The 93,988-nt window shown below is 65.1% G+C and carries 101 protein-coding genes (1 of these 101 only partly in view); 44 read left to right on the top strand and 57 right to left on the bottom strand.

Features of this window, described 5'->3' with window-relative positions; translation table 11 throughout:
• Positions 1 to 670: the 3' portion of a PEP-CTERM sorting domain-containing protein gene (locus tag MRBLMA1_RS04600; protein ID WP_363735251.1), read on the top strand. Its footprint begins 161 nt before the window's first position; the window shows 670 of its 831 coding nt (coding positions 162-831); its start codon lies off the left edge, out of view; it ends in the stop codon at positions 668 to 670.
• Between the two features lie 52 nt (positions 671 to 722).
• On the opposite strand, the gene MRBLMA1_RS04605 is transcribed toward MRBLMA1_RS04600, so the two are convergent.
• Positions 723 to 1,163: a host attachment family protein gene (locus MRBLMA1_RS04605; protein ID WP_363735252.1), complete on the bottom strand. Its 441-nt coding sequence runs from the start codon at positions 1,161 to 1,163 to the stop codon at positions 723 to 725.
• 97 nt (positions 1,164 to 1,260) lie between these two features.
• Between MRBLMA1_RS04605 and serS the strand changes: the two genes are divergently transcribed.
• The 4 genes from serS to rimO all read left to right on the top strand — a co-directional run bounded on the left by serS (position 1,261) and on the right by rimO (position 6,009).
• On the top strand, positions 1,261 to 2,538 hold the full coding sequence (gene serS, locus MRBLMA1_RS04610; RefSeq protein WP_363735253.1) for a serine--tRNA ligase: 1,278 nt from the start codon (positions 1,261 to 1,263) through the stop codon (positions 2,536 to 2,538).
• Positions 2,539 to 2,572: 34 nt separating this feature from the next.
• A complete protein-coding gene (surE, locus tag MRBLMA1_RS04615) occupies positions 2,573 to 3,337 on the top strand; it encodes a 5'/3'-nucleotidase SurE (protein WP_363735254.1) in 765 nt (254 codons plus the stop codon).
• 194 nt (positions 3,338 to 3,531) lie between these two features.
• On the top strand, positions 3,532 to 4,590 hold the full coding sequence (locus tag MRBLMA1_RS04620) for a potassium channel family protein (protein WP_363735255.1): 1,059 nt from the start codon (positions 3,532 to 3,534) through the stop codon (positions 4,588 to 4,590).
• 36 nt (positions 4,591 to 4,626) lie between these two features.
• A complete protein-coding gene (gene rimO, locus MRBLMA1_RS04625) occupies positions 4,627 to 6,009 on the top strand; it encodes a 30S ribosomal protein S12 methylthiotransferase RimO (protein ID WP_363735257.1) in 1,383 nt (460 codons plus the stop codon).
• 39 nt (positions 6,010 to 6,048) lie between these two features.
• On the opposite strand, the gene MRBLMA1_RS04630 is transcribed toward rimO, so the two are convergent.
• The gene (locus tag MRBLMA1_RS04630) at positions 6,049 to 6,903 is read right to left on the bottom strand and encodes a DUF4163 domain-containing protein (RefSeq protein ID WP_363735258.1); all 855 of its coding nucleotides are present in this window, start codon (positions 6,901 to 6,903) and stop codon (positions 6,049 to 6,051) included.
• The gene (locus MRBLMA1_RS04635) at positions 6,903 to 7,106 is read right to left on the bottom strand and encodes a hypothetical protein (RefSeq protein WP_133651710.1); all 204 of its coding nucleotides are present in this window, start codon (positions 7,104 to 7,106) and stop codon (positions 6,903 to 6,905) included. The genes MRBLMA1_RS04630 and MRBLMA1_RS04635 overlap by 1 nt, the downstream gene beginning before the upstream one ends.
• Before the next feature lie 139 nt (positions 7,107 to 7,245).
• Between MRBLMA1_RS04635 and MRBLMA1_RS04640 the strand changes: the two genes are divergently transcribed.
• The 4 genes from MRBLMA1_RS04640 to argC are packed head-to-tail and all read left to right on the top strand — an operon-like array spanning position 7,246 to position 10,920.
• Positions 7,246 to 8,643, top strand: a complete 1,398-nt coding sequence (locus tag MRBLMA1_RS04640; protein WP_363735260.1) for a leucyl aminopeptidase family protein — start codon at positions 7,246 to 7,248, stop codon at positions 8,641 to 8,643.
• 60 nt (positions 8,644 to 8,703) lie between these two features.
• Positions 8,704 to 9,111, top strand: coding sequence for a MarR family transcriptional regulator (locus MRBLMA1_RS04645; RefSeq protein ID WP_363735416.1), 408 nt, complete (start codon positions 8,704 to 8,706; stop codon positions 9,109 to 9,111).
• Complete coding sequence (locus MRBLMA1_RS04650; protein WP_363735261.1) at positions 9,071 to 9,979, top strand: C40 family peptidase; 909 nt, start codon at positions 9,071 to 9,073, stop codon at positions 9,977 to 9,979. The genes MRBLMA1_RS04645 and MRBLMA1_RS04650 overlap by 41 nt, the downstream gene beginning before the upstream one ends.
• The gene (gene argC, locus MRBLMA1_RS04655; RefSeq protein ID WP_363735262.1) at positions 9,976 to 10,920 is read left to right on the top strand and encodes an N-acetyl-gamma-glutamyl-phosphate reductase; all 945 of its coding nucleotides are present in this window, start codon (positions 9,976 to 9,978) and stop codon (positions 10,918 to 10,920) included. Before MRBLMA1_RS04650 ends, argC begins: the two co-directional genes overlap by 4 nt.
• Before the next feature lie 76 nt (positions 10,921 to 10,996).
• Here the strand turns inward: argC and MRBLMA1_RS04660 are convergent, their stop codons facing one another.
• A complete protein-coding gene (locus tag MRBLMA1_RS04660) occupies positions 10,997 to 11,200 on the bottom strand; it encodes a hypothetical protein (protein ID WP_133651976.1) in 204 nt (67 codons plus the stop codon).
• Positions 11,201 to 11,427: 227 nt separating this feature from the next.
• Between MRBLMA1_RS04660 and MRBLMA1_RS04665 the strand changes: the two genes are divergently transcribed.
• Positions 11,428 to 11,601 (top strand): hypothetical protein, encoded by a 174-nt coding sequence (locus MRBLMA1_RS04665; protein WP_166666292.1) that lies wholly within the window; start codon positions 11,428 to 11,430, stop codon positions 11,599 to 11,601.
• A gap of 60 nt (positions 11,602 to 11,661) precedes the next feature.
• Positions 11,662 to 12,990 (top strand): PQQ-dependent sugar dehydrogenase, encoded by a 1,329-nt coding sequence (locus tag MRBLMA1_RS04670; RefSeq protein WP_363735263.1) that lies wholly within the window; start codon positions 11,662 to 11,664, stop codon positions 12,988 to 12,990.
• A 126-nt stretch (positions 12,991 to 13,116) separates the two neighbouring features.
• On the opposite strand, the gene MRBLMA1_RS04675 is transcribed toward MRBLMA1_RS04670, so the two are convergent.
• Positions 13,117 to 13,935: an ATP-binding protein gene (locus MRBLMA1_RS04675; protein ID WP_363735264.1), complete on the bottom strand. Its 819-nt coding sequence runs from the start codon at positions 13,933 to 13,935 to the stop codon at positions 13,117 to 13,119.
• Between the two features lie 111 nt (positions 13,936 to 14,046).
• Here MRBLMA1_RS04675 and MRBLMA1_RS04680 point away from each other — a divergent pair, with 111 nt between their 5' ends.
• On the top strand, positions 14,047 to 15,003 hold the full coding sequence (locus MRBLMA1_RS04680) for an L-threonylcarbamoyladenylate synthase (RefSeq protein ID WP_363735265.1): 957 nt from the start codon (positions 14,047 to 14,049) through the stop codon (positions 15,001 to 15,003).
• Between the two features lie 34 nt (positions 15,004 to 15,037).
• Here the strand turns inward: MRBLMA1_RS04680 and MRBLMA1_RS04685 are convergent, their stop codons facing one another.
• The 7 genes from MRBLMA1_RS04685 to MRBLMA1_RS04715 all read right to left on the bottom strand — a co-directional run bounded on the left by MRBLMA1_RS04685 (position 15,038) and on the right by MRBLMA1_RS04715 (position 21,702).
• Positions 15,038 to 15,304: a hypothetical protein gene (locus MRBLMA1_RS04685; protein WP_133651703.1), complete on the bottom strand. Its 267-nt coding sequence runs from the start codon at positions 15,302 to 15,304 to the stop codon at positions 15,038 to 15,040.
• A gap of 75 nt (positions 15,305 to 15,379) precedes the next feature.
• Positions 15,380 to 15,913: a peptide-methionine (S)-S-oxide reductase MsrA gene (msrA, locus tag MRBLMA1_RS04690; RefSeq protein ID WP_363735266.1), complete on the bottom strand. Its 534-nt coding sequence runs from the start codon at positions 15,911 to 15,913 to the stop codon at positions 15,380 to 15,382.
• A 42-nt stretch (positions 15,914 to 15,955) separates the two neighbouring features.
• Positions 15,956 to 17,662: a long-chain-fatty-acid--CoA ligase gene (locus MRBLMA1_RS04695; RefSeq protein WP_363735417.1), complete on the bottom strand. Its 1,707-nt coding sequence runs from the start codon at positions 17,660 to 17,662 to the stop codon at positions 15,956 to 15,958.
• 136 nt (positions 17,663 to 17,798) lie between these two features.
• Positions 17,799 to 18,482: a DUF1013 domain-containing protein gene (locus tag MRBLMA1_RS04700; RefSeq protein ID WP_363735419.1), complete on the bottom strand. Its 684-nt coding sequence runs from the start codon at positions 18,480 to 18,482 to the stop codon at positions 17,799 to 17,801.
• A 114-nt stretch (positions 18,483 to 18,596) separates the two neighbouring features.
• Entirely contained in the window at positions 18,597 to 19,625 is a 1,029-nt protein-coding gene (locus MRBLMA1_RS04705) for a glycosyltransferase family 4 protein (protein WP_363735420.1), read from the bottom strand.
• 29 nt (positions 19,626 to 19,654) lie between these two features.
• A complete protein-coding gene (locus MRBLMA1_RS04710; protein ID WP_133651700.1) occupies positions 19,655 to 20,518 on the bottom strand; it encodes a UDP-2,3-diacylglucosamine diphosphatase in 864 nt (287 codons plus the stop codon).
• 167 nt (positions 20,519 to 20,685) lie between these two features.
• Positions 20,686 to 21,702, bottom strand: a complete 1,017-nt coding sequence (locus tag MRBLMA1_RS04715; protein ID WP_363735268.1) for an NAD(P)H-quinone oxidoreductase — start codon at positions 21,700 to 21,702, stop codon at positions 20,686 to 20,688.
• Positions 21,703 to 21,798: 96 nt separating this feature from the next.
• On the opposite strand from MRBLMA1_RS04715, the gene MRBLMA1_RS04720 reads away from it, so the two are divergent.
• The 3 genes from MRBLMA1_RS04720 to MRBLMA1_RS04730 all read left to right on the top strand — a co-directional run bounded on the left by MRBLMA1_RS04720 (position 21,799) and on the right by MRBLMA1_RS04730 (position 25,338).
• The gene (locus tag MRBLMA1_RS04720) at positions 21,799 to 21,996 is read left to right on the top strand and encodes a DUF1192 domain-containing protein (protein ID WP_363735269.1); all 198 of its coding nucleotides are present in this window, start codon (positions 21,799 to 21,801) and stop codon (positions 21,994 to 21,996) included.
• A gap of 157 nt (positions 21,997 to 22,153) precedes the next feature.
• Positions 22,154 to 24,472, top strand: a complete 2,319-nt coding sequence (gene clpA, locus MRBLMA1_RS04725; protein WP_133651698.1) for an ATP-dependent Clp protease ATP-binding subunit ClpA — start codon at positions 22,154 to 22,156, stop codon at positions 24,470 to 24,472.
• A 236-nt stretch (positions 24,473 to 24,708) separates the two neighbouring features.
• Entirely contained in the window at positions 24,709 to 25,338 is a 630-nt protein-coding gene (locus MRBLMA1_RS04730; protein ID WP_363735271.1) for a glutathione S-transferase family protein, read from the top strand.
• A 56-nt stretch (positions 25,339 to 25,394) separates the two neighbouring features.
• Here MRBLMA1_RS04730 and MRBLMA1_RS04735 read toward each other — a convergent pair whose 3' ends face one another.
• A complete protein-coding gene (locus tag MRBLMA1_RS04735; protein WP_363735272.1) occupies positions 25,395 to 26,132 on the bottom strand; it encodes a Bax inhibitor-1/YccA family protein in 738 nt (245 codons plus the stop codon).
• Between the two features lie 120 nt (positions 26,133 to 26,252).
• Between MRBLMA1_RS04735 and thpR the strand changes: the two genes are divergently transcribed.
• Positions 26,253 to 26,798, top strand: a complete 546-nt coding sequence (gene thpR / locus MRBLMA1_RS04740; RefSeq protein WP_363735273.1) for an RNA 2',3'-cyclic phosphodiesterase — start codon at positions 26,253 to 26,255, stop codon at positions 26,796 to 26,798.
• A gap of 39 nt (positions 26,799 to 26,837) precedes the next feature.
• Here thpR and MRBLMA1_RS04745 read toward each other — a convergent pair whose 3' ends face one another.
• On the bottom strand, positions 26,838 to 27,395 hold the full coding sequence (locus MRBLMA1_RS04745) for a superoxide dismutase family protein (protein WP_363735274.1): 558 nt from the start codon (positions 27,393 to 27,395) through the stop codon (positions 26,838 to 26,840).
• A gap of 63 nt (positions 27,396 to 27,458) precedes the next feature.
• Between MRBLMA1_RS04745 and MRBLMA1_RS04750 the strand changes: the two genes are divergently transcribed.
• Entirely contained in the window at positions 27,459 to 27,626 is a 168-nt protein-coding gene (locus tag MRBLMA1_RS04750) for a hypothetical protein (RefSeq protein WP_363735275.1), read from the top strand.
• An 85-nt stretch (positions 27,627 to 27,711) separates the two neighbouring features.
• On the opposite strand, the gene MRBLMA1_RS04755 is transcribed toward MRBLMA1_RS04750, so the two are convergent.
• The 10 genes from MRBLMA1_RS04755 to MRBLMA1_RS04800 all read right to left on the bottom strand — a co-directional run bounded on the left by MRBLMA1_RS04755 (position 27,712) and on the right by MRBLMA1_RS04800 (position 36,844).
• Positions 27,712 to 28,788, bottom strand: coding sequence for an OmpA family protein (locus tag MRBLMA1_RS04755; protein WP_363735276.1), 1,077 nt, complete (start codon positions 28,786 to 28,788; stop codon positions 27,712 to 27,714).
• Between the two features lie 190 nt (positions 28,789 to 28,978).
• A complete protein-coding gene (locus tag MRBLMA1_RS04760; RefSeq protein ID WP_363735277.1) occupies positions 28,979 to 29,482 on the bottom strand; it encodes a DUF2793 domain-containing protein in 504 nt (167 codons plus the stop codon).
• Positions 29,483 to 29,516: 34 nt separating this feature from the next.
• Positions 29,517 to 31,715: a phage tail protein gene (locus tag MRBLMA1_RS04765; protein WP_363735278.1), complete on the bottom strand. Its 2,199-nt coding sequence runs from the start codon at positions 31,713 to 31,715 to the stop codon at positions 29,517 to 29,519.
• A 12-nt stretch (positions 31,716 to 31,727) separates the two neighbouring features.
• Positions 31,728 to 32,087: a peptidoglycan endopeptidase gene (locus MRBLMA1_RS04770; RefSeq protein ID WP_363735422.1), complete on the bottom strand. Its 360-nt coding sequence runs from the start codon at positions 32,085 to 32,087 to the stop codon at positions 31,728 to 31,730.
• 8 nt (positions 32,088 to 32,095) lie between these two features.
• A complete protein-coding gene (locus tag MRBLMA1_RS04775) occupies positions 32,096 to 32,914 on the bottom strand; it encodes a DUF2163 domain-containing protein (RefSeq protein WP_363735279.1) in 819 nt (272 codons plus the stop codon).
• Positions 32,911 to 35,238 (bottom strand): DUF2460 domain-containing protein, encoded by a 2,328-nt coding sequence (locus tag MRBLMA1_RS04780; RefSeq protein ID WP_363735281.1) that lies wholly within the window; start codon positions 35,236 to 35,238, stop codon positions 32,911 to 32,913. Before MRBLMA1_RS04780 ends, MRBLMA1_RS04775 begins: the two co-directional genes overlap by 4 nt.
• Positions 35,235 to 35,798 (bottom strand): tail tape measure protein, encoded by a 564-nt coding sequence (locus MRBLMA1_RS04785; protein ID WP_363735423.1) that lies wholly within the window; start codon positions 35,796 to 35,798, stop codon positions 35,235 to 35,237. The genes MRBLMA1_RS04780 and MRBLMA1_RS04785 overlap by 4 nt, the downstream gene beginning before the upstream one ends.
• Before the next feature lie 79 nt (positions 35,799 to 35,877).
• Entirely contained in the window at positions 35,878 to 36,132 is a 255-nt protein-coding gene (locus tag MRBLMA1_RS04790; RefSeq protein ID WP_363735282.1) for a phage tail assembly chaperone, read from the bottom strand.
• A complete protein-coding gene (locus MRBLMA1_RS04795; protein ID WP_363735283.1) occupies positions 36,129 to 36,440 on the bottom strand; it encodes a gene transfer agent family protein in 312 nt (103 codons plus the stop codon). The genes MRBLMA1_RS04790 and MRBLMA1_RS04795 overlap by 4 nt, the downstream gene beginning before the upstream one ends.
• A complete protein-coding gene (locus MRBLMA1_RS04800) occupies positions 36,437 to 36,844 on the bottom strand; it encodes a phage tail tube protein (protein ID WP_133651687.1) in 408 nt (135 codons plus the stop codon). The genes MRBLMA1_RS04795 and MRBLMA1_RS04800 overlap by 4 nt, the downstream gene beginning before the upstream one ends.
• A gap of 57 nt (positions 36,845 to 36,901) precedes the next feature.
• Between MRBLMA1_RS04800 and MRBLMA1_RS04805 the strand changes: the two genes are divergently transcribed.
• The gene (locus MRBLMA1_RS04805; RefSeq protein ID WP_363735285.1) at positions 36,902 to 37,231 is read left to right on the top strand and encodes a hypothetical protein; all 330 of its coding nucleotides are present in this window, start codon (positions 36,902 to 36,904) and stop codon (positions 37,229 to 37,231) included.
• Positions 37,232 to 37,314: 83 nt separating this feature from the next.
• Here MRBLMA1_RS04805 and gp17 read toward each other — a convergent pair whose 3' ends face one another.
• The 9 genes from gp17 to MRBLMA1_RS04850 all read right to left on the bottom strand — a co-directional run bounded on the left by gp17 (position 37,315) and on the right by MRBLMA1_RS04850 (position 43,536).
• A complete protein-coding gene (gene gp17 / locus MRBLMA1_RS04810; protein ID WP_363735286.1) occupies positions 37,315 to 37,710 on the bottom strand; it encodes a tail completion protein gp17 in 396 nt (131 codons plus the stop codon).
• The gene (locus tag MRBLMA1_RS04815; protein WP_363735288.1) at positions 37,707 to 37,910 is read right to left on the bottom strand and encodes a hypothetical protein; all 204 of its coding nucleotides are present in this window, start codon (positions 37,908 to 37,910) and stop codon (positions 37,707 to 37,709) included. The genes gp17 and MRBLMA1_RS04815 overlap by 4 nt, the downstream gene beginning before the upstream one ends.
• Entirely contained in the window at positions 37,907 to 38,392 is a 486-nt protein-coding gene (locus MRBLMA1_RS04820) for a head-tail connector protein (RefSeq protein ID WP_363735289.1), read from the bottom strand. Before MRBLMA1_RS04820 ends, MRBLMA1_RS04815 begins: the two co-directional genes overlap by 4 nt.
• A gap of 135 nt (positions 38,393 to 38,527) precedes the next feature.
• Complete coding sequence (locus tag MRBLMA1_RS04825; protein WP_363735290.1) at positions 38,528 to 39,640, bottom strand: phage major capsid protein; 1,113 nt, start codon at positions 39,638 to 39,640, stop codon at positions 38,528 to 38,530.
• 127 nt (positions 39,641 to 39,767) lie between these two features.
• The gene (locus MRBLMA1_RS04830) at positions 39,768 to 40,160 is read right to left on the bottom strand and encodes an HK97 family phage prohead protease (protein WP_363735291.1); all 393 of its coding nucleotides are present in this window, start codon (positions 40,158 to 40,160) and stop codon (positions 39,768 to 39,770) included.
• Positions 40,153 to 40,473 (bottom strand): DUF6127 family protein, encoded by a 321-nt coding sequence (locus MRBLMA1_RS04835; protein WP_363735292.1) that lies wholly within the window; start codon positions 40,471 to 40,473, stop codon positions 40,153 to 40,155. Before MRBLMA1_RS04835 ends, MRBLMA1_RS04830 begins: the two co-directional genes overlap by 8 nt.
• Positions 40,474 to 40,496: 23 nt before the next feature.
• The gene (locus MRBLMA1_RS04840) at positions 40,497 to 41,627 is read right to left on the bottom strand and encodes a phage portal protein (protein ID WP_363735293.1); all 1,131 of its coding nucleotides are present in this window, start codon (positions 41,625 to 41,627) and stop codon (positions 40,497 to 40,499) included.
• Positions 41,628 to 41,740: 113 nt separating this feature from the next.
• Positions 41,741 to 42,079, bottom strand: coding sequence for a hypothetical protein (locus MRBLMA1_RS04845; protein WP_133651678.1), 339 nt, complete (start codon positions 42,077 to 42,079; stop codon positions 41,741 to 41,743).
• Positions 42,080 to 42,222: 143 nt separating this feature from the next.
• Positions 42,223 to 43,536, bottom strand: coding sequence for a DNA-packaging protein (locus MRBLMA1_RS04850; protein ID WP_363735294.1), 1,314 nt, complete (start codon positions 43,534 to 43,536; stop codon positions 42,223 to 42,225).
• A 64-nt stretch (positions 43,537 to 43,600) separates the two neighbouring features.
• Here MRBLMA1_RS04850 and MRBLMA1_RS04855 point away from each other — a divergent pair, with 64 nt between their 5' ends.
• Positions 43,601 to 44,047, top strand: coding sequence for an acetyltransferase (locus tag MRBLMA1_RS04855; RefSeq protein ID WP_363735424.1), 447 nt, complete (start codon positions 43,601 to 43,603; stop codon positions 44,045 to 44,047).
• Between the two features lie 32 nt (positions 44,048 to 44,079).
• Here the strand turns inward: MRBLMA1_RS04855 and MRBLMA1_RS04860 are convergent, their stop codons facing one another.
• From MRBLMA1_RS04860 to MRBLMA1_RS04875, 4 genes are all read right to left on the bottom strand, one after another.
• Entirely contained in the window at positions 44,080 to 44,613 is a 534-nt protein-coding gene (locus MRBLMA1_RS04860) for a lysozyme inhibitor LprI family protein (protein ID WP_363735295.1), read from the bottom strand.
• A gap of 79 nt (positions 44,614 to 44,692) precedes the next feature.
• Entirely contained in the window at positions 44,693 to 45,256 is a 564-nt protein-coding gene (locus tag MRBLMA1_RS04865) for a hypothetical protein (RefSeq protein WP_363735296.1), read from the bottom strand.
• Positions 45,257 to 45,417: 161 nt separating this feature from the next.
• Positions 45,418 to 46,143: a hypothetical protein gene (locus tag MRBLMA1_RS04870; RefSeq protein WP_414714754.1), complete on the bottom strand. Its 726-nt coding sequence runs from the start codon at positions 46,141 to 46,143 to the stop codon at positions 45,418 to 45,420.
• 119 nt (positions 46,144 to 46,262) lie between these two features.
• Positions 46,263 to 46,505 (bottom strand): hypothetical protein, encoded by a 243-nt coding sequence (locus MRBLMA1_RS04875; protein ID WP_133651675.1) that lies wholly within the window; start codon positions 46,503 to 46,505, stop codon positions 46,263 to 46,265.
• A 42-nt stretch (positions 46,506 to 46,547) separates the two neighbouring features.
• On the opposite strand from MRBLMA1_RS04875, the gene MRBLMA1_RS04880 reads away from it, so the two are divergent.
• From MRBLMA1_RS04880 to trmB, 6 genes are all read left to right on the top strand, one after another.
• Positions 46,548 to 47,168 carry a GNAT family N-acetyltransferase gene (locus tag MRBLMA1_RS04880; RefSeq protein ID WP_363735298.1) on the top strand — a complete coding sequence of 207 codons (621 nt, stop codon included), beginning with the start codon at positions 46,548 to 46,550 and terminating at the stop codon, positions 47,166 to 47,168.
• A gap of 12 nt (positions 47,169 to 47,180) precedes the next feature.
• A complete protein-coding gene (locus MRBLMA1_RS04885) occupies positions 47,181 to 47,816 on the top strand; it encodes a YqaA family protein (protein ID WP_133651674.1) in 636 nt (211 codons plus the stop codon).
• Positions 47,817 to 47,827: 11 nt separating this feature from the next.
• Complete coding sequence (gene lnt, locus MRBLMA1_RS04890; protein WP_363735425.1) at positions 47,828 to 49,402, top strand: apolipoprotein N-acyltransferase; 1,575 nt, start codon at positions 47,828 to 47,830, stop codon at positions 49,400 to 49,402.
• A 58-nt stretch (positions 49,403 to 49,460) separates the two neighbouring features.
• The gene (metK, locus tag MRBLMA1_RS04895; RefSeq protein WP_363735299.1) at positions 49,461 to 50,666 is read left to right on the top strand and encodes a methionine adenosyltransferase; all 1,206 of its coding nucleotides are present in this window, start codon (positions 49,461 to 49,463) and stop codon (positions 50,664 to 50,666) included.
• 122 nt (positions 50,667 to 50,788) lie between these two features.
• Positions 50,789 to 51,496, top strand: a complete 708-nt coding sequence (locus MRBLMA1_RS04900) for a methyl-accepting chemotaxis protein (protein ID WP_363735300.1) — start codon at positions 50,789 to 50,791, stop codon at positions 51,494 to 51,496.
• Positions 51,497 to 52,053: 557 nt separating this feature from the next.
• Entirely contained in the window at positions 52,054 to 52,749 is a 696-nt protein-coding gene (gene trmB / locus MRBLMA1_RS04905) for a tRNA (guanosine(46)-N7)-methyltransferase TrmB (protein WP_363735301.1), read from the top strand.
• Between the two features lie 383 nt (positions 52,750 to 53,132).
• Here trmB and MRBLMA1_RS04910 read toward each other — a convergent pair whose 3' ends face one another.
• From MRBLMA1_RS04910 to hpxZ, 3 genes are read right to left on the bottom strand one after another with little or no spacing between them, the layout of a single operon-like run.
• Positions 53,133 to 54,131, bottom strand: a complete 999-nt coding sequence (locus MRBLMA1_RS04910) for a bile acid:sodium symporter family protein (protein WP_363735302.1) — start codon at positions 54,129 to 54,131, stop codon at positions 53,133 to 53,135.
• A 37-nt stretch (positions 54,132 to 54,168) separates the two neighbouring features.
• On the bottom strand, positions 54,169 to 55,749 hold the full coding sequence (locus tag MRBLMA1_RS04915) for a gamma-glutamyltransferase family protein (RefSeq protein ID WP_363735304.1): 1,581 nt from the start codon (positions 55,747 to 55,749) through the stop codon (positions 54,169 to 54,171).
• Positions 55,749 to 56,132: an oxalurate catabolism protein HpxZ gene (gene hpxZ, locus MRBLMA1_RS04920; protein ID WP_363735305.1), complete on the bottom strand. Its 384-nt coding sequence runs from the start codon at positions 56,130 to 56,132 to the stop codon at positions 55,749 to 55,751. Before hpxZ ends, MRBLMA1_RS04915 begins: the two co-directional genes overlap by 1 nt.
• Before the next feature lie 221 nt (positions 56,133 to 56,353).
• Here hpxZ and MRBLMA1_RS04925 point away from each other — a divergent pair, with 221 nt between their 5' ends.
• Together MRBLMA1_RS04925 and MRBLMA1_RS04930 are read left to right on the top strand one after the other, a co-directional pair.
• Entirely contained in the window at positions 56,354 to 58,774 is a 2,421-nt protein-coding gene (locus MRBLMA1_RS04925; protein ID WP_363735306.1) for a TonB-dependent receptor, read from the top strand.
• An 8-nt stretch (positions 58,775 to 58,782) separates the two neighbouring features.
• Positions 58,783 to 59,748, top strand: coding sequence for an isopenicillin N synthase family dioxygenase (locus tag MRBLMA1_RS04930; RefSeq protein ID WP_363735307.1), 966 nt, complete (start codon positions 58,783 to 58,785; stop codon positions 59,746 to 59,748).
• A gap of 80 nt (positions 59,749 to 59,828) precedes the next feature.
• On the opposite strand, the gene MRBLMA1_RS04935 is transcribed toward MRBLMA1_RS04930, so the two are convergent.
• Together MRBLMA1_RS04935 and MRBLMA1_RS04940 are read right to left on the bottom strand one after the other, a co-directional pair.
• Complete coding sequence (locus MRBLMA1_RS04935) at positions 59,829 to 61,055, bottom strand: MFS transporter (RefSeq protein ID WP_363735308.1); 1,227 nt, start codon at positions 61,053 to 61,055, stop codon at positions 59,829 to 59,831.
• Between the two features lie 127 nt (positions 61,056 to 61,182).
• Positions 61,183 to 62,106 (bottom strand): LysR family transcriptional regulator, encoded by a 924-nt coding sequence (locus MRBLMA1_RS04940; protein ID WP_363735309.1) that lies wholly within the window; start codon positions 62,104 to 62,106, stop codon positions 61,183 to 61,185.
• Positions 62,107 to 62,261: 155 nt separating this feature from the next.
• On the opposite strand from MRBLMA1_RS04940, the gene MRBLMA1_RS04945 reads away from it, so the two are divergent.
• The 7 genes from MRBLMA1_RS04945 to MRBLMA1_RS04975 are packed head-to-tail and all read left to right on the top strand — an operon-like array spanning position 62,262 to position 68,797.
• Positions 62,262 to 63,056 carry a creatininase family protein gene (locus MRBLMA1_RS04945; protein ID WP_363735426.1) on the top strand — a complete coding sequence of 265 codons (795 nt, stop codon included), beginning with the start codon at positions 62,262 to 62,264 and terminating at the stop codon, positions 63,054 to 63,056.
• Entirely contained in the window at positions 63,053 to 64,390 is a 1,338-nt protein-coding gene (locus tag MRBLMA1_RS04950; RefSeq protein WP_363735310.1) for an FAD-binding oxidoreductase, read from the top strand. Before MRBLMA1_RS04945 ends, MRBLMA1_RS04950 begins: the two co-directional genes overlap by 4 nt.
• 2 nt (positions 64,391 to 64,392) lie before the next feature.
• A complete protein-coding gene (locus MRBLMA1_RS04955) occupies positions 64,393 to 66,093 on the top strand; it encodes a CocE/NonD family hydrolase (protein WP_363735311.1) in 1,701 nt (566 codons plus the stop codon).
• Entirely contained in the window at positions 66,086 to 66,520 is a 435-nt protein-coding gene (locus MRBLMA1_RS04960) for a cupin domain-containing protein (protein WP_363735312.1), read from the top strand. The genes MRBLMA1_RS04955 and MRBLMA1_RS04960 overlap by 8 nt, the downstream gene beginning before the upstream one ends.
• On the top strand, positions 66,520 to 67,290 hold the full coding sequence (locus MRBLMA1_RS04965) for a cysteine hydrolase family protein (protein WP_363735313.1): 771 nt from the start codon (positions 66,520 to 66,522) through the stop codon (positions 67,288 to 67,290). The genes MRBLMA1_RS04960 and MRBLMA1_RS04965 overlap by 1 nt, the downstream gene beginning before the upstream one ends.
• A complete protein-coding gene (locus tag MRBLMA1_RS04970; protein ID WP_363735314.1) occupies positions 67,287 to 67,463 on the top strand; it encodes a hypothetical protein in 177 nt (58 codons plus the stop codon). The genes MRBLMA1_RS04965 and MRBLMA1_RS04970 overlap by 4 nt, the downstream gene beginning before the upstream one ends.
• Positions 67,460 to 68,797 carry an AtzE family amidohydrolase gene (locus tag MRBLMA1_RS04975; protein ID WP_363735315.1) on the top strand — a complete coding sequence of 446 codons (1,338 nt, stop codon included), beginning with the start codon at positions 67,460 to 67,462 and terminating at the stop codon, positions 68,795 to 68,797. Before MRBLMA1_RS04970 ends, MRBLMA1_RS04975 begins: the two co-directional genes overlap by 4 nt.
• 375 nt (positions 68,798 to 69,172) lie before the next feature.
• Here the strand turns inward: MRBLMA1_RS04975 and MRBLMA1_RS04980 are convergent, their stop codons facing one another.
• From MRBLMA1_RS04980 to MRBLMA1_RS05000, 5 genes are read right to left on the bottom strand one after another with little or no spacing between them, the layout of a single operon-like run.
• The gene (locus tag MRBLMA1_RS04980; RefSeq protein WP_363735316.1) at positions 69,173 to 70,345 is read right to left on the bottom strand and encodes a glycosyltransferase; all 1,173 of its coding nucleotides are present in this window, start codon (positions 70,343 to 70,345) and stop codon (positions 69,173 to 69,175) included.
• 3 nt (positions 70,346 to 70,348) lie between these two features.
• Positions 70,349 to 70,840 carry a DUF2141 domain-containing protein gene (locus MRBLMA1_RS04985; protein ID WP_363735427.1) on the bottom strand — a complete coding sequence of 164 codons (492 nt, stop codon included), beginning with the start codon at positions 70,838 to 70,840 and terminating at the stop codon, positions 70,349 to 70,351.
• 5 nt (positions 70,841 to 70,845) lie between these two features.
• Entirely contained in the window at positions 70,846 to 71,790 is a 945-nt protein-coding gene (locus tag MRBLMA1_RS04990; protein WP_363735317.1) for a hypothetical protein, read from the bottom strand.
• A complete protein-coding gene (locus MRBLMA1_RS04995) occupies positions 71,787 to 72,956 on the bottom strand; it encodes a glycosyltransferase (RefSeq protein WP_363735319.1) in 1,170 nt (389 codons plus the stop codon). Before MRBLMA1_RS04995 ends, MRBLMA1_RS04990 begins: the two co-directional genes overlap by 4 nt.
• Position 72,957: 1 nt before the next feature.
• Entirely contained in the window at positions 72,958 to 73,695 is a 738-nt protein-coding gene (locus tag MRBLMA1_RS05000; protein WP_363735320.1) for a polysaccharide deacetylase family protein, read from the bottom strand.
• A 221-nt stretch (positions 73,696 to 73,916) separates the two neighbouring features.
• On the opposite strand from MRBLMA1_RS05000, the gene MRBLMA1_RS05005 reads away from it, so the two are divergent.
• On the top strand, positions 73,917 to 74,960 hold the full coding sequence (locus MRBLMA1_RS05005) for an endonuclease/exonuclease/phosphatase family protein (RefSeq protein WP_363735321.1): 1,044 nt from the start codon (positions 73,917 to 73,919) through the stop codon (positions 74,958 to 74,960).
• Here MRBLMA1_RS05005 and MRBLMA1_RS05010 read toward each other — a convergent pair.
• The 3 genes from MRBLMA1_RS05010 to MRBLMA1_RS05020 all read right to left on the bottom strand — a co-directional run bounded on the left by MRBLMA1_RS05010 (position 74,944) and on the right by MRBLMA1_RS05020 (position 78,791).
• On the bottom strand, positions 74,944 to 77,235 hold the full coding sequence (locus MRBLMA1_RS05010; protein WP_363735322.1) for a TonB-dependent receptor: 2,292 nt from the start codon (positions 77,233 to 77,235) through the stop codon (positions 74,944 to 74,946). The genes MRBLMA1_RS05005 and MRBLMA1_RS05010 overlap by 17 nt on opposite strands.
• Positions 77,207 to 78,196: a FecR family protein gene (locus tag MRBLMA1_RS05015; RefSeq protein ID WP_363735324.1), complete on the bottom strand. Its 990-nt coding sequence runs from the start codon at positions 78,194 to 78,196 to the stop codon at positions 77,207 to 77,209. Before MRBLMA1_RS05015 ends, MRBLMA1_RS05010 begins: the two co-directional genes overlap by 29 nt.
• Before the next feature lie 76 nt (positions 78,197 to 78,272).
• Positions 78,273 to 78,791, bottom strand: coding sequence for an RNA polymerase sigma factor (locus MRBLMA1_RS05020; protein WP_363735326.1), 519 nt, complete (start codon positions 78,789 to 78,791; stop codon positions 78,273 to 78,275).
• A 337-nt stretch (positions 78,792 to 79,128) separates the two neighbouring features.
• Between MRBLMA1_RS05020 and MRBLMA1_RS05025 the strand changes: the two genes are divergently transcribed.
• Complete coding sequence (locus MRBLMA1_RS05025) at positions 79,129 to 80,682, top strand: right-handed parallel beta-helix repeat-containing protein (protein ID WP_363735328.1); 1,554 nt, start codon at positions 79,129 to 79,131, stop codon at positions 80,680 to 80,682.
• A 298-nt stretch (positions 80,683 to 80,980) separates the two neighbouring features.
• On the opposite strand, the gene MRBLMA1_RS05030 is transcribed toward MRBLMA1_RS05025, so the two are convergent.
• The 3 genes from MRBLMA1_RS05030 to MRBLMA1_RS05040 form a co-directional block, all read right to left on the bottom strand.
• Complete coding sequence (locus tag MRBLMA1_RS05030) at positions 80,981 to 81,529, bottom strand: hypothetical protein (RefSeq protein ID WP_133651661.1); 549 nt, start codon at positions 81,527 to 81,529, stop codon at positions 80,981 to 80,983.
• A 229-nt stretch (positions 81,530 to 81,758) separates the two neighbouring features.
• Positions 81,759 to 82,010 carry a hypothetical protein gene (locus MRBLMA1_RS05035; protein ID WP_133651660.1) on the bottom strand — a complete coding sequence of 84 codons (252 nt, stop codon included), beginning with the start codon at positions 82,008 to 82,010 and terminating at the stop codon, positions 81,759 to 81,761.
• A gap of 79 nt (positions 82,011 to 82,089) precedes the next feature.
• Complete coding sequence (locus tag MRBLMA1_RS05040) at positions 82,090 to 82,320, bottom strand: hypothetical protein (RefSeq protein ID WP_363735329.1); 231 nt, start codon at positions 82,318 to 82,320, stop codon at positions 82,090 to 82,092.
• A 185-nt stretch (positions 82,321 to 82,505) separates the two neighbouring features.
• Here MRBLMA1_RS05040 and MRBLMA1_RS05045 point away from each other — a divergent pair, with 185 nt between their 5' ends.
• Both MRBLMA1_RS05045 and MRBLMA1_RS05050 read left to right on the top strand, forming a co-directional pair.
• Positions 82,506 to 83,618, top strand: coding sequence for a sensor histidine kinase (locus MRBLMA1_RS05045; RefSeq protein ID WP_363735331.1), 1,113 nt, complete (start codon positions 82,506 to 82,508; stop codon positions 83,616 to 83,618).
• Position 83,619: 1 nt separating this feature from the next.
• Entirely contained in the window at positions 83,620 to 84,363 is a 744-nt protein-coding gene (locus tag MRBLMA1_RS05050) for a LytR/AlgR family response regulator transcription factor (protein WP_363735334.1), read from the top strand.
• Between the two features lie 169 nt (positions 84,364 to 84,532).
• Here the strand turns inward: MRBLMA1_RS05050 and MRBLMA1_RS05055 are convergent, their stop codons facing one another.
• On the bottom strand, positions 84,533 to 84,877 hold the full coding sequence (locus tag MRBLMA1_RS05055) for a UrcA family protein (protein WP_363735335.1): 345 nt from the start codon (positions 84,875 to 84,877) through the stop codon (positions 84,533 to 84,535).
• Positions 84,878 to 85,466: 589 nt separating this feature from the next.
• Positions 85,467 to 86,039: a septal ring lytic transglycosylase RlpA family protein gene (locus MRBLMA1_RS05060; protein WP_363735336.1), complete on the bottom strand. Its 573-nt coding sequence runs from the start codon at positions 86,037 to 86,039 to the stop codon at positions 85,467 to 85,469.
• A gap of 159 nt (positions 86,040 to 86,198) precedes the next feature.
• On the opposite strand from MRBLMA1_RS05060, the gene uvrA reads away from it, so the two are divergent.
• Positions 86,199 to 89,111: an excinuclease ABC subunit UvrA gene (gene uvrA / locus MRBLMA1_RS05065; protein ID WP_363735337.1), complete on the top strand. Its 2,913-nt coding sequence runs from the start codon at positions 86,199 to 86,201 to the stop codon at positions 89,109 to 89,111.
• A gap of 35 nt (positions 89,112 to 89,146) precedes the next feature.
• Here the strand turns inward: uvrA and MRBLMA1_RS05070 are convergent, their stop codons facing one another.
• Positions 89,147 to 90,922 (bottom strand): DUF262 domain-containing protein, encoded by a 1,776-nt coding sequence (locus MRBLMA1_RS05070; RefSeq protein WP_363735339.1) that lies wholly within the window; start codon positions 90,920 to 90,922, stop codon positions 89,147 to 89,149.
• A gap of 222 nt (positions 90,923 to 91,144) precedes the next feature.
• Here MRBLMA1_RS05070 and MRBLMA1_RS05075 point away from each other — a divergent pair, with 222 nt between their 5' ends.
• From MRBLMA1_RS05075 to MRBLMA1_RS05095, 5 genes are all read left to right on the top strand, one after another.
• A complete protein-coding gene (locus MRBLMA1_RS05075; protein WP_363735340.1) occupies positions 91,145 to 92,140 on the top strand; it encodes a hypothetical protein in 996 nt (331 codons plus the stop codon).
• A 192-nt stretch (positions 92,141 to 92,332) separates the two neighbouring features.
• Positions 92,333 to 92,545, top strand: coding sequence for a cold-shock protein (locus MRBLMA1_RS05080; RefSeq protein WP_363735342.1), 213 nt, complete (start codon positions 92,333 to 92,335; stop codon positions 92,543 to 92,545).
• Positions 92,546 to 92,681: 136 nt separating this feature from the next.
• Entirely contained in the window at positions 92,682 to 92,858 is a 177-nt protein-coding gene (locus MRBLMA1_RS05085) for a hypothetical protein (protein WP_363735344.1), read from the top strand.
• 117 nt (positions 92,859 to 92,975) lie between these two features.
• Entirely contained in the window at positions 92,976 to 93,194 is a 219-nt protein-coding gene (locus MRBLMA1_RS05090; RefSeq protein WP_363735345.1) for a hypothetical protein, read from the top strand.
• 172 nt (positions 93,195 to 93,366) lie between these two features.
• A complete protein-coding gene (locus MRBLMA1_RS05095; protein ID WP_363735346.1) occupies positions 93,367 to 93,711 on the top strand; it encodes a glycine zipper 2TM domain-containing protein in 345 nt (114 codons plus the stop codon).
• A 62-nt stretch (positions 93,712 to 93,773) separates the two neighbouring features.
• Here MRBLMA1_RS05095 and MRBLMA1_RS05100 read toward each other — a convergent pair.
• Positions 93,774 to 93,988: electron transfer flavoprotein subunit alpha/FixB family protein (locus MRBLMA1_RS05100; protein WP_363735347.1), on the bottom strand; the 215-nt coding region annotated here is incomplete at its 5' end.

Raw genomic sequence — 93,988 nt, forward strand, 5'->3', positions numbered from 1 at the left:
GGTGCAGCGGGTGGTCAAAACGGTATCCTGCGCGCCGCAGACGGTGAATGTCACGACCCAGGCCGCCCCCATTCCCCTGCCCGCACCGGCAGTGGCAGCGGAAATGCCGGTCATGTCCGGCGGCGGTGGTGGAGCGCCGGTCGTGCTGGCGGGCGGCCCCGGCTTTGGCGGCGGCGGATTTTTCGGCGGCTTCTTCGGCGGCAGCGGCGGCAGTTCGGGCGGATCGGTGGTGATATCCTCCACCAGCAGCTCGACCGGCGGCATCACCAGTTCCACCAGCTCTACCACGGGCGGCGTGTCCACCTCGACCGGAGGCGTATCGACGTCCACGGGCGGGGTTTCGACCTCTTCGGGCAATGTGTCGACTTCCTCCGGCAATGTCTCGACCTCGTCGGGCAACGTCTCCACGTCCAGCGGCAATGTGACGAGCAGTTCGTCGACGTCGAGCTCCACGTCCAGCTCCTCCTCGACCAGTTCCTCGACCAGCAGTTCGACGTCATCGTCGACTTCCTCCTCATCCTCTTCCAGCTCGTCGGGCGGCGACCATCATCATCCGCCGCCGCCGACCGATGTGCCGGCACCGCCAATGGTGCTGCTGTTCGGGGCGGGCGCCGCCGCCCTGCTGGCGCGCAAGCGTTTCGCACGCGCCAAGGCAGGCGCCGAGGGTTAACCGCGGGGCGATCCGGCCGGCACTCCGGGGGGACGGCCGGCCGGATCGGGTTTCAGCTCGTCGCGATGATCCGCTCGATTTCCGGCACGGGGTGGTTCGACAGATCCTTGGCGATCTCACCCACCAGCCGGCTCTGCACTTCCTTGTGATAATGTTTGCGCATCTCACCCAGGGCAGTGGGCGGCGCGACGACGATCAGCTTTTCAAAATCATTGGCGAGCGCCCTTCGCTTGAGCAGTTCGGCCGCTTCCGCGGCAAAACGCGCCTCTTCCAGATCATGGAAATTGGTCTGCTCCACCGACCCGCGATGGCTGCCGACCGAATTGGGTCCCCGCCCCGTGCCGTCGGATGCCTGCTCGCGATCGGGCGGATTGTCCTGCTGCTTCACCTCCTCCGTTTCCAGATTTGGGAAGGCGGGACTGCCCTTGTTGCGAAAGAACAGCATCTTGCGCCCGTCCGCCACCAGTACCATCGCATCATGGTCTATCTGCATCGTCCCTATCCTTTCTTCCTGACGCCCGATTTCAGGACCAACGGACGACGGTGTGCAGGGTTGCGCGGCTGGTCGCAGAACGGCATAGGGCTGACCCATGCACGACATTCGTTTCCTTCGCGAAAATCCCGCCGCTTTCGACGCTGGCCTGGCCCGGCGCGGACTCGAACCGCTGAGCGCCGAGTTGCTGGCGCTCGACGAACGGAGCCGCGCGATCAAGACGGCGCTGCAACAGGGGCAGGCGCGCCGCAATGAGGCGAGCAAGGCCATCGGCCAGGCCATGGCGCAGAAGGACATGGCGACGGCCGACGCGCTGAAAGCCGAAGTGGGAGCGCTCAAGGAGAGCCTGCCCGCGCTGGAGGCGGAGGACCGGGAAATCGGAGACGCTCTGACTGCGCGATTGGCAGCGATCCCCAACCTGCCTGCGGACGACGTGCCGTTGGGCGAGGACGAGACGCAGAATGTCGAAGTGGCGCGCTGGGGCGAGCCGAGGAGCTTCTCCTTCGCGCCACAGGATCATGCGGATTTCGGCCCGGCTTTGGGTCTGGATTTCGAAGGCGGCGCCGCCTTGTCCGGCGCGCGGTTCACGGCGCTGCGCGGGAAGATGGCGCGGCTGCATCGGGCACTGGCGCAGTTCATGCTCGACCGCCAGTCGGGCGAAAATGGCTATGAAGAGGTCAATCCGCCCCTGCTGGTGAAGGATGAGGCACTGTTCGGTACGGGACAATTGCCGAAATTTGCGGAGGATCTGTTCAGGACCACCGATGGCCGCTGGCTGATCCCGACGGCGGAGGTTTCCCTCACCAATCTGGTGCGCGAACAGATCGTGCCGGTGGAGACCCTGCCACTGCGCCTAACGGCGCTGACACCCTGCTTCCGGTCGGAAGCGGGGTCGGCGGGACGCGACACGCGCGGCTTCATCCGGCAGCATCAGTTCGAAAAGGTCGAGCTGGTCGCGATCTGCAAGCCCGAGGAGTCGGAGGGTGAGCATGAGCGCATGTGCGCAGCGGCAGAGGGCGTGTTGCAGGCGCTGGGCCTGCCCTATCGAAAGGTGCTGCTCTGCACCGGCGACATGGGCTTTGGCGCGCGCAAGACCTGGGACCTGGAGGTATGGCTGCCCAGTCAGCAGACCTATAGGGAGATCAGCTCCGTCTCCAATTGCGGGGATTTCCAGGCGCGGCGGATGAATGCCCGCTACAAGCCGGAGGGCGAGAAGCAGACCCGCTTCCTGCACACGTTGAACGGCTCGGGCCTGGCCGTCGGGCGCACGCTGGTCGCCGTGCTGGAAAATTATCAGCAGAAGGACGGCAGCGTGATCGTGCCGGAGGTGCTGGCGCCCTATATGGGCGGCGTGTCGCGGTTGCAGCCCCGGTAATTTTCCTGCGCCCAAAGGATTGGAATTCAGGCATATGCGCATCCTGCTCACCAATGATGACGGAGTCCATGCGCCGGGCCTGACGGTGCTGGAAGAGATCGCCCGGACGCTGTCCGACGACATCTGGATCGTCGCGCCCAGCGAGGAGCAATCCGGCGCCGGCCACAGCCTGACGCTGACGCGGCCGTTGCGCATTCGCCAGCATGGGGAGAAGCATTTCAGCGTCACCGGCACGCCAACCGACGCGGTGATGATGGCGGTCGGCCATTTGATGAAGGATGCCAAGCCCGATCTGCTGCTGTCCGGCGTCAATCACGGCGCCAATCTGGCGGAGGACGTGACCTATTCGGGCACCGTCTCCGCTGCGATGGAGGGCGCGATTTCCGGAATCAAGTCGATCGCGCTCAGTCAGGTCCATGCGCGGGAGGGCACGGGCGAAGCCGTGCCTTTCGCTGCGGCGCGGACCTGGGGCGAGCGGGTGTTGCGCCCACTGATCGCCATGCCGGCCAGTCCCCGGCTGCTGTTCAATGTCAACTTCCCGGCGATCGACCCCGAAGCGGTGAACGGCATTCGCGTGACGCGGCAGGGCTTTCATGATGTGGACCGGACAAGGATCATCCGCGGCACCGACCCGCGCGGCTACGACTATTACTGGTTCGGCCTTGGAAAAAGCGACGCCGTGCCGGAAGGCAGCGATCTCGCCGCCATCGCCGAGGGCTATGTAACCGTGACGCCGCTGCATTATGATCTGACGCAGGACAGCGCCATGGCGGCGACGGCACAGGCCTTCGGGGCCTAGATTGGCGGACGCGTCGGCACGCAAGCTGTCGAGACGCCGATCGGTCAGGGCACTGGATCCCGCTCACACGGGATGGCGTTCCATGTTTGCCGATGTTCGGGGTGGATCATGATCGAGGGAGAAACCGGGAGCGAGGGACGAACTGGCCGAATGAGCCATGCCGACCGGAGGCATGCCGACCGGAGCCGGGACCGATGAGGATCGGACCCGTCCGCCCCCCGTCAAGCACGGTGGGCTTTCTGCGGCGACGGTCTTCGCTGCCGATATGGGCCGATCTCACCTGGCGGGTGGCGCTGGTGTTCGGCCTGATCGGGCTGGTGTTGCTGATCCACTGGGTCGGTCGCGACGGGCTGAAGGACAATCTGGACGACAAGATCAGCTTCGTCGACGTGCTTTACTTCACCACGGTCACCGTGACGACGGTCGGCTATGGCGACATCGTGCCGGTCAGCCCGGAAGCACGGCTGTTCGAAGCATTGCTGGTGACGCCGATCCGCCTGTTCGTCTGGCTCATCTTCCTCGGCACCGCCTATAATCTCTTTTTCCGCAACATACTCTACAGGTGGCGCATGGCTCGCATTCAGGCCGATCTGCACAATCATATCGTCGTCACCGGCTTTGGCACCAGCGGGGCCGAGGCTGTGCGCGAATTGCTGGCGCGCGGCGTCGACCCGCGCGAAATCGTGGTGGTCGATCCTGTCGAGAAGGCGCTGGCAGAGGCCGAGGCGCTGGGCTGCAACGTGCTGTGCGGCGATTCAACGAGGGACCGGACACTGAACGATGTCGCGATTCACCGGGCGCGGACGATGATCGTATCGGCCGGGCGTGACGACACCTCGATCCTCATCACTCTGACGGCGCGGCATCTAGCCCCTCGCCTGCCCATCAGCATCGTCGTCCGCAACGAGGACAATGAACTGCCCGCGCGGCAGGCCGGCGCGACCACCGTGATCAATCCCGTGAGCTTCGCAGGGCTGCTGCTGGCGGGCAGCACCAGCGGCCAGCACATCGCCGATTACATGTCGGACCTTGCCGCTTCCGGCGGTCGGGTGAAGCTCAACGAACGCGCCGTGCTGCCGGAGGAGATCGGGCGACCACTTTCCGCCATCGCCACAGGATTGGGCGTGCGGATCTATCGCGATGATCGCGCCATCGGCTTCTGGGAGGAAGCCGCGGCGAAGCTTCAAACCGGCGACCTGATCATGGAAATCGTGCAGGGCGATGCTGCGGGAAAAGCCCGTTCCCTGCCCTGACGTCCTGCCCCCGTGACATTGGCCGCAAAAATCCCTATGTGCGCGGCGATCATGGCAACCAAAATTCCCGAAGCGCCGAAGGTCGGCATGGTGTCGCTGGGCTGTCCCAAGGCGCTGGTCGACAGCGAGCGCATCCTGACCAAGCTGCGTTCCGACGGCTATCAGATGTCCGCCGACTATGCCGGCGCAGACGTCGTGCTGGTCAACACCTGCGGATTTCTCGATTCGGCCAAGGAAGAATCACTTGAGGCCATTGGGGAGGCGATTGCGGAGAATGGCCGCGTCATCGTCACTGGCTGCATGGGCAATGAGGCGGAACTGATCCGCCAGAAATTCCCGCAGGTGCTGGCCGTCACCGGGGCGCACCAATATGAGGCGGTCGTCAACGCCGTCCATGAAGCCTCCCCCCCCATCCCCAACGCCTTTGTCGACCTGGTGCCTGAGGGCGGCCTGAAGCTGACGCCGCGCCACTACAGCTATCTGAAGATTTCGGAAGGGTGCAACCACCGCTGCTCCTTCTGCATCATTCCCTCCCTGCGCGGCGACCTGGTCAGCCGGCGCATCGACGCCGTGCTGCGCGAGGCGGAGAAGCTGGTGCATGCCGGCACGAAGGAACTGCTGATCATCAGCCAGGACACCTCGGCCTATGGCGTCGACACGCGGCATGAGGCGCGCCAGTGGAAGGGTCGCGAGGTGCGCGCGCACATGACCGACCTGGCGCGCGAACTGGGCCAGCTTCGCACCGCGGAAGGCGCGCCGGCCTGGGTCCGGCTGCACTATGTCTATCCCTATCCCCATGTGGATCAGGTGATCCCCTTGATGGCCGATGGGTTGCTGACGCCCTATCTCGACATTCCGTTCCAGCATGCCGCCCCTTCGGTGCTCAAGGCCATGAAGCGCCCGGCCAACGAAGCGAAGGTGCTGGACCGCATCCGCAAATGGCGGGAGATCTGCCCCGACATCGCGATCCGTTCCTCCTTCGTCGTCGGTTTTCCCGGCGAGACGGAGGCGGACTTCGATTATCTTCTCGAATGGCTGGACGAGGCGCAGCTCGACCGCGTGGGCGCCTTCCGCTTCGAGCCGGTTGAGGGCGCCGCGGCCAACGACCTGCCAGGAGCGGTGCCGGAGGAGGTCAAGGAAGAACGCTATCAGCGGATCATGGAAAAGACCGCCGCCATCTCGGCCGCCCGGTTGCGGGCAAAGGTCGGACGCGTGCTCCCCGTCATCATCGATGAAGTGGGCGAGGCGGACGAAGACGGCTCCGTCGGCGCCACCGCGCGCAGCCAGGCCGATGCGCCGGAAATCGACGGCAACGTCTTCCTGCGCGATGTGGACGCAGGCCTGCAACCCGGCAGCATCCTCAACGTCCTGATCGAGGATGCGGACGATCACGACCTTTACGGCGTCCCGGCGGAGTAAGGCACCTGCCTGCCTGTTCCCGCCGCAATGCCTTGCGCATCAGGGCGCTGCCGCGAAGGCGTCCTGATATTCGGTCTTGATCGTCTGCCGCATGGCCGCGTCGACCGGCAAGGCGATCTCATAGCTGCCCTCCGCATAGGGACCGGCGCTATAGGGGCCGATGACGACGGTCACCGCGTCGATCAGCTTGCCGTCCTTCGATGTCGGCACCAGCACCTGCTGCATCGGGTCGATACATTTGCTGAAATCGTCGTCGTCGCTGCGCTTGACCGGCGCTCCCCGCTTTTCGGCGCGGGCCTTGTCCAATGCATCGCAGAAGCGGCTGCGGATGGCAGCCGCGAAGGCGGCTGGCGACGTCATCAATGCCGTGACCGCCGTCTCCCGCTTGCGCGCCTTGTCCCACAGCAGGGCGTCATAGCCCGTCATCCCGTGCGCGCCGCCGGTATAGACATAACTTTCCGACTGGAGCGCCAGGAAGCGCGGCGTATCGGCGGCCACCTTCCAATGGGTTTCAAGCGAATGCGGCCGGAAGGGATAACCTGACTCCCTGGCGGCCTTCTGGTCTTCGCGTGCCATCTTCATGGCGTCTGCCTTGCCGACCGTCAGCGCCTGGCCGAATTTCTCGACCAATGCGGGTATCTGCGCCGCCTGTGCAGGATAGCTATAGGCGAATTCGAGCAGGTCGGTCTTTTCCTTCCGGTCAAATGGCTGCGCGGCCGGCGGCGGCTCCGGCTGGCCTGACATGCGGTTCGCAAAGTTGCTGGCCGCGACATCATTGCCCGGCAAAGCGGCCTGATCGGCATTTTCCGCGTCTCTGGATGGCGAACAGGCGCACAGCAGCAGGGCTGCCGCGACCGGAAGCCCTGCCCTTGCCCTCCCCTTGTTCCGACGCATCAATGAACCTTGGCTGCCGCCATGCACCGTTCACTGATCGCCTTGCGCGTATAGCTGCTCTGCAGCGCCGCTCCAGCATTGGGCCAGCCTTCCGCGATCAGCGCCTGCTCCACCGCATGCGCGCCGTCGAAGCGCCCGCTTTCCGCCAGCGCATAGGCACGGGCGCGCAGCGCCTGAAGGCGTCCATCGTCACTGTGCATCATCACGTCTCTCCTTGTTTTAACACCGTTCAATCTATGCCTGCGCTCCGCCCGACGCAAATGATAGCGTGATCGACCGAGGCGCCCGGACGACGAAAGATTGCGCTTTTCTTAGCCGCCGGCTTTCTTCAAAACACATGACATGAACGATTTTTCCGACCTGCTGAAAGCCGACAACAATCAACCGGCGCGTTCGATCCGCATCGTGGATGCGCAAGGCCTGGAAAGTTGGCTGGGAAGCCAGCCCGAACGCGTCCGCGCGCTGGCGACTGCCCAGAAATTCAGGGGCAAGCCGCATGAATTCGCCATTCTGCCGGGGGAGGAGCCGGCCGATTGGTCGGTGGTTGCCGGCGTCGCGTCCGTCGGGAAGCTGGGCCCATGGTGCCTTGCTAAGCTGGCGGAAGCCTTGCCCGAGGGCGCCTATCGGCTGGCCGAGGGGGCGGCGGGCGCGGCAATGCTGGGATGGCTGACCGCGCAATATCGCTTCGACCGGTATCGCAAGGAGGAAAATGGATCGGGCGCGCGCGTGCTGCTGACGACCGAGGTGGCGCAGATCGACGCGGCCACCCGCCTGGCAGAGGCGGTGGCACTGGTCCGCGATCTGGTGAACACACCAGCCGCGGACATGGGCCCGGCTGAACTGGAAGCCGCGACCCGCAAGGTGGCGGAACGCTTTGACGCCCAGTGCAAGGTGACGAAGGGGGACGCGCTGGAGCATGGCTTCCCGATGATCCACGCCGTGGGCAAGGCGGCGGACAAAAGCTGCGCGCCGCGCCTCATTGAATTGCACTGGGGCGACGCCCGGCATCCGAAGGTGGCTGTCGTCGGCAAGGGCATCTGCTTCGACAGCGGCGGCCTGGATATCAAGCCGTCCTCGGCCATGCGGCTGATGAAGAAGGACATGGGTGGCGCGGCCCATGCGCTGGCGCTGGCGCAACTCATCATGGATTCGCGCCTGCCGGTCAGGCTGCACCTGCTGATCCCGGCTGCCGAAAATGCCGTTTCCGGCAATGCCTTTCGGCCCGGCGACATATTGCGATCGCGCAAGGGGTTGACGGTGGAGATCGGCAATACCGATGCGGAGGGACGGCTGGTGCTGGGCGACGCGCTGACGCTGGCGGAAGAAGAAAAGCCCGAACTCGTGATCGACTATGCCACGCTTACCGGCGCCGCGCGCGTGGCGGTGGGGCCCGACCTGCCCGCCCTGTTCGCCAATGACGATGCGCTGGCCGCCGATATGGATGCCGCCGGCAAGGCGGTGGACGACCCGACATGGCGCCTGCCCTTGTGGGACGGTTACGCCGAAATGCTGAAGTCCGATGTGGCGGACATCAACAATGCGGGCGAAGGCGGATTTGCCGGGGCGATCACCGCCGCGCTGTTCCTCAGGCGCTTCGTGCCCGACACCGTGCCGTGGGTACATCTCGACACCTTCGCCTGGCGTCCCGCTTCACGGCCGGGCCGGCCCAAGGGCGGCGAAGCTTTGGGGCTGCGCGCGGCATTCCATATGCTGCAGGCGCGCTACGGTCATAAAAAGTAAAAAGAAAGCGATTGGCAAGGCCGTTACGCAACCGGATTGGCCATCGTGCGTTACGGGGTCATGGATGCCCATTCCGCACAGAATGAAGCCGCAGAGCTGAACCGCCCGGGCCTAAAACCGCTTGGTCAGTGGATGCGCACCCTGGTCGATTATGTGCGATCGGGCAAGCCCGACCTCACCAACCGGCAGATGGCGCTGATGCTGACCGTCTATATCGGCGCCGGACCGCATACGGTGCGGGGACTCGCGGAGGCGCTGAACGTCTCCAAGCCGGTCATTACCCGCGCTCTCAACAAATTATCGGCGCTGGGCTATCTGCGGCGCGAACGGGATTCCACCGACCGGCGGAATATTTTCATCACCCGGACGTCCAAAGGGGCGGAATTTCTTGACGCCTTTCACCATTTCATCGCAGGAACCGGCCGCGATGAACGCCTCAACCACTCCTCCGCGGAACGCACCGCCTGAACGTATCCGATTCAAGCTGGACGGCCGGTCGGTCAAACTGGATACGCGTATCCATGCCGCGCGCGGCGACCTTGCCGATCTGGCGCTGGCGGGCGTACTGTTTTCCGCCCATTATGCCCGCGCCGTAGAGCTGACCTGCGTCGCCGCCGGTACGCCGCTGCTGGCGTCCGACACGCCCAAGGCGCAGGCGGTCAGTGAATTGCTGCGCGGCGAAAGCTTCCATGCGCTGGACATGACAGCCGAATGGGCCTGGGGCTTTTGCGGACATGACGGCTATGTCGGCTATGTCCGGCGAGAGGCGCTGGACGCGCGGGAAGTGATCAACAGCCGTGTGATCACGGGAACGGCGCCGCTGTTCAGCGCCCCTGACATCAAGTCGGCCATCGCCGATTACTGGCCGCGCGGGGCCCAGTTCGCAGCAGAAGCGCAGGGCGACTTCTTCGCCTGCGCGGAAGGATTCGTGCATCGGCGCCATGCCGCCGCCTTGGACGCGCCGGCAAGCGACTGGGTTGCGGTCGCGGAATATTATCTGGGCCAGCCCTATGTCTGGGGCGGACGCGGGCATCGCGGCGTCGACTGCTCCGGCCTGGTCCAGGTGGCGCTGGGCCAGTGCGGGATCAAGGCGCCCCGCGACACCGACCTGCAGCGCGAGGGGATCGGCTCCCCACTCGCCCCCGATGCTCCGCTTCGACGAGGGGACTTCATCTTCTTTCCTGGCCATGTCGGCATCATGACCGACGAACATAATATGATACATGCCAACGCCCATTGGATGAGCGTGGTGATCGAACCCTTGGCCGATGTCGTGGAACGGCTGGCGGCGGATCATCCGGAACCCGTGACGGCGCGGCGGAGAATTGGCGCATGACTTATCGGATTTTCGTCGACGGCGGCGTCGGCACAACGGGTCTGGAAATCAATGAACGGCTGGCGGGGCGTCCCGAGCTGTCGATCATCACCCTGGACGATGACAGGCGCAAGGATGCCGCCGCGCGCAGGGACGCGCTGAACGCGGCGGACATCGTCATCCTCTGCCTGCCCGACGACGCCGCGCGCGAAGCGGTGGCGCTGATCGACAATGACCGGACGCGGGTGATCGACGCATCAACCGCGCACCGGGTGGCGGATGGCTGGACCTATGGCTTTGCCGAACTGGAACCGGGACACCGGGAAAAGCTGGCATCCTCCCGCTTCGTCGCCAATCCGGGGTGCTGGCCGACCGGCTTCCTCGCGCTGGTGAGGCCGCTGGTGCTGGCCGGCCTGCTGCCTGCCGACTGGCCGGTGAGCGTGTCCGGCGCGTCCGGCTATTCCGGCGGCGGCAAGTCGATGATCGCCGAATATGAAGGCGCGGAAGGCGCGCCCAGCGCATTCCGCCCCTATGGGCTGGGCCTGGCGCACAAGCATGTGCCGGAAATGCTGCGCTATTCCGGTCTGCAGCACCCGCCCGTCTTCGCGCCGGCCGTCGCCAACGCCTATCGCGGCATGATCGTGGAAGTGCCATTGCAGTTGCGCGCCCTGCCCGGCGCGCCTTCGCTGGCGGACGTGCATCAGGCGCTCTTGGCGGCTTATGCGGACTCGCCGATCGTCAGCGTGGAAGCGCTGGAAGACAGCCTGGCAATGACGCAGGTCAGGCTGGAGCATGTCGGCGCGACCGACCGGCTGGCCCTGTTCGTCTTCGGCAATGCGTCCGCCGGCCAGGCAAGGCTGGTGGCGGTGCTGGACAATCTGGGCAAGGGCGCGGCCGGCGCCGCCGTGCAGAACCTGAACATATTGGCAGGTCTGCCGGAAACGGCCGGACTACGCCTCTAGGCCTGCGGCGCGACGCCTCGTTCCCGTCTGTCAGGCTTTACCGACATGCCGGGGGCGAGTCTCGCGCCGCCCGGGATCAATGGATCGTGCCCAGCGCCCCATCATGGGTGAGCAGCACGATCAGTCGCTCGATCTGCCGCCAGTGGCAGAATCGGATATGGTTGCCGAGGTCGCGGCTACGGTCCGCCCGCGCCGCCGCTTCATAGCCCGCATTGTCGCCGAACATCGACATGAGTTCAGCCGCGTCCTCATAGCTCTTTCGATTCGAAAGATATGGCATGTTCATGACAAAGCCCCCCAAAGTCCCCACCCTGACGGTCACGATCCCGTTTCAATCTTCGTGCCATCCGCAGACATTGACGGCGCATCGCAGTTGACGAGGGTGAACGCCGGGTTAGCCAAGTCCCACTGTGGCACAGCTATCCCGCGGCGGGACGAACCTGTCCTGAAAAGACGCAAGGGGGAAAGCACTGGCCATGCTCTCGTGCGCGTGGCAAGGACCGGCGCATGACCAAGTCCAGAAAAGAACCGATCGGCGCGGGCGCCATTCTGGCGCTCACCATTTTGGGAGGCACCATCGTCGGCGGCCTGCTGGGCCAGCCGAGCATCGGCCTGCTGGCTGGCACGGCGCTGGGCATCATCATCGCGGTGCTGCTTTGGCTCTGGGACAGGGGAAAATAGCGGCGCGTCCGACATCTGGGCGCCTTGCCACCATCCCTGCGCCAGCATAAACGATAGGCCATGAAGAAGCATCTGATCGCGCTCGCAATCCTTGTTCTGGTGGTTTTCGCCGGCCTTTTCCTCTACTTCGCGCAAGGTGACACGGCACAGCTTCCCGCTGGTGCGGACGTCGGCAAGGAGCCGGTCTTCACCAGCCCGAGGAGCGAATTCATCCCGACCATCAATGTCGCGGATGCAGCCCCGTGGAAAGGTGGGGAGAAGCCGATTCCGGCAAAGGGCCTGAGCGTCGATCGCTTTGCGGACGGGCTGGACCATCCACGCTCCATGCTGCGCCTGCCCAATGGCGACGTGCTGGTGGCGGAAACCAACAGCGCGGCACGACCGACGAGCGGCATCGTCAACCGGGTGATGAATTATCTGATGAACAAGGCGGGTGCGGGCGTACCGTCCGCCAACCGCATCACGCTGCTGCGCGATGCCGACGGTGACGGCCGGGCGGAAACAAAGACGGCCTTTCTCACCGGGCTCAACTCTCCCTATGGTATGGCGCTGGTCGGGGACACGCTCTACGTCGCCAATACCGACGCGCTGATGGCCTTTCCCTATAAGGAAGGCGATACCAGGATCACGGCCAAGGGGCGCAAGATCCTGAACCTGCCAGCGCAGGCGCCCAACATGCACTGGACGCGCAGCCTGGTCGCCAGTCCCCAGGGCCTGCTCTATGTCGGCGTGGGCTCCAACAGCAATATCGGGGAAAATGACCTGGAGACGGAGGCCAATCGCGCCGCCGTGCTGGAGGTCAATCCGAAGACGGGCGCTTATCGGATCTACGCCGCAGGCCTGCGCAATCCGGTGGGCCTGGCCTTCGAGCCGAAGAGCGGCGCGCTTTGGGGCGTGGTGAATGAACGCGACATGCTAGGCAGCGACCTTGTGCCCGACTATCTGACGCGGGTGGAATTCGGCGCCTTCTATGGCTGGCCGTGGAATTATTGGGGTGGTTACGAGGACCGTCGCGTCCAGCCGCAACGGCCGGAAATTCGGGAATATACCAAGCGGCCGGACTATGCGCTGGGCAATCATGTGGCGCCGCTCGGCCTCAGCTTTGCCGACAAGATCACCCTTGGCGCGCCCTATGCGAACGGCGCCTTCGTCGGGCTGCACGGCAGTTGGAACCGCAAGCCTGCGGCGGGTTACAAGGTGGTCTTCGTGCCCTTTGCCGACAATGGCGAAGTCGGCAAGGCCAAGCCTATCGATGTGCTGACGGGCTTTCTGGGCACAAAGGGCGAAGCGCATGGGCGGCCCGTCGATGTTACGGCAGACGCCAAGGGCGCCTTGCTGGTGAGCGACGATGTCGGCGGCGTCATATGGCGGGTGACGCCGGCCAGCTAAGCGGGCGGAGCCATATTGTCGCGTCGTCACAAGCGAAAAGCCGGCTCCCCCCTTTTCGCGCTCTGGATTCCTTAGTTTGCCGCGATTTCTTGACCAGCGATCGGTTCCGATCGCCTGGAAATCGCTCTAGATGTTCATCCCGTTACGGCCCGCCAGCTCAACCACATATTGCCAGGCGACGCGCCCGGAACGGCTGCCGCGCTGAGTGGCCCATTGGATCGCCTCCTTCGGGTCGAAGCTCAGCCCAAGGCGTCCTGCATAGCCGCTGACGATGGCGACATAGGCATCCTGGTCGATGGCGTGAAAGCCTAGCGACAAGCCGAAACGATCCGACAGCGCCATCTTGTCGTCGACCACGTCGCGCGGATTGACGGGATCGTCCTGCTCCGAGAGATGGCGCGGCACGATATGGCGACGGTTGGACGTGACATAGAGGCGCACATTGGCCGGACGGGCGGCCGTTCCCCCCTGAAGCAGCGAACGGAGCGCGCGCGCATCGCCAACGCCATTTTCATCGAAGCCGAGATCATCCAGGAACAGGATGAACGGCCGCTGCGTGTCGCGCAGCAGGACGAAAAGCTGAGGCAGACTGGCAAGTTCGTCGATCGCGCATTGCAGCAGGGCAATGTCCTGCCCTTCCCCCTGGAGCTTGCCGACAACGGCAGCAACGACCGCCGACTTGCCCGTTCCTCGCGCACCCCACAGCAGCACGTCATGGGCCCCATGACCGGCTGCATGGCGGCGGCTGTTTTCCAGCAGCGCCTCCTTCTGCGCGTCGATGCCGGTCAGCAGCGCATAATCCACCGGTGCGAACGCCTCCACCGGACGGATCGTCGCCCCATTCCACACATAGGCGGGCGCGGATGCCAGATCGGCGGAAGAAGCAGGCGGCGGCGCGATCCGTTCCAGCGCTTCGGCAATGCGGGTCAGCAGGGCGTCGTTCATGGTGCCTTCGCTTAGCGCCCCTCCCCTTCACGGGCAAGCGCGGCGCCGATGTCATTCTTCTGTAGCAATGGCCTTTTACTGGCTGACATCGGGGCCTATAGCGCTGGGGTCGTGACTATCCCAAATCCTACCTTTTCCACCCGCATAAGCCGCTATGGCAGCGAAGCGCTGCGCGAGGCGGCTTTGCTGATCCGGGCCGGCGAACCCGTCGCCGTTCCGACGGAGACGGTGTATGGGCTGGCTGCCGACGCGACCGATTCCCATGCGGTGGCTACGATTTACGCCGCAAAGGGACGGCCCAGCTTCAATCCCCTGATCGTGCACGTCGCGGACCGGGAAATGGCCGGGCGCCTGGCGGAATTTTCGCCCGTTGCGGACGCGCTTGCCGATCGCTTCTGGCCCGGCGCCCTGACCATGGTCCTGCCCGTGCGCCCGGATGCCGGGCTGTCGCCGCTGGTGATGGCGGGGCTGCCCACCGTCGCGCTGCGCCTTCCGGCCCATCCGGCGATGCGCGCACTCATCCGGGAGAGCGGCCGTCCGCTTGCCGCGCCATCCGCCAATCGCAGCGGCTCGATCAGTCCGACGCGGGCCGAACATGTGATGGCCAGCCTCAACGGCAAGATCCGCATGATCCTGGACGAAGGGCCGACAAGCGAAGGACTGGAGTCGACCATCGTCGCGCCGGAAAGCGACTGCCTGCGCCTGCTGCGTCCTGGCCCGATCACGGCGGCGATGCTGGAGCAGGCAAGCCGGTTGCCCGTGGTGACAGGTGCGGGCAAGGCGAAGATCGAAGCGCCCGGACAGTTGGAAAGCCATTATGCGCCTTCCAAGCCAGTGCGGCTCGATGCGCTGAAGGCGGAGAGGGATGAATATCTGATCGGCTTCGGCCTGATGCCCTGCCATGTGAATCTCAGTCCCGACGCCGATCTGCGGGAGGCGGCAGCACATCTGTTCGCGGCGCTGCATATGGCTGATGCCAGCACTGCGGAGCGGATCGCGGTGGCGCCCATTCCCGATGAGGGGATCGGCGCCGCGATCAATGACCGGCTGCGACGGGCAGCGGCCTGATCATATGATCTGAGCGCCCAGTTCCTTCACGCCATCACCCGCAATTGTCATAACCCGCGTCGCGGCATTCCCGGCGACGGCGTTCTTCCTCCTTCTTCCGCTCGCGGGCTTCGCGCGCTTCCTGCTTGCGCATCTTGCGGCCGTAATTGCGGTCGGCCTCTTCCTGGCTGGTCGTGCTCCAGTCCACAACCTGGCTACCGGCCCGTACCGGCGCGGTCACGATATTCGCCGCCGTCCGGGCAATGCAGCCCGGCAGGAACAGCAACAACGCCGGCGCAATCCATGATCCAATCCTGTTCATCTCTCTTCCCCGGCTTGCCTTTCCGGCCAGCTTAGAGATGCAGGCCGTCAGAGCAAGCCGGGCGCGACGAACGGTTCAACCCTTGATCCGCTGGGCAAAACCCTTGCGCAGCTTGGCCAGCTTGGGCGGGATCACCGCCATGCAATAGGGGTTCCGGTCGCCCACCCGTTCCCAATATTTCTGATGATAATCCTCCGCCGGATACCAGGGCGCGTCGGCTTCGATCGCGGTGACGACGGGATTGACCTGATCCGCCTGCGCACGCTCGATGCCGGCCTTCGCCGCGGCCGCCTGTTCGGGCGAATGGGGGAAGATCGCCGAGCGATATTGGGTACCGATGTCGTTGCCCTGGCGGTTCAGGGTCGTCGGATCATGGGTCGCGAAGAAAATGTCCAGCAGGTCGCCATAGCCGATCACCGCCGGATCATAGGTGATGCGGATCGCCTCGGCATGGCCGGTCGTACCGGAACAGACCTGTTCATAGGTCGGATTGGGCAGCCCACCACCGATATAGCCGCTTTCCACGGCCTTCACCCCCTCCAGATTCTGATACACCGCCTCCGTGCACCAGAAGCAGCCGCCAGCGAGGGTTGCGATCTCTTCGGCCATATGCGCGTCCTTGTCCTGAATTGGCCGCCAAGATAGGAAGGGTCAGCCTGCTGTTCCAGTCTGCCGCATCGCTGCCTCGGCCTTCGCGCGTTCCTCGGCCACCAGTTCCTTGCGGGACAGCTTGCCCACCAGCGTCTTGGGCAGGTTGAGGCGCACTTCCACCTCGCACACCTTCTCATGCTTTCCCAATTGCGGGTTGAGCCATTCCCTGAGTGCCGCACCGTCGATCTCCGTCCCCTCCTGCAGGGTGACGAACGCCTTCGGGCACTCCCCCCGATAACGGTCGGGAATACCGATCACCAGCGCCTCCTTGACCGCCGGATGATGGTACAGGATCTTCTCGACCTCGCTGGGGAAAACCTTGAAGCCGCCCACGGCAATCATGTCCTTCAGCCGGTCGACGATCTTTACATAGCCATCCTCGTCGATCAGCCCGACATCGCCCGTGCGCAGCCATCCGTCGACGAACACTTCCCTGTCGGCATCGGGTCGTTGCCAATAGCCCTTCATGATCTGCGGTCCGGCAAAGACCAGCTCGCCCGGTTCTCCTTCGGCCGGCGCGCGCGTGGGATCTTCGCGGTCGACCAGCTTGACGCGGGTTCCGGGCACCGGCTGTCCCACGGTCCCTGATTTGTTGAGCCCCTCATAGGGGTTGGAGCAGACGACCGGGCTGCTTTCGGTGAGGCCATAGCCCTCTACCAGCTTAGAGCCTGTCATCGCCTCGAACCGCTGCTTGACCTCCAGCGGCAACGGTGCGCCGCCGGAAATGCACAGGCGCAGGGAGGAAAAGTCGATATTGGGCGTGGCGGGATGATCGAGCAGCGCCTGGTACATGGTCGGCACGCCAGGCAGCGAGGTCGCCTTCGTCCGCTGCAGAGCAGCCAATACCTGCGTGCCGTCGAACCGGGGCAGCATCACCATCTCGCCGCCGTTCAGCACCGTGCGGTTCAGCACGCATGTGTTGGCGAAGACGTGGAAGAAAGGCAGGACAGCCAATATGCGATCGGGCGCTTCAGGATGAGGATCGATCAGGCGGACCTGCCGCGCATTGGCGGTCAGGTTCTGATGGGTCAGCATCGCGCCCTTGGGCCGTCCGGTCGTGCCGCCAGTATATTGCAGCAGGGCGATGTCCTGCTCCGGATCGATCGCGACAGGCGCGGGGTCTTCGCCATGGCGCAGCAGGTCGGCATAATGGGTGATGCGCGGATCGTGCGGGACCGTTGCGGTCTCCTTGCGCTTGAACAGGCGAAACAGCACCGATTTGGCGGGCGGCAGGGCCTCCGCCACGCAGCCCACGACCAGCCGTTCCAGACTGCTGTTGTCCAGCACCTCCAGCGCCGTAGGCAGCAGTGCGCTGGCCGACAGGGTGAAAAGAATCCTGGTGCCGCTATCCTCGACCTGGTGCTCCAGTTCCGTGGCGGTGTAGAGAGGGGAATAGTTGACGACCGTGGCACCGGCCATCATCGCGCCATAATAGGCCGCGACATAATGGGGGACGTTGGGCAGGAACAGGCCGACGCGATCGCCCTTTCGAATGCCCAAGTCCTGCAATCCGCGGGCCACTCGCCGGATGCTGTGGAGCATTTCGCCATAGCTCGTCTTGCGGCCCATGAAGTCGATCATCACCGCCTGCGGATTGGCCGCGGCGCTGTTCGCCACCATCTCTACCATCGACAAGGGCGGAAAGGTCTGCTCCCAGGCAGAGGGATGATTATAGCGGGTTTCCCAGATTTTTTCGCTGCTCTCCATGTGCACAGGTTAAGTTACACCTTCCCTTTACGCAAGCGTAAAGCACGGCAAAAGGGCCACGCACTCTGCCAAGGCGTGGCCCTCTTTCCAGCCGCTGCCCTCGTCGCTCCGCGCCGGGCGGATTGACGTTACGGCATCAAACGTGGCCCTTGTTGTCGCTGAACGGGTCGAGGATTTTGGCGGCGCCCGAAATCAGGTCGGCCTCACTCTTCAGCGCCTCTTCCGCGCGCCGGGTGGCATCTTCGCGCTCGCGGCGCAGTTCGTTGATCAGCGCCTCGCGATCACCGTCCAGGCGCGAATCGGTCGGGGCTTCGATGCCGGCCTTCTTCGCGGCCTTGGACACCAGCGCGTCCAGTTCCCGCTGCGAACACAGGCCCAGCGTCACCGGATCCTTGGGCACGATGTTGGAAATGTTCCAGTGCGTGCGGTCCCGGATCGCGGCTATGGTGGTGCGCGTGGTACCGATCAGCTTGCCGATGGCCCCGTCAGAGATTTCGGGATGGTTGCGCAGGATCCAGGCGATGCCGTCCGGCTTGTCCTGACGCTTGCTGACCGGCGTGTAGCGCGGCCCCTTGGTGCGGCGGACGGGCTCCGGACCCTTCAGCATCTTCAGGCGATAGTCCGGATTGGTTTCGCCCTTGTGGATTTCCTCCATCGTGATTTCATGGGCGCGCACCGGATCGCGGCCCGTATATTTGGTGCCGGCGGTATCGTCGGCGATCGCCTGCACTTCCAGGATATGCAGCCCGCAAAACTCCGCAATCTGGTCGAAGCTCAGCGCGGTATTGTCGACCAGCCAGCTGGCTGTCGCATGGGGCATGAGAGGCTGGGACACGGGAATTCTCCGGCACTAAAAACAACAAGGGCCGCCCAAGCAGGGCGGCCACGCCCGACCTGAGATAGTGCATCCAGCCCTGTCGGGCAAGGAAAAGCGTCAGGCCGCGCTGTCGAGCATCTGGGGATCGATATTATGAAGGCCGGTCAGGAATTCCTGCGCGCTGCGTTCCCAGCTGAAGCTTCGGCCATAGGCGGCGCAAGCCTGACGGTCGCAGACAAGCGCTGCGGCAATGGCCTGCTCCAGCCTGTCCGACAAGGCGCCGGTTTCGGGAGTGACGATGTCGACAGGGCCGGTTACGGGATAGGCGGCGACCGGCGTGCCGCAGGCGAGCGCCTCGATCATGACGAGGCCGAAGGTGTCGGTGCGGCTGGGAAAGACGAAGACGTCGGCGCCGGCATAAGCGCCAGCCAGCTCGGCACCGAACATCGGCCCCAGGAAATACGCCTGAGGATAGGCCCTCTGCAGCGTGGCGCGGGCGGGCCCGTCCCCCACGACCACCTGCGTGCCGGGATGATCGCTGGCGAGGAAGGTCTCCAGATTCTTCTCGACCGCGACACGACCGACATAGAGCTGGATGGGGCGCGGCAGATCGGCAAAGATGGCGGGCGGTGCCGCTTCGGGCGTGAAGGCGGTCAGGTCGACCCCCCTGCCCCAGGCGCGGACCTGCGGCAGCCCATGGGCGCGCAACTGCTGCCGCACCGATCGGGTCGACACGAGCACGGCCTCTGCCGGTCCATGGAACCAGCGGATGTAGCGCCAGAACCACCCCGCGGGCAGGCCCGTGCGCTGCGCCACATAGTCCGGAAAATGCGTGTGATAGGCAGTGGTGAAGCGAATGCCGCTGCGCAGGCACCAACGCCGCGCCGCCAGGCAAAGCGGCCCTTCGGTCGCCAGATGGATCGCATCCGGACGGAAAGCCGATATCATCTGCCCGACCACGCTTGAGCGCGCAAAGGCCAGCCGGATCTCCGGATAGGTCGGACAGGGGATGGATCCGAAGAGATCGGGCGAGATCATCTTCACCTCATGTCCCATCTTCTCCAGTTCCGCCTGCATGGTATGGAGCGTGCGGACGACGCCATTCACCTGCGGAGCCCAGGCGTCGGTCACGATGATGATCCGCATCGGGGACGGACGCATCGTCCCTTCCCCGGTCACGCCGCGATCCGGGAGGGTTCGTCGGCGGTGCGCCCGGCGATCTCGTCCGCCCAGTGCAGCACCTCCATGCGCCCGTCGAAATGCTCCACCAGGGCTGTGCAACCTTCCACCCAATCGCCGTCATTATAATATTGGATGCCGGCGATCTCGCGGATTTCGGCATTGTGGATATGTCCGCAGACGACCCCGTCGACGCCGCGGGAACCCGCTTCATGCGCCACAACTTCCTCGAAGCGGGAGATGAACTCGACGGCGTTCTTGACCTTGTGCTTGGCCATCTTGCTGAGCGACCAATAGGGCAGCCCCATGCGCTGACGCACAGCGTTCACCACCACGTTGACGCGCATCAACATGGTGTAGGCGGCGTCGCCGACAAAGGCGAGCCAGCGATGCGCCAGCATGATGGTATCGAACTCATCGCCGTGCAGCACCAGCAGCTTGCGGCCGTCCGCGGTTTCATGAAGCGCTTTGCGCCGGATCTCCACGCCGCCGAAGCTGAGGCCGGTGAACTGGCGGAACATCTCGTCATGATTGCCGGGAATGTAGATGACGCGCGTGCCCCGCTTGGCCCGCTTCATCACCCGCCAGACCACGTCATTATGCGCAGCCGGCCAGTAGAAGCGCCGCTTCAGCCGCCAGCCGTCGATGATGTCGCCCACCAGGTACATGGTGTCGCTGTCGACGCTGTCCAGGAAGTCGATCAGCATCCTCGCATTGCAGCCCCGGGTGCCCAGGTGAATGTCCGAAATCCAGATCGTGCGATAGCGGCGACGTTTTCCTTCCCGCTCGGGGATGGCGAAATTGTCGTCGGCGCCATCGTCCAACTCCGCCAGAAAAGGCAGGCGCGTGATGGCATTCATGATGCAACCCCTGAGCTGTTTCCCTCAGGAGCGAATCCATAGCCGCCCTATGTTACAACTCCGCACCGAATATGACGAAAATGCTACGATTCCGGCCGATCATGCCCGTCAAGCGATGCGCGCCATGAGCCACTTTCCACCCCCCTGGAGTGGACATCTTCGTCACCTCAGACCGTCAGCACGATCTTGCCGAAATGATCGCCCGCATCCATCCGGGCATGCGCAGCGGCGGCCTCCGCCAGCGGAAAACGTATATCCATTGCCGGCCGCAGCCTGCCCTGTTCGATAAAGGCCCACACCACCCGCATCAGTTCATCCGCAACCAGGCTCTTGAAAGCCACCGAGCGCGGACGCAGCGTCGAACCCGTCAGCGTGAGCCGCCTGCTCATGATCGCGGGGATGAAGACCTCCGCGCTGGGCCCGCTCATCGCCGCGATGGACACATGTCGTCCATCTTCCGCCAGGCACTGGATGTTGCGCGGCAGATAATCCCCGCCGACCATGTCCAGAACCGCCTGCACGCCCTGCCCGCCGGTGATCCGCTTCACTTCCTCGACGAAATCCTGGCTGCGATAGTTGATCGCGTGATCCGCGCCCCAGGCCTTCGCCTGCTCGCATTTCGCTTCGCTCCCGCAGGTCACGATGATGCCGATGTCGAACAGCTTGCAGAGCGAGATCGCCATGGTGCCGATTCCGCTCGTGCCGCCATGGACCAGGACCACATCGCCTTCCACCACATAGGCGCGCTCGAACAGGTTGCTCCAGACGGTGAACAGCGTTTCCGGCAGGGCTGCGGCCTCGACCAGATCATAATCCTCCGGTACCGGCAGGCATTGGCCCGCGGGCGCCAAGGCATATTCGGCATAGCCACCACCCGGCAGAAGCGCGCAGACGCGCCGGCCGATCAACAATTCCGCGCTGCCACCCGCGGCGACGATCGTGCCGGCCACTTCCAGTCCCGGAATGTCCGACGCGCCGGGCGGGGGCGGATATTTGCCCTGCCGCTGCATGACATCCGGCCGGTTGACGCCAGCGGCGACCACCTTGATCAACACCTCGTCAGGTCCGGGCACGGGAACCGGCCGCCGCTGCGGCACCAGAGCCTCCGGCCCTCCGGGAGCCGCGATGCCGATCGCCGTCATTTCATTCGGCACGTCACCCGGCATTGCGCCCTCTATCGCCATTGCGCCCCTCGCGGCAGATGTTGCACCGCACCTAAATCGACGGGCGGAATACAGGCCTTATTGACAGACTGGCCCGCAGGGTCAACATTGCGGTTCATGGACATGGAAGGCGATCTGCCCCGAAAGGCCGATGATCCTCTAGCCCAGCTGCTCCGACAGGACCTGGGTCCATTGTCCGTTGCCGAACTCGAAGCGCGCATCGCCGCGCTGGAGGGCGAAATCGCCCGAACCCGGTCCAAGATTGAAAGCGCCGTTAACCACAAAGCAAGCGCCGAGGCGTTATTCAAGCGATGAACCTCCGCCCCGCCCTGCGCGACTCCATCGGGAGTTTTACCGGGTACGGGCAGTCTGGCAATTCCGGTGGTCAAGATGCCCATCTTGATCCGCCGTCGAGCAATGCCGACATATGGTGCAAGACAGCCCCTCATTGGGGGCCAGGAGTATAAAAGACATGCCATCTTTCGCACCCGCCCTTGAAACCACCCTGCATAATGCGTTGACCCACGCTTCGGAGCGTCGTCACGAATATGCGACGCTGGAGCATCTGCTGCTCGCGCTGATCGACGATGAACATGCGTCGAAGGTGATGCAGGCCTGCGGCGTGGAGCTTGGCGAATTGTCCGATGCGGTGACGCAATATCTGGACACCGAACTCGACAGCCTGAAGGTGGAAGGGGCAAGCGACCCCTCCCCCACGAGCGGCTTCCAGCGGGTCGTCCAGCGCGCGATCCTGCATGTCCAGTCTTCCGGCAAGGATGAAGTCACGGGAGCCAATGTGCTCGTCGCGCTTTTTTCCGAGCGGGAGAGCTATGCCGTCTATTTCCTCCAGCAGCAGGACATGAGCCGCCTGGATGCCGTCAGCTACATCAGCCACGGCGTGGGCAAGGGTACTGCCGCTCCTGAGCAGCGCGAAACCAAGGGCGCTCAGGAAGAGGAAAAGAAGGCGCAGGACAGCAAGGGCAAGAAGGATAGTGCCTTGGAGCAGTTCACGGTCAACCTCAATGAGAAGGCGACGCGGGGCAAGGTTGACCCGCTGATCGGCCGCAGCGCCGAAGTCGACCGGACGATCCAGATCCTGTGCCGCCGGTCGAAGAACAACCCGCTCTATGTGGGCGATCCGGGCGTCGGTAAAACCGCCATCGCGGAGGGCCTGGCGCGCAAGATCGTCGAGGGCGAGGTTCCCGACGTGCTCAAGGAAGCGGTCATCTACTCGCTCGACATGGGCGCGCTGCTGGCGGGCACCCGCTATCGCGGCGATTTCGAGGAGCGGTTGAAGGCGGTCGTCACCGAACTGGAGAAGATGCCGCACGCGGTTCTCTTCATCGATGAGATCCATACCGTCATCGGCGCGGGCGCAACAAGCGGCGGCGCGATGGACGCGTCCAACCTGCTGAAGCCCGCCCTGTCTGGCGGCACAATCCGCTGCATCGGATCGACCACCTACAAGGAGTTCCGCAACCATTTCGAGAAGGACCGCGCCCTGCTGCGCCGGTTCCAGAAGATCGACGTCAACGAACCGACCATCGACGACACGATCAAGATTCTCGCCGGGCTGCGCAGCGCCTTCGAGGAGCATCACAACGTCAAGTACACGCCCGATGCGATCAAGGCGGCGGTGGAACTGTCGGCGCGCTACATCAATGACCGCAAGCTGCCGGACAAGGCGATCGACGTGATCGACGAAGTCGGCGCGATGCAGATGCTGGTGGTGCCGTCGAAGCGCAAGAAGACGATCACGCCCAAGGAGATCGAGCAGGTCATCGCGACCATGGCGCGCATCCCTCCCAAGACCGTGTCCGCCGACGACAAGTCGGTCCTGGAAACGCTCGACACGGATTTGAAGCGCGTCGTCTTCGGTCAGAACCGGGCGATCGAGGTGCTGTCCTCCGCGATCAAGCTGTCGCGGGCGGGCCTGCGCGATCCCGACAAGCCGATCGGCAACTATCTCTTCTCCGGCCCCACCGGCGTCGGCAAGACGGAGGTCGCGCGACAGCTCGCCAGTCTGCTCGGCATCCCGCTCCAGCGCTTTGACATGTCGGAATATATGGAACGTCACTCGGTCAGCCGCCTGATCGGCGCGCCTCCGGGCTATGTCGGCTATGACCAGGGCGGCCTGTTGACCGATGCGGTCGACCAGAACCCGCACAGCGTCCTGCTGCTGGACGAGATCGAAAAGGCACATCCGGACCTGTTCAACATCCTGTTGCAGGTGATGGACAATGGCCGCCTGACCGACCATCACGGCAAGACGGTGGATTTCCGCAACACCATCCTCATCATGACCACCAATGCCGGTGCGTCGGACATGGCGAAGGAAAGTATCGGCTTTGGCGAACTGACCCGCGAGGATGTTCAGGAGGACGCGGTGAAGAAGCTCTTCACCCCGGAATTCCGCAACCGCCTCGATGCCATCGTGCCCTTCGGCTATCTGCCGCCGGAAATCGTGGCGCGGGTCATCGACAAGTTCGTGCTGCAACTCGAACTGCAACTGGCGGATCGCGACGTCCACATCACGCTGGACGACGATGCCAAGGCATGGCTCACCAAGAAGGGCTATGACAAGCTCTACGGCGCCCGTCCGATGGGCCGCCTGATGCAGGAAAAGATCAAGCAGCCGCTGGCCGAGGAACTGCTGTTCGGCAAGCTGGTGCATGGCGGCGAGGTCCATGTCCGTATGAAGGACGATGCCCTCGCGTTCGAGATCACCCCCGCCGCCCCCAAAAAGGGCAAGAGGGGTGGCAAGTCGAAGCCCGCGGAACAGGCGAAATAAGCGGACGAAAGCATCGATGAAATGATGAGGGCGGCCCATGAGGGTCGCCCTCATCATTTTTGAACGGAAAGCCGATCCCCCTTCCGTACGATGCATTCAGGAAGATCCGCACGGCGTCCAAGCCGATCCGGTCCGGACAATCTCGCCGCACCCGCCCATTCGGCCTGCCGCGGCAGAACTTGCGGATGATGGTCGATCTGGACCAAATATCCCCGCGCCAATGCAGGAGAGTCACAATGACGAATGCAATCACGCTGTACACCAATCCGATGTCGCGTGGGCAGATCGCCCGCTGGATGCTGGAGGAAGTGGGACAACCCTATGACATGGTCATTCTGGATTTCGAAAGCGGCATGAAATCCGCCGATTATCTGGCGATCAACCCGATGGGCAAGGTTCCGACAGTCGTGCACGCGGGGAAGGTCGTGACCGAATGCGCGGCGATATGCGCCTATCTCGCCGATGCCTTTCCTAACGCCGGCCTTGCGCCTTCCACCGACAGTCGCGCCGACTATTATCGCTGGCTTTTCTTCACCGCCGGCCCCGTGGAGGCAGCCGTCACCAACAAGGCCCTGGGCTTTGTCGTCCCCGAAGGCCGGGACCGGATGGCGGGCTATGGCAGCTTCGATCATGCGATCGACACCCTGGAACGCGCCGTCTCGGGACAGACATGGATTTGCGGGGATCGGTTCACTGCGGCCGACGTCTATGTGGGCTCGCAGATCGATTGGGGCCTCAGCTTCGGTTCGATACCCAGTCGCCCCGCCTTTGAGGCTTATGCCGGGCGCCTGCGCGAACGTCCGGCCTACAAGCGGCAGAAGGAACTCGACAATGCGCTGATCGCGAAAATGCAGAAGCCCTCCTGAATAAAAAGGCCCGGCGGATCACTCCACCGGGCCATGATGTTTTCGGCAGGCCTGCCTCAGTTGCGCTGATTGCCCATGAAGCGAAGCAGGAAAAGGAACATGTTGATGAAGTCGAGATAGAGGTTCAACGCCCCCATCACCACCGACTTGCCCATCATGTCCGTCCCGGCGACATAGGCATAGATGCTCTTGATCTTTTGCGTGTCGTAAGCCGTCAACCCGGCGAAAAGGAGCACGCCGATAAAGCTGATCACCAGATTCATCGCGCTCGATTTCAGGAACAGGTTGATGAGGCTGGCGACCAGCAGGCCGACCACACCCATGATAAGGAAGGTGCCGAAGCCCGAAAGATCGCGCTTGGTCGTATAGCCCCAGAGGCTGAGGCCAGCAAAGGCGGCCGCCGTCGCGAAGAAGGTCTGCGCAACCGACGTTCCGGTATAGACGAGCAGGATGGAGGAGAGCGACAGGCCCATCACCGCGGCATAGGCCCAGAACATCGCCTGCATCGCGAAGGTCGACAGGCGATTGATGCCGAAGCTCATCGTCATCACGAACAGCAACGGGGCGAACATGATGATATATTTCAGGATGCCGGGCCCAGCCAGGATCTGATAGGCAAGCCCGCTGGAGGCGAACAGCATGGCGACAACGCCGGTCAACAACACGCCGCTCGCCATATAATTGTAAACCGACAGCATATAGCTGCGCAGGCCAGCGTCGTACGCCTCCCCCCGCGCCACGGTCGTGCCGCCAAAACCCGCAATGTCGGAACGGGGATCGGACCAATTGGCCATGAGATATTCTCCTTCACCGGCATCCATGCGGCCGGTTTCCCTATTATCGGCTCATCCCGTTCCCAATTCAAGCCGCGAGCGCAATCTGACTTATGCCCGAAAAGCTACTATAGAAATGCGATGCACCGCTTGTTCGTCGCCCTGCGCCCACCCGCCGGCGTCCGTGCCGCACTCCTCGCCCTGATGAGCGGAATCAGGGGCGCGCGCTGGCAGGATGACGACCAATTGCACATCACCCTGCGTTTCGTGGGAGAGGTCAGTCGCCATCAGGCCAATGATCTGGCCGATGCGCTGGACGAAATCCGCTTTTCCCCCTTCCAGCTCGCCTTGTCCGGCGCAGGCTGCTTCGAGCGCAAGGGCCATGTCCACACGCTCTGGGCAGGCGTGGAGCCGCACGATTCCCTGGCGCAACTTCACCGGAAGGTCGACCGCGCCTGCGTCACGGCCGGTCTTTCCCCGGACGATCGCAGCTATTTCCCCCATGTCACGCTCGCCCGCTTTGGGCGAACGGCAGGCCCCTTGGACGCCTTCATGGCGCTTCATGCCGGCCTTTCCAGCACCCCATTCACCGTGAGCGAATTTGCCCTCTATGAGAGCCACCTCAGCGAAAGCGGTTCGACCTATCATCTGATCGAACGCTATCGGGCGGAAACGGGCGAGCCCTGAGGGAAGATGCTAGCTCAGGCTACGCCGCGATCGCGCCATTCACGAATTGCCCCCCGACAATATGCCGCACGCAACTCGGCTGCCCGCATTCCCAGCCGGGTCGGTTTTATTGTCGTCGGCCTGCGCATGGATCACTATGGCCGCGCCATCCGCGTCCAGCAACGGCGTGGCGCCTCCATGGATGGTTGCGCCGGCGATGACATATTCCATTTCCCCTGAACCGTCAGCGCCGGCGATCATGTTCGGCATGTCGCCCATATGCATTCCGGCCGGGTTGTCCTTGCCATGCTTGTGCCCGGTCGGGTTCCAGTGCCCGCCAGCGCTGGCGAAATCCGGTGGCGTGCACACGCCCGTGCCATGGATATGCACGGCATGCATGCCCGGCGTCAGACCTTGCGCGCGCACCAGAACATGCAAGCCATCGGTGGCCTGCGTCACCACCGCATCACCCCGTGACGTTCCATCGCCAGCCAGCAGCTTTGCACGCGCCACCGGCGCAGCGGCATCACCGGCGGTCGCCGTTTCCGACGATGCGGCAGCACAGCCCGATGCGATGGCAAGCAAGGGGGATGCCAGAAGAATTGCGGCAATTTTCATGATGAACAACTCCAAGAAGGATGCTGCCAGGCGAACGCAGCATAACGGTCTTTTGTTGCCTGAGTGATCCGAAATGTCACCGTCTTTCCGTCCGATAAGCGTCATCTCGAGCTGCTGAACCGGATGTTTCTGCACTGGCAGGAAAGCCGGCGCTCGGCGCAACTCGTCGCCGCCATTGCCGCCGCGCTCGGCTCCAGCAACGCGTTGTTTCATGAGCCGCGCGACAATTGACAGGATTTGCCAGTACCGGAGGCATAAAAAAGGGGCCAGTCTTGCGACCGGCCCCTCTTTTCTTCAGTCCCGAAGGACGGAAATCTTACTGGCCCGAACCCGGACCGTAGGTGATTTCCACGCGACGGTTCTGCAGTTCGCGAACGCCGTCGGCCGTTTCCACGCGGGGGTTCGATTCACCGAACGCCTGGGTGGTCATCACGCCGTCAGGGATACCCTTCGAAGCCATGTAGGCCTTGACCGAGTCAGCGCGACGCTGCGACAGGCCAACGTTGTACGAGGCCGAACCCGAACGGTCCGCATAGCCCGCCAGCATGACCTGGGCGCTACCGCAGTTGCTGTAGGCCGAAACCGCATTGTCCAGAATGGTGGCGGCATCAGGCGTGATGTCCGACTTGTCCCATTCGAAGAAGACGATGTACGGTCCAGGGCTGCACTCCGCAACCGGCGGCGGCGGGGGCGGCGGGGGCGGTGGGGGCGGCGGCGGGGGCGGCGGTGGAGGCGGCGGAGCAGCCGGTTCACCACCGAAGTTATAGGTCAGACCCAGCAGCACGCTGTGGGTGCGCAGCTTGGTGTCAACCGACGAGCCAGCGGGGCCACCGATGGTGGTGTAGGCCGGGATCAGCTTGATATCGTCCTGGTTGAAGAAACGATACTTCAGCGAGACGTCGACATGATTGGTCAGCGGGTAACGAACGCCAGCGATCGCCTGCCAGGCGAAACCGGTGTCGGAATCGTTGACAGTGTCGTTGGCTAGCTTGCCGCGCGACACGCCGACACCGCCGCCGACGAAGCCCTGCAGGCCATCATCGGGACCGAAGTCCAGCAAACCGTTCAGCATGAACGACAGAGCCGAAGCCGAACCACCGAAGCCGCTCTTGTCGAGGTCGACCAGAGCGCGCTTGTACGCCGCTTCTGCTTCCAGACGGAAACCACCGAAGTCATAACCGATGTTGCCATCGACATCAAAACCCTTGTGGTAGTCCACGCCAGCCAGCGTATTGCTGGCGGCACCGCCATTACCGGGGGTGAAGGTGATGTCCTGATCTTCGACGAGGACAACACCGGCATCTGCACCAATATACCAGCTGTTGTCACGCGCCAGGGCCGGGGTGGCCAAGGCGCTTGTCGCAAGCACAGCCGCGAGGGCAAGCTTCCGCATCTGAATTCCCCTTTCAAAAGTGTCACGAAGGACTGCTTAAACCCTGTATCGGCTAGAAAGTTTCATGGCAAGTCCACAATTGGCGAAACTGTTGCAAATATAACGCAGTTAGCTCGCTTGACGACCCCTCAAATCTCATCTCGAACAGCAGTTGCGGCATCAGGCAGACACACTGAAAGTCGCCGCCCGCTCACGTTGCGATCAGGCCATGTTCCTGCAACGCTCCCAATATTGCAACCAGCGCCGAGCGCGCCTCCGCATCGACCGTCGCGCCCCCTGTGGGACTGGCGATCGCCGCCCCGGCCGCGCCGACCACTTTTGTGCCGCCAATATGGATCCCATCCGCCTGCACAGCGCTATCCCGCCAGTTCACGCCGTCATGCAGCATGGCGTGCCCCCTGTCCACGACCCACAAGGACAGGCCGGCCCGCGGAGCGGCAAAACGCCAGCCCCCTTCGGTCCAGCCAGCCACGGCGCCGTCCTGGCCTTCCCAGGCGCCGACCGCGCCGGCCGCCACGACCCAGCAGGCACCCACCGTCGGCGCCACAGGCGGTTCGTCCAGGTCCGCGCTTTCCGCCGCCCCATGCAGCAGCATGTCGATCCGGGCCAAGGCCTCGTTGTGAAACAACTCCTTCTGCGCCTGCCCGGCAAAAAGTTGGGGCAAGGCCCAACGGCATGTCGAATCCATCGTCATGATATAATTGTCCTTTTCTTTCGGAAGGCCATGGTCAGGCGGCCAGGACGATCCGCGTCGCCCTGCCCGGCGCATAGGTGCCGATCTGCCGGATCTCGCAGGCCAGCTCGCCGGGATGCGCCATATCCTCGGTCACCGCAGCGGCCTCATAGGCCCAGGGCGAGTGGTCGGTGATGATCCTGCGCACTTCCATCGCCCCTGCAAACAGCCGCAGTTCATAGCTTTCGCGATCCTCACCCAGCGGGACGTCGGCGCCATTCGTCCAGCGCCATCCATTCCTGCTGCGCCTCGTCCAGCTGATGCTCCAGCCTCCGGTCCCGTCGGCACGCGCCGTCACATGCACCGGAGAAGGCGGCACTATCGCCTCGCCTCTTATCGTCAACAGCGCCTCGGCCGGTTCGCTGTCGCCCACGCCGATCGCAGCCATGCGCAGGCTGCCGCCAATATCCGCCCCGGCGCCATGGAGGGCAAGGTCGACCAACCGGTCCTCCTCCAGCAACAGGAAAGCCTCACCCTCTTCATGCGATGCCATGGCCCATTCGGTGCCGAACAAGCCGCGCCGCAATCCTTCCAGCCGAAAGCTGGCCTCGCCGGTCTGCACCACATGGCTGAACTGGACCAGCTCCTGCCCGACCAGGCACAGATTGCGGCCCATCCCCAGCGCCACTTCGTCCGCTCCACCCAATTCCATGTCCCCCGACAACAGGGTCACCAAGAGAGCGTTGACCTGGTCGATCATCGTCGCGCTGCCCGCGGGCAAGCCATTGTCCGTCCACCCCATCACGGCACGACCCGCCGTCCGCCCGGCAGGCGAAGCCTCCCCGGTCGCACCCATCAGGAACAGCGCCGCGCCGCGCCAACCCTCTCCACCACTCGCCGCCGCCATGAGGAGGGGGGCCGTCGCCGCCCCTTCCCTGATCATGGGCAGGTCCGCCAGCATCAATCTGGTCGGTCCATGTGGCCTGTCAGCCTGCCGCACCACCGCGCCCGACGATGCGCCCGCTGGAATTGCCGCCGCCGCGCCCGGCAAGCGTCGCAGCGCCAGACGCACTGCCATGCCTTCCCACTCCCGCTCCTCGATCTGCCAACGGCCCGCCACGCCCTCCACCGCAACGACGTCGCCCGGCGCATGGCACAGCGCGTCCCAGCCGCAGCGCAGCGTCATCGTCGATCGGCCGGCCCAGGCCGCTCCCAGCTTCCGCGCCGCCAGCAACCGCGCCTCCTCGCCGGACAGCACCATGGGCAGGTCCATTCCCTGCTCCAGCCGTCCCGGACCCGGCCTGCCGATGCGCTGGACGCCCGCCTGATAGTCGCGTGCCGGATCATGATAGCGGACCGACAGGGCCGCCGGCACGCTGTCGGCCGCGCCGCCCGAATGTTCGAAGCCGTCCAGCGCCCGTCCATTGACCGACCGGCACAGATCGTCGGACCCGATTGGCGCGGCGCCCTCGGCCGGTGCAGTCCGCAGGCGCAGTCCGGCCTCTTCTGCGAGCAGGGACAGGTCGAACGCCTCCACCAGCGGCGCCAGCGCGTCGCCCACGTCCGCGCCACTCGCCGCCATGCCGGCCACCGTACCCAGCCCCTCGCCCGTCAATATTCGCCCGCTCAGTTCGGCCGCCAGATCGGCAATTGCGACCGGACCCTCGTCCGCCTCCACCTCGAAGGTCAGGGAGGGGATGCGATTGCCATAATCCGCCAGCGCCAGATCCTCGAACACGGCATAGGCAATCCCCCGATGCCCCGGCGTCGCCGCCAATCCCTGCACCGCCGCGATCAGGGGGTCGACCGGCTGATCCTCTCCTCCCTCATGCAGCCGGAAAGCTCCCAGCTCCGTCTTGAAGTCCCCGGCCGCGCCGCGCAGCAGGTTGCCGTCCGCCCATATCCGTCGCACGGACCGGACCGACCGCGCCGACAGAGCCACGGCAAAGCTGGCCGAATAGCTGTAGTTCGTGACGCTGGGCCGCCCCTTGCCCCCGCCGCTCCTGTGCCGCGCCTCCTTGAGGTCGGTGGCCCAGATCACCGTTCCCGCCACCCGCAGCATTCCGAACAACTTGGGCACCTGCGATCCGTAGGTCGACGTCTGCACCTGGATCTCGTTCAGCCGCCGCCCCTCCACGCCCTTGGGCTTGAACAGCACGGCATGGTCGAACGCATTGCCGATCAACCCGCCAATGGCACCGCCCAGCGGCCCGCCAATGGCCGTGCCAAGGGCGGTCAACACGATCGTCGCCATAGATAGATACTCCTATTCCGCTCGCCAGTAACCGATCACCGGCCAGGGTGAAGGCCCCGGCATCTCCACCACGCGCCCCAGGCCCGCATGGGCATGGACATGCCCGCCCGGCACCACGATCATCAGATGCAGTTGCAGGGGGCCCGGCCGCACCAGCGCCAGATCGCCCTCGCGCGCCGCCTCGACCCGCCGCAATCCCGCCGCCCGCAACCATTCCGACGCCCGGCCCTCATCCCCCGATCGCAGCCCATATCCCTCCGGCGCCGCCCGCTTCAGGACCAGCGCCGCCAGCCCCACGCAATCCAGCCCCCGCTCGGGCGACCGCCCATGCAGCCGGAACGGCACGCCCACCAGCGCCCTGGCCTCCGCCACCGCGCCGCTCATGCGGCTCCCGGATAGCGGGTCAGCAAATCCGTCCCCGGCAGATAAGGCTCCCCGCGAAAATTCACCGCATTGCCGAACCGGCCGATGCACGTCGCAAGCTGCCGGTCGCACCCCTCGGTCAGCAAGGCCAGCGCCCCCGCCTCCACCGCAAATGGCGGCGGATCGGCCAGGCTCACACCGCCGGCGCCATTGTCGATCACCCCCTGCACTATCCCGCCATTGGCTCCGGTCAGCCAGCGCAACGTCCCGAAGGCATAGGCCCCCGGCTCCAGCCCGGCCACGCTCGCCACCGCATCCTCGACCGCGCCGACAATGACCACCCGCCGCCGCCCGGCCAGATCGACGCGACATTGCCTGTCTCCCAGCATTGCCCGGCAATCGGGCGATGTGGACGGCGCGACAGAGGCCTTCAGCGCCGCCATCGCGCCCACCAGCTCCGCCGTAAAGGCCCCCGCCTTGCGCTTCACCGCGCCGATCTCGCCGCGCGCCAGCAGCAGCCAGAGATCGCCCGGCGTCTCCCACTCGGTCAGCCGCAACTCCAGCCCGGCGCCGTCCCAGCGCCCGGCCGCCAGATCCGCCTCGCTGATCGCATCCGCGACCAGCGCGCCCTCGACATCGCTGTCCGCGCCCTCCAAGCCAATCCCGCTCCGCACGGCGGACGGCGTCATCCCCGGCGCCGCCCGATAGAGCATATGCCCGATCTCCAGATCGCGATCATGGCTCGTCAATCCGATCGTCACCCCGTCCCGCCGCTCGATCCGCCAGCAAAAGGCCAATGTCGCCAGCGGTTTCTCCAAAGCCTCCGCTCCGCTCATTCCCTGATCTCCACCAACGGCACCGAAGGCGCCTCGCCCGCCGCGAAGGTCGCCCGATTGATGTCCAGCCGGTCCTCGGCAAAGCGCACCGGCACATCGAAGCGGAAACCGGCGGTCAGCACCGCACCCTCCGCAGGCGCAGCGTCAAAGGCGATCATTCCCAACCCGGCATGGCTCCAGCCGCCCACCATCTCGGCGCCATTCACCGCCACCCTGATGGTGCCCGCCACCGGCCGCGTGATCCGCCGCACCTGCGCCTCTTCGCCGGCGCCGTAGAAGCGCTGCAACGGGAACGCCGTCCGCACCCCATCGCCCAGTCCCAGGCGCTGGTCCAGCGGCCCCGGCGCTTCCCCCATGCCGCAACTGCGATCGTCATAGGGATCGGTGAAGCGGAACCCCCGCGCCGCCCCCCGCCGCGCCCGGAAGAAGGCGATCAGCGCCGCCATGTCCGCCTCCGACCGCACGCCCGGCCCGGCATCGAAGGACAATCGCGCATCGGCCCAGTCGCTGCTGCGCCGCTCATGCCCCGAAACGCTCTCCACGACCTGCGTCGAAAAGGCGGGCGCCACGCTCGCCTCGCGCCCTATCGCCAGAGGAAAAGACACATCATCAAAGGCTTGCACATCTTTCTCCCCAGATAATCTGAAGCAGGTGAAGCCATCCCGCGCCACCTGCGGCAGCGCCCAGATGAAGGTCGCCGCCGTCCCCCGCCGCACCGCCGCATCCGCCGCCGCCGCGATCTCGCGCCATTGCGCGACGTCCTCGCCGCGCAGCACGAAGCCTGAAAGATAATGCTGCGCCTCGACCGGATAGCCCAGCCGCTCCACCGCCAGTTCGACACCCCGCGCCGTCAGCCGCTCGCGCCCCTGCGTCACCCAGTCATAATCTTCCAGTTGCAACACATCGAAGGCGGGGGACGCCCAGCCCAAGGGCATGTTCGCCCGCTTGGCTTCCGGCGCCAGCGGATCGAGCACGGTCGGCAGATAGGCCAGCAGATGCGTCACCGCCCCCGGCGCCACTCCCTTCACCCAGGCGCAGAGCGCCGCCGTGGAGGCCGCCAGCACTTCGCCCGCCCGATCCAGCAATGCCTTCTGCCCGCCGCTCAGCGCGCCCCGCACGTCCGGGATCGACACCAATGCCCCGCCAAAGGCCGCCCGCGCCGCATCGTCATACAGGCAGATGCGCCCATCCGCGGGCACCACCCACCACCAGGGCTCACCCACCTGAAAGCTGATCGGAATACCAGCCGCCAAGCCAATGGAAACAAAGGCCCCGGCTACCATCCGCAAATAGCTCATCGCGCCATCATGCGCCGGGGAGAGCAAGGTTGAAGGCGGCGACCAGCCCGTCAGTGCGGGCGTGCCATCCTCCGCCCTCTGCTTCCAGTCATTCCAGCAATGCGCGTCGAACAGCTCATAGGAGAGCGACCAGATCATCCCCAGCCCGAATGCCTTCGCCTGCCGCGCGAAATCCGCATGCCAGGCCGCGCAGGGCGCATTCAGCACGCCCCCGGCCAGGCTGATATAAAGTCCGCCGCCCAGGGGTTCGAGCCGGAAATAATGGCTCATCCCGACATAATGGTTGATGTCCCCGCGATAACCCAATGCATGGATCGATGCGACGATCCGCTCCGGCGTCTGGTTGAAGCAGTCGTCATAGCCGGTCGCCATCGACAGCCCATGTTCGGGCAGCACCACATCGCCCACACGCAGCACCGATCCGGCGCCGTCGCAGCGCATGTCCGAAAGCTCGCACCATCCCTCGACCCCGGCCGCGATCGGCGTGCTCCCCGCATCATAGGTTGGCGCCGCGAGCGAGAGGAACATCCTGTCCACATCGCCCGCCCACACCTCTTCCCCCTCACTCGGCAGGAATCCGCTCCTGATCGCGGAAAAATCCAGCGTGACGACAGCATCTTCCGGCCCGCCGCTCGCATAGTTCCACAAGCGCACATACCAGGCCCGCGCATGGCCCGCCGCATCCCTCCCCTCGATCGTCAGCGTCGGCCCATGCGTCTGGTCCAGCCGCCGCAGCCCGCCGCTGCGCCAGCGAAAGCGCAACACGCAATCGCGAAAATCCCGATCCGTGTCATAGGCGAGCAGAGCATGGCTCCACCTGTCCTCCGCTTCCCAGATCAGCCCGGCCAGATCGCCCGATCCGTAGAAGACCGCATCCACCCGCAGCGCATCGGGCGCGGTCGTCACCACGCTGGCCATCATCGGCCGGGGGAAATTGACGGTCCAGTGCGTCGGTGCAAAACGCTTCATGAACCGCGTTTCCTGCCCCCGCCGCGCATCCGCCAGCCAATAGCCCAAGGCATTCATCCGTTTATCGCTCCCCTCACCGCGCGCGCCACCTGCCGCGCGCTGCGCGCCAGCAATCGGGCGCTGTCGGCACCCTGCCCCTGAACCGCGATGGAAACCCGCACGTCCCGGACGCTTCCGCCGCCCTGCCCGCCATTTGGCCCGCCATTGGCAACGACCTGCCCGCTCATCGTCGGCACGAAGACCTCGGGTCCCCGCTCCCCCACGACATAGGCCCGCCCCGGCGCCACCGGCCCGCCGGTCGCCCGCCCCGGCAGACCCAGCGCCGACGCGGCCAGCCCGATCAGCCCGCCGTCCCCCCCGATGCTGTTCACCCCGGCCCGCAGGGCGCCGGCGGCAATGTCATCCAGCATGCGCAGCGCGACCACCTTCAATTCCTGAAACCCGAACGCCCCGGTGCGCACGGCCCGCAGCAAGCCCTGCTCGATCCGCCGTCCGGCTCGCTCCGCGCCCGTGACCAAGGGCCCCTCCAGCGCCCCTCGCATGGCCTCCACATCCCGCGCAAAACCCTGCGTATCCGCCCACACCCGCACGACCAGATTGTCGATTTCCTCGTCCATCCCACCCCCCAAACTCATCCTGAACCGCAATGCGCTCCTGCGCAGGCGGGAGCTCAGCCCGGCCGAGCTTCCCCTCGTTTCAAGCGGAAGATCGGCTCCCCCTTTCCGGCGCGATGCTCCCGGCGCCCGACATGCCTTCGTCCGGCATCCCGGCGCGCAGCCTTTCCAGCTCCGCCCGGTCCATCCCGCCGCGCGCCTCCTCCTCATCTCCACGCACCGCGCGCAACACGCTCTCCAGTTCGGCCGGCGTCGCCCGCCAGAACTCGTCCGGCCGCCAGCCCAGCAACCACCCCGCGACCCCTGCCAGTCGCGCCGCCATTTTGAAAAAGCTCATCGTCCCCCCAAAATCTGTGCCAATATTCCCCGCAGGACAGGCGTCAGCTTCGCCAGCCCGACCGCCACGATCGCCTCGCCCAGCGCATCGCGCGTCAGCCCCGCCGGCGGCTCCACCAGACAATGCCAGAACAGCCCCGCCATCTCGGCGAGCGACAGCTTCCCGTCGGCGGCTCGCTCCACCAGTGCGAACAGCGGCCCCAATTCCTCCTCGGCCGCCACCAGGGCCGCGAAGCTGGGCCGCAGGACCAGGCGCTCCCCGCCCAGTTCCAGCGCGGCCTCGCCCCTTGCGCCATTGGGCGCGCTCACAGCGACACCACCGGCCCGGAACTCTCCAGGCCCAGCGCATAGTTGCGCTCCCCATTATAATCCCCGGCATAATCGAGCCGCGTCACCAGGAAGCGCCCGCGCATCTTCTCGCCGCTTTCGAAGCTCAGCTCATAATCCTCGATTGTCCCGGCCAGCGCATGGTTGCGCAGCCGCACCTCCGCCGCGGATCCTGTGAATATGCCCGCCGCCGACACGCTGACGGATCGCACGCCCGCGCCGGACAGCAGCTCGCGCCAGCCGCCCGATTCCTTGTGCGTGACATTCACCGCCTCGCCATTGACGGACAGTTGCGTTGTCCGCATCCCCGCCACGGTCGCATAGGCCGCAGGCGCGCCCCCATCCCCTATTTTCAACAGAAACGCGCTTCCTTTTTCCACGCCCATGGCGCATTCTCCTCTAAGATAAACCGTGCAAGATTCGGGATTTGGAGAGAGGCCCCTATGTTCGTCACTGCCCCCCTGATGCTGTTGCTGGCCGCCGCTCCGCAGGGCGGCGTCGATGTCGGCACCGGCCGCAAGGATTATTCCCAGTGCCTGTCGAAACAGATCCAGCCCGCCATCGACAAGAAGCTGTCGCTTGCCGATTTCCAGGCCACGCTGAAGAGCGAATGCGGCGCCAAGGAAACCGCCTTCCGCACCGCCATCGTCGCCGACGACAAATCCAGCGGCATGTCGGAAAAGGACGCCCAATCGGACGCCGACGACCAGATCAGCGAATATCGGGACAAGATCGTCGGGGAATATGAAGACTATTCGAAGCCGGGCGTCTAAGCCCGCGCTTCACCGTCGTCCCCGCGAAAGCGGGGACCCGTCGCCCGCCCGGTCCTCCCCCGCAACGCTGGCGGGCCTATCGGCTACAGCCGCACCACCCGCACCCGATAATCCACCAGGGCCTGCCACCCGTCCCGCGTGGCCGTCCGCCCCATGCGAGAGCGCAGCAGCCGCGCGGCGATGACCTGCCAGCCCTCCACCGGCCCCATTGCCCGCAACACCGCGTCTACCCGCCCCAGCAGGCCGCCCAGCCGCGACGGCGCCTCCCCCGCATCGAACAGGCTGACCGTCATCGTCAGTTCCCGCCCCTCCACATCCTTCGCGCCCCAATCCAGCGCGATGCAGTCCCCCACAACGCCATAGGGCGCGCTCGCCCGCGCCGGCGCGCCGTCGAACAACCCGTTCAACCCCGCCATCAGCACTGCATCCCCGCGCAGGGCCGCCACCACGGCCGCACGCACCGCCACTTCCGCGCTCATCGCCGTCCCCCTCCCCAATGCCGGCCCGCTTCCCGCAGCGCCAGGTCGCCCATCCACCGATCCTTCAGCCCGCGCCCGGACAGGCGCACGGCCTCGCCCTCGACCCGCGCCTCGATCCCGGAGGCCGCGAGGGCGGCGGCAATCCCCTGACGCCGCGCCTCCAGCCGCGCTTCGACCAGCGCCCTCAGCCGCGCCTTCATGCCAGCCGCATCCGTCGCCATGGCCGCCACAGCGCGCTCACCACGGCGGGCGGCATCGCCACATCGCCGCCGCGCGCCGCGAAATGCTCCGCCGCCAGCCGGACGATCCCCTGGCGGATCGCTTCGGGCAGCGCCGCCTCATCGGCCGCCAGTCCCGCCCGATAGCGTATCGTGACCTTGCCCGGCCCATCGACCAGCCGCGCCCGCACCCATCCATCGCCCGACACATCAATGTCGAAGGCATAGGCCTCCGGCGCCAAAGCCACGCCCGCCGCCTCCGCCCCCTCGATCGCCACCACCGGCCGTGCCAGCAGCCTCTGCCAACTCCCGTCGGCCGCGATCGTCTCCGCCGCCTCGCGCACCACCAGCCACTGCCCGATAAACTGCTCGCAAAGCCCGCAAGCCCCCGCCAGCAGCCGCTCCAGCACCTCATCCTCATCGTTCGACCCGATCCGCAACCAGGCCTTGAGATCCCCCAGCATCGCCCCTCCAAAGAAAAAGGGGACGCCCCGCAGGACGCCCCCAGTCTACCCCTCTCCCCTGGCGGAAGAAGGACATGAAGCCTTATCCTCCTTCGACCGGCTCCGGACGGTCAGGCGAAGTCGGATGAGGGATGATCAGGACGCAGAAAACTTCATCAGCTTGATCGCTTCCGAATTGGCCACGGCGCCGCCGATCCGCTTCACCGCATAGAAATGCACGAACGGCTTGTTGCTGAACGGATCGCGCAGGATGCTCGTCTCGCTGCGTTCGGAAATCACATAGCCCGCCTGGAAATTGCCGAACGCGATCGACAGCGAACCGGCCGCGATATCCGGCATGTCCTCCGCCTCGACCACCGGATAGCCCAGCAGGGTCGCCGGTTGTCCCACAGCCAGGGAAGGCTGCCAGATGAACGCGCCGTCGCTGGTCTTCATCTTGCGAATGACCGACAGCGTCGCCGAATTCATCACGAAACAGGCCCCCTGGCGATAGGGCGCGCGCAACGCCTGCACCAGGTCGATCAGCTTATCCTGCCCCGACGCGGCAAAGGCGCCCGACGCGCCCGACGCCACATATTGCAGCGACCCGAAGGCCCGCACGCTGTCCACCTCATTGGTGGTCGTATAGGTCAGGAAGCCCTTGGGCTTGTTCGTCCCATTGCCGTTGACGAAGGCCGCGCCCTCCGCCGCCGCGAACTCGCGGGCGATCTCGCCCGCCAGCCAGCTTTCGACATCGAACTGCGCATCGTCCAGCATCGCCTGGCTCGCCGCCGGATTGGCGTAAAGCTCGCCCGAAGGGGGCACGATCTCGTTGAAGCTCGGCGTCGCCGTCTCCGCCCGCGCGCCCGTCTCGCTGGCCCAGCCCGACACGATGCCGCCGGCCGTCACCAGCTTGCGATAGCCCGCCGTCCCGGTCCGCACGACATTGGCGATCGAACGAATGGGCGAAATCGCCTTCAGCGTCGCCCCGATGATCTGGTCGATCTCCCGCGGCACCGCATAGCCGCCAGCCGCGCCCGACGCCCCGGAAAAGCTCTTCAGCTCGACTCCGGCCTCCAGCCCCTGCCGCACATATCTCTCGACAAAGGCGCCGCGCTGCGGATCGACCGCCCCGCCCTTGACGCCATCCAGCGCCGGCCGCTGCTGCATCAGCAGGGCCCCTTTCAGCGCCGCCACCTCGCTCTCCAGTCCCGCAATGCGTTCACCCTGCACCACCGCGTCAAAGCTCGCTTCCAACTGATCCGTCATCCACCACTCCCACGAAAAAGGGCGGCCCAACCGGACCGCCCGAACACTTCCTTCTCCCAGCGGGAAAAGGATACGAAACCTTGGCGACCCAGCCGCCTAGGCGAAGTTGGATGAGGGCGACTGCCCCCTATTCCACCGCGATCACCCTCGCCCGATCCTGCATCGGATGGGTCACGACACTGACCTCCACCACCTCCAGTTCCAGCAGTTCACGCGGCGCTTTCCCCCGCGCCTCCCGCACCCGATAGCCAAAGGACAAGCCGTCCACCGCCTTCTCCCGCAACGCCCGCGCCGCCTCCCGCCCAACGGCGGTCCGTGCCGACACCCGGCCGATCACGCGCAGTCCAAGGCGATCCTCCTCGACCTTCTCCACCGTCCCGATCACCTCGCCCGGCCTGTGCTGCCACAGCAGCGGCATCCCTGCCGCCACCCCGACAAAGGCCCCCGCCCGCACCACGTCACCGCCCCGATCCACCCGGTCGAACACCGCCGCATAGCCGGCAAACCGGACGTCACTCATGCCCCAGCCCCAGCAATCCCATCTTCACCGCCATCCCCAGCAGCATCAGCGCCGTCACGATCCGCACGACCCATGCGACCACGGCGCCGCGCGCCGCCTTCTTCGCGTCGCGCCAGGCACCCAGCAGCTCGCGCAATTCCCGCACATCCGCCTCGGCCCCACGATCCGCCAGTCCCAGCCGCGCCAGCGCCCGCCCGGCGCCCAATTCGCTCGCCTCCTCGATCAGCGCCCGGATCATCAGCATGTCCATCCCCACCGGCTGCACCTCGGCCTGCGCCACCAGCCGCGCCAGCATCTCTCCGTCATGTTTCATCCCTTGCCTCCGCACCCGCCGCCTCAACCCATGCCCAGCATCGCCTTCTTCTCCTCCGCCGACAGGAAGTCCGCCGCCGCCACCCGGTCCCACAGCGCGCCGCGCTCCTCGTACAGCGCGGGCACCGCATCCAGGTCGGCGCTCAGGCACAGCGCCGGCCACCAGCCCTGCAACCCCTGCGCCAGCCCGCCCCAGATCTTCGCCAGCAGCGGCAGGATCGTCTGCCGCCACAGCGCCCGGTTGGCCTCGCGATAATTGGCGTAGCTATTGTCCCCCGGCAGTCCCATCAGCATCGGCGGCACGCCAAAGGCGAGCGCGATCTCCCGCGCCGCCGCCGCCTTCAGCCCGACGAAATCCATCTCGGCGGGCGTCAGGCTCATCGCCTTCCAGTCCAGCCCGCCCTCCAGCAGCATCGGCCGCCCGGCATTGGCCGCGCCGGAAAAGGCCATCTCCATCTCCCGCTTGACCCGCTCGAACTGTTCGGGGCTCATCACCGATCCGTCACCCGGATCATAGACCATCGCTCCCGAAGGCCGCGCCGCATTGTCCAGCAGCGCCTTGTTCCACACCGTCGCCGCATTGTGGATCGCCACCGCCCCGGCCGCCGCGCCGACGCAGCCCAGCCCGTAATGATCGTCCAGCGGATGCAGCGCCTTCAGATGCACGATCCCGGTCCGTCCGGCGCCATCCTCCGGCGACAGGCGCGTCACGCTTTCGCCGACGCGATACAGATAGGCCGCCGGCCAGCCCCGCGCATCCGCCTCCACGCTCACCCGTTCGGGCCGCAGCGCATAGAGTTCGCTCGGCATCCCGTCCGCGCCCAGGATGATCTGGACATAGGCGTTGCCGTGCAGCAGCAGGTGGCTCGCCACCGTCTCGACCAGCGACTGGCCGGAGGAACAGCGCGTCACCAGCGCCTTCACCCGCCCCCGGACATCCTCCGCGACGCCGCCGACGACCGGCACTGTCCCGCCCGCCCCCTCCACCACCAGCCGCAGGGCGCGCTGCGCCACCGGATTGCCGACCACACCGGCGCGCACCTGCTGCTCATAGCTGGCCGGCCATTCGCCCAGCGCGACCCCGCCCGAACCCCAGGCACGCGCCAACACCGGCCGCGCCCCGCCGCGCGCCGCCTTCACTCCGAAAAATTTCATTAGATGCACCCACAAAAAATCCTCCCTCCGGAACCGGGGGGAGGATAGTGAAGGTCGACGACGCCCAGCCGCCTACCGAAAGCTATATGGGGGCTGTCCCGCCCCCGACATCCTCAGGGATTGCGCGCCAGGACCCGGTCGCAGGCCGAATTCGTCCCTTCGCTCTTGCCGATCACGCGGCCCGCCACGGCGCCCGCCGCACCGGCCAGCAGGGACTCGCCCAGGCTGCCACCGGCCAGAGCGCCCACGCCCGCGCCACCCGCCGCGCCGATCACCGTGCCCTTGTCCCGCCCCTTCTTGGCCTGGAGCAGGCAATAGCGCACATCATCCCGGTCCCGCGGCGCGGCCCGCGCCACCCGCGCCCGCTCCTTGCTGTTCAGCGAAGCCGCCAGCACCGGCGAGCCCACCAGCGCCAGCCCCGCGGCAGCCATCGTCCATTTGGCCAATCTCATGACCCGATCTCCTTGCAAATCAGACGAAAGGACTACGCAGACCCCCGCACTCTTGTTCCCTCATTCCGCCACCGCAACAGAGCCTGTCCCCGCGCTGTTCCGTGCTCCTGCGAAGGCGGGAACAGGAAGGAACCCGGCTTCCCCTAAATCCCCCGCACCCGCGCATCCCCGCGCCGCCCCAGCATCAACTCGGTCAGGCCCCAGACCAGTGCATCGGCGCGATCCGGCGATCGCCCCGGCCCCTCATATCCACCGCCCAGCATCATCCCGCACATCTGGTCCTCCAGCTCCGGAAAGCTCCCGCGATGCGCCACGCGTCCGGCCTCGTACAGCGCCGCCACCGGCTCTGCCCGCGCCACCTTGCCCCGGCTCGCATGCACCAGCCGCACGGGCAGCCCGGCCTCGGCCGCGCGCAGCACGCTCTCCACCATCGCGCCGCCATTATTGGCCTCCGCCACCACCCGGTCCGCGCCATGCAACAGCGCCGCCGCCGCCGCCGCCCGCGCCCAGCCCTCGGGCGTCGCCCCCTCCACGGTCGCATCGGCAATCACATAGGCCCGCCGGTCCTCGCCCAGCCCGACCACCACGATCCCGCAGGCATCTCCATGGGCGGAGGCGGGCGGATCGACCGCCACCACCACCCGCGCCAGCGCGCCACGCACATGCGCCACCCGGCACCGCTCCAGCAGGTCCCGGCGCCACAATGCGCCCTCGATCTCCTCGATCAGTTCGCCGTCCAGTTCCTGCCGCCCCAGCCGCGTGCCGCCATAGCCGCGCTCCATCGCCGCGAGGAACCCTTCGGCCAGATGCGCGACATTGTCCGCCGTCCGCCCCCGCGTCACGGCCACGTCGACGCCGCTGCGCGCCACCAGTCCCCGCAGCAGGGCGACGGGCCGCGGCGTCGTCGTCGCCAGCACGCGCGGCGCCGCGCCCAACCGCATCCCCATCATCAGATTGTCCCAGACGGCCTCGCTGCCCGCCCATTTGGCGATCTCGTCGGCCCAGCCATGGCTGAACTGCGGCCCGCGCAGGCTCTCCGCCTCCGCCGCGCCATAAAGCGTCGCGACCGCGCCATTGGGCCAGACCAGCTTGCGCAGCGCCGGCGCGAAGGCCGGCCGGTTCCACCAGGGCGCGATGGACAACAGGCCCGACGCCCCCTCCACCATCACCGCCCGCGCCTCGCCCAGCGTCGCCCCGACCAGCGCGATCCGCGCCGACGGGTCGCTCTCCGCAATGCCGCGCACCCATTCCGCCCCGGCCCGCGTCTTGCCGAACCCGCGTCCCGCCATCATCAGCCAGATGCGCCAGTCCCCTTCGGGCGCCAGTTGCTCCGGCCGCGCCAGCCAGCGCCAGTCATGCGCCAGCGCATCGGCCGCCGCCGCGCTCAGCCCCGCCAGCACCCGCTCGCGCGCGCCCTCCGGCAGATGCGCCAGCCGCTCGAAATCCGAAAGAGCCATGCACCGCCTCCATTCATCGATTTTCTCCCGGCCCGGATTTGGCCGACCCGCGCCCCGCCCCTATATGGCCGCCATGAGTTCGATCCGCCCCGCCCGCACCGCCGATGGCGCCCGCCTGCTCGACATCTGGCGCAAGGCCGTCGACGCGACCCATGATTTCCTGACGCCGTCAGACCGCGTCGCGATAGAGGCGGAGGTCGCCGCCTTCCTGCCCCATGCCCCCGCCTGGCTCGCCACCGACCCGGACGATCACGCCATCGGCTTCATGCTGATCGACGGCACACATATGGAGGCGCTGTTCATCGATCCCGCATGGCGCGGCCAAGGCGTCGGCCGCCGCCTGGTCGACCACGCCCTATCGCTCCACCCCACGCTCACCACCGACGTCAACGAACAGAATGCCCAGGCGATCGGCTTCTACGAAGCCATGCGCTTCGCCCGCACCGGCCGCTCCGACCAGGACGGCCAGGGCCGCCCCTACCCCCTGATCCACCTCCGCTACGCCCCCTGAAGGCATGGCTGGAAACGACCATTTGCGGACATTCAGCCTGGCCAGTCATAACCATCAACATTGAAAATCTTTCCCCAGTCTTCGGCCAGCGCCTCAAGTTCGAGGGTGCGGTAGGCCGCGTGGTCCGAAAGGCACATATCGCGAGCGAAGCGGTGGAAAGTGCCGCCCTCGCTTAACGCTGCCTGCATTTCACAGTCAGGGCTATTCCAAGCATCCCAGTGCTTTTCACTCTCGGCCAACAGAGCAACGAGCCGGTCTGGCGAATGAAAGTTCGTGGAAACCTGTTGCGCGGTCATAAGCTGCTTCGCAACCGCCGCGCGCCGAGCTTCCCACGCCAAACGCGAGAATGTCGCACAATCGTTCATCGCTCTCTGATAGGTTCCATGCTCATTTTCACAGGTATCTAAGGCGCGGCGCACGCACACCAAGGGATCAGAGAGTGGGCGGTTGGCCTCTGTAAGACACTCCCCGCTCACTGTCTTGGCGCTGGCAGGGCCATGTTCGTCTATCCATCTGTCAGGGTTGGCGGCCAAAGCCGCAACGAGCAATCCAACAGCCACGCTCATGAATGCTCCCCTACTGCAATATTATCTGTTGCATTATCGGCACATAAGCCGCCCGTCGTCAAACCACCCCGAAATCCCCCTATCCCCCACTCCGCTTCCGCACCTCATCCAGCGCCACCCGCAACCGCGCCACCGCATCATCGCCATCCGGCCGCTCCACGCTCTCCAGCCGTTGCATCTCCTCCACCTCCTTCTCATGCGCCCTGAACAGCAGCGCCTGGATCATGTGCGGATGCCCGCGCCTGATCTTCCGGCTCTTGACCGCCCCTTCCGCGTCCAGCACGATCTCCTCATCCTCGATGCCGAACAGCGCCTGCCGCAGCATCAGCGCCCTCAGCTCCTCATGTCCGATGCTCAGCGCCTGCTTCCACGCCCGCGCAAAGGCCGGATCGCGCCGCTTGAGATAATAGACCGTCGACAAATTCCGTCCGACGACCCGCGCCGCCTCGCTGACGTTGCAGGTGAGCGCCAGCGTCTCCAGGAACTTCTGCCGCAGTGCGGGCGTCCAGCCATTCTTCCGCACCGCCCGCATCTGCGGCGCGACGCCCAGCGCGCCCTGCGGCCCATTTTCCAGCGCCAGCACCCGCTCAGGCGCATCGGCCCGACCGCCGAACCGGCTCCTCTTCCCTTCTCCGTCCGCCACAGCCAATCCCCCGCATGCAAAGCAAAAGGGCCGGCCCCGCAAGGACCAGCCCTTCACCGCCTCTCCGGCGACTCACATTTTCCCAATATCGACTTATGTGCCAGAACAGCGTTACGATGTCAAGAAAAATGTTCCATATAGGTTAAATCAGCGCAGCCAACTCACCGCCCCGCATCGTCCGCGCCCGCCACGCTGCGCGTATAGTCGATCCTGATCCGCACCCAGCTTCCCACCATCACCTTGCCGTTGACCCGCGGCGGCAACACCAGAAATTGCCACGCCGCCAGCCGAACCGCCTTGGCAAAGCCCGACCCCATGGGCGATTCGCCCAGCGCCTGGCAGTTTTCGACATGATAATGATCCACCGTCTTGCACGCGACCAGGCCCCATCCACTGGCCGGCGCATTGACGGGAAGGTAGCCTGCCAGTTCCGCATGATTCGGCCGGCGGTACCATTCGGCGTCGAACAATTGCACGCCGCCCGGCCCTTCGCCCGGCCCGTCCACCGCCGCGCTGTTGCCCTGGCCAGTCGCGCCGTCCGCCGCGCCCTTCTTCGCCATCTTGCCGATGTCGGCGGACGCCAGCTGCTGGCTGTCCATCACCAGGAAGGGCAATGGAGAAGGCGGCTGCTCGACCGGCTTCACCACCGGACGGTTGGGCCTGACCACCGGCTGCACCTGCCGCTGTGCCGGTTTCTCCTGCTTCTTCTTCTCGCTCTTCTTCTTCTCGCTCTTCTTCGCCTTGCTCTGCGCCTTCTCCGCCTTGGGCGCGGGCGCCATCTCGAACGTCACCGGATTGCGCAGGTCGGGCAACCGGATCACCGGATCGGGCGCCAGCGTCAGCAACGCCAGCAGCAGCAGCGCATTGAACAGCAGAGCCAGCAGCAATCCGCCGCCGCGCTCGCGCCATTGGGAAGGAAGGGACAAGGTCAATTTCACTCGGTGCGCCGGGCCGGATTCAGAAGGGGGTCATGCCCAGACGCCGCCGCGCCGTCAACGCCGTGGCGTCAACAGATGTCCTCCTCCCGGACGACAGGACGACTTTCCCGGGTCGCCCGCATCCGGCTCGCCTTGTCTTCCGGGTCGGAGGTCAACACGACATGATCCTCATGCACCTCCAGCAGCACGCCGGCAAAGGGCATGCCCTCCAAGCTGCCCGTCACCCGGTAGCTGACCGAATCGCCGACCTTGAAGGTCGCCGGATCAGTGTTGAAATCAAAGGGGCAGGCGCCCGTTCCCATGCCTAACATATGCGTATCTCCTACAGGCCACATAGCTAGTGCAGTCCTGCCATGGCTTTCAAGCCCCCGTCGCTTTCAAACGCCGCCGCTCTCAAACCTCACCGCCTTCAGACCCCTGTCGCTTCCATCGCCGCCGCGCTACAGCGCGCCATGCCCATCCGCCTCGCCACCCTGTCCGACCTCCCGCGCCTGCACCCGGTGATAGAGCGTGCCTATCGCGGCGACACCGCCAGCGAAAGCTGGGCCGTCCAGTCCGCGCCACCCGCCAGCCCACGCACCAGCCTGCCCGCGCTGGCGGACATCCTCGCCGATCCCGCCGAACGGCTGCTCATCGCATCGGGACCGGACGGCGCGCCCGCCGGTTGCGTCCAGATCTCCGACCGGGGCGACGGTCGCGCCTATCTCGGCCTGCTCTGCGTCGATCCGGCACTTCAGTCCGATGGCCTTGGCCATCGCCTCATCACGGCCGCCGAACAGCTCGCCATCACCGACTTCGGCACCCGGCGGATGGAAATGACCGTGATCTCCACCCATCACAAGCTCATCCAATATTATCAGCGACGCGGCTATGAACCCACCGGGGAACGGCGCCCCTATCCCGTCTTGCTCGATCCGCCGCAGCAGATGATCGTCCTGGCAAAAGCACTGGCGGCCCGAAAGCAGTTCGGCTAGGGCCTCAACCCGATGCTCACAAAGCTCTACCAATGGACGCTGGCGAAAGCCGCCCACGCCCACGCCGAACGCTGGCTCTTCGTCATCAGCTTCATGGAAAGCAGCTTCTTCCCCATCCCCCCGCACCCGCTGCTGGGCCTGATGTGCCTTGCCCGCCCTGAACGCGCGATCCGCTTCGGCCTGATATGCACCATCGCCTCGGTGCTGGGCGGCCTGTTCGGCTATGCCATCGGCCATTTCCTCTATGAAACGGTCGGGCAACAGATATTGCACGCCCTCGGCCTTGCCGCCAAATTCCCCGTCGCCGCCTGCTATCTGCGCGATTACGGGGCAGAGATCATCCTGATCAAGGGCGCGACGCCGATCCCCTTCAAGCTCATCACCATCACGGCGGGCTTCATCGGCCTGTCGCTCTTCACCTTCCTCTGGGCCAGCGTGCTCAGCCGCGCCTTCCAGTTCATGCTGGTGGGCTTCCTCTTCTGGAAGTTCGGCCGCCCGATCAAGGCGTTCATCGAGAAATATCTCGGCCTGCTGTCCGCCGCCTTCCTGGTGCTGCTGGTCGGCGGTTTCATCGCGGCCTCGGCGCTGTCGGGCGGCGGGGAGAAAAGCGACAAGTGCAGCAACGCCACCATGGCCACGCTGCACTGACCGGCGGCGGCATGAGGCAGATTCCGTCCCGCGTGCCGAAACTCGCCGCCCTGCTCGCCGGATGCCTGGCGGCCACGGGCTTCGAACCGCTGAACCTCTGGCCGCTCACCCTGGCCTGCTTCGCGCTGCTCATCGTCCTGATCGAACAGGCCCCCGACCGCCGCAGCGCCTTCATGCGCGGCTGGCTGTTCGGCGTCGGCCATTTCACCCTGGGCCTCAACTGGATCGCCCATGCCTTCACCTTCCAGGACGCGATGCCCCACTGGTTCGGCTATGGCGCGGTTTTCCTCCTGTCCCTCTATCTGGCCGTCTATCCCGGCCTGGCGACGCTCGCCGCCTGGTGGCTCAGGCACCGGGTACGGACCGCCATGCTCTGGCGCAACCAGGAACGGGCCGCACTTCCCCTCATCCTCTTCCTGGCCGCCACCTGGCTCGCCTCCGAATATCTCCGCGCGACCGTCTTCACCGGATTCGCCTGGAACCCGTTGGGCGTCATCCTCCTCCCCACCGGCATGGCGATCGCCGCCACGCTGATCGGCACCTATGGCCTGGGCGCGCTCGCCATCCTCGCATCCGGCGCGCTCCTCCTCGCCCTTCGCCGTCGGATCGGGCCCGCCGCCGCCATCGCCGCACCGCTCTGCGCACTCGCCCTCTGGGGGAATTTATCCCCCGCGCCGCCCACTCCGGCCGGCGCGCCGCGCATTCGCGTGGTCCAGCCCAATATCGGCCAGGACGAAAAATATTCGCCCGAACTCGAACAGGCCCATTTCCGCACCCTCGCCGCCCTGTCGGGCACGCCGCGCCCCGCACCGCGCCTGATCTTCTGGCCGGAAGCCGCCATTCCCGCCTATCTCGACATGGAACCGGAATGGCGCGCCCGGCTGGCGGCCCTGCTCGGCCCCGGCGACCTCCTGATGACCGGCGCCACCAAGGTCTATTTCAAGCAGGTCGCGAAAGACGGGATCGCGGAAAACGCGCTCGCCGGCGCCAACAACAGCCTGTTCGTCGTGGATAGCGGCGCCCGCCTGCTGGGCCGCTACGACAAGTCCCATCTTGTCCCCTATGGCGAATATCTGCCGATGCGGAACATCCTCCAGCCGCTCGGCCTCTCCCGCCTTGTCCCCGGCGATGTCGATTTCTGGCCCGGCCCCGGCCCGCAAAACCTGACCCTGCCCGCCACCCTTGGCCGTCCGCAGCTCAGCATGGGCGGCCAGATCTGCTACGAAATCATCTTCTCCGGTCAGGTGGTGGACAAGGCGCACCGTCCCGACTTCCTCTTCAACCCCTCCAACGACGCCTGGTTCGGCAGCTGGGGGCCCGTCCAGCATCTGGCGCAGGCCCGCCTCCGCGCGCTGGAGGAGGGCATTCCCGTCGTCCGCTCCACCCCCACCGGAATCTCCGCGGTGGTCGATGCCCGCGGCCATATATTGAACAGCATCGGCCATCATCGGGCAGGCTATATCGACACCGCACTGCCCCCCGCGCTGCCGCCGACGCTTTTCTCCCGCCTCGGCAACCTGGCGCCTTTCGCCTTCATGGCCGTGCTTATCCTGCTGGCCATTGCCACCCGCAGAACGACCCGCTAATAGCCACATAAACTTTTCTTTATGTCGCCTGCTCAAACAGCGTGCTAACGGGAGTCCCATGCGCAACAACTATCTCTTCACCTCGGAATCCGTCTCCGAAGGCCATCCCGACAAGGTCGCAGACCAGATTTCCGATGCCATTGTCGACCTCTTCCTGTCGAAGGATCCGGAAGCCCGCATCGCGTGCGAAACGCTGACCACGACGCAACTCGTCGTGCTGGCGGGCGAAATCCGCTGCAAGGGCGTCTATGAAGATGGCGAATGGGCGCCCGGCGCGCAGGAAGAGATTGAGAGCGCCGTACGCGAAACGGTGAAGCGCATCGGCTATGAACAGGACGGCTTCCATTGGGAAAGCTTCCGCTTCGAAAACAATCTGCACGCCCAGTCCGCGCATATCGCGCAGGGCGTGGACGCGGCCGGGAACAAGGATGAGGGCGCCGGCGACCAGGGCATCATGTTCGGCTTCGCCTGCGACGAAACGCCCGACCTCATGCCCGCAACACTGGACTACAGCCACAAGATCCTGGCGAAGATGGCCGCCGACCGCCACAGCGGCCGCGCCCCCTTCCTGGAACCCGACGCCAAGAGCCAGGTGACGCTGCGCTTCGAAAATGGCAAGCCTGCCGCGGCCACCGCCATCGTCGTCTCGACCCAGCACGCCAAGGGCTATGACGAGGGCGCGAAGGAAGCGGAACTCAAAAATTACGTGAAGGGCGTCATCGCCGAAGTCCTGCCCGGCAACCTGCTCTCCGACGAGACCGTCTACCACATCAACCCGACCGGCAGCTTCGAGATCGGCGGCCCGGACGGCGATGCCGGCCTTACCGGCCGCAAGATCATCGTCGACACCTATGGCGGCGCCTCGCCCCATGGTGGCGGCGCCTTCAGCGGCAAGGACCCGACAAAGGTCGACCGTTCGGCCGCCTACATCACCCGCTATCTTGCGAAGAACATCGTCGCCGCCGGCCTCGCCCGCCGCTGCACGATCCAGCTTGCCTACGCCATCGGCGTGTCGGAACCGCTGTCCCTCTATGTCGACACCCACGGCACCGGAACGGTCGGCGACGACCGGATCGAGCAGGCGATCAGGAACATCAAGGAACTGGGCGGCCTCACCCCGCGCGGCATCCGCACCCATCTGGGCCTCAACAAGCCGATCTATCAGCCCACCGCCGCCTATGGCCATTTCGGACGAAAGGCGGAGGGCGACTTCTTCCCCTGGGAACGCACCGATCTGGTGGAAAAGCTCAAGGCCGCACTTTAACCGCGCTGAAAAGGCCATGCCGATAAAGGGGTTGCCGGTCGCCCGGCAGCCCCTTCTTCTTATGCCCTTACCTTTCCTTAACCATGCCTGGCCTAGCGCGCGATGGATCAAGGAGACATGGTTTGGCCTCTTCCCTCTCATATGGCACCAGCGGCGCCGAAGCCGCCTGGACCGCCCTCAACCGCAGCCAGGCGGTGATAGAGTTCGCGCTGGACGGCACGATCCTGACCGCCAATGCAAATTTCCTGTCCCTGATGGGCTATCAGCTCGAAGAGGTCGTCGGCCAGCACCACCGGATCTTCTGCGCGCCGGACCATGCCGCTTCGCAGGATTATGCCGATTTCTGGCGGAAACTCGGCTCCGGCTCATTCGACGCGGGCGCCTATGACCGCCGCGACCGCCACGGTCGCGAAATCTGGTTGCAGGCGACCTATAATCCCGTCTTCCAAGCCGACGGCACGCCGCTCAAGGTGGTCAAGATCGCCACCGACATCACCCGCCAGGTCCGGCAGGAGCAGGAGGCCCGCCACCGCCTCGCCGACAGCCACCGCCTTCAGCATGATCTGGAGCGGCAGAAGAACGCGCTGCAAAGGACCATGGACCAGTTGGCCGACATCGTCTCCACCATCCGGGGAATCGCGGCCCAGACCAACATGCTCGCCCTCAACGCCCGGATCGAGGCTGCCCGCGCCGGCGAGGCCGGGCGCGGCTTCGCGGTCGTCGCGGGCGAGGTCAAGAAGCTGGCCGACGATACCCGCGTCGCCACGGAACGCGCCGCGGCCATGATGCAGCAGGAAGGCATCGGAATCGCGTGCTCCGGCGCGCGCTGACGCCCGCCTCGCATTGCGGCAACATGACGAAAAGTTCATTGGCATGCCGCCTGCAAAACGCCCATAAACAGGGCGTCGGACCCGCACCCCTGTCGGGTCCGGCAACCCTCTTACCAAGGGGAATGCGATGACCAGGTCACTGACTTCCGCCCTCCTCGGCCTTGCTCTCGTGGTTGGCAGCGCCGCCCCAGCGCTCGCCGCACCCTGCAAGGACGCGAAGGGAAAGTTCGTCAAATGTCCGCCCAAGCCGGTTGCCAAGAAGGGACCGTGCAAGGACGCCAAAGGCCGCTTCACAAAGTGCAAATGACCTGACGGGTTCCGCGCCGACCCTCATCGAACGCGGCACCCGATCCCTCGCACCCCAAGGAACAAGCCGGCGCCCGCCCACGGCGTCAGGCCTGAGCCTCCTGTCCCCGGCCCAACCTCCTCAACACCGGGGACAGGAGGCGCCCCATTGCGCCTCGATCTTCTTGCCGCGCCCTCCCATTTCGATCGACCCCGCATCTTTATCCGCGGGGTGATTTCGTTCGCCTCGAAAATGCTCTATCGGGCCGCGCATGACTGCGCATAAATCCGGCGATCCCACCACGCTCAACCGCCTCTACGGCCGCCAATCCGGGCACAAGCTCCGCAAGGGGCAGCAGGAACTGGTCGACACCCTTTTGCCGGCCCTTTCCGTGCCGGAGGAGGGGGAAGTCACCGCCGCTGGCCTGTTCGGCTATGATCGCCCGCTGCATTTCGAGATCGGCTTTGGCGGCGGCGAACATCTCGCCTATCGCGCGGACCTGCTGCCCGATCATGGCTTCATCGGCTGCGAACCCTTTCTGAACGGCGTCGTCACGGCGCTCGGCCATGTCCGCGACCAGGCGCTGGGCAATGTCCGCCTCCATATGGGCGACGCGCTCTCGGTCCTGAGCCGGATACCGGACGGTGCGCTCAGCTTCGTCTATCTGCTCCATCCCGACCCCTGGCCAAAGGCCCGCCATGCCAAGCGCCGGATGATGAACCCCGGCCCCGTTGCGATGATCGCGCGAAAGCTCAAGCCCGGCGGCGAATTCCGCTTCGGCACGGATCACCCCGTCTATCTGCGCTGGGCGCTGATGGTGATGAACGGCCATCCCGATTTTGAATGGCTGGCCAGCACCCCCCGGGATTTTCAGAACCGCCCCGGCGGCTGGCCCGAAACCCGCTACGAAGCCAAGGCGCGCAGCCTTGGCCATGAAGTCTGGTATATGAAATTTCAACGTCGTTAATATAAGAACCCATCGGATTACTGCGATTTCCGGCTTAACCATGCGCAAATAAGGAAAATTCCTTCGGCATCTCGTGATTGTCCGATGATTACTTTTCGGCGATGGGTCACAAGGTTTTTTGCTTCTGCTATTTCGAAGCCTGCCAGTTTTGGCAAAAAAGCGATCCGGCCTGAGGAGGAGCCAAGCAGCCAAGGACGGTTCCCCGCCGGTTTTCCTATAGTGTTAGCGGGAAGGTTAAGGCAGCGGATACACCTTACGAGAAAAGGCACATGGCGAACGCGACTTCTGGTTAGCACGGATGCACAGGCCTAAACTTCTGAGGTCCGATATCCCAGCAGGGCTTGCGTGAAATCCGGATGCTGGCTGATGCATGGACACACACCTCACGCTTCGGCGCGGGCAGGTTCGCCATAAGTAGCCCGACTCTCGTTTGCATAACGGCGCGCCAGAAATGCACATACGATCAACTGGATCTGGTGGAAGACCATCAGGGGCAGGATAACCAGACCCACTTGCGCGGCCGGGAACAGCACGCCCGCCATGGGCACTCCCGATGCGAGGCTCTTCTTCGACCCGCAGAACTGCAGGACGACCAGATCTTCCCGGGCGAGACCAAGGACCTGGCCCATTGCCCGCGTGGCGAGGAGCACCAGCGCCAGCAACAGACAGCAGAGCAGAGCGACGACGAGCAACGCCATTGGGGAAACGCGGTGCCATAACCCCTCCCGCACCGCTGCTCCGAAGGAATTGTAGATGACAAGAAGGATCGAACCGCGATCGACATAGGAGAGGAGCGATTTGTGCCGAGCGACAAAGCTGCCGATCACAGGGCGCAGGAGATGCCCGGCGAAGAAGGGCACCAGCAAGTGCAGCACGATCGATTCGAGCGTCCCCAGGGAAATGCCGCCTTGCCCGGCCGCGCCTGACATCAGCAGCGCGACCAGCAACGGCGTCAGGAAAATGCCGAGCAGATTGGAGAAGGATGCGCTGCAGACCGCCGCCGCCACATTGCCTCTCGCCACGGCCGTGAAGGCGATGGAGGACTGGACGGTCGAGGGCAGCAACGTCAGGAACAGCAAGCCGGCGGCCAGCGGCCCCAGGCCGAGCGGTACGGCGGTGAAGGCAAGGCCAAACAGGGGAAACAGCAGGAACGTCGTCGCCAGTGCGGCGATGTGCACTTTCCAGTTGCGCGCGCCTTCGCGGATGGCTTCCCGCGACAGCTTGGCCCCGTGCAGGAAGAACAGCAGCGCAATACCGGCGTCCGCAAACCCGTCCATGACCGGGACGAACGCTCCGTGCGCGGGCAGGAGCGACGCCAGCAGCACCGTACCCACCAGCGCGAGGACGAGCGGTTCAAATAAGCCGATTATGCGCACGATCATCGATATGTCCTGTTGCAAAACATGATGGGGAAGCAGGTCACCAGGCCGCGACCGCGCCGTCGGAGCGCGGGTCCCCGGCGCCTTCGATCATCCCGTCGGGATGGCGAACGATTGCACCGGCATGACCCATGACGGAATTGAGCGGTGCAACCGGTTCGATTTCATGCCCCGCCTTTGTCAGAGCCGCGACGAGGCCGGCATCAAAGCCGGCTTCCAGCTTCAGCGTCGTGCTCTCCTCGCCCCAGGTCCGGCCGAGAAGCCAGCGTGGTGCGCACAACGCTTCCTGCAACGGCGCACCATAGCGGGCATAGCGAGTGAACAGCGCCGCTTGTGTTTGTGGCTGACCTTCGCCACCCATCGTCCCATAGGCCATGACGCGCCCGTCATCGAAGCGGGCAAGGGCCGGGTTCAATGTGTGAAAAGGCCTGCGGCCAGGTTTCAGCGCATTCCAGCCATCGGCTGCAAGACGGAAGGACGCGCCCCGGTTCTGCCAAGTGATGCCGCTGCCGGGCAGCACGATGCCTGAGCCGAATTCGAAATAGGTGGACTGGATGCAACTGACGACCTGCCCCCGCGCGTCCGCCGCCCCGAACCAGGTCGTGTCGCCCAGCGCCGAGGGGTGCGGCCACGGCAATGCGCGGGCCGGATCGATGCGCGCCGCCATGGTGTCAAGGGCGGCGCCATCGTCGAGCAACGCCTGGGCATCGACCGTCATGTAGGCCGGATCGCTGCAATGCGCATCGCGCCAGATAAAGGCCTGCTTGGTCGCTTCGATCAGCCCGTGAATGTGCGCAAATTCATCTGGGCCGCCAGCCTCGAGCCGGTCGAACAGGCCCAGGATCAGCAGCGAGGCGATGCCCTGCGTCGGCGGTGGCATGTTGTAGAGACGCGCACCGCCGATGGACAGACTAAGCGGAGCGACATGCGAAGCCGTGTGCCGGGCCAGATCGTCCTGCGTGACCGGACTGCCCAGCGCGGCAAGGTCGGCAGCGATGCTACACCCCAGCTCACCGCGGTAAAAGCTGCCGAGCCCGTCGCGCGCCAGTCTTGCCAGGGTTTCGCCGAGCGCAGGCTGTCGCAGCCGATCGCCCTCGCGGAGCGGCCTGCCTTCCGGCTCGAAGATGGCGGCGTAAGCGCCCGGCTGGTAGCGAAGTTCATCGCCCTTGGCTGCCGCAACATTCGCACCGCCGCGCGTTATCGCCACGCCATCGCCGGCGAGCGCAATGGCAGCGCGCAGCAAGCGGTCAAGCGGCAACATCCCGCTGTCCCCGGCCAGCGCTGCTTCCCAGCCCGAGACAGTGCCCGCCACCGTATTCGTGGCGAGCGGTCCGCGCCAAGGGATGACCGTATGCCCTGCGTAAAGCGTGAGGTCGGCCCCGGAAGCGGCTTTCCCGCAGGCATCGATCGCGCGCACCGTTCCGTCCGGCTCGGCGATCAGCCAGAAGCCGTCGCCGCCGATGCCGGTCATGTGCGGATAGACTACCGCCAGCGTCGCCGCGACCGCAACGCACGCTTCGACGGCCGTGCCGCCATCCTTGAGAATGTCGAGGCCAGCCTGACTCGCCAGGTGGTGCGGCGCGGTAACCATCCCGCGATAGGCACGTGGCGTGTGCAGCATCAGGAGGTCTGCCCCATCAGCGAGACATGCGCGGCAACGATGCGCCAACCCTCTGGCAAACGGACCCAACTCTGGCTTTGCCGGCCGATCGTCTCGCCGCCAAGGCGCTGGAACTCGACGTTGGCGACGGCGAAGTCGCGCCCGAACGTGGTGATCGCGATCCTGCGCACCGTGCGCGGCGGCGATCCTCCTTGGCGCTGCCGACGGAACGCCGCGATTTCGGCCTCGCCATAGAGATTCTCGCCCACGCCAAAGCGCACCACTTGCGGGGAGTGCCAGAACATGGCGTCGAGCGCCCCGATGTCGTTGCGGTCAAGCGCATCTTCGTAGCGCTCGACCAGCGCGGCGATCTCGGCATGAGTTTCAGGTTCGTCGATCATCATGGCGGCGTACTGGTCCTTTCCGGTAGCGCATCCGAGCTATCAGCGTCGCCACTGTGCAAAAAGCATCGTTATGCGTCTGTTGCGATGCTTCAAAGGCAGCAATAGAAACCTGGTCCGGCAAAGCGCGGAATAGGTCGCTTGATCAAGCGACATCCCCTGCGTCCCCTTTTTAGCATCAATATTGAGCAAAAACGGTTCTTTTAAGTGCGCACAGACTGCGATTGTATGAGCAGCAGCAACACCGCGTGATCGGAGCAGGAGCATCGGCCTGGTGCGCCCGACAAACGTCTGGGGAGAGGTCCGGGAGGGGCCGTGCTCAACATCGCTGGCACAACCATGCCGGCTCTTCGGGGGACCATATCATGACGATCTTCAATACCGGACATATCAGAAACCGTTTCCGCACCGGCGCATCGCTGCTGCCGATGCTGTTGCTGCTTCCCGCTGCTGCGCATGCCGCGGATGCATCCGCAAATGCGGATGAAGCTTCCGACGCGGGTGCCGGCGAGATCGTCGTTACCGCTCAGCGGCGTGAGCAATCGACCATGGACGTCGGCATCAACGTGACGGCGATTTCCGAAGAACGCCTCAAGGTGGAGCGCGTCGAGCGCATCGGCGAGCTCAAGCAGCTGACGTCCAACGTCGAGGTCCGTGAAATCCGGCCCGGCGGCGGCCAGCCGGTGATCACCATCCGCGGCGTCGGCATGAACGACTTCACCGTTGCCAGCAATCCGTCGACCTCCGTCTATTTCGATGGCGTCTACAGCCCGAACATCGGCACGATCAGCCAGCAGTTCTTCGACGTTCAGAGCGTCGAGATCCTGAAGGGCCCGCAATCGACGCTTTATGGCCGCAATGCCACGGCGGGAGCCGTCACGGTTAGCTCAGCCCAGCCGACAGATACCTTGTCCGGCTATCTGACCGGCGGCCTCGGCAATTACCGCGCTTTCGAAGGCGAAGGAGCCATCAGTGGGCCGATCGGCAAGGGACTCACCGCGCGCATCTCGGTCAGAACGCGGCAAATGTACGACGGCTGGATCAACAACCTTTACCCCGGTGGCCATGATATTGGCCAGATCCACCAGGCGGCCGTACGCGCGCAGCTAAAGTGGGAAGCGACGGACAGCCTGACGCTGCGGGGCATCTTCGGGTATCAGCACGAGGACGACGAGCCGGGCGCCTTCACCGCCTTTGGCCGTCACGTCCCTGGCGGCGCGCCGGGAGCCACGACGCCTTTCTGTCCAGTATCGCTGGCCAACCAGATCGATTTCGGCAACACTTGCGCTTCGCTCTTCGGCGCGCTGCGCACCTCCACCGATGTCCATACGATCAGCGAGAACGATCCATGGACCGTGAAAGGCAAGGCCTATACCGGTACGCTGATTGCGACTTGGCGCGGCGATGGTTTTGCGGTCACTTCGACCACCGGCTATCTCCACTGGCAGGAAAATTACATCAAGTCCGACGCGCTGCCGATTACCGAGCAGACGGCAATTCTCGACCAGCGTACCTGGCAGTGGTCGCAGGACCTGCAGATCGCCTCGACCGGCACTCGCCCGTTGGAGTGGATGGGCGGTGTCTATCTTTCGACGGCGAACACCAATAACCCGACCTACACCATCGCTCCGATCCAGAACGGCAACTTCATCGGCACCAACAGCGCCGACACGCGTACGGCGCAAGCCTATGCTCAACTTGACTGGAACGTGACCCCTACGCTGCAACTCACCGCCGGGGCACGCTACATCCACGAATTCAACAGCAAGATCGGCGGCACCTGGAAGGACGTCAACAAGAACGGCGTCGTCGACGTCGGGGACGTCAACCAAGCCTTCATGGACGACTCTATAAAACAGGATGCCGTGTCCTGGAAGGTCGGCGTCAACTACAAGCCAAGCCGCGACACACTGATCTATGGTAGCATCACGCACGGCTTCAAGAGCGGCGGCTTCATAGCCCCTGCGGTCGCGACGAACTCCTCGCAGCTCCTGCCGTACAAGGGCGAACACCTCTATGCGTTCGAAATCGGCTGGAAACAGAACCTCTGGGACAATCTGGTCAGCCTCACTACCAGCCTGTTCTATTACAAGTACAACGACATGCAGACCAACCAGCAGCAGCTGGTCGGCAACCTCCTCGTCAACCGCTTCGCCAACCTGTCCGACGCCCATATCAAGGGCGTGGACTTCGAACTGGCGGTGCGACCGGTGCGCGGAATGGAGCTGCGCTTTGACGGTGGGCTTATCGATAGCTGGGTCGGAGCTTTCACCAGCGGCGGCGTGAATTTCCCGGCGGGCAACCGCTTCGCGAATGCGCCGACCTTCACCGGCTCGGCCTCAGCCCGCTATCGCTGGGCTGTCACCGATGATCTCGACATGTCGCTGAGCGGATCTGTCCACCGCCAGAGCAGCGTTTTCACCAATACGGAGAACACGCCGATCTACCGGATCGACAGCGACGCGACGCTCGTCAATGCCCAACTGCAGCTCATCATGCCGGAAACGGGCTGGACCGCGTCGCTCTGGGCGAAGAACCTGACCAACGACGAATATACAAACAGCACGTTCCAGAACGGCTCGGCGGTGAACACGGTCTACAACATGCCGCGCACTTACGGCCTGTCCTTCACCAAGAAGTTCTGAGGAAGATCATGCGCATCTACACGCCACCAAGGCCTGCCGCGGTAATCCCGGTAATCGACATTTCGGGGCCTCCGGCGGCGGTGGGGAAGGCGATAGGCAAGGTCTGCCGCGAGATCGGTTTTTTCTACATCGCCGGTCACGGCGTTCCAGAGGAATTGATCGCGCGGCAGTTCGCCGCGGCCAAGGCGGTGCTGGACACGCCGCTTGCCGAAAAACAAGCACTTCACATGAAGAACTCCCCCGCCGGTGCCGGCTTCGAGCCGATCGGCGCGCAGATACTCGACAGCCAGGAGGATGGCGGCGACTTAGCGCCCGTCGATCTCAAGGAAAGCTTCTACTGCACCACGAACCTTCCCGCCGAGAACGCGCGCACGCAGGCCCGGACATCCGGCCACAATCAATGGCCGGATCTCCCCGGATTCCGCGAGCAGACCCTGGTCTATGGCGATGCCTTGCAGCTTCTGGGCGACCGGGTTCTGCAACAGATCGCGCTCTCGCTCGAGCTACGGGCGGACTGGTTCGCGCCGTACTATGCCGGTGCCGAAGCCAAGCTCAGGATGCTGCGCTATCCGCCGCAAAAGGCCGATGCGGAGTTCAACCAGATCGGCGCTGGCGCGCATACCGACTGGGGCGGCATCACCCTGCTGGCGCAGGATTCGCTTGGTGGACTGGAGGTGTGCGACGTCAACGGGACGTGGGTCAGGGCCGATCCGATTCCCGGTACGTTCGTCGTCAACCTGGGGGACCTGATGATGCGCTGGACGAACGGACGCTATGCCTCGAACTTCCACCGGGTCCGGAACAATCACGGCGCAGCGGATCGCTATTCGCTCGCCTTTTTCTACAGCCCGCGCAGCGACGCCGTGATCGATCCGATCCCGTCCTGCATCAATGCCGACCGGCCTCGCCGCTTCGCCACCTGCACGGCGGGCGAGCATGTCCGCGAGATGTTCCGCCGCTCATACGGCTATTGACCGTCTTCGCAAAAGAAAGGACGCGCTGGTTCGCCATGCGGATCGGCGCGTTACATTTCGTTGGCAGGCAGCGCCGCGCATCAGGCTCGCCGGGCATAGAGAAATAGCGCCGCTGCGCTCAACAGCAGGAAGGGCCCGAAAGCGACCGCAACCGCTATTGTCGGCAGGTTCCAGGCGAGCAGCCAGCCCCCGGCCAGCGGGCCCAGACTGCCACCGATCAGGCGCGCGAGGCCGATCGTGAACCCCAGCGCGGTTGCCCGCATCTCCTGGGGATAGACCTGTACCGGCGCGGCAAGAGCGCCGCCGAAAGCGCCATTGATGCACAAACAGATGCAGCAGCAGCCAAGCACCAGACCCACGAAGCTGCCGGGAAGGCCGACCGCTGCGGTCAACACGATCGCGGTTACGGCAAAGATCGCGGCTAGAGCCCGCAATCCGTTGCGGTCCATAGCCCAACCGGTGAGGAGCGCTCCAGCAAGACTGAATGTTTGCGCGAGCGCGTTGGCAAGTGCGACCTTCTGCATATCGGGATCGTGCCGCAGCAGCAGGGAAGGCAGCCAGAAGTTGAAGAAGAAGGAAGTCGCGTAGATCGTCGTCATGACGAACAGGAGGACGAGGGTCGCACGCCGGTAAACAGGAGCGAACAGCGCTCCAACATTATGCGAAGGTCCCAGAGCTGCGGTCGCTTCATGGACGGGCTCGCGCACGAGTTTCAGGATCGGCAGCGCAAGCACCAGGGCGAACAGCCCGCCGACATACATCAGCGACTGCCAGCCGTGGTCCGGCACAAGTGCCGCCGCCGCCAGACCCGAGGCGACTATGCCGATGGCAATGCTGGCGGACAGCAAGGCCGCCGTCGCCGCCCTCCGCGACGGGGTAACCGCGTCGCATGCCAGTGCGATGGCGCTCGGCACCGAGGCACCTAGCGCCAGGCTCGACAAAATGCGCACAGCCGCCAGTTCAGCCATATTGGCGACATGCGCGGTGATCAGCGTAGCAAGGCCAAAGACCACGAGGGCGACGATCAGGCAAGGCTTTCGGCCGAATCGATCGGCGATCACGCCAATGCCCATCGTGCCGATCGCCGAAGCGACGACACTGGCGGCGAACAAGTTGCCGATCATCGTTGGGCTGGCGCCCCATTCGCGTATGATGATCGGGGCCGCATAGCCCACGGAGTAGGTGTCGAAGCCTTCGGCCACCATCGCCAGCGCGCAGAGCGCCACGGCCGGTCTTGCCGAGGGGACACTTTCCCGCGCCTGCGACAAGTGAGGCGTGATCGTTTGAACACCTGCTGGACTCGTCATCACCACGCGCTCCCCTTAACTGGCAGACACACGCAGGATATGAAAACTTCTCTACAAGAAAAGCATCACTTTGCGTCGTGTGCGCTGCCTTTATGGCAGCAGTCTGACCGGGCTGTTTCTTGCAAAACTATCCGATACGCGCATCCGCAACGTCCCCGGCAAGTGCTGTCACGCGCTCGATCAGATGCTGGGCAAAGTGGCTGGCGATCGAGTCGAGCGGATCGTTTGAGCGCGAAATGAGCCTTAGGGTCTGCGGGTGGAGATTTTCATCATCCAGAGGTATGAAGGCGAGGCGCTGCGAAGCCAGTTCCGTCACGACGTCGAGCGGATTGAGAAGCGCGACCGCATCCGAAGCCGCAACGAAATTGCGCATCAGTTCAACAGAATTGGTCTCCAGCACCGGGGCAACCGCCTCGAAGCGGCTGAAAGCCACATCGATCACGGTGCGCAGACTCATGCCCGGCTCCGCGATTACGAGCCGATAGTCCAGAAGTTCGCTGAGGCGAAGCCGGTCGCGGCTCGCCAAAGGATGGCCGGCCGCGACGATTGCGCCCAAAGGCAGGTCCACCGCGAACAGGGTTTTGAGCCCCGGTCTCGGCGGTATGCTGTACGCTAGCCCAAGGGTCGCTTCGCCGTTCATGACCGCGTTGGCTATCCCCTCGGTCACCGCACTCGAAACTCGCACACGCACACGCGGATAGGAATCGACATAATCGCTGATGATCTGCGACATCGGCCCTGCCGACAGCCCGAGCGTGGTTGCGAGCGTGATGGCACCGCGCTTGAGCCCCTTCATGGCCTCGATCTGCTGCATCGTCTGCTCGTGGGCCCTCAGCGTTTCGCGCACATGCTGGATCAGGACTTCGCCGGCGGCAGTCAGGCGCATGCGGCGCGGCATACGCTCGAACAGCGGTTCGCCCAGTTCCTCTTCCAGCGCGATGATCTGACGGTTGATCGCGGACGACGCGATGTGGAGCTGCGCCGCAGCCTTTCGGATCGTCCCCACGCGGGCAACGACATCCAGGTACCGCAGCATACGTCCGTGCAACAAGGTAGCGACTCCCTCTGTTGGCGAAAAAAGGCATCACCGCGGTCGCAAATCGATGCTTTTTTCAGTGCAAGGAAGCTTTACCGTGAGGCGGGCCCGGCAAGAAAGGATAATTTGCAATGCCGCCCCACTTTTACCCGGCCCGCCTCTGGCGCGACATGCCGTCATCCGCTTTTCAGGCCCTGCCCGCCAATACCATTGCGATCTTGCCGGTGGGCGCCATCGAGCAGCACGGACCCCACCTGCCGGTCTATGTCGATAGCTGCATCAACGAGGGCCTGCTCTCGCAGGCTCTGAGCGAAGCCCCGGCAGAACTGCCCGTCGTGGCCCTGCCGATCCAGTCAGTCGGCAAGAGCGATGAGCATCTCGCCTTCCCCGGCACGCTGAGTCTTCCGGCTTCGGTGCTGACGGATCTGCTCCTGGAACTGGGCCGATCCGTTCGTAGGGCAGGCATCCGACGGCTCGTCCTGCTCAATTCGCACGGCGGCCAGCCTCAGATCATGGACATCGTCGCACGAACGCTACGGGTTGAGTTAGGCATGTTCGTGGTCAATGCCGCGTGGTCGAAGATGGGCATGCCTCCGGGGCTCTTCTCGGCAGAGGAATGTGCCCATGGCATCCATGGCGGCGAGATCGAGACTTCGCTGATGCTGCACTTGCGCCCTGACCTTGTCGACATGGCGAAGGCGCGGAACTTCGTTTCCTTGAGCAAGACGATGCAGGCTGACTTCGACATCCTGACGCCGGAAGGCAAGGTCGGTTTCGGTTGGCAGATTCAGGACCTGAACCCCGAAGGTGCATGTGGCAACGCCGCCGCCGCAGACGCTGAGCGCGGCAAGCTGGTCGCCGATCATGCTGCTGCGCGCTTCATTGCCCTTCTCCACGAGGTCGCGCGCTATCCGGTCGAGCGCATCGGCGCTCCGGCCGCTATTTCACAGGCCGCAACCGCATGAACCTCGCCGGTTTCCTCGACCAACTAGGCGATGTGCCGTGGAGCCAGGCGCCTGCCGATCTCAAGCGCAAGAGCAAGGACTATTTCTGGTTCAGCCCGGTGCTGTCCGCGCTGCTTCACGACTGCGAAGCTGACGTGATCGTCTCTCCCCGCTCCGTCGATGAGGTCATGACCGTCGCCGCGGCCAGCGCGCGCACTGGCGTTCCGCTGACGCCGCGCGGCGGCGGGACCGGCAATTACGGGCAGGCCGTTCCACTAAGACGCGGAGCGGTGATCGACATGACCGGCCTTGCCCGGTTGATCGAGGTTGCGGACGGTGTCGTCACGGTCGAGGCTGGCATGACGCTTCACGCGCTGGAGCAGGCGCTACGCGCGCGGGGTCATGAACTGCGCATGTTTCCCTCCACCTGGGAAACGGCGACCGTCGGCGGCTTCGTCTCGGGCGGGACCGGCGGCGTTGGTTCGGTCACCTGGGGCGGTCTGCGCGAACCCGGCAACCTGATCGGCACCAGCCTCGTTACGGTAGAGGACACGCCCCGCCTGATCGATCTGACCGGCAGCCAATGCAACCTCATCAATCGCACCTTCGGGACGACCGGCCTGCTCGTCCGACTGGCGTTGCCGGTGCAACCGGCCGTCGACTGGCATGACCTGCTCGTGACCTTCGAACAGTTCGAGGATGCAATCGCCTTTGGCCACGCGATGTGCAAGGCCCAAGGCGTGCAGAAGCGTCTGTGCTCGATCTCGGATGACCGCCAGGCGCGTTATTTCCGACCCTATGTTCCCTATATTCCCGAAGGCAGCGCCATCGCCGCGCTGATGGTCGCGCCGGCGGGCCTTGTCGCGGCGCACGAACTGGCGGCGGCGCACAATGGCCGCGTCACGTTGGAACGCGCTTCGGGAGGGGAAGAAGGCCCATCCCTCCCGATCTACGAACTCGGCTTCAATCACGCGACCCAGCACGTCCTGCGGCGCGAGCGCGGCCACACCTATCTGCAGACTATCTTCCCCACGCCCGAAATACTCCACGGCCTACGCACGCGGCTGGGCGACGAAGTGATGTGGCATGTCGAGTTCATCGGCTTCGACGGCGGTCATGTGATGAACAGCCTGCCCGTCATTCGCTACACCGGCGAAGAGAGGCTCGCCGAGCTGATCGCGATTTTCGAGAACGCGGGCGCGCCCGTCGCCAATCCTCATGTCTACACTGTCGAGGACGGTAGCCGTTACAAGCGACTGCCCGGAGACCAGCTCGGGTTCAAGCACGATGTCGATCCCCAAGGGCTTCTCAACCCCGGCAAGATGCGTACGTTCATGCCGTCAGAGACGCTATAGCCGTGCTCGACCGGACCATGCCGCACAAGACCATTGCGTCCTCCGGCGAAGGCGCTCTTCCCGGCCTCGTCCAGGCATCGATGCTGACTTCGGACGGAGTGCGGCTGGACGCCGACATCTGGATGCCGCTTGGCGAGGAGGATGCGCCGGTGCTCCTGATGCGGCAGGCCTACGGCCGGCGACTCGGCTCGGCGCTATGCTACGCGCACCCCGCCTGGTACGCACGCCAGGGTTTCATCGTAGTTATCCAGGATGTGCGAGGACGCGGCACCTCCGAGGGCGAATTTACCGCCTTTGTCCATGAGGCACGCGATGGCGCCGAGGCGATCGAATGGGCCGCTGCGCTGCCGCGTTCCAATGGGCGGGTCGGTCTTTATGGGTTTTCCTATCAGGGCACCAACCAGCTTCTCGCGGCTGGACTGCGTCCGCCCGCGCTGAGGGCCATGGCGCCCGCGATGATCGGTTGGGACCTGTTCGCCGACTGGGCGAGCGAGGACGGCGCGCTGCGCCTCGCGTCCAACATCAGCTGGGGTATCCAGATGGCGGCGGGTACCGCCGAGCATCGTGGCGAGATGGCGGCGTGGGAGGAGCTGTTCGCCGCATCGCGCGCGCTCCCGCTCAATGCCCCCGTCAACGCGCGGCCGCCGGTGCTCGAACGCCACCGCGCGCTCGGGCACTATCACGACTGGCTGGAACGCCCCGCCAGCGATCCCTACTGGTCCGCCGTCTCACCGAGCGCCGCGCTCGCGGAACTGCGCGCGGGCGGTGTTCCGGCGCTGTTCGTCGGCGGCTGGTTCGACACCCATCTGCCGGGCACGCTCGCGGGCTTCGATGCACTCGGCGGCGCGCTCATGATCGGCCCCTGGACGCATTTTCCGTGGGACCGCTCCGTGGCCGATCGCGATTTCGGGTCCGCCGCCGTCAGCCCCGTCGACCATGCCCAAGTCCGCTGGTTCCGGCGCTGGCTCATGGACGATGCCAACGTCGAACTCTCGCCGCCGATCTCGCTATTCGACATGGGTACCTGCGAATGGCGGACGGGCGACATCTGGCCGGAGGAGCGGACGACCTTCCATCTGGGTGGGGAAGGCATTGCCTCGGTTGACGGAACAAGCGCAACACTTGGGCCGGCTCCCGGAGAGACTTGCATTGAGTACCTTGTCCACGATCCCTGGCGGCCGGCACCGAGCGTGGGCGGCGCATTCGGCACACCGCCGGGACCTGTCTACCGCGCTAAGGTAGACAATCGTACCGACGTGCTCACCTTCACCACGGCTCCGCTTGAAGATTCGCTGGCGTTGTTCGGCGAAGTCGGCGCCGATCTTGCCGTGGCCTGCGACAGCCCGGCCTTTGATCTTGCCTGCGTTCTCTCGCGCATCGACGCGCGAGGAAGGGTGACCCAGATCGCCGAAGGCCATCGCTCCCTGCTCGATCACCGGGCGGGGGATCGCATCGCCGTGTCGCTGCGCAAGACCTGCGCCACGCTGCGCCCCGGTGAGCGGCTTCGCCTCTCGATCGCCGCCGCCGCCTATCCGGCCTATCCGGTCAATCCCGGCACCGGACGCCGGCCGGCCGATGCTCCCCGGAGCGAGGCACGGCTCATCACGATCGGGATCATCACCGGCGGCGCGGACGGATCGCTGCTGCACCTTTCGATGGCTCAAGGGCAGACCACCCAACAGGAAAACCAGGACTATGTATGAGATGATGCTAGCCCGCTCGGTCCGCGATGTGGAAGCGCGGCGAATCGCCCCCGGCGATAGCAACTATTTCGCTCTCCTGTTCGATCCGCTGGCCGACGGGATCGAACCGGTGTGCGTCGTGGAGATATTTGCGGTCGGCGGACGGACCCCGCCCAACAGCCACGCGCATGCCCATGAATATTTCTACGTCATTTCGGGCGAGGGTGAGGCGCATTGCGGCGACACCGTCCGGCGCATCACGCCCGGCGACGCGCTGATGCTACGGCCGGGCGCCGAGCATGTCGTCGTCAACACCGGCGCGGCGAAGCTCTACACGCTTACCTTCATGGTGCCGAACGAGGGCTTCGCCGAATTGATCCGCGCCGGGGAGCGGGTAGAACTGGATGCCGAGGACCTCGTTACGCTGACCGGCCTCAAGGCCGCGTGATGGCCGTGATGCACCCGCTCGGCAGCGCCCCGCACAACCAGTGGCGCGTCAATGAAGCCGCCGTGGATTTCGTCCGCACGCCACGCGTCCCGCGACCCGTGGCGATCCCGGCAACGCCGCAGCATATCCGGCTCGACCTTGCCCGCACGGCGCTTGTCATCGTCGATATGCAGAATGACTTCTGTCACGCCGACGGCTGGCTTGCCTCGATCGGCGTTGACGTGTCGCCCGGACAAAGGCTGATCGCGCCGATACATGCGATGCTGGCAGAGGCCCGCAACGCCAATATTCCCGTCGTCTGGGTCAACTGGGGCAACCGGCCAGACCTTCTGAACCTGGGGCCCTCGACCCTCCATGTCTACAATGCTTCGGGCACCGGCACAGGCCTCGGCAATCCGCTTGCCAATGGCGCACCGGTGTTGCAGGCCGGTAGCTGGGCCGCGGCGATCCTCGATGAGTTTGGCGATACCGCCGGCGACATTCACGTCGCCAAGTTCAGCATGTCGGGCTTCTGGGAAACGCATCTCGACGCGATCCTGCGGAACCTTGGCGTTACGACGCTACTCTTCGCGGGGGTAAATCTCGACCAGTGCGTGCTATGCACGTTCCAGGACGCGAGTTTCCGGGGCTATGACTGCGTGCTGCTGGAGGATTGCAGCGCGACGACATCGCCCGGCTTCTGCGCCGAAGCGACGCTCTACAACATCCGCCAATGCTTCGGCTTCGTCGCCGCGTCGCCCGATGTCATCGATGCGGTGAAGCAGGCATGAGCCTCCAGCCCGAACTCGCCGAACGCATCGCCGCAATGGCGCCGCTGGACGTACCGGACGCCTATGCCGAAAGCGTGGCGCAATGGCTCGATATTCTGGCCGATCATATATTAGCCTTTTCCGGGATTGAATTGCCTGACGCGGTCGATCCTGCGCCGATGTTTCGCCCATGAGCGGCCTCGCACGCCAGGCAGTGCTGCGCAGCCTCGCCGCGATCGCCGATCGGGACGCCGCGTTCAACTGCTTCACTTCCGTCCAGCCCGAACGGGCGCTGGCCGACGCCGACCGGGCCGACCGGACGGGCGCTCCGCTCGCCGGCCTGACCTTCGCCGTAAAGAACCTGTTCGACATTGCGGGTGAGGTGACGCTGGCCGGATCGATCATTCTCAAGGATGAACCGCCCGCAGCGCGTGACGCCTTTCTGGTGGAACGGCTGCGCAGCGCGGGCGCCGCGTTGCTCGGCACACTCAACATGGATGAGTTCGCCTACGGCTTTTCCACCGAGAATCATCATTACGGGCCGACGCGAAATCCGCACGATCCCGCGCGGATCGCCGGCGGATCATCGGGCGGTTCGGCAGCGGCGGTGGCGGCAGGACTGGTGGACGTCGCACTGGGATCGGACACCAACGGCTCGATCCGCATCCCGGCCTCGCTCTGCGGCGTTTATGGCTTGAAGCCTACTTTCGGGCGCCTTTCGCGGCGCGGCGCCTTTCCCTTCGTTGCCAGCCTCGATCACACCGGCCATTTCGCAGCGAGCCTCGACGGCCTTGCCCACGCCTTCGATGCGATGCAAGGCCATGACCCGGAAGATCCAGCCATGCTGGACATGCCGCCCGCCGCCTCGGTCGCGGCGCTGGCCGATAATGGCCGACCGCTGCGCGTGGCACGCCTCGGCGGCTGGTTCGCCTCGGTGATGACCACCGAGGTCGCCGAGGCGATGGACCGGATCGCGGCCGCAGCCGGAGCCGACCGCACTGTCGACCTGCGCGGCGCTGAAGCGGCGCGCTCAGCTGCCTTCACGATCTCCGCCGCCGAGGGTGGGCAATTGCACAGCGAGCGATTACGCACCCGCCCGCAGGATTTCGACCCGGCGACGCGCGACCGCCTTTTCGCGGGCGCGCTACTTCCAGCCGCGGCCGTCCTCCAGGCGCAGCGCGTGCGGACATGGTTCCGCGATCAGGCCGCCAAGCTGTTCGCCGAGCACGATCTTCTCCTCGCGCCCGCCACATTCACCACAGCGCCGGAGATCGGCCAGGCCTCGGTAACGGTCGATGGCAGAACAATCCCGGTGCGCGCCAATCTGGGCCTCTATACCCAGCCCATCAGCTTCATCGGTCTGCCCGTCCTCACCGCACCCGTGGCCGTGGCAGGCCTTCCCATCGGCGTGCAGATCATCGCGCCGCCATGGAAGGAGGAAGCCGCTTTCCACCTTGCCATACGACTGGAACGCATCGGGGCACTGATGGTCCGCCGCGCCGGAAGCGCCGGCAAACCGAGCGGATGAATGGCGCCGCTTCACCGCCAGTCTTGTGTCGTTCTGGGAAAAATCAGTGCTTACCCGGTGATTATTTTTACCATAACACGCTTCACAAATAGACCAGAATATCGACTATTATCAGACTTTTAATAAGTATTCGTACCGATGGTCCGGTATTTTCCGCGACCGGCGTCAGGCACGGCCGGCGCAGCCCGGCCGCGCCGATGTTACCGATCGGAACGCAACAGCCACCAGAGAATGGCGGTCATCAAGGACCAGCTTTCGCAGGTGGAACGATGGCGCAGACCACAGGAATGGGCCTGTCCCGCGTCGGGCGGCCGCCTGCGGAAGACAGGAAGGCTCAGGCGGCGGCGCGGGCGCATGGGGTGGGCAATAGGCCGGTCAAGCAACATGGCGCCGTTCCCTGGTCATGTCGTCATAGACCGCGAACAGCCGGTCGAAATGATCGTCCATGGTCATGACCGCCGAAGCCGACGCCAGCGCCGTCCGGCGCCGCGCCACAGCATCAGCCTGCGCGAAATCGACGATGGCCGCGGCCAGGCTGTCGGCCTGCCCGGCGCGATAGAGCAACCCTCCGCCACTGCGCGCCTGGTCGGACGCACCGCCCTCGTCGGGCACGATGACGGGCAGGCCGCTGGCGCGCGCTTCGGCCGCCACCATGCAGAATGTCTCCGCCTCGCAGCCATGGACCAGCGCGTCGGCGCTGGCGAGCAGTTCGGCAAGCGCCGGTCGCGCATGCATCGGCGCCAGCAACTGGATATGCGGATTATTGGCCGACGCCCGGCGCACCCGCGCCCTTTCCCGGCCGTCGCCGACCAGCACCAGGCCGACCGGCGTCGAAAAGCCCGCCGACGCCACCGCATCGATCACCATGGGCCAGCGCTTTTCCGGCGCATGACGGCCCACCCCCAGCAGCAGCGTCGCCTCCGGCCCAAGGCCGCAACGCTCCAACAGGCGCGCGCGCAGTCCTTCATTGCGATGCGCCGGGCTGAAATAGCCCGGTTCGACGCCCATGGGCAGGGTCATCACCCGCCGCAGCCGGCCGGCCTCCAGCCGCTGGGACAGGCTGTCGCTGGCGCTGACCACCAGGTCGAACTGCTGGTCCAGCCGGCGCAGATGGCGCCAGAACCAGTCGAACCCGCGATCGATCGCCTCGCGGCTCAGCACCGATCCGAACCAGCGATAGGCATAGGCCGACAACGGATCGGCATGCATGATCAGCGCACGGGGCGCATCGCCCCGCCAGCGCGCCACCATCGCCGCGCTGGACCAGGGGGAGGATGCCTCGACCAGATCGGGTTGCAACCGGTCCAGCATGGCGTGGAGCGAGGCTTCATCGTCGAAATAGGAATAGCGCCGGTCGAGCGGAAAGCGCCGCGCGGGCAGCATGACGATCCTGCCGCCCCCCGCTTCCACCACCTGGTCGCTGTCCGACGGAGCCAGGATGATGACCTCATGGCCGGCCATCGCCCCTGCGCGCAGCTTGCGTTCGACATAGGTCTTCACGCCGCCGCCGCTGGGCGCGTAGAAAGCGCAGACATCCACGATGCGCATGACCTATTCCTTGATCGGGCCGAAGGAAAAGAGTCCCCGGCGATAATTGACGATGATGACGATGTGCTCAGGTCCGCTGCCCACCGTCGCGCTCGCGGCGGCGGCCGACGGCTTGGACCAGCCCAGCTTGGGATTGCCGGCAAAACCGATGCCGTCGACCGAAATCGAGAAGCGGCGATTGGCGTCGCGATCGTGCAACAGGCTGAGCGCATAGGTGCCGGGGCCCGGCGCGCGGATGCAAAGCTGCACCGGCCCGGCGGCCGGCACCGCCTCCTCGACCCTGCGAAACGGCTTGCCCGCCGCCACCAGCACATTGTCGTCCGCCAGGAAATCCGTGTCGTTGGCGGGGTAGAGTTCCAGCTTCAGCCGACCCTTGCGATCCTTCAGGCCCTTGACCTCGACCAGGAAGGCCGGGCCATTCTCGCTCGCGCGGCACCGGCCCTCCGCCTTGCCCAAATCCGGGCTGGACGGGATGGCCGCGGCGAGCATCAGCATCGCGATCACTGCGCCCGTCCCTCTTTCATGAGGCCGGTCACGCCCAGTGCCATGCCGACCAGCAGGTGCGCCGCCAGGATGAGCGACGCCATCAGCGCCATGGCCGACACGATCTCATTGTCACGTCCGATCAGGAAGGCGGCCATGCCGGCGAACACCACATCCTTGTTGGGCAGGAAGGGCAGGCGCGACACAAGCTGACGCAGCGTGCCCAGCAGGATCCACCAGCTCAGCGGAATGTCCGGCAGCAACATGTGCCACATCATCGCGGCCAGCACCGTGGTCGCGATGATGCGCAGCAAATGGATGCCCGCCACCACCCACAATTCAGCGCGCGGCAGGGTGAAGAGCCGCTTGCGCAGCAGCATCGCCACCAGCGACGTCGCCAGCACGAACAGGATCGACCCGCCGACTTCCCAACTGTTGAGCCGCGCATCCACAGCACCCAGCAGCGGCACGGCAAAGGCGACCATGACCAGCGTGACGCCATTGCCGACCAGCGCGGACAGGATGGTCACGTCCTTGATCGCGCCAAAGGGCGCGGTGGTGATCTTCGCGCTGCGCCGCGCCCAGGCGTAGAAATAGACCTCGCCCAGATAACCCAGCAGGATCTCATTGCTCACCAGCTTGCGCAGCAACGCGGCGAAACCTTCGGCCGGGATCGCCCAGAGGCGGCGGAAAATCACCCATTCCGACAGCGGACCGGCCAGGTAATAAAGCGCAAAGGCCGCCCAGAAGGCGATGCTGCCCGGCACCATCGCCCACAGGCTGGCGGGATCCAGCCCGTGAAACTGGTGGAGCGCCACGACCAGGATCAGCACCGACACCAGCGGCCCGGCCCAGCGGGTCCAGTTGCGGCCCGACTGTATCAGCGGCTTGGGGTCCAGCATTGCCTGGTCGATCGGCACGGCGGAGGGAGGAAGAAGGCCGGTGGTGCTGTTGCCGGTCATAGGGGGCTCGTCATTGTGGACGGGATGGAGTGACGTCGTGCGCCGCGGCGAACCTCAGTCGGCCGCGCGGAAATTCCGGCGAAACAGTCGAGATAGGCGGCCGATGCCGCTTCCAGCGTGAACCGCCGCGCCTGCGCCAGGCTGGCGGCGGCGTCCTGCGGCATGGGCGCTTGCGCAAGGGCGGCGGAAAAGGCGGCAAGGTCGCCCGGCGGCACAAGCTGGCCCAGCGCCCCGTCCTCCAGCAGCGATCGCATCGCCGCGCTGCATTCGGTCGCGATCACCGGCAGGCCCACGGCCAGCGCCTCCAGCAGCACGGCGGGCACGCCTTCATAGTCGGACGACAGCAGGAACGCGGCGGCCCCGCCGGTCTGCAGCGCGGGGTCGGCGACATGGCCCATGAACATCACCCTGTCGGCAATACCCAGCCGCCGGGCGCAGGCGGCAAGCCTGCCCCGCTCCGGCCCTTCGCCAAAGATCAGCAACTGGTCCTCGGCCCCTGCCGCCCGTGCAAAGGCGGCCAGCATCAGCGCGAAATTCTTCTGCCGCGCCAGACGGCCGATGGCGACGAAGCGGCGACCGCTGCCCTCGCCTGCCCTGCGGACGGCGCGCAAACGCTCGATCTGGTCGATCGACAGGGCCGGATCGGGAATGACGCTGATCGCACCGGCGCCCGGACGGACAAGCGCTGTGATCTCCCGCTCCAGCCCCGGCGCCATGGCAATGAAATGATCGATGAACCGGCCCTGGATGCGCAGCCACAACCGATAGGCGATGCGCGCGGGCCAGATCATGTCGTGCCTTTCCAGGTCGTTGCTGATCTTCGCCAGCACCGGCGGACAGGCGCGCCCCAGCAACAGCTTCATCGCCACGGCGACCACGGCATAGCTGTTGCCCGCGCAGAACAGGACATCGGGCTTCGTCCGGCGGATGAACCCTGGCAGGGTCATGATCATCCACAGCGTCTCGAAGGCCGCGACGGAAAATCCGGGACCGCGCGGCACATGGGGGTCCAGTCCCTCGCCGGTCTCGCCCCGCATCGCGCCCTCGCCGCGCCCCAGGAACAGCGGCGCATCGACGCCCTGCTCCCGCCAGCGGCGCACCAGCCTCAGCGCGACCCGTTCGACCCCGCCGGGCTCGAAACTGTGGAGGAAAGTCAGGATCCGCATCTCATCCCGCCAGCAGGTCGCCGTAACGGGCGGGCCGGTGCGTGCGTGCCAGCCGCCGCACCACCCGGTCGATGCTCTCCAGCAGGGCCGGCACATGGGCATCGCCCGGATGCACCGCCACCCGCGCGACCGGCGCATGGCGCAGGACCGGCGGCAACAGGCGCGCCGCCAACAGCGACGATGCGATCCGCGCCCGGCTGCGGCTGGCCCAGGTGATGACCGGCCCGCGCGCCAATATCCTGCCCGACGGCGGATGCCACACCCTCATATGGTCCTCCGCCAGCGCAAATCCGCTCTGGCCCAGCGCCTCGCGCGCGGGTGCGCCATATAGCCAGGCCGGCGCCACGAAGCCTGTGACCGCTACGCCCGTGACCTGTTCGATCAGGTCCCGGCCCTCGGCCATGCGCCGCGCCGCCGTCACCCTATCCAACCCCAGGAACTCGCCCTCACCGGCGGTCATGTGCCTTGCCTTGAATCGCGCGATCGCATCGTCATGGGTCGCCATGTCCTTGTGGAACCAGCCATGGGCGAACATGCTGACCCCCGCCTCCGCCCAGCGGCGCAGCCGCGTCGCAAAGGGCGATCCGGGCAGCAGCGGATGCGCGCCCCAATGATTGGGCACCACCAGCATCGCCAGTGTGTCCGGCGCGGCGTGAAGCGACAGCCGGTCCAGCAACCGGTCGACTTCACCCTCGAATCGCGGGCCGACATCATGAATGGATAGAAGAAGCCGTTTCATGACAGGTTCACGCCCCCCGAACACCTGCGCCGATCGAACGCCCTATGATGCCGGGTGATGACTTCACTGTGACAATTGTCGCCATATCTGCCTTTCGGTCTTGTCTCGATGACGCCACCGCCACGGGACACCGCAGCCCGAGCAGGAATATTTTTTAATGTGGCACGACAACTGCGGTGCCGCCGCGCCGACGCCGTCATCGCGCCACAGGAGAACAGGCTGTGCGCATTTTAACATGGACCGTGCCGATGATCGCCGCCGCCGCCCTCGTCGCGGCGGCCCCTTCCGCAAACACGCGCGGCGCGGCGCCCCGGACGGAAGCTGTGCATTTCGACGGCACGCTGTCGGTCATGACCTATAATATCCACGGCCTGCCCTGGCCGCTGGCCTGGGGTCGTCCGGCCGATTTCGACCGCATCGCGGCAACGCTGCGCGACATGCGGGCCGCCGGGCGCAATCCCCATATCGTGCTGCTGCAGGAGGCGTTCACCGACGATGCGAAAGCGATCGGGCGGGCGGCAGGCTATCCCTATGTCGCGGACGGACCGGACGACCGGGCGACCAACGGCGCCACCCCGGTCGGCGCGCAGCAGCGCTTCGCCGCCGACGAAAGCTGGACCCATGGCGAGGGCGTCGGCAAATATGTCGGCAGCGGGCTTCAGATCCTGTCCGATTATCCGATCGTCGCGGTCCACCGCATGGCCTTTCCGCGCTTCGCCTGCGCGGGGTTCGACTGCCTAGCGAACAAGGGCGCGATGCTGGTGCGGGTCAGCCTGCCCGGCCAGGCCGAACCGGTCGATGTCGTCACCACCCATCTCAACAGCCGCCGCGCCTCCGACGTGTCGGACGCCCGCTCCAACGAAGCGCACAGCCTTCAGATCGCCAGCCTCACCGCCTTCATCCGCCAATGGCACGACCCGCGCGACCCGCTGATCGTCGGCGGCGATTTCAATGCCGGCCAGACCAGCGGACGGCGCATCGACCTGACCGACCATGCGGCGCGGGACTGGAGCTTCGGCGCCCCCATGAACAACGCCTATGCCGCGGCGGCGGCGCTGCACCTCCCCTTTTCCGCCGACGCCCGCCTGTCGCAGCAGCGCGCCCGCGACTGGGAGTTTTTCGCGCCGGGCCAGCGGACGACGCTGACGCTGCGCCGGATCGACATCCCCTTCGGCCATGGGCCGGACGGCACCATGCTGTCCGACCATGTCGGCTATACCGCCACCTATGCCCTCGGCCGGCGGCCGGTCACCAGTTTTTCGTGAACCCGACCGTCCACTGCCGCGGTCGCAGCGGGGTATATTGCGGCCCCCTGTCCAGCGTAAAGGGATTGCCGAAGGCAAAGCTGTCCGCCTTGCAATCGAACAGGTTGCTGCCTGACAGCCGCACGCTCCATCCACCCCGACGCAGCGTCAGATCGGCATCGGCAAGCGCGTAGTCGCCCATCCGCCTGTCCAGGCCGGGATCGAAACTGAGGTGCGATGGGCTGAGATAGCTGACATGCGCGCCCATGCTGCCTCTCCACCCCAGCAGGCCAAGATCACGGCTTATCCCCAGCCGCGCCTTCCAGTCGGGAATGACGGGCAGATGCCGGTCGTCCACCCGCAGGCCGGCGCTGGTCCGGGTCAGCAGCGCGCTCTGCCCCACCAGCCCGGCGCTGATCGCCCAGGCCGAAGCCGCTTTCCAGTCGATCGATGCCTCGATCCCGTAGATGCGCGCGTCGCCGACATTGCGCGTGCCGATCAGCCCGTCCGTCAGCAGATAGTCGGACTGCATGTGCGACCATGTCATCAGGAAGGCGTCGGCATTGACCGTCAGCGATGGCGAGGCCGTATGCCGCCACCCCGTTTCGAATGTCTGCAACTCGTCGGATTCGAACCGTTCGGCCGACCTCGCGCTGGTCTGCGTCAGCCCGCCTGGCCGCCGCGCCCCGGCATAGCGCAGATAAAGGAAGTCGCGCGCGCCCGCCTGCCAGGACAGCGCCAGCGACGGGGTGAAGCCGCTGCGGGTCACCGACACCTCCACCCGCGTGCGGCGGCCGCCCTGCTCCGCCTCCAGCCGGGAAAGGAACAGCCGCCCGCCGACGCTGAGCGACAGGGCCGGGGTCAGCGGCACGCGCATGTCGCCAAAGGCGGCGAATTCGGCCACGCCCTGAATACCGGTGGCGACCGTCCTGTCCCGCGCACCCTCGATCACGCCCGAAAAATGGTTGCGCACATCCATGAAGGACAGGCCCGCCAGCCAGGACAGGCCGTCGTCCCGCTGGCCCGACAGGCGCACTTCCTGATCGAACAGCCGATTGCGCCGTTGCTCCAAATAGAGAGAGGGCGGCGCAACGCCGAAGGCGGCCTGGGAAAGGTCGCTGGCGTTCAGCGTGCTCGACACGTCGTGGTCGACCCAGTTGCCGGCATAGACCAGATCCATGTCGCCCAGCTTTCCCGCCACGCGCAGCGAGGCAAGGGCGAAGTCGTTGTCATGCGGCTCGGCCACCTGGTCCGGCCGCGTCAGCGCATGGCGGGCATAGACATATTGGCTGTCCGCGACATCCTGCAACTGGAACATGCCGTTCAGGTCGACAGTCCAGTCGCCCGCCAGGGCGCGCACCGCCAGCCGGGCGCCGCGCACCTCGCTGCGGTTCGAATCGCCGCGGCCCGCCGTGTCGATCCAGCCCGGCTCGCGCGCCGCATAGCCCACGGCGCGCACCGCCAGCCGGTCGGTCACCACCGGCAGGTTGATCATCGCCTCCGCGCTGCCGCCCATTTCGCCATGGGTGGCAAGCGATGCCTCCAACCCCGCCTGTCCCGCGAACGTCCCGGCATCGGGCGGGCGGGTGACGATATGATAGACGCCGCCCAGCGTCCCGCTGCCGTAAAGCGACCCCTGCGGCCCTTTCAGCAGTTCCACCCTCTCGACATCGACCAGCCGCAGGTCGGGATCGGGCGCGTTATAGGTGGCGCGGGCATCGTTGATCAGGATGGCGACGGTCGACTGGCTGTTGCCGTTGAACGGACTGTCCGCCACGCCGCGGATGAACTGGCGGTTGCGCCCCGGCCCCAGATTGGTGAGCGTCAGCCCATCCAGCCGCTGCGCCACTTCCTGCGTGCCGGAAAGCAGCGTGCCGCCCTGATCGCCTGGCGCCTGCACCACCGCGACGGAGATCGGCAGGCGCGCAAGCGGTTCCTCCCGCTTCGCGCCGGTGACGATGATGTCCGCCATTCCCTGCGGCGGCGGTGCGGAGGCCGACCGGACAGGCGGGAGCGGCGCGACGGGCGCGGCGCGCACCAGCCGATAGGCGGTCGGGGACAGTCGCCGCGCTTCCAGCCCCGTTCCCGCCAGCAACCGCGCCAGCGCCTGCTCCACCGTCAACCGCCCGTCGACGCGGTGCGACCGGCGCGCGGGCAGCCGCCCTTCGAAGCCGATCGCTATCCCCGTCTGGCGCGACAGGTCCGCCAGCGCATCGGCCAGCGGCGCGGATTCGATATGGATTGGCCGTTCTTCCTGCGCCCAGGCGCTACCGGGCGCCAGCGCGCAGCAACACAATACCGCCCTTATGCACGATCCTGAGGTCCATGAACTGCGCGACTTCACCGACAAGGCCCGAACCGTCCCCCACGATCAACACACCGGAAAATGGCCGGTCGGCAACATCGGCCCCAGCCTTCACAGGCATCCCTGCATAGCGGCTGAGATCGGACGCGACCAGAGAGAGCGGCACGCCTTCATAGACCAGCCGTCCCTGCTGCCAGCTTCCGACCGTTCCGGGGGATATGGCGGCGGTCGTTCCCCGGCGCGTCACCCGGTCGACCAGCAACTGCCGCCCGGCCGGCAGTTCGACCGTATCGCCGCCGTCACGCGGCGCGACGCTGATCCTTCCTTCGGCAACGGCGACCCGCATCATGCGGGCGTCGGCCAATATGTCGAATCGCGTGCCGATATCGCTGATCCGCTGCCCGCCTGCATCGATCGTCATGGTCCTGTCCGGGCGATGGGGAATGTCGAACAGGGCGCTGCCCTCCAGCGCCAGCCTGTCCTGCGCCGCGCCCGCCACGCGCAAATGGCTGGCGGCGGCCAGCGCGATGCGGGAACCGTCCTTCAGCATGATGGTGCGCGCCTGCCCCGGCCCGGTGCGATAATCGACCGGCGGCGGCATAGAGGGACGAAAGAAAGGAATGCCGACCGCCAGCGCCAGCGCCGCAGCGATCCCGCCACCGATCCAGCGGCGGCGGCGGGGCGCCCGCATCGCGACCGGCGGGACGGACATGCCCATCGACGGCGCGTCCATCGACGGCGCCTCCATTGACGGCATCAGCGCGGCCAGGGTGGCGCGATGATCGGCGATCCTTGCGTCGATCAATGCGATCGAATCGAACGCGGTGCGATGTGCGGGATCCGCCTCCAGCCACAGCGTGAAGCCGTCCCAGTCGAAATCCGCGTCATCCTGCGCGCGGTGCCAGGCAATCGCCTGGTCGAGGATCGTCTCATCGTCCAAAGCCGGTCCCATCAAACCTGTCCAGTCGCTGCGCAGCCCCCCGCACATGCGCCGTTCCCCGCTATAACGTCACCGGGTCAGCCTGGCCTCAGTCCTCGGACAATGCGCGGCGCAAATATTTCATCGCCACCGCCATATGCTTTTCGACCCCGCTCTTGCTGATGCCCAGCCGCTGCGCCACCTCGTCATGCGACAACCCCTCCAGCTTGTGCAACTGGAAAGCGCGGCGGGCGCCAGCGGGCAGGTTGGCGATGGCGGAGGCAAGGCGCGCCACCTCCTCCCTTTCGCTTATCTGCGCCAGCGCATCGGCGCGGGGATCGGCGGGATCGGGACCGCGCAGGTCGACGCCCGACGCCACTTCCATCCAGCTCTGCTCGCGGGCGCCCCGCCGTCGCGCCTCCCGCAGGCGGTCGAGCACGAGATTCTGCGCAATCCGATAGAGATAGGCGCGTCCATTGGCGACGGGGCCGCTCCTGCCCTCGCCGATCCGCAGCCACATGTCCTGCAGTATATCCTCCGCCTCGGGCCCGCTGCCGGTGCGCGCGACCAGGAAGCGCAACAATTCGGCGCGGCAGCTATGATAAACTGTCTCTAGCCCGCCTTCCATAAAGGGCGCCTTTCCCAAGCCATGCCCCTCCTTCGACGCCCCCGCCGAATTGTTCAATTTAATTGCCTGTAATCTTTTGCCCACATGCCGGGCGGCGGGCAAAAGAAAACCCCGCCGGAGCAGAGCTGCACGGCGGGGCCAAGGTTCAGGGAGGTGTCACTCAAGGGGGGAGAGTGACCAGCCCAATCTAGGCGCCCCAGCCAGCAGTTCAAGGGGCTTTCCGCCGCTATTTTCCCTGCCGGCGCGACTTTTCCGGGGGCCGCCATCTCTTCATTGACCGTTCAGCGGCCATCCATCAGGCTGGAACACGACCGTCATGCCGCGAAAGACAGACCTCTTGCCAAAGCCCTTCCGGCTCCTTGCTCCAGCGCTCCTGTTCCCCGCCGCATCGATGGCCGCCGCCCTTGTCGATGTGGCCCGGGCCGAAACCTATTATGTCGATTCCCGCATGGGCGACGACCGGGCGGACGGCACGGCGGGCGACAGGGCGTGGCGGTCCCTGGCGCGGGTCAATGGCTGGCCGCTCCAGCCCGGCGACCGCGTGCTGCTGACCGCCGGCTCGGTCTGGCAAGAACCGCTGACGATCGCCCGCTCGGGCAAGGCGGGATCACCCATCATCGTCGGTGCGACCGGCGCCGGTCCCCGGCCACGCATCGATGCGGGCGGCGTTGCCGAATATGCCATCGGCGTGATCGACGCCGATCATGTCACGATCAGCGGCCTGGAAGCCACCAACGACGCGCCCTCCCCGGCGCCCCGCATCGGCATATTGGTGCGCGCCGAAAATCGCGGCGTGACGCGAGGCATCCGCATCAGCGACAATTATGTCCACGATGTCCGCGGCACCAACGACCGCAAGGACAATGGCGGCATCCTCTTCCGCGCCACCGGCCGGCAGGTCGCCACCCGCTTCGACGATCTGGCGATCGAACGGAACATCCTGTGGCGCGTCGACCGATCCGGCATCGCCGGGATCAGCGACCGCGTGTCCTCCCTTGACTGGTTCCCCAGCAGGAAGGTGGTGATCCGCGACAATTATCTGGATGATATTGGCGGCGACGGCATCGTCCCGCGCGGCACCGACGGCGCGCTGATCGAACATAATATCGTCCTCGCCGCCGGCAGCCGCGCCCCCGGCTACAATGCCGGCATCTGGCAATGGAGCACCGACAACAGCCTGATCCAGCTCAACGAGGCCGCGCATACGCGCACCCGCTATGACGGCCAGGGTTTCGATTCCGACTTCAACTCGCGCCGGACGACCTTCCTCTACAATTACAGCCACGACAATGCCGGCGGATTCCTGCTGATCTGTTCGCCCCGGCCCAATGACAAGGACAATCTGGGCAATCGCGGCACGCTGGCGCGCTTCAACGTCAGCCGCAACGACGGCACCCGCATCTTCCAGCTTTCCGGCAATGTGTCGGACGCCCGGATCGAAAGAAACGTCATCCATGTCGGCCCGGCGATGGACGTGCAGATGATCGTCGCCACCCAGTGGGAAGGCTGGGCGCGGAAGGTGCGCTTCGCGCGCAACGTCTTCAGGGTGGCGGGCACCGCCCGCTACGGCAGCGAAAACGGACGCAGCGGCCCCGACTATCTGATCAGGGCCGGCTTCGCCCCGGCCGAATCGATCCGCTTCCGGCGAAACAGCTATTTCGGCAGCCATGTCGACCTGCCGGACGATGGGGCGGGCCAGACCATCCAGCCCTATCAGGAAATCGCGTCGGACTGGGATGTGCCCCGGTTCGATCCCGCGCAGCCCGACACATTCCCCGAATTCATCGACCGCCACCGCAACTGGATGCTGGCAATGCTGAAACGCGAACTGGGAACGCCCGTCCGGCTCCGGCAGCCGCGCGCCACTTCCACCTTCGAAACCCGCCGCTGACCCGATTTCCCTTTCCCAGAGGCAAAGGAGCCCCGCTCCTTGCGAAGGAAGGCGGGGCTTCAGTTGGGTCGCACACAGACTGATGCCTGCGGACCGCAATAAGACATGGTTCAGACGCGAAGTCGATTGCGATAATCTAGACCTGGATCAAGCCTCCAGAGCGGGTTCCGATCGCTTGGAAATCGCTCTAGCTGCCTTCACGCGCTCAAAAAGCCAACGGCGCGCCGGACCTCCTCCGCCGCGCCGTCATCGCCGCATCGCCACGGCCCCTCCCCCCGGATGGGCCGGTCAAGCTTGCTCAGTTCGCCTTGCTCAAATCCACCTTCTCGACCCATTCGGGATAGAAGGTCGGCTCCCTGTTCGACCATCCGACCGCCGTCGCCGCCGCCTCGCTGATCGACTGGAGCAGCGCCCGGCGCTTTTCGGGATGCAGATGCGGCAGGCTGGCCGCCGCACAGAAGGCTCCCGGCAGCCATGGCCGCGAACCCGCTCCCAGCAGGCGCTCATAAAGGAAGCGATAGGCAGAGAAGCTGCACAGCCGGTCCTGCCCCAGGTCGAAGGCGGAAACCGTCACCAGCGGCGCCATGAACGGCTCCATCTGGTCCAGGCCGCTGTCGTCGGGCACCCGCGCCTTGATCTCGTCCAGCCGTCCATAGATCCGTGCCTGGGCGCGAATGCTGGCTTCCTCCACCATGTCGCGCGACCATAGCTTCATGGCGTCGCGCCGATGCAGCCCAATGTCCAGCGATCGTCGAATATAGCGCTGCGTGGCGGCCGGGAAACTGGCGAATTCACGCAACTCGGCCAGGGTGATCGCCCCGTCCGCAGGTCTTGCACTCGTGCCCATGTCTTTGCCCTCCGACTTCAAGTCGTAAGCAGAACATGCGCCCCATATGGTTACTGCAAGCTTAAGCGCCGGTTCTGCCGACAGGTACAGGGAATCATTTTTTCTTGTGCGGCGCAACATGTAATTTTTATGAATGCGCTCAATCGAATAACACGCCCTGGCCAGCAGTGACCCGGCCTCGCGCAGCCAGCGCCTTAATGCGCCGCAGGGAGCAGGCCCTGACCGCCCGCTATCCGGCGCGGCGCTCCAGGACCGCGCCGATCATGCTGCGCCACACGGTCACGTCACCCGCCTGCGCCATTTGCGCATCAGGCTCGCGCAGCGTGTGGAGGATCGCATAGGCATCGTCGATATGGTCCTGCCAACTGGCATCGACTGCGCTCGCCGCGTGCGGATCCTTGCCCTCGCCATTCAGGCTGAGCTGGCGCCCGGCCAGCACGCGGGCAATGCGTTCGATCGCGGGAGTGGCGGAAGTCGGCATATGAATTGGCTCCTCTCACCTGCGGGGGCAGCGACGAGGCCACCCCTCCAACCGATCATATCACGATTTGCCGGGCCGTCTATCGCTCGTCCTTCTTGTCCTTGCCTTCGGGAAAGCCGGAAGAAGGGACCGGATCGCCATGATCGCCAGGCGCCGTGGCCGATGGCGGATCGGACGCATCCATGCTGTCCATCAATCCCTCGTCCAGCTTCTCCTCGGTCGTCACGGCGTGGTCCTGCGCATCGGTGGACCGCTTGTCATGCGCTTCCTCGCGGCTGTTGGGCCTGATATCGGTCTTGTCGTTCATCATGCTCTCCTCATGGTCGCGCCGCGCTGAAAAAGGCCAAAGCGGTCGCGAACACCTTCCGAAACAGGAAACGGACGGCGGCAAGGGCGGGTTCCGCCGGCCGCCTCCATCGACCAACGCATGGAAGCTTTCGACCAGCTTCGGCGCGAAGGGGCGACAGACGCCGCGCCCTCGCCTAGACTGCGGCCATGAACATAAAAAATGAAGACGGCGAGCCGGGCGTGCCGCCGACGGTCGCGCTTTATTCGATACTGGGTTTCTGGTTCTTCTACGCGATGCTGGTGACGCTGCGCGCCTCCGTCATGGGGTTCGAGGCGCAGGGAGCCATGGCCGCCCGCCGCGCGGTGGTGACGGTGATCGGCATCGTCGTCACCTGGATCCTCTATCTCTGCTTGCGGCGGTTCGACCGCCAGCCGCTGGCGACGCGCATCATCGCCGCCTTCTCGCTCGCCGCGCCCTTCGCGCTGGCCACGGCGGCCGCCAATTTCTACGTCTTCAACATCTACGACCCGGTCTCGCTCATCCCCGATAGCGATTATCAGAAATATGCCAGCGAACAGGGATTTGCCCTGATGCAGATCGTGGAGGACGCGATCAGCCGCTATTTCTTCCTCGCTGCCTGGGCCGGCCTCTATCTCGCCTTGTCCTATGCCAGCGAAGCCCATCGGGTGGAACGCCGCGCCGCCCGGCTGGAACGCGCCGCCCAGCAGGCGGAACTGCGCTCGCTGCGCTATCAGGTGAACCCCCATTTCCTGTTCAACACGCTGAACTCGCTCTCTTCCCTCGTCATGAAGGACCGGCGGGACGAGGCGGAACAGATGATCCTCTCCCTCTCCAATTTCTACCGCACCAGCCTGACGGGCGACCCGCTGGACGATGTCTCGCTGGAGGAGGAGGTGCACCTCCAGAAACTCTATCTCGACATCGAATCCGTGCGCTTTCCCGATCGCCTGTCGACCAGTATCCAGATCCCGCACCGGCTGCTGGGCGCCTGCGTCCCCGGCCTGATCCTCCAGCCGCTGGTGGAAAACGCCATAAAATACGGGGTGTCGCGCACGTCCAGCCCGGTCACCATCACCATCGCCGCGCGGGAGGAGGAGGGCATGCTTCACCTCAGCGTCACCGACAATGGCGACAAGCCGCCAAGCGGCGCCGATGCGGGCAGCGGCATCGGCCTTGCCAATGTGCGCGACCGCCTGATTGCCCGCTTCGGTGAAGAGGGCCGCATCGACTATGGTCCGCGCAACGGCGGCGGCTTCACCGTGGACCTCACCCTGCCCATCATCCGACGGAGCATCTGACATGACCATCAGGACTCTCATCGTCGACGACGAACCGCTGGCGGTGGAACGCCTGCAGATGCTCTGCGCCCGTGAACCGCGCATCGCGCTGGTCGGCACCGCCAGCGATGGCGAAGCGGCGCTGCGCCTGATCGAGGGGCTGGAACCGGACCTGGTGATGCTGGACATCGCCATGCCGCTGCTCGACGGCATCGGCGTGGCGCGGGCTACCTCGCGCATGGGCCTCTGCCCGGCGGTGATCTTCGTCACCGCGTTCGAAGGTTTCGCGGTGGAGGCGTTCGACCTCGCCGCCGTGGACTATCTGCTGAAGCCGGTCGCGCATGAACGCCTGTCGCGCGCCATCGATCGCGTCGAACAGGCGCTGGGCAACCGCGCCGCGCCCTCCCCCGCCACCAGCGCGAAGGAGGAACCGGAATGGGCGGAGGAATTCTGGGTGCCGCACCGCTCCGAACTGATCCGCATCGGCGCGGCCCAGATCGACCGGATAGAGGCGGAGCGGGACTATATGCGGCTGCATGTCGGGGCCAACAGCTACCTTCTGCACCAGACGATCAGTTCGCTGGAAAACCGGCTGGACCCGCAGCAATTCGTCCGCCTGCACCGCTCGCACATCGTCCGCCGCGACCATATCTCCCGGCTTCGCCATGACGGCAGCGGCGTCTGGTCGGCCTGCCTCGCCGACGGCGGCGAAATCCGCATCGGCCGCACCTATCTCACCAACGCCCGCGCCATGGCCGGGCGCTAGGATTTCCAAGCGATCGGAATCGATCGCTGGTCAGGAAATCACGGAAAACAAAGAATCCAGAACGGCGATCTGATTCAATCAGATCGCCGTTCCAGTAAAAACGCTCTGATCCGGAAACGAAAAAAGGCCCGGCATCCACCGGGCCTTCTTCAGGATCGACTGGAAAAACTCAGTTGCCCAGGCCGACCGGCTTTTCCTTGTTCATATCGGCATAGCGCTCGCCGCTCTGGGCCTTGGCGACCGCCAGTTCGACCGAGCTGCGCACATGCGCCGCGGCGACCGACTGGCATTTCTTCATTTCGGCAGAGGTCGCGCCATCCGCGCACACCTTCCAGGCGGCCCGCCAGATGCGGCCCTTCAGCATATTCTGTCCCTTCGCGCTGGACAGGTCCAGATCATGATAGTTGACCTCGACAGTCTTCCCGTTGGACTGGAATTCGGTGGCGGATGCCGCGCCGGCCGCACCCAGGGCGACGATGGCGGCGAAGGCGGGGGCGAACTTGAAGGCGATCATGGCAATTGTCTCCTCGACTCTAATGCTTTTCCCGGCCCCCTCGCGCCACGCGCTCGGCAAGCCTCAGGCGAAGAGAAGAGCGGCCTGAACAACCAGATCCCTGAATGAAGAGATCCCAGAACGAACAGATCATTGTCCCTGTCTTCGCACTTCATCCGTGTAGGCCTTTTGCGAATGCGTCGCTTTTCGCTTTCGACCGGCGGCCAGGCGGGTCGGCCAACGACGCTCTTCTCGACCAAATGCAGTCTGGCGCGGACGAACGACAATTTTACGTCAGGAAAACAGCCATTCCGTAACGTAAAATTACCAGGAGCCAAAGAATGACGCACATAAGAAAGCACCCCCGGCGCAAGGGAACGGCCGGGGGTGCATCCAGGAAGCTGTCGGGCTCTCCGGGATTTCTGTCAAATGCTCGGACGCGGATGGCTTCGATCCTTAGCGGATCGTCGCCTGCCGGATCGTCACCATGTTGGACGCCACCATATCGCGAAGGCGCAACCACCGTTTTTGCCATTCGATGATCCGCGCATCGGCGCCGCCCGGCAACATCCGCCGGAGACAAACCGACGACATTCTTCCACGAACGACATCATTGCCCCGACGCCGCCAGCTGGGCGCGCAGCTTGGCCAGCGTCCGCGCGTCGACGACGGGGCGCTCGGGCGCCTCCTTGCCCTCGCGCAGCTTCCTGCGGTCCTTTTCCGGCGGCTCCACCACGCGCACCCTGACCGGTGCATGGCCGGTGGCCCTGATCCCCAGTTGTTCCGCCGCGCCGCGCGACAGGTCGATGATCCGCCCCCGCCCGGCAAAGGGTCCGCGATCGTTGATCCGCACCAGGATCGTCCGCCCCGTGTCCAGCGCCGTCACCTCGACATAGCTTGGCAGGGGCAGCGTCACATGCGCCGCCGTCACCGCCCTCGGTCGGAAACGCTCGCCGCTCGCGGTCTGGTTCCCGCTCTCGCCGCCATACCAGCTCGCATAGCCCAGATAATCATAGACCGGATCGGCGGCAGGCACATAGGTCACGCCCCTGACGCTATAGGGCTTTCCCACCCGCACCGGCACGTCGCTCACGGGCCGATACCGCACGCCCCCGCCACAGGCCGCCAGCGCCATCGCCACGCCCAGCACGCCATATCGCATCCGAACCGAAATCCCGCTCATCCCCGCCCTTTAACCCGGCAAGGCGCGGGAGCAAAGCCGCTGCCTTTTCCTTTCGCCGCACAGTCCCTATCTTGCGCCCGACCGGCCCTTGCCTCCCAAGAACAAATCTGGAACAACACGCCCCATGAATCCCATCACCCCTCGGCAGAGGTTTCCCGAATGCTGACCACCATAAGCGTCCGCGGCGCGCGCGAGCATAATCTCAAGGGCGTCGACGTCGACCTGCCGCGCGACAGCCTGATCGTCATCACCGGCCTTTCCGGCTCAGGCAAGTCCTCCCTCGCCTTCGACACCATCTATGCCGAGGGTCAGCGCCGCTATGTCGAATCCCTCTCCGCCTATGCGCGCCAGTTCCTGGAGATGATGCAGAAGCCGGACGTCGAACATATTGACGGCCTCTCCCCCGCCATTTCCATCGAGCAGAAGACGACCAGCCGCAACCCGCGCTCGACGGTCGCCACGGTGACGGAGATCTACGACTATATGCGCCTGCTCTGGGCGCGCGTCGGCATTCCCTATTCGCCCGCCACCGGCCTCCCCATCAGCGCCCAGACGGTCAGCCAGATGGTCGATCGCGTGATGCAGTTGCCCGATGGCGCGCGCTTCTACCTGCTCGCCCCCGTGGTGCGCGGCCGCAAGGGCGAATATCGCAAGGAACTGGCCGAATGGCAGAAGGCCGGCTTCACCCGCGTGCGCATCGACGGCGAACTCTACGCGATCGAGGACGCCCCCGCCCTCGACAAGAAGTACAAGCATGACATCGAAGTGGTGGTCGACCGCCTCGCCGTCAGCGAAGACATGGCCACGCGCCTTGCCGACAGCTTCGAACAGGCGCTGAAACTCGCCGACGGCCTCGCCTATGTCGACCTGGCGGACGGCGTCGTCCCCGGCCGTGAGGAGGAGGCCGAATCCACCGGCAACCTCAAGGGCGCCGGCATCCCCGCCAACCGCATCGTCTTCAGCGAGAAGTTCGCCTGCCCCGTCAGCGGCTTCACCATAGCCGAGATCGAACCGCGCCTCTTCTCCTTCAACGCCCCCCAGGGCGCCTGCCCCGCCTGCGACGGCCTGGGCGAGCGGCAGGAATTCGACCCCGAACTCGTCGTCCCCAACGAAGCCCTCAGCCTCAAGAAGGGCGCCATCGTCCCCTGGGCCAAGTCCAACCCGCCCAGCCCCTATTACATGCAGGTTCTCGGCTCCCTGGCGAAGGAGTTCGGCTTCTCCCTCGACACCCCCTGGGCCGACCTTCCGGGGGAGGTGAAGCTCATCATCCTCCACGGCACCGGCGGCAAGCCGGTCACCCTGCGCTTCGTCGACGGCCGCAAGAGCTATGAGGTCAAGAAAGCGTTCGAGGGCGTCATCGGCAACCTCAACCGCCGCCTCCTCCAGACCGAATCCGCCTGGATGCGGGAGGAGCTCAGCAAATATCAGACCGCCATGCCGTGCGAGACCTGCCACGGCGCCCGCCTCAAGCCCGAGGCGCTGGCGGTGAAGATCGCGGGAGAGGACATCTCCATGTCCACCCGCCGCTCGGTGGTGGACGCGCTCGGCTTCTTCTCCACCCTCCCCACCCGCCTCAACGACCAGCAGAACCAGATCGCCCGCGCCATCCTCAAGGAAATCGTGGAGCGCCTCGGCTTCCTCAACAATGTCGGCCTCGACTATCTGAACCTCGACCGCACCAGCGGCACCCTGTCCGGCGGCGAGTCCCAGCGCATCCGCCTCGCCTCCCAGATCGGCAGCGGCCTGTCGGGCGTCCTCTACGTCCTCGACGAACCGTCGATCGGCCTGCACCAGCGGGACAATGACCGCCTGCTCATCACGCTGAAGCGCCTGCGCGACCTCGGCAACACCGTCATCGTCGTGGAACATGATGAGGACGCGATCCGCACCGCCGACTATATCGTCGACATGGGGCCGGGCGCCGGCGTCCACGGCGGCACCATCGTCGCCCAGGGCACCCTGAACCAGCTCCTCGCGCACAAGGACAGCCTGACCGCCGACTATCTGAACGGCACCCGCCGCATTGAGGTACCGCCCCGCCGCCGCAAGGGTTCGGGCAAGAAGCTCACCGTCCACAACGCCCGCGCCAACAACCTGCAAAATGTCACGGCGTCGATCCCGCTCGGCACCTTCACCTGCATCACCGGCGTGTCGGGATCGGGCAAGTCCAGCTTCACCATCGACACCCTCTACGCCGCCTCGGCCCGCACCCTGAACGGCGCCCGCATCGTCGCCGGCCCGCATGACAAGGTCACCGGCCTCGAAAATTGCGACAAGGTGATCGACATCGACCAGTCGCCCATCGGCCGCACCCCCCGCTCCAACCCGGCCACCTATACCGGCGCCTTCACCAACATCCGCGACTGGTTCGCGCAGCTTCCAGAGGCGCAGGCCCGCGGCTACAAGCCCGGCCGCTTCAGCTTCAACGTCAAGGGCGGCCGCTGCGAAGCCTGCCAGGGCGACGGCGTGCTCAAGATAGAGATGCACTTCCTCCCCGACGTCTACGTGACCTGCGACGTCTGCCACGGCGCCCGCTACAATCGCGAGACTCTGGAGGTGAAGTTCAAGGGCAAGTCCATCGCCGACGTGCTTGACATGACCGTCGAGGATGCGGTGGAATTCTTCAAGGCCGTCCCCCCCATCCGCGACAAGATGGCGATGCTCGCCGAAGTGGGCCTCGGCTATGTCAAGGTCGGCCAGCAGGCCACCACCCTGTCCGGCGGCGAAGCCCAGCGCGTCAAGCTCGCCAAGGAATTGTCGCGTCGCGCCACCGGCAACACCCTCTACATATTGGACGAGCCCACCACAGGCCTCCATTTCGAAGACGTCCGCAAACTGCTCGAAGTCCTCCACGCCCTGGTCGAACAGGGCAACAGCGTGGTCGTGATCGAGCACAATCTTGATGTCATCAAGACCGCCGACTGGATCATCGACATGGGCCCCGAAGGCGGCGTCAAGGGCGGCGAAGTCGTCGCCGAAGGCACGCCCGAAAAGGTAGCGAAGAACGCCCGGAGCTTTACCGGGCGCTATCTCGCGCCGTTGCTGGGGTTGGAGGCTGTGGCGGCGGAGTGATAAACCAAGAAGGGAATTCCCTTCTTGGTTTAATCTTAGCTCTTTTTAAATCGAGCCGCGACAGCAAGCACTTGGTTTGCCGGCGCTTCCATCGTTTGATCACCTACACGGACGTAAAGCTTTTCGTTTAAAAAGCTAGGCTCTTCCTGCGCATCAATCGAGGCGATTATAATCTGCTTATCTTTATAGTTACACAGGTCGAGCTTAGCGAGGACTGCCGATTTTAGAGGTTCAGACAAATTAGAATTTGATATGCCGTCACGCCACATTTGATAATAACGCTCGATCGAAATTCCCAGCGATTTGGCTTCTCGTTCCACACCAACTATCCAACGGCCTGCTAACTCCGTAGCCTCGACGCCATCGAGTTTTGCAACACGATCCGCGTCTGCCTTTTTATCGGCCACACCAACGAAAACTGCTCCCGAGTGACCGCTACCAATGTTTGCGATCGCACAAATTGTTTCGAGAACTTTCTGGATAACATTGGCATCAACGCCGCGCTGATCATCCAGCCTCAGGATGCCCTGCTTCATCTCGAAATAGGGCGTTTCGATCGAGGACCGCCTCACGGTGTTTTCGATGTCCAGTTCGCGAGTGCCTCCAAACGCGATTTTAGACACATCAGCTTTTACAAAGCTGTCTCTTAGCAATCCTTTAAGAAGGTTAACGTTCGCACGACGTTGGTCAGGGGACAACGCGTTTCTGGTCGTATTCATGTTCTCTTGAACATTGTTCAACGCGTTATGCGCTTTGGTCGGATCAGCTAAGGCTAGCGAGTCACCAAAAGATATTTCATGAATAGCGATAAATATTGCAGAAAATACAGTAGCAAATGAGTTGTTAGTAGCGTTTTTGAATATTAACCTGCTGAGGGATTGCGCCTCTCCAGCTTCAATAATTTTATCTATTACCTCTATGCAGTATTTAATTTCTTGCTCAAGCCTTCTAGTTCCGTAGGCAATCAAACTCGCTTCAGAGCTTTTCCCGAAATCACTTTCGAGATTAAAAGCATTGTCTAAAACTTCTTTCGACCGTTCAACTATACCGCCCGTGATGCACAAAGACAAATCGGCAACAAGTTGCTCATCCATGCTATCGCGGAGATCAGTTGAACGCAAAATCCCCTGCCTCACCCAAAAAACATCAGCGGATTTCACTGAGTAACCGGCTTGATTCCTCTGCAAATCTACACTTATTTCCGGCATTTTGAACAGCGGCAATGTTTCTACGGAAACGTCGCCTCTTAGCTCGCACGCTATCTCACGCACAAAGCGGGCAATTTCCGTTAGCTGCCCGGCCTGGCGCCGCTCCTGCTCACTGAGGAGGTGTCCATAGGAATTGATACGGCTAAACACGTCAGTCACCACAGACGAGGACGCATTTCGAATTATCGACACTGGCAAGGTATAGTTGAGAATTTTCGATACCTGTTCTCGTGTCAACTTCGGACCGTCATCATCACCTACAAACGCGCCTTTTTCCTTCTGATCCTTTGCACTTGTAAATTCGTTTACGTCAAAGAAAAGCCCGTCTAACGTGGGATACGAATTTTCGATGAAGGAAAGAATTGCATGTAATCTCTGAAGGCCGTCTATAATCTCGTACACTGCTGGATCTGACCCTTGAGGTTCAGCAAGCAAAATCAAAGGGACAGGGTATTGCAGGAGTATGCTATCAATCAACTTCTGCTTCTCGGCCGTTGTCCAAACCAACTTTCGCTGATAGCGCCGATTTACCAGCAGCGTTCCATTTCTGTACCAATTATAAATCGTTTGAATTGGTGTCGGCTGCGAACTTAAGTCGGTCATTTATCTCCCTTTCAGCGCTATGCTGGAGCAGTATTTCTATTAATGCAAGACGTTACGTGCTCGTCACATCCACAAGCTTTTCTTCAGATGTTGATGCCGCAGTAACATCACGATTACCCCTTCTGAACTCCGGGGTTCAGCAGAGCATGTGTATGTTCCCATTTTGTTCTGTCCTACAACCCCTCTCCTGTTGCAAACCCTCCCATAAAAAGGAGCTTTGCCATGTCCTACCATTTCTCCTCCCTCCCCGCGGCCGCCGATCAAGTCCGCGCCGACGGCTGGAGCCCTGCCCGCCAGCGCGCCTTCCTCGAAACCCTCGCCGCCACCGGCATCATCCGCGCCGCCTGCGAAGCCGCGCAGATCAGCACCCGCGCCGCCTATGCCCTGCGCATCCGCCGCGACGGCGCGGCCTTTCGCCTCGGCTGGGACGCGGCCATCCTCATCGCCCGCGCCCGCCTCGCCGATGATCTGCTCGCCCGTGCACTGACCGGCCATGAGGAGGTGATCCGCAAGGACATGGACGCAGGCGAAATCACCCGCCACCGCCACGACAACCGCCTCGCCATGTCGATGCTCTCCCGCCTCGACCGCATGGCTGACAGCCCGCCCGCGGGGTCCGACGCCGCCCTCGCCCGCGTCGTGGCGCAGGATTTCGCCGCCTATCTCGACATGCTCTGCCCACAGGATCAGACAGAGGCAGATCAGGCGGAGGCGGATCGCCCCGCAACCCCGCCCTCCCCGCACGCTTTGCCCGACCCCGACGCCCTCGATGAAGCGCCCGCGCTCGAACAGGCCGCCGCTGCCCTGTCGCCGGGCGCCTCCGCCGCGCTGTTCGTCGCCGCCCGCATGGCGCTGGGCGAGGGCGGCAAGGCCCCCTTCCATCCCTTCGATGAACGGTGTGAACTTCGGCCCATTCCGGCCGTCCCGCCAATCGAACGCGCCAGCTTCCCGCCGGATGAAGCCGCCGCCCGGCTGCGCGGCATCTGGTGGGATGAGGAAAGGGACGGCTGGCGCACCGACTATCCCGCCCCGCCCGGCTTCGACGGCGACGAAAGCGACCTCCACTACGACATCGACGCCTATGAGCGCGACCTGACCATGGCGGAGGAGGAAGCGCTCGCCATCCGCGTGGAGGCGCAGCGCCGCCCCTATGAACATGCCGCCGCCCGCGCCCGCGACGTCTTTTTCGGCTTCGCCGCGCTGGATCGGGCGGGCTGATCGCACCCGCCGGAACGGGCCGCCGCACCCGCCGATTTGCTATTTGGCGCCCATGGCCCTATATAGGGGGTGCTACAGTCGCAAATCGACGGTCTTTCGGCGCTTTGCGGCACCAAACTTCCTTCTTTCCCTGCCCCTCTAGCGCCAGGCCCGTCCACACGGGACGCGCCCACGTAAAGAAGGAAATACCCAATGAGCATCGTCGGAACCGTCAAATTCTTCAACGCCGACAAGGGCTATGGCTTCATCGCCCCCGATGACGGCACCCCGGACGCCTTCGTCCACATCACCGCCGTCGAGCGTGCCGGCCTCGCCACCCTGCGCGAAAAGGACCGCGTCTCCTATGATCTGGAGCAGGACAAGCGCGGCAAGATGGCGGCCGTGAATCTTCAGCACGCCGAATAAAGACGGGGTTAAGCCCGAGCGGCGTCTGAGCATTGCCAGGATGCTGATGCGTCAGCATCACTGCATCCTGACATAAGACGCCGCTGACAGGCGGGGCGCCGTTCGCGGCGCCCCCCTACTTTGAAAGGAGCGTCCCATGGCCAGCCCCGATTTCCGCGCCCTCGCCCGCCAGGCCCGGATCGAAGCCGACGCCGCCACCCTGGACAATGTCCGCCAGCGCTGCCTGCGTTCCGAAGCCGCCTTTCTGGTCATGGCCCGCCGACAGGAATATGTCGACGAAAGCCGCGCCCGCCGCACCGCCGGCACGCACTGAACAGCCGCCCGACTCCTCATATCGACGGCGCTGCCCGCTCTGCCGCACCGCCCCGGAACCGATCCGCGCCGCCACGGTTATCCTTGCAAATTCCCCACGGAACAAGGAGCCAACCCCATGATCCGCACCCTGATCTTTGGCGCGATCGCAGGCTATGTCGGCAAGAAACTCTATGACGAAGGCAAGCTGACGGAGTTCAAGGACGACCTCGTCGCCCGCTACAACCAGGCCAGGTTCGACCTCGACAATCGCCGCGCTAGCGACACCACGCTGACCAGCCCCAATCTCGCCACCCCCACCGCCAGCACCGCCGGCACCGCGCCCCTCACACCCTGAGCGGCCACCCCCTCATTCCCTCCCGGCGGTGAATACCCTCTCGCCGCTGGCACCACTGCCCGCCCGGCTGCCTTCCCCCTTTCGGCGCCGCGGCGGGCAGACTATTTTCGCGCAACTTCCTCCCCTCCCGCGGGTTGTCACTCCAGCAGGGAAAGCACAGGAGAAAATGACAATGCGCACCCCCCTACTCGCCGCCGCGCTGCTTGCAATGCCGCTGACGGCCTGCGTCTCGGACGGCGGCGGCTACGGCTATGACCGCCCCAGCTACGGCCACGGCCCCCATCACGGCGGCCGGCCCATCGGCGACAATGACTATATCTACCGCGACAATGACGGCCGCTATTATTGCAAGCGCGACGACGGCACCACCGGCACCATAGTCGGCGCCATAGCAGGCGGCGTATTGGGCAACATCATCGCCCCCGGCGGTTCCAAGACGCTGGGCACTATCCTGGGCGGCGCAGGCGGCGCACTGGCGGGCCGCGCCATAGACAAGAACGACGTCCGCTGCGAATAAAATGAAAAAAAGGGCGCGGGCCCAAGGCCCGCGCCCTCAATCTGAACCCAAAGGCGAGGCGCTTACAGCTTCTCGACCAGTTCCGGCACAACCTTGAACAGGTCGCCGACCAGACCGACATCCGCCACCTGGAAGATCGGCGCATCCTCGTCCTTGTTGATGGCGATGATGGTCTTGGAATCCTTCATCCCCGCCAGATGCTGGATCGCCCCGGAAATGCCGACGGCGATATAGACTTCCGGCGCGACGATCTTGCCGGTCTGCCCCACCTGATAGT

The organism is Sphingobium sp. LMA1-1-1.1, from assembly GCF_040676365.1.
Taxonomy (GTDB): domain Bacteria; phylum Pseudomonadota; class Alphaproteobacteria; order Sphingomonadales; family Sphingomonadaceae; genus Sphingobium.

Coding starts and splice junctions, on each gene's coding strand:
- trmB (WP_363735301.1), top strand. CDS start 52,054: ATGACTGCGCATAAATCCGGCGATCCCACCACGCTCAACCGCCTCTAC.
- MRBLMA1_RS05050 (WP_363735334.1), top strand. CDS start 83,620: ATGACCATCAGGACTCTCATCGTCGACGACGAACCGCTGGCGGTGGAA.
- MRBLMA1_RS05020 (WP_363735326.1), bottom strand. CDS start 78,791: ATGGAAGGCGGGCTAGAGACAGTTTATCATAGCTGCCGCGCCGAATTG.
- MRBLMA1_RS04700 (WP_363735419.1), bottom strand. CDS start 18,482: ATGCCCCATGCGACAGCCAGCTGGCTGGTCGACAATACCGCGCTGAGC.
- MRBLMA1_RS04670 (WP_363735263.1), top strand. CDS start 11,662: ATGAAGAAGCATCTGATCGCGCTCGCAATCCTTGTTCTGGTGGTTTTC.
- hpxZ (WP_363735305.1), bottom strand. CDS start 56,132: ATGATGATCGACGAACCTGAAACTCATGCCGAGATCGCCGCGCTGGTC.
- MRBLMA1_RS04840 (WP_363735293.1), bottom strand. CDS start 41,627: ATGAAATTTTTCGGAGTGAAGGCGGCGCGCGGCGGGGCGCGGCCGGTG.
- MRBLMA1_RS04715 (WP_363735268.1), bottom strand. CDS start 21,702: ATGGCGATAGAGGGCGCAATGCCGGGTGACGTGCCGAATGAAATGACG.
- MRBLMA1_RS04635 (WP_133651710.1), bottom strand. CDS start 7,106: ATGATGCACAGTGACGATGGACGCCTTCAGGCGCTGCGCGCCCGTGCC.
- MRBLMA1_RS04645 (WP_363735416.1), top strand. CDS start 8,704: ATGGATGCCCATTCCGCACAGAATGAAGCCGCAGAGCTGAACCGCCCG.
- MRBLMA1_RS04705 (WP_363735420.1), bottom strand. CDS start 19,625: ATGCGGATCATCATCGTGACCGACGCCTGGGCTCCGCAGGTGAATGGC.
- gp17 (WP_363735286.1), bottom strand. CDS start 37,710: ATGAGCGCGGAAGTGGCGGTGCGTGCGGCCGTGGTGGCGGCCCTGCGC.
- uvrA (WP_363735337.1), top strand. CDS start 86,199: ATGCTGACCACCATAAGCGTCCGCGGCGCGCGCGAGCATAATCTCAAG.
- MRBLMA1_RS05075 (WP_363735340.1), top strand. CDS start 91,145: ATGTCCTACCATTTCTCCTCCCTCCCCGCGGCCGCCGATCAAGTCCGC.
- MRBLMA1_RS04860 (WP_363735295.1), bottom strand. CDS start 44,613: ATGAGCGTGGCTGTTGGATTGCTCGTTGCGGCTTTGGCCGCCAACCCT.
- MRBLMA1_RS04640 (WP_363735260.1), top strand. CDS start 7,246: ATGAACGATTTTTCCGACCTGCTGAAAGCCGACAACAATCAACCGGCG.
- argC (WP_363735262.1), top strand. CDS start 9,976: ATGACTTATCGGATTTTCGTCGACGGCGGCGTCGGCACAACGGGTCTG.
- MRBLMA1_RS04790 (WP_363735282.1), bottom strand. CDS start 36,132: ATGAGCTTTTTCAAAATGGCGGCGCGACTGGCAGGGGTCGCGGGGTGG.
- MRBLMA1_RS04970 (WP_363735314.1), top strand. CDS start 67,287: ATGAGCCTCCAGCCCGAACTCGCCGAACGCATCGCCGCAATGGCGCCG.
- MRBLMA1_RS04760 (WP_363735277.1), bottom strand. CDS start 29,482: ATGACGATGGATTCGACATGCCGTTGGGCCTTGCCCCAACTTTTTGCC.
- MRBLMA1_RS04630 (WP_363735258.1), bottom strand. CDS start 6,903: ATGCGTCGGAACAAGGGGAGGGCAAGGGCAGGGCTTCCGGTCGCGGCA.
- MRBLMA1_RS04990 (WP_363735317.1), bottom strand. CDS start 71,790: ATGACCGGCAACAGCACCACCGGCCTTCTTCCTCCCTCCGCCGTGCCG.
- MRBLMA1_RS05015 (WP_363735324.1), bottom strand. CDS start 78,196: ATGGGACCGGCTTTGGACGATGAGACGATCCTCGACCAGGCGATTGCC.
- MRBLMA1_RS05055 (WP_363735335.1), bottom strand. CDS start 84,877: ATGATCGCCTTCAAGTTCGCCCCCGCCTTCGCCGCCATCGTCGCCCTG.
- MRBLMA1_RS04985 (WP_363735427.1), bottom strand. CDS start 70,840: ATGCTGATGCTCGCCGCGGCCATCCCGTCCAGCCCGGATTTGGGCAAG.
- MRBLMA1_RS04960 (WP_363735312.1), top strand. CDS start 66,086: ATGTATGAGATGATGCTAGCCCGCTCGGTCCGCGATGTGGAAGCGCGG.
- MRBLMA1_RS04660 (WP_133651976.1), bottom strand. CDS start 11,200: ATGCCATATCTTTCGAATCGAAAGAGCTATGAGGACGCGGCTGAACTC.
- MRBLMA1_RS04815 (WP_363735288.1), bottom strand. CDS start 37,910: ATGAAGGCGCGGCTGAGGGCGCTGGTCGAAGCGCGGCTGGAGGCGCGG.
- metK (WP_363735299.1), top strand. CDS start 49,461: ATGCGCAACAACTATCTCTTCACCTCGGAATCCGTCTCCGAAGGCCAT.
- MRBLMA1_RS04830 (WP_363735291.1), bottom strand. CDS start 40,160: ATGAGTGACGTCCGGTTTGCCGGCTATGCGGCGGTGTTCGACCGGGTG.
- lnt (WP_363735425.1), top strand. CDS start 47,828: ATGAGGCAGATTCCGTCCCGCGTGCCGAAACTCGCCGCCCTGCTCGCC.
- MRBLMA1_RS04845 (WP_133651678.1), bottom strand. CDS start 42,079: ATGAGATTGGCCAAATGGACGATGGCTGCCGCGGGGCTGGCGCTGGTG.
- MRBLMA1_RS04675 (WP_363735264.1), bottom strand. CDS start 13,935: ATGAACGACGCCCTGCTGACCCGCATTGCCGAAGCGCTGGAACGGATC.
- MRBLMA1_RS04685 (WP_133651703.1), bottom strand. CDS start 15,304: ATGAACAGGATTGGATCATGGATTGCGCCGGCGTTGTTGCTGTTCCTG.
- MRBLMA1_RS04930 (WP_363735307.1), top strand. CDS start 58,783: ATGCGCATCTACACGCCACCAAGGCCTGCCGCGGTAATCCCGGTAATC.
- MRBLMA1_RS05035 (WP_133651660.1), bottom strand. CDS start 82,010: ATGCCGACTTCCGCCACTCCCGCGATCGAACGCATTGCCCGCGTGCTG.
- MRBLMA1_RS04880 (WP_363735298.1), top strand. CDS start 46,548: ATGGCTTTCAAGCCCCCGTCGCTTTCAAACGCCGCCGCTCTCAAACCT.
- MRBLMA1_RS04650 (WP_363735261.1), top strand. CDS start 9,071: ATGAACGCCTCAACCACTCCTCCGCGGAACGCACCGCCTGAACGTATC.
- MRBLMA1_RS04605 (WP_363735252.1), bottom strand. CDS start 1,163: ATGCAGATAGACCATGATGCGATGGTACTGGTGGCGGACGGGCGCAAG.
- MRBLMA1_RS04720 (WP_363735269.1), top strand. CDS start 21,799: ATGGACATGGAAGGCGATCTGCCCCGAAAGGCCGATGATCCTCTAGCC.
- clpA (WP_133651698.1), top strand. CDS start 22,154: ATGCCATCTTTCGCACCCGCCCTTGAAACCACCCTGCATAATGCGTTG.
- MRBLMA1_RS04965 (WP_363735313.1), top strand. CDS start 66,520: ATGGCCGTGATGCACCCGCTCGGCAGCGCCCCGCACAACCAGTGGCGC.
- MRBLMA1_RS04950 (WP_363735310.1), top strand. CDS start 63,053: ATGAACCTCGCCGGTTTCCTCGACCAACTAGGCGATGTGCCGTGGAGC.
- MRBLMA1_RS05070 (WP_363735339.1), bottom strand. CDS start 90,922: ATGACCGACTTAAGTTCGCAGCCGACACCAATTCAAACGATTTATAAT.
- MRBLMA1_RS05060 (WP_363735336.1), bottom strand. CDS start 86,039: ATGAGCGGGATTTCGGTTCGGATGCGATATGGCGTGCTGGGCGTGGCG.
- MRBLMA1_RS04825 (WP_363735290.1), bottom strand. CDS start 39,640: ATGACGGATCAGTTGGAAGCGAGCTTTGACGCGGTGGTGCAGGGTGAA.
- MRBLMA1_RS05030 (WP_133651661.1), bottom strand. CDS start 81,529: ATGGGCACGAGTGCAAGACCTGCGGACGGGGCGATCACCCTGGCCGAG.
- MRBLMA1_RS05085 (WP_363735344.1), top strand. CDS start 92,682: ATGGCCAGCCCCGATTTCCGCGCCCTCGCCCGCCAGGCCCGGATCGAA.
- MRBLMA1_RS04820 (WP_363735289.1), bottom strand. CDS start 38,392: ATGCTGGGGGATCTCAAGGCCTGGTTGCGGATCGGGTCGAACGATGAG.
- MRBLMA1_RS05040 (WP_363735329.1), bottom strand. CDS start 82,320: ATGATGAACGACAAGACCGATATCAGGCCCAACAGCCGCGAGGAAGCG.
- MRBLMA1_RS04875 (WP_133651675.1), bottom strand. CDS start 46,505: ATGTTAGGCATGGGAACGGGCGCCTGCCCCTTTGATTTCAACACTGAT.
- MRBLMA1_RS04775 (WP_363735279.1), bottom strand. CDS start 32,914: ATGAGCGGAGCGGAGGCTTTGGAGAAACCGCTGGCGACATTGGCCTTT.
- MRBLMA1_RS04620 (WP_363735255.1), top strand. CDS start 3,532: ATGAGGATCGGACCCGTCCGCCCCCCGTCAAGCACGGTGGGCTTTCTG.
- MRBLMA1_RS04710 (WP_133651700.1), bottom strand. CDS start 20,518: ATGAATGCCATCACGCGCCTGCCTTTTCTGGCGGAGTTGGACGATGGC.
- MRBLMA1_RS04915 (WP_363735304.1), bottom strand. CDS start 55,749: ATGCTGCACACGCCACGTGCCTATCGCGGGATGGTTACCGCGCCGCAC.
- MRBLMA1_RS05045 (WP_363735331.1), top strand. CDS start 82,506: ATGAACATAAAAAATGAAGACGGCGAGCCGGGCGTGCCGCCGACGGTC.
- MRBLMA1_RS04995 (WP_363735319.1), bottom strand. CDS start 72,956: ATGCGGATCCTGACTTTCCTCCACAGTTTCGAGCCCGGCGGGGTCGAA.
- MRBLMA1_RS04850 (WP_363735294.1), bottom strand. CDS start 43,536: ATGGCTCTTTCGGATTTCGAGCGGCTGGCGCATCTGCCGGAGGGCGCG.
- MRBLMA1_RS04765 (WP_363735278.1), bottom strand. CDS start 31,715: ATGGCGACGATCGTGTTGACCGCCCTTGGCACGGCCATTGGCGGGCCG.
- MRBLMA1_RS04935 (WP_363735308.1), bottom strand. CDS start 61,055: ATGACGAGTCCAGCAGGTGTTCAAACGATCACGCCTCACTTGTCGCAG.
- surE (WP_363735254.1), top strand. CDS start 2,573: ATGCGCATCCTGCTCACCAATGATGACGGAGTCCATGCGCCGGGCCTG.
- MRBLMA1_RS04980 (WP_363735316.1), bottom strand. CDS start 70,345: ATGCGCATCGTGGATGTCTGCGCTTTCTACGCGCCCAGCGGCGGCGGC.
- MRBLMA1_RS04785 (WP_363735423.1), bottom strand. CDS start 35,798: ATGGACGAGGAAATCGACAATCTGGTCGTGCGGGTGTGGGCGGATACG.
- MRBLMA1_RS05090 (WP_363735345.1), top strand. CDS start 92,976: ATGATCCGCACCCTGATCTTTGGCGCGATCGCAGGCTATGTCGGCAAG.
- rimO (WP_363735257.1), top strand. CDS start 4,627: ATGTGCGCGGCGATCATGGCAACCAAAATTCCCGAAGCGCCGAAGGTC.
- MRBLMA1_RS05000 (WP_363735320.1), bottom strand. CDS start 73,695: ATGAAACGGCTTCTTCTATCCATTCATGATGTCGGCCCGCGATTCGAG.
- MRBLMA1_RS05095 (WP_363735346.1), top strand. CDS start 93,367: ATGCGCACCCCCCTACTCGCCGCCGCGCTGCTTGCAATGCCGCTGACG.
- thpR (WP_363735273.1), top strand. CDS start 26,253: ATGCACCGCTTGTTCGTCGCCCTGCGCCCACCCGCCGGCGTCCGTGCC.
- MRBLMA1_RS04835 (WP_363735292.1), bottom strand. CDS start 40,473: ATGAAACATGACGGAGAGATGCTGGCGCGGCTGGTGGCGCAGGCCGAG.
- MRBLMA1_RS04695 (WP_363735417.1), bottom strand. CDS start 17,662: ATGGAGAGCAGCGAAAAAATCTGGGAAACCCGCTATAATCATCCCTCT.
- MRBLMA1_RS04805 (WP_363735285.1), top strand. CDS start 36,902: ATGTTCGTCACTGCCCCCCTGATGCTGTTGCTGGCCGCCGCTCCGCAG.
- MRBLMA1_RS04735 (WP_363735272.1), bottom strand. CDS start 26,132: ATGGCCAATTGGTCCGATCCCCGTTCCGACATTGCGGGTTTTGGCGGC.
- MRBLMA1_RS04855 (WP_363735424.1), top strand. CDS start 43,601: ATGGCCGCCATGAGTTCGATCCGCCCCGCCCGCACCGCCGATGGCGCC.
- MRBLMA1_RS04780 (WP_363735281.1), bottom strand. CDS start 35,238: ATGAATGCCTTGGGCTATTGGCTGGCGGATGCGCGGCGGGGGCAGGAA.
- MRBLMA1_RS04745 (WP_363735274.1), bottom strand. CDS start 27,395: ATGAAAATTGCCGCAATTCTTCTGGCATCCCCCTTGCTTGCCATCGCA.
- MRBLMA1_RS05080 (WP_363735342.1), top strand. CDS start 92,333: ATGAGCATCGTCGGAACCGTCAAATTCTTCAACGCCGACAAGGGCTAT.
- MRBLMA1_RS04910 (WP_363735302.1), bottom strand. CDS start 54,131: ATGATCGTGCGCATAATCGGCTTATTTGAACCGCTCGTCCTCGCGCTG.
- MRBLMA1_RS04975 (WP_363735315.1), top strand. CDS start 67,460: ATGAGCGGCCTCGCACGCCAGGCAGTGCTGCGCAGCCTCGCCGCGATC.
- MRBLMA1_RS04730 (WP_363735271.1), top strand. CDS start 24,709: ATGACGAATGCAATCACGCTGTACACCAATCCGATGTCGCGTGGGCAG.
- MRBLMA1_RS04800 (WP_133651687.1), bottom strand. CDS start 36,844: ATGGGCGTGGAAAAAGGAAGCGCGTTTCTGTTGAAAATAGGGGATGGG.
- MRBLMA1_RS04755 (WP_363735276.1), bottom strand. CDS start 28,788: ATGCGGAAGCTTGCCCTCGCGGCTGTGCTTGCGACAAGCGCCTTGGCC.
- MRBLMA1_RS04945 (WP_363735426.1), top strand. CDS start 62,262: ATGCCGTCATCCGCTTTTCAGGCCCTGCCCGCCAATACCATTGCGATC.
- msrA (WP_363735266.1), bottom strand. CDS start 15,913: ATGGCCGAAGAGATCGCAACCCTCGCTGGCGGCTGCTTCTGGTGCACG.
- MRBLMA1_RS04665 (WP_166666292.1), top strand. CDS start 11,428: ATGACCAAGTCCAGAAAAGAACCGATCGGCGCGGGCGCCATTCTGGCG.
- MRBLMA1_RS04885 (WP_133651674.1), top strand. CDS start 47,181: ATGCTCACAAAGCTCTACCAATGGACGCTGGCGAAAGCCGCCCACGCC.
- serS (WP_363735253.1), top strand. CDS start 1,261: ATGCACGACATTCGTTTCCTTCGCGAAAATCCCGCCGCTTTCGACGCT.